At 40.3% G+C, this 115,343-nt stretch carries 104 protein-coding genes and 3 pseudogenes (2 of these 107 running past the window's edge); 38 read left to right on the top strand and 69 right to left on the bottom strand.

Going from position 1 to position 115,343, the window contains the following annotated elements:
- Positions 1–954, bottom strand: the 5' portion of a protein-coding gene (locus ACZ5XR_RS02185) for an acyl-CoA dehydrogenase family protein (RefSeq protein ID WP_464500082.1). It extends 225 nt beyond the left edge of the window; 954 of the gene's 1,179 nt are visible here — the first part of the coding sequence; the start codon lies at positions 952–954; the stop codon falls past the left edge of the window.
- A gap of 178 nt (positions 955–1,132) precedes the next feature.
- Between ACZ5XR_RS02185 and ACZ5XR_RS02180 the strand changes: the two genes are divergently transcribed.
- Complete coding sequence (locus ACZ5XR_RS02180) at positions 1,133–2,041, top strand: LysR family transcriptional regulator (RefSeq protein WP_464500081.1); 909 nt, start codon at positions 1,133–1,135, stop codon at positions 2,039–2,041.
- A 189-nt stretch (positions 2,042–2,230) separates the two neighbouring features.
- On the opposite strand, the pseudogene ACZ5XR_RS02175 reads toward ACZ5XR_RS02180, so the two are convergent.
- The 8 genes and pseudogenes from ACZ5XR_RS02175 to ACZ5XR_RS02140 all read right to left on the bottom strand — a co-directional run.
- Positions 2,231–2,596, bottom strand: a pseudogene (locus ACZ5XR_RS02175) (NAD(P)H-dependent oxidoreductase); the annotation flags it as partial.
- Between the two features lie 166 nt (positions 2,597–2,762).
- Positions 2,763–3,005 (bottom strand): hypothetical protein, encoded by a 243-nt coding sequence (locus ACZ5XR_RS02170; protein ID WP_464500080.1) that lies wholly within the window; start codon positions 3,003–3,005, stop codon positions 2,763–2,765.
- Positions 3,006–3,461: 456 nt separating this feature from the next.
- Positions 3,462–3,812 (bottom strand): DoxX family protein, encoded by a 351-nt coding sequence (locus ACZ5XR_RS02165; RefSeq protein ID WP_464500079.1) that lies wholly within the window; start codon positions 3,810–3,812, stop codon positions 3,462–3,464.
- A gap of 469 nt (positions 3,813–4,281) precedes the next feature.
- Positions 4,282–4,980: an ABC transporter permease gene (locus ACZ5XR_RS02160; RefSeq protein WP_464500078.1), complete on the bottom strand. Its 699-nt coding sequence runs from the start codon at positions 4,978–4,980 to the stop codon at positions 4,282–4,284.
- A 59-nt stretch (positions 4,981–5,039) separates the two neighbouring features.
- Positions 5,040–5,963: an ABC transporter ATP-binding protein gene (locus ACZ5XR_RS02155; RefSeq protein WP_464500077.1), complete on the bottom strand. Its 924-nt coding sequence runs from the start codon at positions 5,961–5,963 to the stop codon at positions 5,040–5,042.
- An 80-nt stretch (positions 5,964–6,043) separates the two neighbouring features.
- Entirely contained in the window at positions 6,044–6,994 is a 951-nt protein-coding gene (locus ACZ5XR_RS02150) for a sensor histidine kinase (protein WP_464500076.1), read from the bottom strand.
- Positions 6,995–7,696, bottom strand: a complete 702-nt coding sequence (locus ACZ5XR_RS02145; protein WP_464500075.1) for a response regulator transcription factor — start codon at positions 7,694–7,696, stop codon at positions 6,995–6,997.
- A 487-nt stretch (positions 7,697–8,183) separates the two neighbouring features.
- Positions 8,184–8,852 carry a cyclase family protein gene (locus tag ACZ5XR_RS02140; RefSeq protein WP_464500074.1) on the bottom strand — a complete coding sequence of 223 codons (669 nt, stop codon included), beginning with the start codon at positions 8,850–8,852 and terminating at the stop codon, positions 8,184–8,186.
- A 286-nt stretch (positions 8,853–9,138) separates the two neighbouring features.
- On the opposite strand from ACZ5XR_RS02140, the gene ACZ5XR_RS02135 reads away from it, so the two are divergent.
- Positions 9,139–9,609: a DinB family protein gene (locus ACZ5XR_RS02135; protein ID WP_464500073.1), complete on the top strand. Its 471-nt coding sequence runs from the start codon at positions 9,139–9,141 to the stop codon at positions 9,607–9,609.
- Positions 9,610–10,365: 756 nt separating this feature from the next.
- Positions 10,366–11,589, top strand: coding sequence for an IS110 family RNA-guided transposase (locus tag ACZ5XR_RS02130; RefSeq protein ID WP_464496974.1), 1,224 nt, complete (start codon positions 10,366–10,368; stop codon positions 11,587–11,589).
- A 141-nt stretch (positions 11,590–11,730) separates the two neighbouring features.
- Here the strand turns inward: ACZ5XR_RS02130 and ACZ5XR_RS02125 are convergent, their stop codons facing one another.
- On the bottom strand, positions 11,731–12,633 hold the full coding sequence (locus tag ACZ5XR_RS02125) for a DMT family transporter (RefSeq protein ID WP_464500072.1): 903 nt from the start codon (positions 12,631–12,633) through the stop codon (positions 11,731–11,733).
- 264 nt (positions 12,634–12,897) lie between these two features.
- On the opposite strand from ACZ5XR_RS02125, the gene ACZ5XR_RS02120 reads away from it, so the two are divergent.
- Both ACZ5XR_RS02120 and ACZ5XR_RS02115 read left to right on the top strand, forming a co-directional pair.
- Positions 12,898–13,110 (top strand): hypothetical protein, encoded by a 213-nt coding sequence (locus ACZ5XR_RS02120; RefSeq protein WP_035445640.1) that lies wholly within the window; start codon positions 12,898–12,900, stop codon positions 13,108–13,110.
- Between the two features lie 276 nt (positions 13,111–13,386).
- Entirely contained in the window at positions 13,387–13,968 is a 582-nt protein-coding gene (locus ACZ5XR_RS02115; RefSeq protein ID WP_464500071.1) for an undecaprenyl-diphosphatase, read from the top strand.
- A 502-nt stretch (positions 13,969–14,470) separates the two neighbouring features.
- Here ACZ5XR_RS02115 and ACZ5XR_RS02110 read toward each other — a convergent pair.
- Positions 14,471–15,643 (bottom strand): PrpF domain-containing protein, encoded by a 1,173-nt coding sequence (locus ACZ5XR_RS02110; RefSeq protein ID WP_464500070.1) that lies wholly within the window; start codon positions 15,641–15,643, stop codon positions 14,471–14,473.
- Between the two features lie 178 nt (positions 15,644–15,821).
- Here ACZ5XR_RS02110 and ACZ5XR_RS02105 point away from each other — a divergent pair, with 178 nt between their 5' ends.
- Positions 15,822–16,688 (top strand): LysR family transcriptional regulator, encoded by an 867-nt coding sequence (locus tag ACZ5XR_RS02105; protein ID WP_464500069.1) that lies wholly within the window; start codon positions 15,822–15,824, stop codon positions 16,686–16,688.
- A 55-nt stretch (positions 16,689–16,743) separates the two neighbouring features.
- Here the strand turns inward: ACZ5XR_RS02105 and ACZ5XR_RS02100 are convergent, their stop codons facing one another.
- The 10 genes and pseudogenes from ACZ5XR_RS02100 to ACZ5XR_RS02055 all read right to left on the bottom strand — a co-directional run bounded on the left by ACZ5XR_RS02100 (position 16,744) and on the right by ACZ5XR_RS02055 (position 30,321).
- Entirely contained in the window at positions 16,744–18,156 is a 1,413-nt protein-coding gene (locus tag ACZ5XR_RS02100) for an MFS transporter (RefSeq protein WP_464500068.1), read from the bottom strand.
- A gap of 652 nt (positions 18,157–18,808) precedes the next feature.
- A pseudogene (gene yfkAB, locus ACZ5XR_RS02095) lies at positions 18,809–19,278 on the bottom strand (radical SAM/CxCxxxxC motif protein YfkAB); the annotation flags it as partial.
- A gap of 273 nt (positions 19,279–19,551) precedes the next feature.
- Entirely contained in the window at positions 19,552–20,658 is a 1,107-nt protein-coding gene (locus ACZ5XR_RS02090; RefSeq protein WP_464500067.1) for a Ger(x)C family spore germination protein, read from the bottom strand.
- A gap of 3 nt (positions 20,659–20,661) precedes the next feature.
- On the bottom strand, positions 20,662–22,119 hold the full coding sequence (locus ACZ5XR_RS02085; protein WP_464500066.1) for a spore germination protein: 1,458 nt from the start codon (positions 22,117–22,119) through the stop codon (positions 20,662–20,664).
- Positions 22,116–23,186: a GerAB/ArcD/ProY family transporter gene (locus ACZ5XR_RS02080; protein ID WP_464500065.1), complete on the bottom strand. Its 1,071-nt coding sequence runs from the start codon at positions 23,184–23,186 to the stop codon at positions 22,116–22,118. The genes ACZ5XR_RS02085 and ACZ5XR_RS02080 overlap by 4 nt, the downstream gene beginning before the upstream one ends.
- Before the next feature lie 406 nt (positions 23,187–23,592).
- The gene (yfkAB, locus tag ACZ5XR_RS02075; RefSeq protein WP_464500064.1) at positions 23,593–24,705 is read right to left on the bottom strand and encodes a radical SAM/CxCxxxxC motif protein YfkAB; all 1,113 of its coding nucleotides are present in this window, start codon (positions 24,703–24,705) and stop codon (positions 23,593–23,595) included.
- A gap of 235 nt (positions 24,706–24,940) precedes the next feature.
- Positions 24,941–26,581 carry an ABC-2 family transporter permease gene (locus ACZ5XR_RS02070; RefSeq protein WP_464500063.1) on the bottom strand — a complete coding sequence of 547 codons (1,641 nt, stop codon included), beginning with the start codon at positions 26,579–26,581 and terminating at the stop codon, positions 24,941–24,943.
- A 3-nt stretch (positions 26,582–26,584) separates the two neighbouring features.
- The gene (locus ACZ5XR_RS02065; RefSeq protein WP_464500062.1) at positions 26,585–27,367 is read right to left on the bottom strand and encodes an ABC transporter ATP-binding protein; all 783 of its coding nucleotides are present in this window, start codon (positions 27,365–27,367) and stop codon (positions 26,585–26,587) included.
- A 115-nt stretch (positions 27,368–27,482) separates the two neighbouring features.
- Positions 27,483–29,612 carry a DNA helicase RecQ gene (recQ, locus tag ACZ5XR_RS02060; protein WP_464500061.1) on the bottom strand — a complete coding sequence of 710 codons (2,130 nt, stop codon included), beginning with the start codon at positions 29,610–29,612 and terminating at the stop codon, positions 27,483–27,485.
- A 19-nt stretch (positions 29,613–29,631) separates the two neighbouring features.
- The gene (locus tag ACZ5XR_RS02055; RefSeq protein ID WP_464500060.1) at positions 29,632–30,321 is read right to left on the bottom strand and encodes an ArsR/SmtB family transcription factor; all 690 of its coding nucleotides are present in this window, start codon (positions 30,319–30,321) and stop codon (positions 29,632–29,634) included.
- A gap of 298 nt (positions 30,322–30,619) precedes the next feature.
- Between ACZ5XR_RS02055 and ACZ5XR_RS02050 the strand changes: the two genes are divergently transcribed.
- The gene (locus ACZ5XR_RS02050; RefSeq protein ID WP_464500059.1) at positions 30,620–30,877 is read left to right on the top strand and encodes a hypothetical protein; all 258 of its coding nucleotides are present in this window, start codon (positions 30,620–30,622) and stop codon (positions 30,875–30,877) included.
- A 141-nt stretch (positions 30,878–31,018) separates the two neighbouring features.
- Entirely contained in the window at positions 31,019–31,921 is a 903-nt protein-coding gene (locus ACZ5XR_RS02045; RefSeq protein ID WP_464500058.1) for a PhzF family phenazine biosynthesis protein, read from the top strand.
- A 643-nt stretch (positions 31,922–32,564) separates the two neighbouring features.
- Here ACZ5XR_RS02045 and ACZ5XR_RS02040 read toward each other — a convergent pair.
- From ACZ5XR_RS02040 to ACZ5XR_RS02030, 3 genes are all read right to left on the bottom strand, one after another.
- A complete protein-coding gene (locus tag ACZ5XR_RS02040; RefSeq protein ID WP_464500057.1) occupies positions 32,565–33,242 on the bottom strand; it encodes a TerC family protein in 678 nt (225 codons plus the stop codon).
- A 196-nt stretch (positions 33,243–33,438) separates the two neighbouring features.
- Entirely contained in the window at positions 33,439–34,227 is a 789-nt protein-coding gene (locus tag ACZ5XR_RS02035) for a DUF4240 domain-containing protein (RefSeq protein ID WP_464500056.1), read from the bottom strand.
- Positions 34,228–34,486: 259 nt separating this feature from the next.
- Complete coding sequence (locus tag ACZ5XR_RS02030) at positions 34,487–34,828, bottom strand: hypothetical protein (RefSeq protein WP_464500055.1); 342 nt, start codon at positions 34,826–34,828, stop codon at positions 34,487–34,489.
- Positions 34,829–35,391: 563 nt separating this feature from the next.
- Between ACZ5XR_RS02030 and ACZ5XR_RS02025 the strand changes: the two genes are divergently transcribed.
- A complete protein-coding gene (locus tag ACZ5XR_RS02025) occupies positions 35,392–35,568 on the top strand; it encodes a hypothetical protein (RefSeq protein WP_464500054.1) in 177 nt (58 codons plus the stop codon).
- 42 nt (positions 35,569–35,610) lie between these two features.
- Here ACZ5XR_RS02025 and ACZ5XR_RS02020 read toward each other — a convergent pair whose 3' ends face one another.
- The 8 genes from ACZ5XR_RS02020 to ACZ5XR_RS01985 form a co-directional block, all read right to left on the bottom strand.
- Complete coding sequence (locus tag ACZ5XR_RS02020) at positions 35,611–37,281, bottom strand: glycoside hydrolase family 13 protein (RefSeq protein WP_464500053.1); 1,671 nt, start codon at positions 37,279–37,281, stop codon at positions 35,611–35,613.
- On the bottom strand, positions 37,278–38,297 hold the full coding sequence (locus ACZ5XR_RS02015) for a Gfo/Idh/MocA family protein (protein ID WP_464500052.1): 1,020 nt from the start codon (positions 38,295–38,297) through the stop codon (positions 37,278–37,280). The genes ACZ5XR_RS02020 and ACZ5XR_RS02015 overlap by 4 nt, the downstream gene beginning before the upstream one ends.
- Before the next feature lie 58 nt (positions 38,298–38,355).
- Positions 38,356–39,084 carry a ThuA domain-containing protein gene (locus ACZ5XR_RS02010; protein WP_464500051.1) on the bottom strand — a complete coding sequence of 243 codons (729 nt, stop codon included), beginning with the start codon at positions 39,082–39,084 and terminating at the stop codon, positions 38,356–38,358.
- Between the two features lie 62 nt (positions 39,085–39,146).
- On the bottom strand, positions 39,147–40,616 hold the full coding sequence (gene gtfA, locus ACZ5XR_RS02005) for a sucrose phosphorylase (protein WP_464500050.1): 1,470 nt from the start codon (positions 40,614–40,616) through the stop codon (positions 39,147–39,149).
- Between the two features lie 13 nt (positions 40,617–40,629).
- Positions 40,630–41,586, bottom strand: a complete 957-nt coding sequence (locus ACZ5XR_RS02000) for a carbohydrate kinase family protein (RefSeq protein WP_464500049.1) — start codon at positions 41,584–41,586, stop codon at positions 40,630–40,632.
- A 52-nt stretch (positions 41,587–41,638) separates the two neighbouring features.
- Complete coding sequence (locus tag ACZ5XR_RS01995) at positions 41,639–42,475, bottom strand: carbohydrate ABC transporter permease (protein WP_464500048.1); 837 nt, start codon at positions 42,473–42,475, stop codon at positions 41,639–41,641.
- On the bottom strand, positions 42,475–43,416 hold the full coding sequence (locus tag ACZ5XR_RS01990; RefSeq protein ID WP_464500047.1) for a carbohydrate ABC transporter permease: 942 nt from the start codon (positions 43,414–43,416) through the stop codon (positions 42,475–42,477). Before ACZ5XR_RS01990 ends, ACZ5XR_RS01995 begins: the two co-directional genes overlap by 1 nt.
- Before the next feature lie 90 nt (positions 43,417–43,506).
- Positions 43,507–44,814, bottom strand: coding sequence for an ABC transporter substrate-binding protein (locus tag ACZ5XR_RS01985; protein WP_464500046.1), 1,308 nt, complete (start codon positions 44,812–44,814; stop codon positions 43,507–43,509).
- 273 nt (positions 44,815–45,087) lie between these two features.
- On the opposite strand from ACZ5XR_RS01985, the gene ACZ5XR_RS01980 reads away from it, so the two are divergent.
- Genes ACZ5XR_RS01980 through ACZ5XR_RS01970 form a run of 3 tightly spaced genes read left to right on the top strand, consistent with a single transcriptional unit; the run spans position 45,088 to position 49,397 of the window.
- Positions 45,088–46,908, top strand: coding sequence for a sensor histidine kinase (locus ACZ5XR_RS01980; RefSeq protein WP_464500045.1), 1,821 nt, complete (start codon positions 45,088–45,090; stop codon positions 46,906–46,908).
- On the top strand, positions 46,905–48,077 hold the full coding sequence (locus tag ACZ5XR_RS01975) for a response regulator transcription factor (RefSeq protein ID WP_464500044.1): 1,173 nt from the start codon (positions 46,905–46,907) through the stop codon (positions 48,075–48,077). The genes ACZ5XR_RS01980 and ACZ5XR_RS01975 overlap by 4 nt, the downstream gene beginning before the upstream one ends.
- Positions 48,078–48,095: 18 nt before the next feature.
- Positions 48,096–49,397: an ABC transporter substrate-binding protein gene (locus tag ACZ5XR_RS01970; protein ID WP_464500043.1), complete on the top strand. Its 1,302-nt coding sequence runs from the start codon at positions 48,096–48,098 to the stop codon at positions 49,395–49,397.
- 544 nt (positions 49,398–49,941) lie between these two features.
- Here ACZ5XR_RS01970 and ACZ5XR_RS01965 read toward each other — a convergent pair.
- The 4 genes from ACZ5XR_RS01965 to ACZ5XR_RS01950 all read right to left on the bottom strand — a co-directional run bounded on the left by ACZ5XR_RS01965 (position 49,942) and on the right by ACZ5XR_RS01950 (position 54,270).
- Positions 49,942–50,085, bottom strand: a complete 144-nt coding sequence (locus ACZ5XR_RS01965) for a hypothetical protein (RefSeq protein WP_464500042.1) — start codon at positions 50,083–50,085, stop codon at positions 49,942–49,944.
- A 261-nt stretch (positions 50,086–50,346) separates the two neighbouring features.
- A complete protein-coding gene (locus tag ACZ5XR_RS01960; protein WP_464500041.1) occupies positions 50,347–51,933 on the bottom strand; it encodes a fatty acid--CoA ligase in 1,587 nt (528 codons plus the stop codon).
- 16 nt (positions 51,934–51,949) lie between these two features.
- Positions 51,950–53,110 (bottom strand): thiolase family protein, encoded by a 1,161-nt coding sequence (locus ACZ5XR_RS01955; RefSeq protein WP_464500040.1) that lies wholly within the window; start codon positions 53,108–53,110, stop codon positions 51,950–51,952.
- A 14-nt stretch (positions 53,111–53,124) separates the two neighbouring features.
- Positions 53,125–54,270: an acyl-CoA dehydrogenase family protein gene (locus ACZ5XR_RS01950; protein ID WP_464500039.1), complete on the bottom strand. Its 1,146-nt coding sequence runs from the start codon at positions 54,268–54,270 to the stop codon at positions 53,125–53,127.
- 214 nt (positions 54,271–54,484) lie between these two features.
- On the opposite strand from ACZ5XR_RS01950, the gene ACZ5XR_RS01945 reads away from it, so the two are divergent.
- Positions 54,485–56,023 (top strand): SGNH/GDSL hydrolase family protein, encoded by a 1,539-nt coding sequence (locus tag ACZ5XR_RS01945; RefSeq protein WP_464500038.1) that lies wholly within the window; start codon positions 54,485–54,487, stop codon positions 56,021–56,023.
- Between the two features lie 177 nt (positions 56,024–56,200).
- Entirely contained in the window at positions 56,201–57,163 is a 963-nt protein-coding gene (locus ACZ5XR_RS01940) for a D-2-hydroxyacid dehydrogenase (protein WP_464500037.1), read from the top strand.
- 48 nt (positions 57,164–57,211) lie between these two features.
- On the opposite strand, the gene ACZ5XR_RS01935 is transcribed toward ACZ5XR_RS01940, so the two are convergent.
- Positions 57,212–59,947, bottom strand: a complete 2,736-nt coding sequence (locus tag ACZ5XR_RS01935) for a GTP-binding protein (protein ID WP_464500036.1) — start codon at positions 59,945–59,947, stop codon at positions 57,212–57,214.
- Between the two features lie 369 nt (positions 59,948–60,316).
- On the opposite strand from ACZ5XR_RS01935, the gene ACZ5XR_RS01930 reads away from it, so the two are divergent.
- A complete protein-coding gene (locus tag ACZ5XR_RS01930; protein WP_464500035.1) occupies positions 60,317–60,826 on the top strand; it encodes a hypothetical protein in 510 nt (169 codons plus the stop codon).
- Positions 60,827–60,902: 76 nt separating this feature from the next.
- Here ACZ5XR_RS01930 and ACZ5XR_RS01925 read toward each other — a convergent pair.
- Positions 60,903–61,130: pseudogene (locus ACZ5XR_RS01925) on the bottom strand (peptide ABC transporter ATP-binding protein); the annotation flags it as partial.
- A 776-nt stretch (positions 61,131–61,906) separates the two neighbouring features.
- Between ACZ5XR_RS01925 and ACZ5XR_RS01920 the strand changes: the two are divergent.
- The 14 genes from ACZ5XR_RS01920 (at position 61,907) to leuD (ending at position 77,297) form a co-directional block, all read left to right on the top strand.
- Complete coding sequence (locus ACZ5XR_RS01920; RefSeq protein ID WP_464500034.1) at positions 61,907–62,074, top strand: Fur-regulated basic protein FbpA; 168 nt, start codon at positions 61,907–61,909, stop codon at positions 62,072–62,074.
- Between the two features lie 123 nt (positions 62,075–62,197).
- Positions 62,198–62,530 (top strand): MerR family transcriptional regulator, encoded by a 333-nt coding sequence (locus tag ACZ5XR_RS01915; protein ID WP_464500033.1) that lies wholly within the window; start codon positions 62,198–62,200, stop codon positions 62,528–62,530.
- Positions 62,531–62,771: 241 nt separating this feature from the next.
- Positions 62,772–64,034: an ammonium transporter gene (locus ACZ5XR_RS01910; protein WP_464500032.1), complete on the top strand. Its 1,263-nt coding sequence runs from the start codon at positions 62,772–62,774 to the stop codon at positions 64,032–64,034.
- Between the two features lie 78 nt (positions 64,035–64,112).
- A complete protein-coding gene (locus ACZ5XR_RS01905; protein ID WP_464500031.1) occupies positions 64,113–65,099 on the top strand; it encodes a DUF294 nucleotidyltransferase-like domain-containing protein in 987 nt (328 codons plus the stop codon).
- Positions 65,077–65,817 (top strand): exonuclease domain-containing protein, encoded by a 741-nt coding sequence (locus tag ACZ5XR_RS01900; protein ID WP_464500030.1) that lies wholly within the window; start codon positions 65,077–65,079, stop codon positions 65,815–65,817. Before ACZ5XR_RS01905 ends, ACZ5XR_RS01900 begins: the two co-directional genes overlap by 23 nt.
- Before the next feature lie 355 nt (positions 65,818–66,172).
- The gene (ilvE, locus tag ACZ5XR_RS01895) at positions 66,173–67,081 is read left to right on the top strand and encodes a branched-chain-amino-acid transaminase (RefSeq protein ID WP_464502193.1); all 909 of its coding nucleotides are present in this window, start codon (positions 66,173–66,175) and stop codon (positions 67,079–67,081) included.
- A gap of 11 nt (positions 67,082–67,092) precedes the next feature.
- A complete protein-coding gene (gene ilvD / locus ACZ5XR_RS01890; protein WP_464500029.1) occupies positions 67,093–68,760 on the top strand; it encodes a dihydroxy-acid dehydratase in 1,668 nt (555 codons plus the stop codon).
- A 498-nt stretch (positions 68,761–69,258) separates the two neighbouring features.
- On the top strand, positions 69,259–70,983 hold the full coding sequence (gene ilvB / locus ACZ5XR_RS01885; protein WP_464500028.1) for an acetolactate synthase large subunit: 1,725 nt from the start codon (positions 69,259–69,261) through the stop codon (positions 70,981–70,983).
- Complete coding sequence (gene ilvN / locus ACZ5XR_RS01880; protein ID WP_464500027.1) at positions 70,980–71,501, top strand: acetolactate synthase small subunit; 522 nt, start codon at positions 70,980–70,982, stop codon at positions 71,499–71,501. Before ilvB ends, ilvN begins: the two co-directional genes overlap by 4 nt.
- 26 nt (positions 71,502–71,527) lie before the next feature.
- Positions 71,528–72,559, top strand: a complete 1,032-nt coding sequence (ilvC, locus tag ACZ5XR_RS01875) for a ketol-acid reductoisomerase (RefSeq protein WP_464500026.1) — start codon at positions 71,528–71,530, stop codon at positions 72,557–72,559.
- On the top strand, positions 72,546–74,090 hold the full coding sequence (locus ACZ5XR_RS01870) for a 2-isopropylmalate synthase (protein WP_464500025.1): 1,545 nt from the start codon (positions 72,546–72,548) through the stop codon (positions 74,088–74,090). The genes ilvC and ACZ5XR_RS01870 overlap by 14 nt, the downstream gene beginning before the upstream one ends.
- A gap of 24 nt (positions 74,091–74,114) precedes the next feature.
- Positions 74,115–75,221 (top strand): 3-isopropylmalate dehydrogenase, encoded by a 1,107-nt coding sequence (leuB, locus tag ACZ5XR_RS01865; protein WP_464500024.1) that lies wholly within the window; start codon positions 74,115–74,117, stop codon positions 75,219–75,221.
- Positions 75,222–75,292: 71 nt separating this feature from the next.
- The gene (gene leuC / locus ACZ5XR_RS01860; protein ID WP_464500023.1) at positions 75,293–76,711 is read left to right on the top strand and encodes a 3-isopropylmalate dehydratase large subunit; all 1,419 of its coding nucleotides are present in this window, start codon (positions 75,293–75,295) and stop codon (positions 76,709–76,711) included.
- A gap of 1 nt (position 76,712) precedes the next feature.
- The gene (gene leuD, locus ACZ5XR_RS01855) at positions 76,713–77,297 is read left to right on the top strand and encodes a 3-isopropylmalate dehydratase small subunit (RefSeq protein WP_464500022.1); all 585 of its coding nucleotides are present in this window, start codon (positions 76,713–76,715) and stop codon (positions 77,295–77,297) included.
- A gap of 447 nt (positions 77,298–77,744) precedes the next feature.
- Here the strand turns inward: leuD and ACZ5XR_RS01850 are convergent, their stop codons facing one another.
- Positions 77,745–77,885 carry a hypothetical protein gene (locus tag ACZ5XR_RS01850; protein WP_464500021.1) on the bottom strand — a complete coding sequence of 47 codons (141 nt, stop codon included), beginning with the start codon at positions 77,883–77,885 and terminating at the stop codon, positions 77,745–77,747.
- A gap of 344 nt (positions 77,886–78,229) precedes the next feature.
- The gene (locus tag ACZ5XR_RS01845) at positions 78,230–78,544 is read right to left on the bottom strand and encodes a DUF3892 domain-containing protein (protein WP_464500020.1); all 315 of its coding nucleotides are present in this window, start codon (positions 78,542–78,544) and stop codon (positions 78,230–78,232) included.
- A gap of 149 nt (positions 78,545–78,693) precedes the next feature.
- On the opposite strand from ACZ5XR_RS01845, the gene ACZ5XR_RS01840 reads away from it, so the two are divergent.
- Positions 78,694–79,149, top strand: coding sequence for a VanZ family protein (locus ACZ5XR_RS01840; protein ID WP_464500019.1), 456 nt, complete (start codon positions 78,694–78,696; stop codon positions 79,147–79,149).
- Between the two features lie 118 nt (positions 79,150–79,267).
- On the opposite strand, the gene ACZ5XR_RS01835 is transcribed toward ACZ5XR_RS01840, so the two are convergent.
- Positions 79,268–79,861 carry a DUF1836 domain-containing protein gene (locus ACZ5XR_RS01835; RefSeq protein ID WP_464500018.1) on the bottom strand — a complete coding sequence of 198 codons (594 nt, stop codon included), beginning with the start codon at positions 79,859–79,861 and terminating at the stop codon, positions 79,268–79,270.
- A 130-nt stretch (positions 79,862–79,991) separates the two neighbouring features.
- Between ACZ5XR_RS01835 and trhA the strand changes: the two genes are divergently transcribed.
- Positions 79,992–80,639, top strand: a complete 648-nt coding sequence (gene trhA, locus ACZ5XR_RS01830) for a PAQR family membrane homeostasis protein TrhA (RefSeq protein WP_464500017.1) — start codon at positions 79,992–79,994, stop codon at positions 80,637–80,639.
- A gap of 34 nt (positions 80,640–80,673) precedes the next feature.
- Here the strand turns inward: trhA and ACZ5XR_RS01825 are convergent, their stop codons facing one another.
- From ACZ5XR_RS01825 to ACZ5XR_RS01810, 4 genes are all read right to left on the bottom strand, one after another.
- Positions 80,674–80,904 (bottom strand): DUF488 domain-containing protein, encoded by a 231-nt coding sequence (locus ACZ5XR_RS01825; protein WP_464500016.1) that lies wholly within the window; start codon positions 80,902–80,904, stop codon positions 80,674–80,676.
- Between the two features lie 365 nt (positions 80,905–81,269).
- Positions 81,270–82,313, bottom strand: coding sequence for a class III poly(R)-hydroxyalkanoic acid synthase subunit PhaC (phaC, locus tag ACZ5XR_RS01820; RefSeq protein WP_464500015.1), 1,044 nt, complete (start codon positions 82,311–82,313; stop codon positions 81,270–81,272).
- A gap of 115 nt (positions 82,314–82,428) precedes the next feature.
- Positions 82,429–83,172 carry an acetoacetyl-CoA reductase gene (gene phbB / locus ACZ5XR_RS01815; protein ID WP_464500014.1) on the bottom strand — a complete coding sequence of 248 codons (744 nt, stop codon included), beginning with the start codon at positions 83,170–83,172 and terminating at the stop codon, positions 82,429–82,431.
- Between the two features lie 90 nt (positions 83,173–83,262).
- A complete protein-coding gene (locus ACZ5XR_RS01810; RefSeq protein WP_464500013.1) occupies positions 83,263–83,667 on the bottom strand; it encodes a polyhydroxyalkanoic acid synthase subunit PhaR in 405 nt (134 codons plus the stop codon).
- Between the two features lie 499 nt (positions 83,668–84,166).
- On the opposite strand from ACZ5XR_RS01810, the gene fabG reads away from it, so the two are divergent.
- From fabG to ACZ5XR_RS01795, 3 genes are all read left to right on the top strand, one after another.
- Positions 84,167–84,901 (top strand): 3-oxoacyl-ACP reductase FabG, encoded by a 735-nt coding sequence (gene fabG, locus ACZ5XR_RS01805; protein ID WP_464500012.1) that lies wholly within the window; start codon positions 84,167–84,169, stop codon positions 84,899–84,901.
- 459 nt (positions 84,902–85,360) lie between these two features.
- Positions 85,361–86,551 carry an acetyl-CoA C-acetyltransferase gene (locus ACZ5XR_RS01800; protein ID WP_464500011.1) on the top strand — a complete coding sequence of 397 codons (1,191 nt, stop codon included), beginning with the start codon at positions 85,361–85,363 and terminating at the stop codon, positions 86,549–86,551.
- Positions 86,552–86,667: 116 nt separating this feature from the next.
- The gene (locus tag ACZ5XR_RS01795; RefSeq protein WP_464500010.1) at positions 86,668–87,252 is read left to right on the top strand and encodes a hypothetical protein; all 585 of its coding nucleotides are present in this window, start codon (positions 86,668–86,670) and stop codon (positions 87,250–87,252) included.
- A gap of 39 nt (positions 87,253–87,291) precedes the next feature.
- On the opposite strand, the gene ACZ5XR_RS01790 is transcribed toward ACZ5XR_RS01795, so the two are convergent.
- Both ACZ5XR_RS01790 and ACZ5XR_RS01785 read right to left on the bottom strand, forming a co-directional pair.
- Positions 87,292–88,926: a thiamine pyrophosphate-binding protein gene (locus ACZ5XR_RS01790; protein WP_464500009.1), complete on the bottom strand. Its 1,635-nt coding sequence runs from the start codon at positions 88,924–88,926 to the stop codon at positions 87,292–87,294.
- 13 nt (positions 88,927–88,939) lie between these two features.
- Positions 88,940–91,741 carry a sensor domain-containing phosphodiesterase gene (locus ACZ5XR_RS01785; RefSeq protein ID WP_464500008.1) on the bottom strand — a complete coding sequence of 934 codons (2,802 nt, stop codon included), beginning with the start codon at positions 91,739–91,741 and terminating at the stop codon, positions 88,940–88,942.
- Positions 91,742–92,428: 687 nt separating this feature from the next.
- On the opposite strand from ACZ5XR_RS01785, the gene ACZ5XR_RS01780 reads away from it, so the two are divergent.
- Entirely contained in the window at positions 92,429–93,268 is an 840-nt protein-coding gene (locus ACZ5XR_RS01780; protein WP_464500007.1) for a 3D domain-containing protein, read from the top strand.
- A 151-nt stretch (positions 93,269–93,419) separates the two neighbouring features.
- Here the strand turns inward: ACZ5XR_RS01780 and ACZ5XR_RS01775 are convergent, their stop codons facing one another.
- The 13 genes from ACZ5XR_RS01775 to ACZ5XR_RS01715 form a co-directional block, all read right to left on the bottom strand.
- A complete protein-coding gene (locus ACZ5XR_RS01775; RefSeq protein WP_464500006.1) occupies positions 93,420–95,021 on the bottom strand; it encodes an APC family permease in 1,602 nt (533 codons plus the stop codon).
- Positions 95,022–95,247: 226 nt separating this feature from the next.
- Positions 95,248–96,807, bottom strand: coding sequence for an MDR family MFS transporter (locus ACZ5XR_RS01770; RefSeq protein ID WP_464500005.1), 1,560 nt, complete (start codon positions 96,805–96,807; stop codon positions 95,248–95,250).
- A gap of 163 nt (positions 96,808–96,970) precedes the next feature.
- Positions 96,971–97,576, bottom strand: coding sequence for a TetR/AcrR family transcriptional regulator (locus ACZ5XR_RS01765; RefSeq protein ID WP_464500004.1), 606 nt, complete (start codon positions 97,574–97,576; stop codon positions 96,971–96,973).
- 150 nt (positions 97,577–97,726) lie between these two features.
- Positions 97,727–97,957 (bottom strand): excisionase family DNA-binding protein, encoded by a 231-nt coding sequence (locus tag ACZ5XR_RS01760; protein ID WP_464500003.1) that lies wholly within the window; start codon positions 97,955–97,957, stop codon positions 97,727–97,729.
- A gap of 5 nt (positions 97,958–97,962) precedes the next feature.
- Positions 97,963–98,982, bottom strand: coding sequence for a DmpA family aminopeptidase (locus tag ACZ5XR_RS01755; RefSeq protein ID WP_464500002.1), 1,020 nt, complete (start codon positions 98,980–98,982; stop codon positions 97,963–97,965).
- Complete coding sequence (locus ACZ5XR_RS01750; RefSeq protein ID WP_464500001.1) at positions 98,979–99,914, bottom strand: dipeptidase; 936 nt, start codon at positions 99,912–99,914, stop codon at positions 98,979–98,981. The genes ACZ5XR_RS01755 and ACZ5XR_RS01750 overlap by 4 nt, the downstream gene beginning before the upstream one ends.
- Before the next feature lie 180 nt (positions 99,915–100,094).
- Positions 100,095–100,913, bottom strand: a complete 819-nt coding sequence (locus tag ACZ5XR_RS01745; RefSeq protein WP_464500000.1) for an urease accessory protein UreD — start codon at positions 100,911–100,913, stop codon at positions 100,095–100,097.
- Positions 100,914–101,525 (bottom strand): urease accessory protein UreG, encoded by a 612-nt coding sequence (ureG, locus tag ACZ5XR_RS01740; RefSeq protein WP_464499999.1) that lies wholly within the window; start codon positions 101,523–101,525, stop codon positions 100,914–100,916.
- Between the two features lie 26 nt (positions 101,526–101,551).
- Positions 101,552–102,238, bottom strand: coding sequence for an urease accessory protein UreF (locus ACZ5XR_RS01735; protein WP_464499998.1), 687 nt, complete (start codon positions 102,236–102,238; stop codon positions 101,552–101,554).
- Positions 102,231–102,677, bottom strand: coding sequence for an urease accessory protein UreE (gene ureE / locus ACZ5XR_RS01730; RefSeq protein ID WP_464499997.1), 447 nt, complete (start codon positions 102,675–102,677; stop codon positions 102,231–102,233). Before ureE ends, ACZ5XR_RS01735 begins: the two co-directional genes overlap by 8 nt.
- A 10-nt stretch (positions 102,678–102,687) precedes the next feature.
- On the bottom strand, positions 102,688–104,400 hold the full coding sequence (gene ureC, locus ACZ5XR_RS01725) for an urease subunit alpha (RefSeq protein WP_464499996.1): 1,713 nt from the start codon (positions 104,398–104,400) through the stop codon (positions 102,688–102,690).
- Between the two features lie 17 nt (positions 104,401–104,417).
- Positions 104,418–104,726, bottom strand: coding sequence for an urease subunit beta (locus tag ACZ5XR_RS01720; RefSeq protein ID WP_464499995.1), 309 nt, complete (start codon positions 104,724–104,726; stop codon positions 104,418–104,420).
- Positions 104,727–104,759: 33 nt separating this feature from the next.
- Complete coding sequence (locus ACZ5XR_RS01715; RefSeq protein ID WP_464499994.1) at positions 104,760–105,062, bottom strand: urease subunit gamma; 303 nt, start codon at positions 105,060–105,062, stop codon at positions 104,760–104,762.
- A 234-nt stretch (positions 105,063–105,296) separates the two neighbouring features.
- Between ACZ5XR_RS01715 and ACZ5XR_RS01710 the strand changes: the two genes are divergently transcribed.
- Positions 105,297–105,950, top strand: a complete 654-nt coding sequence (locus ACZ5XR_RS01710) for a HoxN/HupN/NixA family nickel/cobalt transporter (protein ID WP_464499993.1) — start codon at positions 105,297–105,299, stop codon at positions 105,948–105,950.
- A 93-nt stretch (positions 105,951–106,043) separates the two neighbouring features.
- On the opposite strand, the gene ACZ5XR_RS01705 is transcribed toward ACZ5XR_RS01710, so the two are convergent.
- From ACZ5XR_RS01705 to uraD, 6 genes are read right to left on the bottom strand one after another with little or no spacing between them, the layout of a single operon-like run.
- On the bottom strand, positions 106,044–107,300 hold the full coding sequence (locus tag ACZ5XR_RS01705) for an ArgE/DapE family deacylase (RefSeq protein WP_464499992.1): 1,257 nt from the start codon (positions 107,298–107,300) through the stop codon (positions 106,044–106,046).
- Between the two features lie 16 nt (positions 107,301–107,316).
- Positions 107,317–108,546: a hydantoinase/carbamoylase family amidase gene (locus ACZ5XR_RS01700; RefSeq protein WP_464499991.1), complete on the bottom strand. Its 1,230-nt coding sequence runs from the start codon at positions 108,544–108,546 to the stop codon at positions 107,317–107,319.
- A gap of 16 nt (positions 108,547–108,562) precedes the next feature.
- Positions 108,563–109,921 carry an allantoinase AllB gene (allB, locus tag ACZ5XR_RS01695; RefSeq protein WP_464499990.1) on the bottom strand — a complete coding sequence of 453 codons (1,359 nt, stop codon included), beginning with the start codon at positions 109,919–109,921 and terminating at the stop codon, positions 108,563–108,565.
- A 10-nt stretch (positions 109,922–109,931) separates the two neighbouring features.
- Positions 109,932–110,291: a hydroxyisourate hydrolase gene (gene uraH / locus ACZ5XR_RS01690; protein WP_464499989.1), complete on the bottom strand. Its 360-nt coding sequence runs from the start codon at positions 110,289–110,291 to the stop codon at positions 109,932–109,934.
- The gene (gene pucL, locus ACZ5XR_RS01685) at positions 110,288–111,238 is read right to left on the bottom strand and encodes a factor-independent urate hydroxylase (protein WP_464499988.1); all 951 of its coding nucleotides are present in this window, start codon (positions 111,236–111,238) and stop codon (positions 110,288–110,290) included. The genes uraH and pucL overlap by 4 nt, the downstream gene beginning before the upstream one ends.
- 15 nt (positions 111,239–111,253) lie before the next feature.
- A complete protein-coding gene (gene uraD / locus ACZ5XR_RS01680) occupies positions 111,254–111,748 on the bottom strand; it encodes a 2-oxo-4-hydroxy-4-carboxy-5-ureidoimidazoline decarboxylase (RefSeq protein ID WP_464499987.1) in 495 nt (164 codons plus the stop codon).
- 245 nt (positions 111,749–111,993) lie between these two features.
- Here uraD and ACZ5XR_RS01675 point away from each other — a divergent pair, with 245 nt between their 5' ends.
- Positions 111,994–112,464 (top strand): nucleoside deaminase, encoded by a 471-nt coding sequence (locus ACZ5XR_RS01675; protein ID WP_464499986.1) that lies wholly within the window; start codon positions 111,994–111,996, stop codon positions 112,462–112,464.
- A gap of 142 nt (positions 112,465–112,606) precedes the next feature.
- A complete protein-coding gene (locus ACZ5XR_RS01670; protein ID WP_464499985.1) occupies positions 112,607–112,981 on the top strand; it encodes an SET domain-containing protein in 375 nt (124 codons plus the stop codon).
- A gap of 42 nt (positions 112,982–113,023) precedes the next feature.
- On the opposite strand, the gene ACZ5XR_RS01665 is transcribed toward ACZ5XR_RS01670, so the two are convergent.
- The 3 genes in view from ACZ5XR_RS01665 to ACZ5XR_RS01655 are tightly spaced (at most 22 nt apart) and all read right to left on the bottom strand, a layout consistent with a single transcriptional unit that may run on beyond the window.
- Positions 113,024–114,334 carry a purine/pyrimidine permease gene (locus ACZ5XR_RS01665; protein ID WP_464499984.1) on the bottom strand — a complete coding sequence of 437 codons (1,311 nt, stop codon included), beginning with the start codon at positions 114,332–114,334 and terminating at the stop codon, positions 113,024–113,026.
- A gap of 22 nt (positions 114,335–114,356) precedes the next feature.
- Positions 114,357–115,325, bottom strand: coding sequence for a bile acid:sodium symporter family protein (locus ACZ5XR_RS01660; protein ID WP_464502192.1), 969 nt, complete (start codon positions 115,323–115,325; stop codon positions 114,357–114,359).
- A gap of 17 nt (positions 115,326–115,342) precedes the next feature.
- A protein-coding gene (locus ACZ5XR_RS01655) for a rhodanese-like domain-containing protein (RefSeq protein ID WP_464499983.1) crosses the window boundary here: on the bottom strand, position 115,343 shows a 1-nt sliver of it. The gene runs 338 nt beyond the window's last position; just 1 of its 339 coding nucleotides falls inside the window; the start codon falls outside the window, past its right edge — the gene reads right to left on this strand; its stop codon straddles the right edge of the window (only 1 of its three bases is visible, at position 115,343).

Below are 115,343 nucleotides of genomic sequence, written 5' to 3'. Positions count from 1 at the left end.
ATCAATCTTTTCCACCACATCGTAGAGCATGCAACGTGCAGCGTATATTTCAGTCGCCATCTCCGCTAACATGTGTTGAATCGCTTGAAATTCTCCAATTGGCCGACCGAATTGGACCCGCTGTTTGGCATGATCGATAGATAAATCTAAAAGGCGTTGTGCCACACCAAGGTAGGTGGCCCCCCATGAGGCCCGATTTTCATTTATTCTGCTGAGTCCCAGCTTCAACCCCTTGCCCGGTTTACCAAGGATATTGACTGATGGGACTCGGCATTGATTAAAGATTAGCTCAGCCGTGCTACGTTCTCCGGAAATTGGAACTTGTATGTTTCCTAATTCAAACCCTGGCCTTCCCTCTGATTTTTTCTCTACAATAAAAGCTGTAACTCTTTCTCCACCTGTTTCCACTTTCTCTTTCGCCATCACAATAGCCCAATCCGCATATGGGGCAGCACTTATAAAATGCTTTTTCCCCTTTAAAATATAGTCATCACCATCAAGTACTGCCGTCGTTTGAATGGAATGAGCATCTGAGCCTGCTCTGGGTTCTGAAAGTGCAAAACAACATCCTGCTTCTGCATTAATTACTGGCATTACATACCTTGTTATTTGATCTGGAGTAAATATTTTTAACATCTGACCAATGCGCAAAGGTCCGCCTATTTCACCTAATACGTGCCCCCATAAAGACGCCCCTGATTTTGCCAGTTCTTCCTTTAAGACACATAGCCCCTTCAGGCTAAGTGATTGCCCACCTATCTCCTTTGGAAGGTTTATGCCATAATACCCGAGCTCTTTCGAGCGCTTTCTGACCCATTTGATCTGTTCCAATGGAATTTCTTTTTCTGATTCAATGTCATGTTCTTTTTCAAACGGTAACAACTCGTTATGAATGAAATGAAGCAGTCTCTCTCTTAAATGTTCAATATTCTCGATTTGTACAGTTTCCTGCATACTTTGCCCCTTTCCGAAAGCACATTTCTTCCCACTTTTAAAAATCAATTTCAATTATCTTCATGATTACCTAATAGTTCAAAAATTCTTAAATTTATTTTATATATGGCTGACAATAAAGTAAAATAGCTATATATCATGTATAATTGAAGAAAATTCATGTATAGGAGGAAACATTGTGCATCTGGAACAATTAAAATATATTATTGAAGTAGCTAAGACACGTTCGATTTCCGTCGCGGCACAAAATCTTCATGTTTCCCAATCTACTATTAGTAAGGCGATTACCAATCTAGAGCAAGAATTAAGCATTCATCTGTTTACACGTTCACGATTAGGCGCCCTGCCTACAGCAGAGGGTAAAAATATCATTAAAAAAGCGTATGAAATTATCGTAAAACTTGAAGAGATACAAGAAGACGCCCAGGAGCAAACATCCTTAATAAATGGAAAATTAAATTTATCAGCCAGCCCAAGCTTATTTATGCCGATTTTACTCAAGTCCTTAGCAAATTTTAAAAGAGACTACCCGAACATCCCTATTAACATAACAGAAAAAAAGTCACCAAATATTATTGAAGATGTAATTCAAGGGAAAATTGACATTGGATTAGCCATGGTTGATGAAATCGATAGGAGTTCACATGAGGAACTTGTTTATGAAACCTTATTAGAAGGGAAAATCATGGTTTGTGTAAGCAAACATTCTCCGTTTGCATTCAGTGATTTTGTAACTCCTGAGGAACTAATCAATGAAACAGTAGTGATGTATGATGGGGACATATGGAAAGATTCCATTTCTACATTTATGGATCGATACGGACCGTTAAATATTTTATTTTCTTCTAACAATACCGAAGTCATCAAAAAAGCCGTTTCAGAAGGGTTAGCCATAAGCTTTTTGATGGACATAGCACTAATAGATGACCATTATGTAAAAAGTGGAGAAATTATTCCAATACCATTAATAAATTTCGAATCCAGTCACCGATCCTTCGGATGGATACGGTCAAAGAAAAAACACTTTCCTTTGGCAGTCAGGGAGTTTTTAAAGTACCTCAAATTGTATATCCCAAAATTTGAATGAGAAAAAAGAATAACATCCTGTCGACCGCAAGTCGAAACTTATAAAAATTTCAACAACACTAATTTCTATAATCCATCATTTATAGGTCGAACAATGGAGGAGGATCTGAAGTAACTAAACTACATTCACCAAATGGGATTTCGGAACAATCAGATATTATTTAAGTAGCAGTAGCCTTAAGGCTGCTGCTATAAATATAAAAGCAAAAACTCTATCAAACCATCCCTTTAAGATGGCAGGAACTGAGTACCACCACAGAGGAAATTGAAAAATAACAAAATCTGCCCACAGAAGTTTTTCTTGCTCTTCTTGAATATCTTTTGAAAAACTATTTGTTTTAACTGCGTTTTTTTGTTAAACTGCATATTTTAAAAAATCTTTATCTTGTCGCATTAGGAAATCATCGCTATTAGCAACAGCCTTAAGGTTCATCGCATATAAATCTGATACTTTGACCTGATAACCTAAAGATGTTAATTCTGAAACAGCAAGGTTTTTTAAAGCACCATTGAATGATTTAGGTTCTGGGTGAGCGTAAATAATTAATACATTCATGATTGTATCTCCTTTATTTTACTTATTTCCTTTAGAATTCCACAAACCCCTTCTTTATTCAATTATTCTGCCCCGTTAATTGAAGAAGAAAAAAGCGACCTTCGTTATTGAAGTATCGCCCCCGTTACTTTAAGTACAATATTTCACAAACTTTCACATTAATGTATTAATGAAATACCCCCATAATCACAAGCCCAATAAGGATAGCTCCAAGTGATAATATTAAAGCAAATCCTGCTAATTCACCACCAGTACCTAAAAAGGTATCAAGTATTCCTAAAACTAAAAAGATCACTTTTTTTGGTGTTTTAGACTCATCTGCCTTAAATTCTTTATACCCATATACCAATAGCGATATAAAAGAAACAATACCAATTAAAAAGAGAATGAACCCACCGAACATTACCATAAAATTTTTCCCTTCGTTGCCATTTGTTGTGAAGCAAACGCACCCGATTTTCTTCACAATCTAATTTATATCATCTAAGGGCTTCGAGTAGCTAAGCTATTTTTCTTTGATCTTTTTGCCTTTAAAAATCTCCTCAGCATGCTAATAATCAACAAAACGAGTGGTATTGCCTGACCAAAAAAAAGCCCTTAATAAAGTCAAACATATCACTATAAAAAAAGCTGCCATAGTGGGGCTGTTGACAAACTAAAAAGTTACAGTTGATAGCACAAGATATAGAAAATAATAAAGAAGACGAATCCTATATGTAGTAGGAATTCGTCTTCTTTTTGTATTGATTAGCTATTTGTCAACAGCCCCATAATGACAGCTTGATCTACAACTCTTGCACCCTATAGTATAATAGGGAAGTAAAATGTAAGTTTTTTATTAAACCTCCCAAAATTGTGAACAGGTTTAAGCAAACGTTATGTTCTTAATAATCAATACAATAGATAATATTAAACAGATCGTTGCAGGAATGATCATTACAATTGATTGATGAGCTCGAAAAATATGAGAATGTATGGCTCCTAACATTAGAAGTACAAATAATGCACTTGATTCAACAGTTAAGTAGCTAATCCAGATACCACTAATCAGACCTATTGCTCCAATAATTTCAATCAATCCAATTACAGTCATGAACCATAATGGATATTGATAATGCCGCCAATGTTCAACCTGAAACGGCATACGTAAAAGTTTTATGAATCCTCCTACTAAAATAAAAACCGCTAAAATTACTTGCATGACAATAGTAATCATCTATCCTCACTCCTTTTATTGAGCTTATTTAGGGGGATTCTCTCCAACGAGTATATGAATATATATTCGATACAAGGTTCTATCATTAATAGATTTATTATAAAGTTAAAATTGCAACTAACCTGATCCGTTTATTCAACAAAAAGACCGCCATATGACGGTCATACATCTTTTGTTTTGCCGTCAATTCTCTTAATCTTTACGCTATTAAATGACCCTTTAGTGGAAGAACATACTGGATTTTTCAACATTGGCAAGAGCATGAAAAGATAAACCCTGTTTAAATTAAGACAGGATTTTAACAAAACTTTATTTTAAGAATACAGAATTAAAACAATATGCCTTCCCATTATGTTGAAGAAAGGCTCACAGACAAAATTAGATCCTGTTTTATAGGTGAATCAATTAATTCAGGGTTGCCCTGCCTTTTTATCTACAAACCCTTATACAGTTAGCGAAAGATCTGATTTTAATCTAAATCAATGTGGTCAATATTCCGAATGGCTAACACAACAAAACCAAGAGCAATTATTGCCAAGGCAAGCGGAATATAAATAATACTGGCTAATGAGAAATTCGGACCAATTGATTGGCATGTTACACTAACAATTAAAAGGGAAGAAATTATCGTTGCTGGTGTCGAATATTTTCTCATACCAAAATATAGCGGTACGAGTGCTGCCACTGCAGTCGTCAGGCTAAACATGATGATTTTTATGATCTCCGCCAAAACATCGTTTGAAGTTAAACTCATTACAGAAGTCAAATGAAAGATTTGATTCAATCCAATAAAACCAAAAATCACCACTATATGAGAAATTGTCATTGCAATGAATGTCATCCATACGATCAGAATCAATTTTGCACTAAGGATTTTTTTACGATTAATTGGATAGGAAAACATGATGAGGATTGTTCGATTCCTAAACTCTTGAATAATCATTTTTGAAATAAGTACAGCTGCAAATACAATAAAAGCCCCTCTAACACACGCTCCACTTATCGTAAAAATTCCTGTCGCATCTTTAAACATTTCGGTACCATCACTTCTTTCAACGACAGGAAGGATACATAAAACACTCAAAATGATTATATTTGCAAGAATAGCACCTTTGACAAACCATCCTAATTTAAACTTTTTTGATTCAAGTCTTATTAAATGAAACAATATAATCGGCTCCTTAACTTTAAAAATGTTACTCCGTCCACTATTCGCTCGTACGAAAGTTAACTCACGATTTGGTCTAACTCAACTTTTTTTATAAAATACTCTTCCAATGTTGTTCGTTTTTTATCAATAGACTCAATATCGATATCTTCCAATATTAATGTCTTAGAAATGGTCGATTGAGGCACTTCTGTGGCATAGATGCGAATGGTCTGGTTATCAACTACCTTAAAGTTATTTATACCTAATTTATCATGCAGTACCATAGTCGCTTTTTTTTGGCTGCGGGTTACCAATTCTATATATTCTGTATTTCTCGCCTTTATCGTAGCCATTGAAGCCTCTTCAATCAGTTTTCCGCCTTTAATGACACCGATCGTGTCTGCAATCTGCTCAATTTCACCAATAATGTGGCTTGAAATTAGAAGAGTCATACCGTATTCTTGATTAAGCATTTTAAATAACTTTCTCATAGCCTTAATCCCAGCAGGATCCAGTCCATTGATGGGCTCATCCAGAATTAAGAATTCCGGCTTTGTGATAATCGCTCTGGCGACACTAAGTCGCTGTCTCATCCCTAGTGAAAGTTCTTTTGGCAGCTTATTCTCAACATTTTCAAGACCCACCCGATCCAAAGCATCACGAATCGCCTGCTTGCTATGGTATCCCATATAAGCACAATGCAGATCTAAATTTTCCAGAACAGTCATTTTCTCATAAAAAATGGGGTATTCGATCATACTGCCTATTCTCTTTAAGTAATCGAAACAGTCATGTTTGAGCAGCTTTCCGAAGATTGTGATTTCGCCATTTGAAGGCTTGATCATATTGGTTAGCATCTTCATTATTGTGGACTTACCTGCACCATTGGGTCCAAGAAATCCATAAATCTCACCTTTTCTAATATTCATCGTTACATGTGACACTACATCATGCCCTTGGAAAGTTTTTGTTAAATTTCTTGTCTGTACAACATAGTTCATGATGACCCTCCTCGTTTTCTAACTGTTTTCATTCTAGCAAGCGACCCTTGCTTTTTTCTGTCTAAATTCTTACAAAAATCTTAAGATAAAAGTGAGCTGTTATTAAACTGTTTCAATGAAAATGTAAATGACGTTTTTTCAAAAGGTATGGATTTTATTGAAATATCTCCTTGCATTTCTTCGACCAGTCTTTTTGTAATGGTTAAACCTAAACCACTGCCCTGAAAGGCTTTATTTCTTGATTCTTCAAGCGTGAACATTCGTTCAAATACACGCTCCTGGTCGGTTTCATTCATTCCTTTTCCTTTATCGGAAACTTCGACATAGACCCTCGTTTCATCATAAAACACCTTTAAACCGATCATCTTGCCATCAGCACCATAGCGAAGACCATTTGAAATCAAATTATTTAAAACACGGTTTAATGCTTCTTCATTACCAAGAGCAAAAACGGGCTTTTCTGGTATCTCAATAACCACCTCTAATCCTTTGATTTGGATCCATTCATAGAACGATAGAATATTATTTTTACAGATCTCAGTTAAATTAACTTTTTCAAGCGGAATATCTTTATCACCGGATTCTAACTTAGCCAATTCAAAAAATGTATTCATTAACGTAATGAGTTCTAATGTTTTACTATGTACTTGTTGTAACAAACGTACTCTTTCTTGTTCTTGCATTTTAGGTTGATTTTGAAGCATTTCAATATATCCTGCGATCACTGTAAGCGGCGTTTTAAGATCATGAGAGACATTCGCCAACATCCGTTTCATCGAGACTTTCATTTCTTTATAGTGACGTACATTTTCTTGATAGCCATCGACCATTTGATTTAAATGATCTAACATTTCAATGAGTTGCTTATCATCCGTTACGATGAGAATTCTCTCACTTGATTGTGAGGAATGGATCTCTTTTAGTTTATTTGCTATATAAGCAAGATTCTTTTTTCTTCCATGATTTGATTGATATTGATAGATGATACAAAGAAGAAGGGCAATTATGATACAGCTTAATACAGTAATCATTTAAAATTCTCCCAGCTTGTACCCGATCCCCCATATTGTTTTGATATAGGCAGGTTTCGATGGGGTATCCTCGATTTTTTCTCTTAGTCGACTCATGTGAACGTTTATAATATTTTCATCACCATAGTATTCGTCGCCCCAGACCGAACGATAAATCTGTTCTTTTGTAAAGACTTTCTTTTGGTTTTCAAAAAACAAACAAAGAATCTTCCATTCCTTTGATGTTAAGTTGATCTGAATGCCGTTCTTTGTCGCACTAAGATTCTCCGTATCCAATTCAATCTCATGTAATTTGATTATTGAAGTATTTCGTTCGATTTGAGTGTCTATGTACTGTGTGGATCTTCTTATGACCGCTTTTACTCTTGCCGTAAGTTCGACCATTGAAAATGGTTTAGTGATATAATCATCTGCTCCTAGACCAAGCCCTAATGCTTTATCCACTTCGCTATCTTTTGCTGACATAATAATTATGGGAATGTAACTCCTGGTCCGTACCATTTGAAGAAAGTTCATACCATTTAACTTTGGCAACATTAAGTCTAACAAAACCAGATCATAATGCTCATACTGAAAAGCATTCATTGCTTCCTCACCATCAAAAACACACTTAACATTAAAGGCCTCATTATTTAAATATGTTTTTACCATATTACTAATATCCTGATCATCTTCGACAAGTAAAATCGTTTTCTGCATCATAAACAACGCCTCCCCTGTAATCCTTTAATATAATTGATCCCTTAACCCGCCTATGGAAGTTTAAGCATTGTAGGTAATTGACCTTTGATTAAAATGAACACCTAAATATCAGCTGCAAACTATTAGATTCCTACATCAAATAGTCCTTTATTTGACAGCCTCGTTTTTTTGAACTAACCCCTTTAATGCAATAATAAAAGCTGCCAAAATGACAGCTTGATCTGTAACTCTAGCAGCCTATAATGGAATAATTCGGTAGTTTCTATTGGGCTAGTTTGGTTTAATAAACAAAAGCTGATAACACACCGTTTATTTCATTTAAGATAAAGTAAAAACATGACAATATTCTTAAAATAACCTGAAACGTCATCAAAACATTACTGTTATTCTAACAATGCATATATCTTTCGATAATAGTGCGGATTGCAGAACAAGCAAAATTTACTACGATCATTTTATTTTCTATAACACTATTACACACCTAACATTATTTAGTTAGTACTTCCGCAAAAGCTCGAACAGGAAAAGTTCCAAATCCTTTAATTTTAGGAGATACGGCATAAAATAAGAAGTCCTTATTTGAGAGTCCCTTTAAATTACACAAGTGTTCAACAATTAGTATTTCTTGTCTTAGTAAAACGGTATGTACGGGGCGAGCTTTTCCTGACGTGTCGTCTATATTTACAGAGTCAATTCCAACTAATGCAGCTTGTTTATTTGCTAAATATTTAGCTGCTTTTTCGGTTAAATAGGGATGGTTTTCAAAATACTGATCTGTATTCCAATATTTGTCCCAACCAGTATGAATTAAAACAGCTTTTCCTTTAATATCAAGGTCATTAAATAATTTTTCATCAATTTCTTTGTTTTTTTCATCAACATGGACAATAATTCCTTCTAAGCCAGCCATTTTATCAATGGTCGTTTCTGAAAGATCTTTCCCATCAGGATATCTATGGAATGGAACATCAACATAAGTTCCTGTATTAGAGACCATTTCTATTTTTCCAATTTGAAATTCTGTACCTTTTTCATAATGTTTTCGGGATTCTTCCCGACTTAGATAATCACAGATTATTGGAGCAGGTAACCCTTTATAAGTTATAAGACCATCTTCAATAGTATGACTTAAATCAATAAAAGCTTTACTCCTCATATTAAATTTCCACTCTCCCTTTACCTTATAAATAATAAATGCTACAAGAAAATTTTATCATATTTGCCAATTTTCTTCGTATTAAGTGAAAAATTATAAAGTATACATATCTAGAAAAGATTATGATTCTAACAGAAGGTTCCCATCAACCCTCAGGCTGCAGCATCCGTTGAATAAGCAACGTAAATACATTGTTTAAATATATATGTAAAATTTTCCTCCTTTATATTGGAGCGAACATTCATTCGTGTATAATTAAGATATGCCTACCGAAGGAGGAATTATTTTGAACTCAATTGATTTAATTATTTTAAACTTTAATGAAGTTAGAAGAAGAAGCATAAAGGTTTGGACATCTATTCCTAAAGAAAAACTCCAATGGAAGCCAGATGATGAAGCAATGAATTGCATAGAAATGATTAGACACGTATTGGAAAGCGAATATTATTACCACCTTGCGATTAAAAATAGGGGGAGTTTATCTGTTTTCAACTCCCCTTTCGATAATAGAACATTCACTTCTGTAAAAGCAGAATTGGAATTTGCAGAACCATTTCGAAAAGAATTCATAAATACAATCAAGTCCTTTACTGAAGAAGACTTGGCAAATATAAAGATTGACCGCTCCGATTCAGGGTACATAAGAGATTTAGGTGACATGCTTTTACGTGTTGCCTATCATGAATCCGTTCATACTGGTCAGTTATTGGATTATTTAAAAACAGCAGGCGTTCCAAGAATTCGTATCTGGGATTAGCCATTACATGGTGCAATCGCAATAGTGATAGGAGTGGAAATGGAGTGTCGGAATTGTTTAGAGCAATTGGACAAGCCTTTGTGGAATAGTAGCGATGGTCATCAGACCTTCTGAAAAACGTATCGAACCCAATCTTGAGCAACTTATGAAATTAGAATGGTTTCAGGAGCTATGCAAAAAGCCCGAGTATCATATCCTTATCCAAAAGCACTTAGGTATCCACTGTATTAGGAAGGGTAAGTATGGATGGATGAAAACAAGACCAACAAAAGATGCAAAGCTCTTCAAGAGAAATTAACGATTTTATTGAGGAAGAATCACAGAATCCAAATGCCCATAAACACTTTACAATATAGCGACATTCCAAAAAAGACTTCGTCCTTTACGAAGTCTTTTTTTACTAGTTCGACCATAATAGCTTATTCAACAAAACTGCCAGTTAGTGGAACAAGAAAAAGAGCCGCAGTTACGACTCATTGCTAAACTCAAGCACCCGTTAGCCAACCATGCAGCGCAAAAAACGCGCTGCACCACAGCGAATGAAAATGCACTATAACCGTCAATACTGCAACTACGGCTGGGAGAAGAAGGTCGATAAGCTATGGTGCCATTAGAGCCCATCCGTTAGTCTGACTCCAACGACCACGGTGCATCACAGACTGTCGCTCCCTTACGGGAAGCACTTATGGGAGATTAATCCTATTCTGGTTATTGCACCAGCCTCCATTTAAATTTGCCGTAGAAAGGATGTTCTCAATGGAAGTTATCATTGAACGTGCATGCGGTATGGATGTCCATAAAGATAGTATTACTGCATGTATTATCACACCAGATGGAAAGGAGATTCAAACATTTTCAACCAAAACTGTTTTTCTATTAAAAATGATTGATTGGATTAAAGAACATGAGTGTACTCATGTGGCGATGGAAAGCACAGGTGTTTTTTGGAAACCGATTGTTAATATTCTTGAAGCCGAAGACATTGTGTTTTTAGTTGTGAATGCACAACATATGAAGGCAGTTCCGGGACGTAAAACAGATGTAAAAGACGCTGAATGGATTGCCAAGCTTCTTCGTCACGGATTACTTAAAGCTAGCTTCATTCCAGATCGAAATCAGCGAGAGCTACGAGAATTGGTTCGGTATCGTCGGAGTATTATTGAAGAACGTGCTAGACAGCATAATAGAATTCAGAAGGTTCTAGAGGGTGCTAATATTAAACTTGCTTCTGTGGTATCTGAAATCATGGGTGTTTCCTCTAAAGATATGCTTCGAGCCATAGGAAATGGTGAAGATGATCCTGTTAAACTAGCTAGTCTTGCTCGACGAACCTTAAAGAAAAAGAAAGACGATCTCGAACTCGCTCTTAAAGGTTATATTCGTCCTCATCAACGTATGATGATTCGAACGATTCTTACACACATAGATTTTCTAACCGAACAAATTGATATGCTTGATCAGGAAGTTTCCGAAAGAGTCAAATCATTTCAGGAAGATATTGAACGATTAGATTCGATTCCTGGGATTGCCACTCGTATGGCTGAACAAATTTTAGCTGAAATTGGACCCGACATCAAAAATCAGTTTCCAAGCGCAGCCCATTTATGTTCGTGGGCAGGACTAGTACCTGGACATAATGAGAGCGCTGGAAAAAGAAAGTCATCTAAATCTAAAAAGGGAAACAAATATTTAAAATCTGCTTTAACTGAAGCAGCCCAATCCGTCAGAGGATCTAAAAATTATCTTGGTCATATGTATAGACGAACGGCTGCACGAAAGGGAAGTAAAAAAGCAGCCATAGTCGTTGCCCATGCCATGTTAAGAATCTCCTACTATCTTTTAACTCGGAAAGAAATGTATGTTGACTTAGGAGAAGATTATTTTGATATTCAAAGACAGCAATCTATTGTTCGTCACTCTATGCGAAGACTTGAAAGTCTAGGTTATACAGTATCAGTAAAAGAACCTGAAGTTTCCTGATCCAATCTAACATATAACCATTACCAAAACTCAGGCGCTCTCCCTTTTTTTAAAACGATTGAGCTGCGTCTTCTTTAGTATTGCCATTTTCCTTGAAAGTCAGAATTTATTTTCATGGGAGCTTAATAAAGAAGTCTATTCTTAATTAGTATTTACAGGCAGATTATTATTCTGACTCCGAATTCTAACCCCTAAAGCAATTGCAGCTCCAATACAGCTAGAAAGGCACCCTACTACCAAATAAATTGATGGAGTTGATTCACCAATTAAAACAGAAGCAACCCCTCCAATTACTGGGAATAGAGCTACCATATACCCACTTTTTGCCCCTCCAATTTTTTCTACAAGTTTTAAATAAAATAGCCAAGCCATAAAAGAAGCAATCAAAGTTAAATATAGCAAAGCAGATAAATATGTAACTGTTGTTGGAAGTATAATTTTATTTCCTTGGAACAGTACAATTACCCCCATTAAAACACCAGCAATTGTAAAACCAATAGCATTTGCATAGATAGGGTTAATCTTTCTATTAGCATTTCTTGCAGAACTTGCATCACCAACAGCTGTTAGAATCGTACCTAACAAAGCAATCATGATTCCTTTTAAATCAGTAAGTCCTTGAAAATCATTTAAGTTCGGATAGATTAGGACACATACTCCAAATACCCCTAGAATTCCCCCAATTAACACGCGAGAATATAATTTCTCTTTTAAAAAAACACGGAGAGCAATTGGAGTCAATATTACTTTTAACGAAAAGATTAAAGTTACAATGGCAGCAGAGCTCAAAATGGTGGCGTAATAAAGGCACAGATAACTTAATGCAAAGTTACATACACCAAAAACTATTATAAACGGGAAATCTTTTGTACGTGGTCTCCCCTTTGGTTTAAGGAACCACATAAGAACTAAAAATAAAAAAGCTGTCATAACTAAACGATACGATAATGATAATTCCAAACTGACGGGTGTTCCTTGAATTTTCACCGCAATAAAATTTAGCCCCCATACCATTAAGCAAAATATGTACATAAAATTTGTCATTGCATTACCTCATTCTACTGTTTATCTTTAATAACTTTTCAAAAAGTAATTGTAACAAATTTGAAGGAGTCAATAAATCACGATTTGAACATTTTTCTTCTTCCACTAAACTGCACCGTTAGTTCAACAAGATTAAAGCAGTATTGTCAAATGTATCTGTAATAAAATGACAAATTTATGAATCTGGCGAAAAACTCTTTTCAATTTCAGTTTTAATTGATATTATTCCTATTAGAAAAGTAGGAATAGTGGGTGTTTCCGAAAATGTCTTTATATGAAAAATTACCAAGTGATTTTTTGATTCAATTTTATTATGAAGTGAAGAAAATGATTTCAAAAGGATTAGTTTCTAAAAATATGTACTATGAATTAGGACTAATAATTGCAGCTGCGTCAAGAAGAGGGATACTATTGGATAAGCCAAAGGATTTTGAACAACACATTGTCCACGAATTATTAATGGAATTAAGTAACTAGAATTCCGCCGTGATAGAATAAATAGTTCATCGTAAAGGTCTTCGATTAAGCAAACAAGAAAGCCACTGATAAAAATCATTGGCTTTCTTCAACTAAAGCACCCTATAGTTTAAGTGATACACTTCATAAACAATCTTGAATCAGTATTCTTACTCTTTCCGTCCATAACCTTCTTATTAATTTAAATTAATATTATTTTAATAATTCTAGCCTTTATTCTAGTTTATACTTAGTACCATATGATTTTATTATCATCTATGGGGAGTTTTGTTTTCAATGAATTATAATTTATTTAAAAGTATCCATAACTTATCTGGACACAACCATACTTTAGACAATTTTATGGTTTTTATTACTAATGATGCAATTTATATTTTTGCTTTAGCTTTATTAGTACTCTGGTTGTTTGGCGGCAAATCTATGAAACGTGCTGTTTTATATGCTGGAGGAACTGGATTGCTCGGTTTAGTCATGAATGTTCTTATTGCAAAGGTTCATTATGAGCCACGACCTTTTGTTACACATCATTTTATACCCCTAATACCACATTCAAACGATTCATCATTTCCAAGTGATCATTCAACGGGTTCTTTCGCTATTGCAATTGCCATGTGGCTACGCAATAAAAAAATCGGTAGTCCAATGTTTATTTTAGCAATCTTAACAGGATTTTCTCGGATATATGCAGGTCTTCATTATCCTTTTGATGTCCTAGGTAGTTTGATTGTGGCAATCATTGTCTCGTTCGTTACTTATAAAGTATCTGGACTATTAGACCCTATGGTAAACTGGGTAATAGCTGTTTTTGACTCAATTTTCAGGAGACAAAGAAAGGTAGAAAAAAAACAAAGAACTTAAAGCCATTAACTAACAATGCCGATGAAATAAAGATTGCTAATCCCTTTTTAAAAGGGGTTTTTTATTCGATTAATCAAACCAATTTTCAACAAATAAAGCAGCCTATTTTGGCAGCGTGATTGCGCTTCTTAAAGTAAACTGTCACTTTCGTATTATAAGGTTATCCAGATAAGAAAATATTTCTGTTTGACCTTTTTTATTTGGTCTTATTATATCAGTAGCCAGGGTAGAACGTCCCCCCCCAGTGGGACTTTTGATCCCGTCAGCTAAACCGTTCGCCCCCTACTAGTTTCAACATGTTTAGTTTAAGCGAAAACCTTCACAATCCTTTATTACCCTATCAAAATCTAATCCCTTAATGTGTAGGTACATATCAAAAACACGCCTTCCTATTAAAGAAAAGCGCCCGATCGCTAAATAAACTATTAATGTGAGGTAAACCTCCCCTAAAGTCATGAAAGTTTTTAGATTATGACCATCCAGATAACTTCATCAAAAGGCTTCACTTTACTTTTTGTAAAACGGATATTGGTACATACGCATAACCTTCCATTAATCTCCTTGCAGTCCTTCCATTTGCGGCACGAATTACACGCCAGTCTGATTCATCTTTTTCAACAGTAGCATCGATAAGTAGACTTCCAGAAGGATGACCAATTCGAACCGCGGATTTTCTATGACTGATTTCCTGATTTGGGATGGTTCCAGGGATCCTTGTGGCAGCAGCAAGTGCTATTGCTCCACTTACAGCGTGGGCCCTATGAAGGGAACCCATTGAGATATAGCGGGATAAAATATCGATATCCTCAACTTTTACTCGAGTTCCAATACACGTCATATATTCATCAGGCGAAGCTACCATCGCAATCTTCGGGAGAGCATGCGTAGTTGGAGAAACTTGTTCCCTTTCCTCCCCTTTAATAAGCCCGATTTTGACTCCGGCTTCCACACGAATGTTTTCTAATGTTTCCAGGAGCGCTTTGTCTACATTTATCTCATCGGGAAGTTCAGTTCCCCGCAATCCTACATCCTGTGCTTTTACAAAAACCAACACATTTGCACAATCGACAATGCTCACTACAATTTTGCGTCCATCTTGTAAACAAATAGTATCTTGAGTATTATTCGTTGGTAGAGTCCTTCCAGTAAAGGAACCGCCAGCTCCAAGGAAATTTAGCATAATTCTTGAAGAAGTCCCTGGTACACCATCAATGGAAAAATCCCCGTCATACTGAATTTGACCGTTCTTCACAGGAATCTCAGCAACAATAACTTTATTGATATTTGTATTATAAATATTTACCTTCGTAACAGGTTCGGTCAATGGTACATATCCTTCTTCTGCTGCATAGAGTCCAACTGCCGTAACAAAATTACCACAAGTAACATTGTAATCAATAGCCTTTTTCTCAATACTTACCTGTCCAAATGTATAATCAATATGCGCACTTTGATAAACCGAAGGACCAACAATGGCTAATTTGCTAGTAAGGGATGTTCCACCACCCAAACCGTCAATCTGATTTCGATCAGGACTCCCATATATCCTTAAAATCATTTCATCTCTTACATTTGGATCCGATGGAAGGTCAGCTTTTCTTAGAATTAAGCCTTTGCTTGTTCCCCCCCTCATAATTACTGTAGGAATTTTATAAATTTGTCCATAGTCATACATTTGCTATTCCTCCGTTCCTTGTGAATCCTTGTGAAGTAAAGGTAACACGGATTATGAAATAAAAAAAATACATTTATTTTATTATTTTCGATAAAATTTATTGATGCCACATAGCTGTTACCTTTAAAATAAGGATATAAAAATTAATTTATTAAAAAATTATTTGAAGGGAACTTCCATGGAAGAAAAAGATTGGGTATTATTGCAGACTTTATACGAACAACAGAATATAACGAAAACAGCTGAAATTCTTTTTGTATCCCAGCCAGCATTGACCTATCGTATCCAACAGCTTGAAAAAGAATTTGGCGTCACAATCATGCATAGAGGTAGAAGGGGAGTTGAATTCACACCACAAGGCGAATTCCTGGCTAAATATTCAAAGGATATGATAAGACAATTACAACAAGTGAAAGAAAGTCTATTAAGTATGGATAGCAAAATATCCGGAACATTGAAAATCGGTACAGCAAGCAGCTTTGCTCGATACAAGCTTCCAGGAATTCTAAAAAACTTTTATTTACAATATCCTGAGGTAGAATTCAAGGTTATCTCCAGTCGCAGCTCAGAATTGCCCAATTCTGTATATAAGCAGGATGTTCATATTGGCTTCGTACGGGGAGATTACAATTGGACAGAAGAGAAGCATTTAATTATGACAGAAAACATTTGGATTGTGTCTAGTCGTGAAATTCATTTAGATGAACTTCCAAGCCTACCTAGAATCAATTATAAAACGGATTTATCACTGGAAAATCTATTTGATAACTGGTGGAAGGAAAACTTTAACAAACCCCCTTCTATCACTATGGAAGTAGATCATATGGAGACTTGCAAAGAAATGGTTGTAAACGGGCTTGGTTTTGCTATTATCCCTTCGATTGTTTTAGGGGATGGGGAGGACATGTATCATATCCAGCTAAGAACCAAACACGGGGAACCGATTAAACGCAACACTTGGATGATTTATCGGAAGGAATCACTACAAATCCCCTTAATTGGTACTTTTGTTGAATTTATCAAAAATATGAAACTTATGTTATGAAGGGGAAATAAACTTAAAAGGCGATACCAAAACACCTTTGGTATCGCCTAAATTTTTATAATCGATTGACCGCGTTACTTTCTTTTATGGCAGTAGAAGGGTGTTGGTTAAAGGTATTGAGCTCCTCCAGGCTTCTATTGGAGGTTCTAGGACCAAAGCAAAGCACAATTGCCGAAGCAAGCCAGCAAGCTGCAATAAAGACGAACACCTTCATGTAGCCGTTTCCAGTATAGATTGCACTTATTATAAGTGGACCAAACATGTTAGAGAAACGTCCAATCCCGTAGGTTAACCCTTGACCAAGAGCACGGGTCTCCGTTGGATATAATTCAGAGGTATACGTATACAAATTGGAGGCATAGGTTCTTTCAATTAAGTTAATCAAGAAACCAAAGGTAATAATAAAAACGGGCTGTAAGGTTACACCGTACAAAAAGACAGCAGCAGCAATCAATGCGGAGGAAACAACCACGTTTGTTTTTCTCTCAAGACGGTCAGATATCAACGCTCCAACCAATGCACCCAATGGAGCTCCTAAGGTGATTAATGTCGTATACAATAGAGAATCACTCATCTTAAACCCTTGCTTCACGAGCAGAGTGGGAACCCAAGAACCAAACCCATATAAACCGAGAGTTTGGAATACCCAAGCAGCCGTAAGCAAGCTAGTCCTCTTTAGATAGTGTCCTTTAAACAATTGGCTAATGCTGGCTAATCTAATTTTATATTTTTTAGTCTGTGGCACAACAGAAGTTGCATTAGGTAATGTCCCCTTTTCCTTACGCACTGCTTCCTCTATTCTCTGCAAGATCTCTTCAGCCTTATCAAACTGTCCACGTGCCTCGTACCAACGTGGAATTTCTTCTAAACGGCTAATAAAGAATAATGAAAAGATACCAAATGCCCCCCATATAAATACTGTTCTCCATCCCCAGTCACTCAATGGAATCAGGTAACTAGATACCCAACCAGTAATCGGAATTCCGCAGACACCAATAGCCATACCTATCGCTTGATATTTACCACGAACTTTCGTTGGAAAAAACTCACTTAAATACGTATTCGCATTGATGAGCAAGGCTGTAGTTCCCATACCAGTAATAAATCGAATAACACCGAAAGAGACAGGATCCCAAGCAAATGCATTCAACAGCGAAAAGAGGGACAAACAAATCACAGAATAGATAATAGCTTTCTTTCTTCCAATCTTATCCGCAATCCATCCGCCAAACATCCCTCCTAAAAACATGCCTAAAAATGAACTAGATGTAATAAAGGCTACCGTTTTCACTGAAACATGCCAGTGTTTTATTAGGGCTGGAGCTACGTATGTAAACGTATTCAAATCCCCGTATTCAAAAAAGTAAGCAATCGCCAAGGCAATCATTACTTTCTTATGAATTGATGAAACAGGGAGACGGTCTAAACGATTTGCTGCATTGATCCCGATTGCTTTAGAACTATTCATTATTCACACCTCTTTGTTAAATTTATTTTTGGACGATTAAAAATTTTTCGAAAGTAGCTATAGTGAAAATGTATCATATAGTCAGATATAAAAATAATACATATTATTTATGCATTTCCATAAAATTTTTTTATTGATAACCTCCGCCTTTACTACCTAACTAAACCGACTACTAATTTTAACATAATTTAAATATTTCATTTTATACTGAACTTTAAAACTATTTCCTTTGTCTTTATATTCCACAAAGTTCTGTTTTTGAATTTTACTTGTCCGTTTGAATAACCACTCTTACCAAATACCACTTTAACGGCAAAAAGCCTTCTCACTTCAGTAGAAGGCTTTTTGCTGTATATTTAACTACGTTCGGATACTCCATCAAATCTTTCTCAGCGTCACTTGTGATACAGTTCCTTCCTTTTGATTCCAAAAAACTCATTTACTTATGGTACGGTTCATCTTACCTAATATCAAACTAATAATTATTTATTCCAGCATCTGGACCAATTGTGAAAAAAAGCTAATGATGATCGTTCAACTAATTGCTTCTTTACTTTAAGTGAAAACTTTCAAATTTCAATATTTAATTGACAATAGAAATTCTTATAAAAAGAAAAAATAGCAGTCTCTTTAAGACCGCCATTAGCATCTACTATAACGTTGTTATATTCGCCTTTTTAATCGTAAAATCTTCATTTTGATAATAACTATTCTTTACTAATATGTTCGGCCCTAAGCAAGCAACCTGCGGACAATGGCAGCTTAATTCCTTTGCTATACTTGAGGATTGCCATGTTTGATAGGCATCTAGTAAAGCAGTGGTTTGAATATTACCAAGCGGTGGTGTATCCCCAAAATCGGTGACAATAATATCGCCAGTAAAAATATTAACATTCAGCCGGGAACGTCCGTCAGGATCATTTCGTACTGTTGCATTTTTGCTTTTATATAGTCGCTCCAAAAGCTCTAAGTCCTCCGGATTGCTACTGCACGCGAAAGCGGCAACGTCCCAAACAGCATCCAAACATTTTCATCACGAATATCCAGCAAGTGATGGATCGCTGCTCTTATTTCATCTAGTGATAATGTTTCAAGATTGCTAGCAAAATCGCTCGAGTACAACGATTGTAATAAATCTCATGTCGTTTAACAACAAAAAAACGTTGGCATTTTATGACACTAACGCCCCTAAAAGTTTATTAGATTCCATTTCACGATGAGTTACAACGACCAAATTGTACTTACCTTTTATAGCCGGCGCAGCCCGATGGTGAAATGCTCAAAGAGAATAAATAACCGTAAGGGATTCATTCGATTTTATTTTGTCTTTCATTCAACGAACGGTTCTCTCAAAGACAACATAGTAACAAGCTGTACTAACCGAAGTACAACTTGTTATCGTTTATACTTAATGGTTTCATCCATATAAACATTTACATCGATGTGTTTGATTAAGCTTTTATCGATGGTATTAATCGTCTCAAGATCCCATCTACCATAATGAAAACGATACGGCCTTTCACTCATATTTAAAAGGTCGGCACGTAGCTCTTCACTTTTATTTATTGTTTGGAGAATTTGATTTTTAATTTTTTTCGCTATTTCTTTTTCAATTTTTTTGACATCTAAATTTTCTTCATTTTGTGTGATCATCGCGTGCGCTTTTACCTTTAAGTCATAGGCAGGTTTCGGGCCATTGCTAACTTTAATGGATCCATCCGGTTCCAGGACAATCACACTTACCTTTTCCTTAAAAAGTGAGAGCGGAATGTTGGAAGCCTTATCGGAAAACCATTTTAACCCGGATAATTCTTGCTTGCTTGCAAATCCTTTATACTGCTTATGGGCGATGACAAAGCCTCCGGTTAATGCTGCCACTTTCTTGGGCTTTTTATTGTTTAAAAAGTTCTCGTCCTTAATATCAATGGAAGGTATGACATAGGAGCCGACTGGATCGTAATATTTTGAAATAAAGCGATTATATTTTTCAATTGGTATTACATAATTATTGGCCATTAATGTAAGAGGAGAATGAAGAATCGTATACAAAGATGGATAATTAAAAAAGCTTTCTCCTAAAAAGATATTCTTTATATCATTTTTGGTTCCATACAGCCAGCAATTATACCGAAGAAAAGGGTTTTGTCCGATAAACTCAATCACAGATCTCAGGTTGCTTTCAATCACACCTTGATTTAATAGGAAGGTGTCCACATGCCCGTAATACAGTGGCAAAGCGGTACGCTGCGCTAAGGAACTGAATGCGGCCTGGATGCTTTTTCCTTTAGCTTCACCGATTAAAATGGGTGGAGTCTGTTGGAGGGCTGCGCCGCTTTCCGACTTCGCGATATTAGCAAAATTTAATCCCTGCATATAAACGGTATAATACCCTTTCGTATAGTCTAATCCAATCGCTGTAACATAGGTTTGATTTTGAATTTCCTTTGCTCCGGTACATCCCGTTGTAATCAAAATAGTTAAAATCAAAAGTAGGCTTTTCATACATTACTCCTTTTGACTATCAGAATCAATCGGATTATATGCTTGATTACGCTTCTTTAAAAAGCGTTGCGGCAGCCTGATAAAGTTTTTCACAAGATCCAATGGATGAGGCTTAGATAAATACGAAATATAGGGCTGACCGAAGCTTTCCAATGACACTATGTTGGTTAAAATCAGAAAGAAGGAAATAAAGAAACCAAACAATCCCAAAAAGGCGGAAAAGATTAAAACCACAAACCGAAGTAGTGCAATGTTGCCGGCAATATTTTGATTAATCAGAGTATAGCCAGAAATGACCGTAATGGCGACAATGACGAGCATCGAAGGCGAAGTTAACCCTGCGCGGATAGCAGCATCGCCGATAAACAAACCGCCTAAAACGGCAACGGTCTGACCAACCGCTTTCGGCAGCCTTATTCCCGCTTCTTTAAATAATTCAAATAAGATAAGCATAATCGTGGCCTCTACAGGTGCAGTTAACGGCAATCCAATTCTCGAGACCGCAATCGTGGCCAAAAGCGTATAGGGTAATTGATCCAGTTGATACGTGATAAGCGCGATATAAAATCCTGGTAAAAAAACAGTTATATACACTCCAAAGATCCGTTGGAGGCGGATAAAGCTGATATAAAAAAAGCTTTGATGGGCGTCCTCGGGTGAGTAGAGGACTTGATTGAAATTGGTCGGCCCAATTAAACACGATGGATTTCCATCAACTATGATGACGAATCGCCCCTGGTTTAAAGACTGGACAACAAAGTCGGGTCTCCCAATATTGTCTAAGAGCGGAAAAATCGAAAATAGCTGATCATAAAGAAATTCTTCAATTTCATTGCTGGCGACAATAATATCAATTTTGATTGATTCTAACCGTTTTTTGACATCCTCTAGTATCGCAGGATTCATAATATCATCAATATAGAGCAGTAAAACCTTCGTTTTGCTTCGCTCACCGATGGTATATTCAATGCATTTTAAAGAAGACGTTTTTAGTCGTTGCCGGACTAAGGCCATATTATCGGAGATATTTTCTACAAATCCATCCCTTGGCCCCCGGACAGAGGTCTCTAAATTTGATTCTTCCGGTGATCTCTTGGGAATGCTTGCCGCTGAGGTAGAAAAAAGGATACTCCCATCATGGGATGCAACAATTAATTCGCCGGAAAATAGCTTTTGTTCCACTTTGTCTTTGATTTTTGGACCTTTGAGATTACTGATCTCAATCACATTAATAAACGAATCAATTGTTAACATACAGTCCGTTTCTAAGACATCATGAATGGTAGGAAATATCACCTCGTTCATATATTTCAAATCAACTAAATTAGGACAATAAAGGAATTCTATTGAAAGCGTTTCGTTATAGGTTCTGTTTTTAATGACAATATCAGCTGAATCTTTGAACCAGCTTCTTAATTCGTCAATGTTGCTTGATTTTTCAGCAAAGTGATTCTTTCTCATCGATGATCACCTTTTAACGTTATGAGTAGTAATAAAATCAGGACAACGGAAACTTGAAATACTATTCTGTATGGAAAATAAAAATGATCCAAAAAGTAAGAAAAGGAGGACGAATCCCACTGTACGTTTACCATAATAAAAACCAGCAGGTAAATGGCCGGCTGCACCCATCTTCGCTCCTTTGTAACGGAAAATCCTTTTGCGGCGATAAATACGGACAAACTGATGCGGATAAACGCACCAGACAACCACTGAAAGATGGAAAGAAAGTCAAGACGGGTAATGTGATTTCCAATCGTTAACAATTTCCATTCCTCATAAGCAGGATTTCTCATTTTTTCTGCCTCTACCGCACCAAATTCAGCGATGGCTGCTGCTAAGGGGCCAAACGATAGACCTATCAGAAATAGGCCAACAAGCAGAAGCCATTTCATCTTCAGTTTATTTTTTAGGTTAGAGGTCAAAAACAAGACAAAGAAGACTTCAAATAAACTAGAACAAGAAGACAATGTTCCAATAATAAAACCTCTATACCCATGCTCAAAAATAGGAAATAACTGTTCATAATCTTTATTAGGGATATTTCCCAAACCAACCAAAATCCCAAAGCCTATAACAAATGGCAAAATAAGAGCGCCCATCGTCGTAATGGTTCTAATCCCTTTTGCAGATGAATAAAGGCAAATAAGTAAAAATAAGAAAGTTACAATATAATTCGGAACGTCCATGGTATAGGTGGCCGATGCCCAATACACGGTGAACTTTAGTGTGAGGAATGCCGAGCTAACAAAATAAACAAAAAACACAATGGAAAAAAAGGATGAAACCCACTTACTATAAAATTGATGTAAAAATGAGAAAATATCATAGCTGTTTAGTTTTTTATACAGGTAGAAGGTGAGAAGAAACCAAAGCATGACGGGGAGGGCACTGGCAAGAGCGCTTACCCAGGCATCCCTTTTTGCCACCGATAACAATGCAGGCAGACCCGATACATGAACGATAAAACCTGAATACAGAATAAGTAAAATATAAATGTGTGATGCCTGAATAACCTTTTGATTCATCTAATCCACCTATTTAAACAATTTTTTTTAGCATAACCTCTTGTTTAAACGGATATGTATTAATTTCCATAAAGGAGAAATCGAGAATGAAATTTAAATATACCCTTTGTTTTATAAAATAAGGTAATTAACTGCTTTTCCTTATTCGGGAGAAAACACCGATAATTGGACTATGGAATGGTTCGGAGTACAAGATCGAGGAGGGGGGAAGCGCCTGATGCGGCGGTCAAGCGTGAAGTCTTAGAGGAAACCGCCTCACCTACAAAATTAAAGTATACGTCCTTCTTTCACTAAACTGCATCAGTTACTTTAAGTGAAAACTTTCAAAATTTTAATATTAAATTGCAATAGAAAGACTTATAAACAGAAAAAATAGCAGTCTCTTTAAGACCGCCATTAGCATCTACTATAACGTTGTTATTTTCGCCTTTTTAATCGTAAAATCTTCATTTTGATAATAACTATTCTTTACTAGTATATTAGGTCCCAAGCAGCCAACCTGCGGACAATGGCAGCTCAATTCCTTTGCTATGTTTGAGGATTGCCATGTTTGATAGGCATCTTGTAAAGTAGTTGTTTGAATATTCCCAAGAGGTGGTGTATCCCCAAAATCGGTAACAATAATATCACCTGTAAAGATATTTACGTTCAAGCGAGAACGCCCGTCAGGATCATTTCGCACTGTTACATTTTTGCTTTTATATAGTCTCTCCAAAAGCTCTAAGTCCTCTAGATTGCTACTGCACGCGTAGAATGGCAGCGTCCCAAACAGCATCCACACATTTTCATTGCGGATATCCAGCAAATGGTGGATTGCCGCTCTTATTTCCTCTAGTGTTAAAGTTTCAAGATTACTAGCAAAATCACTTGGGTACATCGGGTGAATCTCATGCCTCTGGCAAAGCATTTCATCCACGATTTGCCGGTGAATTTTTTCGAGATGCGGTACTGTCCTCTTGTTTAGCATCGTTTCGGCAGAGACCATGATCCCCGCTTTTACAAGCTCTCTGCTATTATCAATCATCCTGTTAAAATATTTTTCTCTATGGCTGTATTCAGGCAGCTGTGCCATCCTGGCAAATCCACCCTCTACAAAATCATCAACTGTTCCCCAGTTATGGGATATATGTAAAACATCTAAATAGGGAAGGATTAATTCATAGCGCCCTAATTCAAGCGTTAGATTGGAATTAATCTGCGTGCGTATCCCGCGTTCTCGGGCATATTTTAAGATGGGCACTACATAATTTTTAACTGAAGTGAGCGAAAGCATCGGTTCTCCGCCTGTAATACTTAAGGAACGCAGTAAGGGAATCTCTTCTAATCGGTTTAACAATAATTCAAGCGGGAGTGCATCCGGATCTTTGGTTTGAAGCGTATATCCCACCGCACAATGCTCGCAGCGCATATTGCAAAGGGTTGTCGTGGTGAATTCAATGTTGGAAAGCTGCGGTCTTCCATATTGTTCAATATCTAAATAGGCTTCCCATGGATCATACGATGGGGTTATTTTTCTCATTCAGATCAAACTCCTGACAATCAGTTTTTCAAAACCTTACTATTATAACGGAATAAGGAACTCTTTGCTATTTTCAAAGACTATATAATTATTAGTATTCGTTATACATAAAACCATACCAGAAAGACCGTATGCAGATAACATACGGCTACAGACGCTAATTTTCTCAAATTCCCGGGAAATATCTACAAATTCCTTGCGTGAATTCGACAAATCTTAGTGTTTTCGGGAGTGATTAAGAAAAATTCCACACCGTCTTATAGGCATGTTTCCAAGCAAAAGTGGTTAACAGCAGGAGCAAAATAAAGTACCCAAGTACTCCAAATGGAATGAATGTAAGCATATAATGAATCCCGCCGAACACAAGGATCAAAAGCAATAAAAGAATGTTCTTAATAATATTTTCTTGGTTTGCATCCTCAAACGACTCTGAAAAGGGCAGAGAACCCTTAAGAAAGGTTGAGCAAATAACCGTAAACAAGATGGACGTGACAAAAACGACCAATAAGTCTGGAATGATTTTCATCCCAAAAATCACGATGAAAATGACACTTAAAATAAAATAGATTGGGAGATAAAGATTGACAATAAAAACTTTTAATGTGGCACTGAATAATGGTGCCAAACTCTTTATTGGGACCGTTCTGTAAATCCAGCCCCCTTTATATTTTCCCGAGTACTTCAGCATGGTTACTGCATTTGGTATCATCAAATTGCACATATAAACCGCCAAATACCATTTACTCGATGCCAAATGTGCGAATGAGCTGGATTGAATTTCATTAACCATAAAAATAAACGGAAAGACGAGTGAAAATCCTAATGCCGGATAGACCTTTAATCGGAACTCCCTTTCATTTCGCATCATGTTATCAGCGAATCGGAAAAATGCTTTCTCTTCTATAGTTCCACATAGGACACGAACAAGCCCATTCTTCCACCAGCTGTCGACTCGTTTCGTTTTCCCGCTGTTGTTAGAAAGCTTCTGAAGGTTCCTTTCAAATGAAGGCATCATTTTGGTATAAACAACGATGGCGACAATGGGTACAATGATGGCCAAAGCTGAAAAAACAATTAAGTAGGAGTCTGTATTAGTTTTTAATACAGACTCAAAAGGTGCCGCAAACCAGACCGGGGGCAGAAAGAATTGCCACCAGTTTAAGGAGAAGCCGACATTAAAATCAACCAGACTGAAGGATCTCACAACGATTTGGTAGCCAACGGCAATCGAAATCGATAAGCCGATTTGCACGTAATTGATGATATCTTTTAATTTTTCTCCATCAAAAAATCGCAAGATACAGTAATAGATTATTGCTGTTAAAACCACAATAAAGAGATTGATAAGTATTAGGCTGACTACTAATAAAATCAAGAATACCAGACCATGTCTGACAGCGCCGACAATTAAGGATATACCCGTTAAAGCAACCGTTAAAAAGAATAAATAGATACAAATATGAACTGTTTTAGCAGCATTAATCGTTCTTCTATCGACCGGTTTTGTCTGAAGAATTCCTTTGTCCTTAATATCAAGAAGGACGGACGAAAAATCTGCAATCATCGATGTCATCACCAGAAACATTACAATAGCAAAATAGATCGTCATTTCTAACAGATAATTGTCACCAAATCCAATGAGAACAGCAAGCATGATTCCCATTAACGCATACATCCACAGTGACTTCATAAAACCATTTTCTTCATCCGTTTTTTTCTTTTTCCTGGATTGTTGATTAAAGATTGTGGGAACTCTTCTTCCATCCATCGTGAGTTTGACCGCTAGAATTTTCCTCATTAGTGAATACTTGATGCCGAAGCTCTCAAATAATGCCTTAAAATGATCCAGAAATTTTAATGTGCGGAATTCTTTCATCGCCTACACCTCTTTAATGATGGAAACGAAATTTTCTGCAATGGTTTTATATTCGTTAAAGCCTGTCAACTGATTAAATATTTGCTCCAATGTCCCTTCCGTATTTTGCTCCTTTAACTCTTTAAAACTGCCGTCCGCCACAATGGTTCCATCCTTAATGAGGATAATCCGATTGCTTATTTTCTCAACGACATCCATGATATGGGACGAATAAAAAATCGTTTTCCCCTGAGCGGCAAGAAGCGCTAAGATTTCTTTAAATACCATGACGCTATTAGCATCAAGACCGTTTAACGGCTCATCTAAAAATAGCAAATCGGGATTATGAATTAAGCTTGAAATAATAAGGACCTTTTGTCTCATCCCTTTCGAGAATGACGCAATCCGCGAGTGGTATACAGATTCTAGTCCAAATGCTGCCATAAGTCGTTGTGCTTTTTCGTCAGCCTCTTTAAAGTCCATTCCATATAATTCACCGACAAAGGTTAAATACTCCATTGCTGTCAAATTATCATAAAGATCGGCCATTTCCGGTACATACCCAATCCTTCTTTTATACTCTATTTTTCTATCATCGAATTTCTCTCCGAAAATCTCAATGGTTCCGGAATAATCACCTTCAAGCCCTAGTAATATCTTAATCGTTGTGCTCTTTCCCGCTCCGTTCGGACCTATATAACCAATGATTTGCCCGCGGTAAACGGTTAAATCGATACCTTTTAAGGCCTCTTTCATTCCATAGTTCTTTTTTAAGCCATTTAATTGAAGGACTGATTCTTGAGTCATATCGATGATCGCCACCTTTTTAAGCGTTTGTATTTTAATATTAACATATTTTTCCTATACATTTATAAATTTAAAAAAAGCTCTTATAAGTTGCCTTATAAGAGCTTTTTTCCACTTAATCACGATTACCAGTATAGGAAAGATACGCTTTTATCATAAAATAACTGACTTCCTCCGGGAGGAGTTCTTTGATGGGCTTTAGGCGATCACGGCCGGCTTCCTCCACCGCTGTTTCCAAAAGTGGGATATATTCGGCCGGAATGAGTGTTGAAAAGTCCACCCCTTGTCCCTGTTGTGCACATTGAATAAAATGATTTTCAATCGTGCTGATGGATAAATCACGTTCCTTTGCTATTTCCTTTAGGGATAACCCTTGCTGCAATAAGCTTAGTGTCTCCAAATGGGAATTCGCAACGGCTTTTTTCGATGGCTTTTTAACGACTGATTCTTCTGGGGTGATCTCACTCTGGTAGTCCGGATTTGCCATGCAGAACTCTCGAATCGCTTGAATGAATTCGAGACCATATTTCTTCAGCTTCTGCTCACCGACACCGCTGACCTTTAAAAAGGCTTCACTTGTTTGCGGGCGTTTGGCACACATATCTTTTAAGGCAGCATCGGAAAAAATAACAAATGGCGGAACCTTTTCGGCTTCGGCAATTTTCTTCCTTACGCCTCTTAGCTCTTCAAATAACGGATCGTCTATCGACACTTGTTTAACCGTCACACTCTCTCTTCGATGGACCTGCTCCATTCCCTGCAAAACAGCCTTCCCTTTTGTTGAAACAAAAAGGGTTGGAAACGTTCCTTGTTCGATGGCAATTAACTCCTGTGAAATCAAGAATTCAATAAAATCACTGACGTCCTTTGAACTCTGGTCCTTCATGATGCCATAGGTGGTTAACCGTTCGAAGCCTAGTTCCGTCACCTTTTTATTTTTTGAGCCCGTCAGCACCTGGGCTGTAATCGTCTTTCCAAACCGCTGACCCATGCGAATAACACAAGACATCACCATCTGGGCTTCCTTCGTGACATCCACACTTGAACGGGAATCTAAGCAATTGCCGCATCTTCCGCATGGTTCAGTATCCGTTTCACCAAAATACTTTAAGATAAATTCCTGCAGGCAGTTTTCCGTGTGACAATAATCCACCATTTGCTGCAGCTTCTCCAATTCCTGTGTCATACGGCTGCGGTCGCTGGATTGGTCGATGAGGAACCGCTGAATTTGCACATCCTGTGAGGAATGGAGGAGAATACATACACTTTCAAGACCATCCCTGCCGGCACGGCCCGCTTCCTGGTAGTAGCTTTCCATATTTTTCGGCAGCTGAAAATGAACGACATATCGGATATTGGATTTATCAATCCCCATACCAAAGGCAGATGTCGCGACCATTACGGTTGCTTTATCCTCTAAAAATCGTTCCTGCTCTTTGGCGCGTTCGACATCTCCCATCCCTGCGTGATAACGGGCGACATTTACGTTAGCTTTGCGCAGCCTTTCATAGAGCTGATCCACATTTTTCCGAGTTGCCGCATAAATAATCCCGGCTTCCCGTTCATTTTTTTTAAGGTAATCCAGCAAATATTTCAGACGGTCCTGTCCTTTAATGACTGAAAATGACAGGTTGACTCGTTCAAAGCCAGTAATGATGGTATTGCTTTCATCAATTTTTAGAAGATGACAGATATCCTCCCTAACCTTTGGAGTCGCTGTTGCGGTAAGTGCCAGGACAATCGGTTTTTGCGGCAGACTGCTGACCATCTGTTGAATGTGGCGGTAGCTTGGCCTGAAATCGTGCCCCCATTGTGAAATACAGTGGGCTTCATCCACCGCGACTAACGGGATATCCATGGTTTTAAGGTCTTCAACAAATTCAAATGATTCCAGGCGCTCTGGGGCGATATATAAAAGTTTATACTTTCCCTGCCTTGCCTCCCGCATCCTTTCACTGGATTCACTGTAACTTAACGAACTGTTGATGAATGTCGCGGGTATGCCTACTTGGACGAGGGCATCAACTTGGTCCTTCATAAGGGAGATGAGCGGTGAAATAACAATGGTTGTCCCTTGAAGAACCATTGCGGGGATTTGATAGCAAATCGATTTCCCTCCGCCGGTCGGCATGACGCAAATCGTGTTTTCCCCGTCTAAAACGGAACGAATAGCCTGCTCTTGGCCGGTGCGAAACGACCTGTACCCAAAATACGATTCTAATAATGGCAGTGCTTTTTCAAACAATCTTTGTCATTCCTTTCATTTAAGTATGTATGGTTAAATCTATTGAAAAATTCTCTAAGAGAGCCTTTTTGCCAGTAGGAGTGATGATAAGTGCACGTGTTTTTGGCAGACGCTCAACCCAATTCTTCTCGATAAATAATTCAAACATTGCATTGCCCAATGCCCCGGCCATATGATATCGTCTTTCGCTATAGTCTAAGCATTTATGACAAAATGAACGTCGGTTTTTCCGTACTTCTTGAATATCGACTCCTAATGATGAGAGAAAGGATACTCCCGAATCCGTCAGCAAAAATTCATCATGGTTATCAATAAGGGACCCCTTTTTTATCAAAGATTCCGTAATTTGCACACCCAGATATCCGGCAGGATGGTTATAGCATGTACGTGCATAACGGACCTGCTGGTCTTCTGAGGATATTTTTAATGACCTAATTTGTGGTGGTGTTAATAAATTTTCCATGACCTGGGCAGCTACTTGATTTTGTATCTTAAAGTATCGATGTCTTCCTTGATTTTCAACGGTTATGAGGTTTGTTTCGATTAATTTTGTAAGATGGAAGCTTGTGGATTGAGGTTTGGCTCGAGTCATATAGGCCAGTTCACCCGCGGTATAAAAGCGGTTATCCATTAAAGCGGTTAATATCGCTGCTCTTGAAGGATCACTCACGATGCTGGCAACAAGTGAAGAGTTTGGATTAATGATCATTTTTTCTCCTCCATTATGTAATCGAAATATTGATGATGGTGGAATTAATCTTCATTTATTAATTACATTAAACCATGATACCCTTTCGTTCAATCACTTAGATTTATTAATAGAGCTAAACTTTTATTAAAAAGGCTCTGTTAAAGAATGTTGTTGATTTTTAGGGTGTTCTAATAACACATTATTAAGTTGCGAATAAATTGTTAGTACAAGCTTTAAAGTGAGGTGATAATTTTGTTAGATAGTCGAAATGAACCCGGTTGGACAAATCAAGGAATGTCAAATAAAAGAAGGAATTGTGGCTGCAAGAAATCTGGATTTGATCCTTGTGTTCAAAAGTGCGTTGACGAAAGAGCACGGTGTATTGCAATCTGTGAACAGACCCATGACCTGCCTTGTGTTAGGCGATGTGTTGATGAAGCAAGTGACTGTATCCGAAGATGTAGACCTTCCATTTAGTAAAAAGTTTTACAGAGTGGCTAAATGCTACTCTTTTTTATCTCACCATCATGAATTAAAAGTAAATGGCCCAAAAAATTGGTATTTTTCATATTGATGAAACATCAACACTATCTTTTAACAAAGCCAAAAAGGTTTTAATTGGCAATACCTCTATTAAGATGTTACCTTTTTATTATCACACCAGATGTTTGGTGATTTTGAGAATAACTAAATTAGCTTCAAGGAGAGTTAAAAAATGGGCAAATATCAGGTGATTCATACGGTGGTCTTTCCTTTGGGGGAAAATGGTGGGAATCCATGCCCCGTGGTTTTTGATGGTGATTTTCTCACAAGTGAGGAAATGCAGGAGATTGCAAAAGAATTAGGCCATGAAACCTGCTTTGTAACAAAATCAGATCTGGATGCTTGTGATTTCCGCTTTCGCTATTTTGTCCCAAACTTTGAAATGGAGATGTGTGTCCATGCGACCATTGGAAGTGTAACCGTGCTTGTTAAAAAAGGCTTAGTGAGAAAATCACCGCTCATGATTGAAACCTTATTAGGGCCGATTACCATCAATTGGGAGAGAAAGAATGATGAGATTGAAGTAGAGGTTGCTCAATTCCAACCTGAAATAAGTGAAAATGTCCCAACAATTGCAGAGATATGCGAGGCTCTAAATGTAAAAACACATGACGTTGTGGGGGAATCGATTCAATCGATTTCAACATCGCGCTTCAAACTAATTATACATTTAACCAGCACAACTGTACTACATAATCTAATGCCAAACTACAAAAAGATATGGACACTTTGTGATCAATATCGTATCACTGGGTTTTATCCTTTTGCGATAGAGGACGAAACCGATAAAGTGATCCAAGCACGGCAATTTCCAAACAAGGCTGGATATAATGAGGATCCTGCAACCGGTGTCGCTGCATCCGCTTTAGGAGCTTTTCTATATCTTCATGATACCTTCCCTAAAACGGAAACAGGCTTGTCTACCTATCACGTTAAACAAGGGGTGGCAATGGGAAAACCAAGTTATATAGAAGCAAAGGTTTATAGTGAAAAAGGGATCATTAAGCAAACTAGTATTAAAGGAAAAGCAATAATTAAGGGAACCAGTGGTGACATTGCCAATACCTATCTTTAAATCAAATCCATGCCCTTGAGGACAATACTTGCCTTGAAATCGGTAAAACTGTCCTCCATCAACCCTCTTGTGGACAATACCTATCTTGAATTCGGTAATACTGTCCTCCATCAACCCTCTTGTGGACAATACCTATCTCCAAATCTGTAAAACTGTCCTTAACCATCGCCCTTGAGGACAATACCTATCTCCAAATCTGTAAAACTGTCCTCAATCATCGCCCTTGAGGACAATACCTATCTCCAAATCGGTAATACTGTCCTCAATCAACCCTCTTGTGGACAATACCTATCTTGAAATTGGCAATACTGTCCTTAATCAACTCTATTGAGGACAATACCTATCTTGAAATTGGCAATACTGTCCTCAATCAACCCTCTTGTGGACAATACCTATCTTGAATTCGGTAATACTGTCCTCAACCATCGCCCTTGAGGACAATACCTGACTTGAAACTGTAAAAACTGTCTTCAATACCTAACCCAAAAACAACAAAGTTTGCGAAAAAAGCCATGTAAAAAAAAGTTCCATTGCTATTCAAGAATATCAAATTCTCTGGCATTTGCTTTCCAAAATGAGGTCATGGCCCCCAAACCGAACATCGTCCGGGTTCCGTTTCAAAGGACTAAACTTAAGAATTCTCTTAACTTCCTTTAGCCGTCTTTATCTTAGAAGCTAAATAGCCTAGTCCAATAACAAGAACTGTTATAGAAGTAGGAATCAATAAATGTAATTCTTGTGTAAGAATTGGCTCGAATTTTGGTTCTCCGACCATCATTTCACCTGCTGTCCAAGCCAATATTCCAGCACCGGCATAAGAAATGATCGGGTACTTTTCCATTGCTTTTAATATTAGTTGGCTGCCAAAAACAACGATTGGAATACTAACAATAACTCCTATGATTATCCCGGCTAGATTTCCTTCCACCGCACCAGCAATAGCTAGTACATTATCAAGGGACATTACAGCATCAGCAGTAATAATTGTTCGCACAGCAGAAATTAAACTTGAACCTCCTTTTCTATGAGAATCTCCCTCATCACCTACTAAAAGTTTTATGGCAATATACACTAGAAGAAGGCCGCCTACAAAAGTTACGAAAGGTAATTTTAGTAGGTAAACAATTGCTACAGCAAATATTAATCGTAAAATAATAGCTCCAAATGTTCCCCAAAAGATCGCTTTCTTTTGTTGCTTTTTTGGAACATTATGTGATGCCATTGCGATAACAACTGCGTTATCTCCACTTAATACAATATTGATTAAAATAACCTCCAAAAGAACCGAAAAGGACAAACCAAAAATCTCCAATCTATTCACCCCTGGAATAAGCTAACTAAGTCATTATATTAATTTGAGGTTTAAAAAAGACCTGATTTGCAGTTCTTACAGATAGACCAGTGGGACATTATTTTTTTATCCGAAATAAAAAATTAGCACCGTCCTATGACCGTGCTAATTTTGCATTTATTCTATTAACTTCTAGTTGAATCACCCCAACCTATTTACCGCCAAATTAAAACATCGGGTTTTCCCCATATGCCTCCCATAATAAAGGGAATTTTTGGCGTAAAGAATCAAGATCCTCTTCATCCCAATCAAATACGATATCAGGATTCACCGCATCATCATTTGTTAATTGGTCATACAAATTGTAATAATGTTCATCATCAAGATCAGTTTTTTCTTCATAGGCCATACTTGCAACACCCAGCAATTCTTCCAATTGAGGTATTTCGTCTTGTTTCTCCAATATCTTAAAATACGGAAGGAGCGATTCAGGATTTTGGATGGCTGTTTCATAGATTTCCTTCCCTAAGTAAAGAACCCATGCACGAAAATAATCAAAACAATCATCCGAACACCCGCCCATGACAATATAGCCCGCCGCCCATAGATGTGAAGTATATGATTTTCGATAATTCTGATTGAAAATAAAATCAAACATTATGATATCTTTTATTGATTTTTTGGACAAATGGGTGACTAACCACTCCATTTGTTCATCTATATCGTTTCCTTTTTCTTTGCATATTTCTAACAGATCCCAAAACGCTTGTTCATTCATCGTACTTTCCTTAATAATTTCCTGAGACGAAGATGCAAATATATACCCTTTTTTTAATTTGGATTGGATGAGTTTCTCACTTTCTTTTAAACAAGTTTCTTCAGAATCAAATTCCTTTGTTTTGACGGATCCCACTGACCCAATTTTCCCATATGTTAGGGTGTATGCGTTTTGAAATGTCGTTATCTTCCAAAACTTATTGGATGAGTTATCCTGATAAATTAATAGTTTTTCCATGTTTTTGCTCCTTTTGGATATCGAAATACAAGATGATATCTCTTAAGCTTATAGTCTCGGATCTATTTCTTTTTCTGATTTTTCCTCAAATAAAAGATTTGCTACCACTTGTTGAAACTGGTGATTATCAGGTGAAATGTCATCCATTTTGTGCTTTAACATTTCCATCCCAAGCCAATATTCGCTAACACTTGTTTTTAGTTTTTTATTGATACTTTTTTGTTTTACTAGTTTCTTATACTTGTGTGGGAATCGGTAGTCATAGCCATACACAAGGGTTAACTTTGATATATGGGGCTGTTCCAGACCAGTTTTCTTCCGGCTTAATTACTACTCCTTCCATTCCATTTTCAGTTGTAAGGATATCAAAGAATGCTTCTGCCCGATCGTAGGAAGACTCCTCGTTTAAATCCAGGACCAGATGCTTGTCTCCATTAATTAGTTGATACATCTCAGATGTTTTCATCTCTGGAAAGCTTTCATTTCCGTCCTCATGTACCATTTTCAAGATACTAAACGCTTTAAACTCTCTATTACCTTCTTTTCCATAAAGAGCCAATTGTTTTTTGAAAACGGACAGTTCTTTTCCGTGTTCTTCCAAACAATGAAAAATCAGGATTCAATGAGTGCAGTTCGAGAATGGCCATTCAATAATTCTCCTTTTGTTTTCCTTTGGTACTTCTACACTAAAAGGCTATTGAAATTTTGTAAAGATTTAATTTTTCAGTTTTTAGAAATTAATTTAATTAGGAAATAACAAAAAAGCTGCCCATATAATGGCACCCATCTGATATCTCTTCTTTAAATCCCCTTTAGTAAAACCAATAAATTATGTTCATAACTATAAAGCTAGGCTTTCATCTATTCCAATTTAGCTGGACGTTCATAGTCTACATTACTTATAAATGAAAGGATGATATAAATGTATCACTACATAATTTTGCACCACTACCATCCGTGGCATAGTCATCCCTGGCATAGTCCAATAATGATTCCATTCATTCCACCACCACCAGTACCGCCCGCTGCTGTAACCTACCGGAATTGGTTCCACTTTTGATATTTCTTCATAAAAAATGAAATCCCTTTTTGAAATAAAGTGCCCATATTCACCTATCATGGGGTATTCTAAAATAAAGAAACTAATTTTCAAGAGGGATCTAAATGAAAATAAAAATAAAAAAGAAAAAGAGCCGGACGAAGAAGGTTTTCCATTCTATATTTGAAGAAATCCTTGAGAATATATTCGAAGGGATTTTAGGTCTTTTATTTCGGGGTATTTGGGTATTTATTCGATTCATTGGCGGTTTAATCGCTTCGATTTTTCATCATATATTTTAATTTTTTTGCTATGGAGAAGGGGCCTTATGAAAAGCCCCGTTGTTATTTCAGCAAATATACCCTTGTTTCATATGGTTTAAGAGTTAACTCTTTGTGCAATTTTTGATCCGCTGTATCATAATTATTTAGGATAAGTTCTGAAGCTCCAAAGGTCACATTGGACGGAACCTTAAATCTGGTTGATTTGTTACTGAAGTTGTTAATGACAATGGCTCTTTTGCTGCCTAATTTTCGCATGTAGACATAAAGCCTTGGATGATTCGCTAATAATAATTCATATTTGCCATAAACAAACACCTGGTGTTCCTTTCGCAGCTGTATTAATTTTTTATAAAAGCTTAAAATGGAATCAGGATCGTTCGATTGATCGGCAACGTTAATCTCTGGATAATTTGGATTTAGCCCAATCCAGGTTTTGTCGGATGATGTAAATCCGCCCATGCTGCCGGAATTCCAATGCATCGGTGTGCGTGCATTATCGCGGCCCTTCTCCCAAATAACCTTCATAATTTCCTCGTGCGGGCGGCCCTTCGCCGTTTCTACCTTATAGTAGTTGACCATTCCCACATCATTGTAATCGTCAATGGAAGGAAACTGAACGTTTGTCATACCAATTTCCTGCCCTTGGTAAATAAACGGAGTGCCTTTCATGAAGAAATACAAGGCGCCAAGCATTTTGGCACTCTCTTTCCAAAACCTGCCGTCATCTCCCCAACTGGAAACCCTTCTTGGCTGGTCATGGTTTTCAATGAATAAGGCATTCCAGCCTCGTCCCTCCAAGCCAATCTGCCATTTTGTCAGATTTTTTTTCAAAGCACGAACGTCGATGGAACCATCCGCGTTTTTATCCCAAAGGTTTAAAAATTCGAATTGGAAAATCATATTGAAATACCCGTTTTCTTCGCCCACCCATTTATCGGCATCATCCAATCCAACCCCATTCGCTTCACCGACCGTCATGATGTCATAGTTTTTGAGAGTCTTTTCGGCAAATTCAGTGAGAAACTCATCAATTCCTTCGACATTCATCATTTTGGGAAAGCATGGGACGTATTCCAATTGATCCGGGTTCGGCATATCCGGAAAGCCAGATTCCTTCTTGATGTGTGAAATCGCATCAATCCGGAAACCATCGATTCCTTTTTCCAGCCACCAATTCACCATGTCAAACAGGGCATTTCTAACTTCTGGGTTCTCCCAATTCAAATCAGGCTGCCGGGTAGAAAAGATATGCATGAAATATTGGTCGGTTTCTTCATCGTATTTCCATGCCGGCCCGCTGAATATGGATTCCCAGTTGTTCGGTTCCTTTCCGTCCTTCCCATCCTGCCAAATGTACCAATCGCGCTTTGGATGATCTTTAGAAGATCGGGATTCAATAAACCATGGGTGCTCATCACTTGTATGATTAATGACCAAATCCAAAATCAATCTCATGCCGCGCTTATGAACTTCGTCAAGGAGTTCATCAAAATCGGCCATCGTCCCGAATTCGTCCATAATATCCTGATAATCAGAAATATCGTATCCATTATCATCATTGGGAGATTTGTACATGGGTGAAAGCCAAATGACATCAATCCCCAGGTCTTTCAGGTAATCCAGTTTTGACGTAACACCTTTTATATCGCCAATTCCATCGCCGTTGCTGTCCATAAAACTGCGGGGATACACCTGATAGGCAACACTTTCTTTCCACCATTTTTTATTCATTTTAGCACCTCCCCGTTTTCATAAATCTTATCAATTATTCGTGAAACCTGAAGAGCCTCTTCGGGCTTTACCACAAGTTCTGCTAATCCTTGGCAAGTATCGATAAAATTCTTCGCCTGCGACAATCCCGGATTTTCCTCGCCGGGCAGCCATGCCGCGTCACTATTTAATAGCATGCCATTCTTCGTTGTATAAAGCTCAAATGGAAAGACATTTAATCCGCCGTCCACCCCAGAAATGCTGACATTTGCATGATCGTCTTTAATATTAGCTGCCCAGGAGCTTTCAAACAGCATGGAGGCTCCATTTTCAAATTTCATATAAGCGGTGACATGATCATCAACATTAAAGGATATATGATCAATAATCCCCCATTGATTCACTTGATTCGGTATTTTACTTAACTCATTATACGTGGTGCCTGTCACCGCGATTTCTTTTGGATTCTCCATGAGCCAAAGGGCTAAATCGAGAAGATGACAGCCAAAATCGATGAGGCTGCCCCCTCCTTGAAGGTCTTTATTGGTAAAAACGCCCCAACCAGGAACTTTTCTGCGCCTTAAGGCTTGGACTCTTACCACCAGCGGCTTTCCAACTTCCTTCATGACCTTTTTGGCTGCCTGTGCTTCCTTCATAAAACGATAATGATAAGCGATGGATAAGACTTTATTCGCTTTTTTGGCAGCATTAATCATCGCTTCACATTCCTTGGCACTTAGTGCCATTGGCTTTTCACATAACACATGGACACCAGCCTCCAAAGCAGCAATAGAAATTTCGGAATGAAATTTATTAGGGGTGCAAATACAAACTGCATCCACTTTGGAGAATAGATTCCGATAATCCTCAAAAACAGAAGAGATATTATATTTTTCAGCGGCCTCGTTCGCCCGTTCGCTATTTACATCACTTAATGCCGTTATTTCACAAATATCCCTTAATTCTAGAAAAGCAGGGATATGGCGGTCCTGTGCAATGCCGCCAACCCCGATAATGCCAATTCGCAGTTTTTTCATAATTCGTTCACTCTAACAATTTGTTTGGTAATAATGACGTCAAATTTAATTTTCCCCATTATCGCTGGCCTCCTTTAATTTCTTCCAACGGTTTCGAATTTCCGTAAATTGGACGTTCCCGTTTAACAGGCTCTGCCCATTTCACTGCATTTATAATGACACGTTGAATCAGTTTGTTATGGTATGTCGGATACGTTTCATGACCAGGTCGGAAGTAAAATACTTTTCCGTTTCCGCGCTTGTATGTACAGCCGCTACGGAATACTTCTCCGCCTTCAAACCAGCTGGTAAAAATCAGTTCATCAGGCTGAGGGATATCAAAATGCTCCCCGTACATTTCTTCCTGTTCCAATTCAATATACTCAGGGATTCCTTCTGTAATCGGATGCCCCGGACTTACCACCCAAAGTCGCTCTTTTTCATCCGCTTCGCGCCATTTCAAATCACAGCTGGTTCCCATTAAAGATTTGAAAATTTTGGAGAAATGACCCGAGTGCAATACAATCAGCCCCATTCCCTCAAGGACACGCTGCTGCACTTTTTGGACGATTTCATCTTTTACCTCTCCATGCGCGAGATGGCCCCACCATACCAATACATCGGTTTGGTTTAGGACATCATCCGTTAAGCCGTGCTCCGGTTCATCCAGTGTTGCTGTTCGTGTTTCGCATCCTGCCGTTTGAAGGAATTCCGCAATGGTACCATGGATTCCGTTTGGATAGATATCCCTGACAACAGGATTCTTTTGTTCGTGAAGGTTTTCATTCCATACGGTTACTTTTAACATCGTTGACCACTCCTCTTTATCGTTCAATTTTATTATAAATATTCTGAAATATCACATGTTTATTAAACAGTATATTGTTCCGTAATACCATTTTCATCAAGGTAGTCAATAACTGACATATTTGTTTTAAGATCGATAAATAATGTACAGAACTTATCATCCTTTTGCCAGTTAAGTCGAAGTTCATCGTCAGCCGAATCGATCACCTTAAACTCTCCATTAAAGGCATCATATTCATTTCTAAATTTGATTAGCTTTAAAAGCCTTTGAACGACTTCTTTTTCAAGTGACTGTTCAATCTCTTCAAGGCTGAAGTTGTGACGATTGATTTCACGGCCTTCACCGGTTTTCTCTACATTCTCAACGTCATTTTCCCCTGCCAGCAGGCCAACATAATAAACTTGAGGAACTCCCGGGGCAAAGAATTGAATCGCTCTCGCTGCCAGGTAAGCATCATCATCACAATTGAGAACAGAGTAATAGGAACATCTGATTTGATGGACATCAAAGCCATCCTCCGCCTTATGCTCATCCGATAAAATCAAACTTAAGTTTGAGCCTCTCTCCAGGCACACATCGACTAACTTTCTAGCTTCTTTCGTGTCAATCAAGTCATCCAAATCAGGCTTAACAGGAATACCATCATGGCAGTCAAGCATAGTAAACTGCTTATGCGGACGAGTCTTCAGATAGTGGCGAAGTTCATGGCTTGTCTTATTAGTCAATGTATCTAGTATTCTGTACGGCAAAATAAAATCATAGATCCAGCAGCCGTGTTCCGCCAGCTTGTATTGGGTGCTATAATGGGCATGCACTTCTGGAAGCAATTCAATTTCTAAGGAATGAGCCAGCTCCATGATCCAATCCAAGAATTTATAGATTTCAGGCTCGACGAAAAAGCAGCTTGTACCCAACTTCTTAATCACATATCCAACAGCATCCAGCCGAACAATCTTCACATTTTGTTCCTTAAAATTTAGAAAAAAGTCCGTAAGCAGCTGTTTAACCATTGCTGATTGAATATCTAAATCAATTTGTTCAGATGGGTCATTCTTGCCGAACGTCGTCCATACTTTCTCTTCCTCGCCGGTTTCTTCAATGGTAAAAGTAGAATAGGGCAATGGCCTTCGCAAGAACATTTTATCTATATCTTCCTGTACCGGCTTTCCTTCTTCCCAAAGCTTATCCAAGGTGATAAAAAGGTCAGCATACGCTGATTTTCGGCCATTTTTAAGAAAGTCTTGAAAATACTCAGACTGCCTTGAAATATGATTCACCATTAAATCAACCAATACATCAAAGTTTTCACCAATGGCTCTTATATCGGCCCACGTGCCAAAGCTTGGCTCAATTTCTAAATACGTTAGTGGAGCAAATCCTCTGTCTCCTGAAGAAGGAAATGGCGGCAGAATATGAACGCCACCTTTAAAAATATCAGAAAAATACTTTAAAAGGACTTGATTTAGAGCCTTTAAATCTCCTCCAAGTGAATCTGGGTATGTGATCAGCTGAACTTGATTTTTTACTGGCATATTCGAAAACCTCCTATAAACCATATATTTCTTTAATGACTTCAAGTTTAGGCAAATGGACGACCGCACCCGTATATTTCAACTTATAGGCACTTACCGCAAAGCCAAGCTTTAAGGCTTCTCTAATCGTATATCCTTTCACCGCTGCTGTATAAAATCCGGACCAGAAAGCGTCGCCTGCACCAGTTGTATCCACTACCTCTGTAGCTAAGCTATCAAATTTAATGGTTTCTTTTCCATTCGAAACGATCGCACCGTCTTTACCTAATGTCATGATCACAAGCTTCGCCCCAAGGTTTAAAAACTTCTCCATTTGATTTTCAGGTGTGTCTTTCCCAAACAATCTTTCGGCATCATCCTCTGAGGGCTTGATAATATCCACCATTCCAATGATGGATTTAACATAATCCACTCCATCTTCACCCTTTTGCCAAATCATCGGATGGAAGTTTGGATCAAAACATACCAAAATATCATTCTTTCTTGCCTCTTCTATCACTTTTTCAATCGTATAACGAATCGGGATCATAGAGATTGGCCAGCAGGAAAAGTGAACGATACTTGAATTAAGTAAGGTTTCTTCAACCGCTGAAGTATATGCCAATTGAGAATCAGCCCCCCTATAAAAAATAGGAATCGGTGTGGATTGACTCTTTGTTACGACTACCATACTGGTAGAATCATCCACTCGCTGAACACAGGACGTATCAATACCCGCATTACGCAAATGATTGATTAAAAATGTTCCTAATCCATCTTCTCCTACAGTTGCTGCAACTTGAGAATGAATTCCTAATTTCTTTACGTTCATCGCAATATTGGAAGGAGATCCCCCGAAAAACTTTTGATACGTATGACATTCAAAATTATCTTCATAATCTGCGGATATCATATCGATAAGAAGTTCTCCTATCGTTAAGAGATCATTGCTTTTGTTTTGAAATTCTATTTTTTCATCAAAATTCAGCATCTGATTCAGCTCCTTGTTAATAAAAAAAGCTCCTAACAACGGAGCTATATTTTTATTTAATCGATCCTTGCATTACACCGTTAATAATGGATTTTTGACCAATCATGTACATAATAAGGATAGGAATAACAGTCAAGAGGATAGCTGGAATCAGCAGTTCCCAGTTGTTCATATAGGTACCGTTGAAGACCTTCATCTTAACCGGCATAGTATAGACACTTTCGTCATTTAAGACCAACGAAGGAAGCAAGTAGTCATTCCAAATCCATAAAACATTTAGAATGGCAATGGTTACTGTAATTGGTTTCAGCATAGGAAAGACAATTAAGAAAAATGTTTGTATCGTATTGCAGCCATCAATTCTAGCCGCCTCTTCAATCTCAAATGGGACTGATTTGATAAATCCATGAAACATGAAGATAGAAAGTGCGCTTCCAAAACCAATATAAAAGAAGATCAATAAAGGAATCGGGATCGAATCAATCAAATGAAGCTGTCCACCATAAATGTAAATAAGGGGAATCATCAAAGATTGAAAAGGTATGACCATGGAAGCAACTAAAATAGTAAAAAATATTTTATTGTATTTAGTTGGCTTTCTAACCAAGTGGTAAGCTGCCATTGCAGAGAAAATGACAATTAATAATGTACTTATGATGGTAATAAGAAACGAGTTTTTAAACGTGACCAAAAAATCCATCTTATTAACAACGTCAGCAAAGTGTGAAAAATTCCAATGATGAGGCAGTGAAAAGGGACTTGTTAAAATTTCCCCATTACTTTTGAATGAATTGATAATGAGTAGAACAAAGGGAAAAACAAAACAAACAAAGGCAATGATAGAAATCAAATAAACGAAGGTGGAAGTCGTCAATCTTTTTGCACTCATTATGCCTCAACCTCCAATTTCTTACTTGAATAAACCTGAATTCCCGTGACAATAGCTACAATGACAAATAGAAGGATCGCCTCTGCCTGCCCCGTTCCGTAGTTTGCTTCCACAAAGGCTTTATTCACTACATGCATGGAAACCATCTGGGTGCTATTGTAAGGTCCTCCATTTGTTAGTGAGAAATTCAAATCATAAACCATAAATGCATTTTTCAAGGACAAGAAGATGGTTACCACAAAAGAAGGTACCATTAACGGAAGGGTAACATTGATGAGTCTGCGAATAGGACCTGCTCCGTCAATTTTTGCCGCTTCAATAAGTTCCTTTGGAATACTGATTAATCCCGCAATGAAAATAATCATCATATAGCCGGATGTTTGCCAGATTGTAACCAAAACAAGCGACCAAAAAGCCAGATGCGGATCGCCCAACCAGCCGAGCTTAAGCCAAGATATCCCTAACTTCGCCCCAATTGCAGGCATCGATTGTACGAAAACAAACTGCCAGATATATCCGAGAACCAACCCGCCAATCAAATTTGGCGTGAAATAGGCTGTTCTCATCGAGTTTTGTATCTTCATTCCTGATGTCACCAAGTAGGCCAATCCAAATCCAACAAGATTTACCAAAAGGACCGTGGCTGCTACAAACTTAAGCGTTAGCCAAAGTGAACTCCAAAATTGGACATCCTTGACGGCATTCAAGTAATTCAATAATCCCGAAAACACCATCGGATCAGCTGGAGTATCCATTTTATTAAGTGTTAGATAAATCCCGTATATAAATGGTATCAAAACCGTAATGGCAAAAAATAAGGTGGTTGGTCCCAAAAATAATATCGAATTACCCAAATTGGCAAGATTTTTTTTTCGATGCTTCAAGCCAACTTTACTGAATTTAGGATCATAATTGATTCCTTCAATCTTTTTAACAATCATTTGTTTCACTTCCTCTCTTAAAGTAAAAACAAATGGGCGAGATATCTAAACTCGCCCACATCTGGGGTTTTTCAATTGTTAGCTTAATTATTACTCTTGATGGCTAGTGTAGTAAGATTCAAAGGCTTTGGCTAAGTCTGCTTTTGTTTCTTGTTTTGCAATATACTTTTGAACTTCAGGTCCAAGGATTGTAGTCCAATCTCCCGTATTGATATAGTTGGTGCTAAACGGTATTGTCTTTCCATTTGCAATGGCGTTGCTGATTGCGACACCTAATGGATTCGTTACTTTGTTTGGATTATTTTTGAAAGCTGAAATAATTTGTGCTTTATTTACTAGGAAGTCTTGTCCTGCCTTATCATTCACAAGCCAATTTAGGAACTTTTCAGCTGCATCTTGCTGTGCTTTAGAAGCCTTTTTATTGATAACCATTACTTGTGTAGGGCCGACTGCAATTTTATTGTTAAGTGGATTATTTGGATTGTTGTCCACTGGAACTGGCATAAATCCAAAGTTGGCACCAGCAAGTGCGTGCAGGGAATCAAAAGCCCAGTCACCATTGAAAAGGATTGCTGAATCCCCTTTACCAACCGCTACGTGTGCAGCATCATAGTATTGGCCAAGCGGGCGTTCGCCGAACTTGTTATAATCTTTTGAAGCTAAAATATCCATCGTGTTATAATAGCCATTCCAATCTGCATTTTTGGTAAGGTCCAGTTTGCCTGCTTTCAACTTATCCAAAATGGAATTAGGATCATTTTCCTGATTCAAAAATAGTGAGCTGTAGTGATTGGCGACAGACCAGGCTTCCGTTTGATAGGCAACAGGATATTGAGTGCCAGATGCCTTAATCTTGTCAAGAAGGCCCTTTAATTTATCTTGTGTGTTGATGGAGAATGGGTCAAAATTCCCCCCTACTGCTTTCTCTACTACTTTTTGGTTGTAAACTAATCCCATTCCTTCTATTGCAAATGGGAAACCAACGACTTGACCGTTTGAGTTTTTGAGTGCATCTGTTGTCTCAGCGTTCCATTTCTCGTTTGAAAGATCTATTCCAACATTTTTGTATTTATGCAGGGCATCATACGGCGAAAACATTGCCATTGTAACTGTTTTCCCTGAGGCTGTAAGTTTATCAAAAACATTTAATGTATCCCCTACCGCTATTGAATCGACTTCAACGTGAATTTTTGGATTCGCTTTCATAAAGTCCTTCGCTGCTTGTTTAAATTGAGCGTCAATTTCACCTTTTCCGTTTGTAATGATGATATTTACTGGTGAATTGGAGTTCGAAGCCGTACTCGATGCGTTTCCACTACATGCTGCAAGCGATAGTGTTAAAGCGGCAGCAGTACCAACCAATGTTGATTTTTTCAGTAAACCTTTGAAATTTACCATTTAATCATCTCCCCCTTTTTACAAGAAGTCCGCACCTTCGATTTTACTCATTTGCTTTAGGTCTTCCTTCTATATCTTAAATTTTAGTGATTTGAACGAAATATGAAACGGCTTACATTGACCAATAGGGTGGAAAATATTGAACTCTATAATTTGACTTCTCAAAACAAAAATCGAGTTATGCTACAATAAAGAAACATCGATTGGAGTTTATTTAAAAGGAGGAAGTTAGTTTTTTGGGTAAATGGACCAACTAACTTAGAACATATGGGAATGGGATGGAGTATTCGTAAAAAGCTCATTATTTTATTACTAGCCGCAACTGTGCTCCCATTTGGCAGCTCAATTGCGATTACCTATTATCAAACCACAAAGTCGCTCAATAATCGCTTTGTATCCACCAATCACGATTTGATTGAAAAAGGAGAGGACGAACTATCCGTGTATCTAAACGATGTGGCGCAAATGTCATCGGTTCTCTACCGGTATACTCCATTTATGGATGTCTTGAGGGATGGAATATCCGAAGACTTAAATACGAATCAGGAGGAAGTGCGTCAAGCGCTTGCCTATTTATTTAATACACGCCCCGAAATTGAACAAATGCACCTTTACATTCATAACGGAAAAGATTCATATACCATCTACCACTCCACCATTAGCGGGAGAGGAAAGTATGGAAACATCTTTTCACAGCCCTACTATGCGAAATTAATGAAGTCAAGCAACTTTTCGATTATTGAATCACCACATGAAATCTATAGTTATAACAATTTATCATTCATTCCCAATTCCGAAAAAAAGAAGGTATTAAGCTTCCATAATATACTGAGGGATATCCCATCAGACAAGTTATTAGGTTTTCTCTCAATCGATATTAATCTCTCCAAAATAAGTGCGATTGCCGATCGTTTATATACAAAAGGAGAAGAAGATCTTTATATAATGGATAAAAGTGGAACGGTTGTCTATTCTTCCGATGCGGAGGCAATTGGGAAAAAAAATAGCGAAACGTGGTTTGCCCGAGTAAAGCAGGAACCGCTGACGTCGAAAAGTCTGGTTTGGAAGGATCCGCATTTCAACGGTGTTATTGTGTATGATAAGTTTTCTGCTCCCTATAAGGGATGGTATATTGTGAAACGAATTCCCTATAATGTCCTTTATCAAGGAGCAAGAGAAACGGCGCTAATGAACATTGTAATCGGCATTATCACCCTGATTATTGTCTTATTCACTACACTGGCTGTTTCGGTCAAGATTACTGCTCCGATAAAGGTATTAAACGCCAATATGAAAAGAGTGGAAAAAGGAGAATTTGAAGCTGATTTTGATTCGTTGGGAAACGATGAAATTGGTCTGCTAGGGAAAACCTTTAAGTCGATGATTGCCAGAATCAACGAACTGATTCAGCGGGAGTATGTACTGGATATTGAAAATAAAGCATCTCAGCTTAAAGTCCTGCACTCGCAAATTAATCCGCATTTTTTATATAATGCCCTTCAATCGATTGGGACGCTGGCCCTCAAATCCAATGCTGTCCAGGTCTATTCTTTACTGACGTCTTTATCCGTTATGATGAGATATAGTATGAACATGAAGGAAGATATTGTCCCTTTTATGTCAGAGGTCAAGCATGTAAAATCCTATTTATTATTACAAAAACAGCGCTTCGACGAACAATTTGAGTTTGAACTCAATATTGACAAAGAAGTGGAGAAAATTCTAGTACCCAAAATGATCTTGCAGCCGATTGTGGAAAATTGCTTTAAACATGGACTAGACCAGCAGGTTGAGAAAGCAGTGGTTAAGCTTGAGGCCCGGCTTATAAATGACGATATTTTTTGTATCCGTGTATTGGATAATGGAACGGGTGCGAGCGTTGAAAAGCTAGAGCAAATCCGCAGGCAATTATCTCTTAACGGCAGCGATGAAAATAGGCAGGGACAGACAATCGGCTTAAAAAATATTTATGACCGCTTGCAAATTTATTATCATCATGAGGCAAAAATGTCTGTTCAAAGTGTTGAAGGCATGGGCTTTACAGTGAACATCGAAATTCCGAAGGTTATGGATATAGAGGTGGGGCATTCATGAAGGTATTAATTGTTGATGATGAAAAGCATGTTCGCGAGGGAATTAAGCTTCTTGGGGAATGGGAACAGAATGGGATAACAGAAATTTATGAGGCAGGCAACGGTGAAGAGGCAATCGCACTTATTCACACATATAAGCCGGAAATAATTTTCTCCGATATGAAAATGCCAAAAATAGATGGAACTCAATTGTTAGAGTGGATAAAAGAAAATCAGCCGAAAACAAAGACCATTGTTGTCACGGGTTATGATGATTACCATTATATGCGCAAGGCCATTCATTCCGGCAGTTTAGACTACTTATTAAAGCCCATTGATCCGGAAATTCTCAATCAAACGCTAGAAGAGGCGGTTAATGAATGGAAGAAGGAAGAAGCTGACAGGAAGCAGAAAGAAAGCAGTGCGCAAATCATCAATGAAATGAAGCCTGTTTATCGGGATCGACAGCTTACCCAGCTTTTAAACGGCGATATGATGAGGATGGATGTGTATGAAGAATTAGGGCTTTTTAAATCGGGGAACTATCTGACGGCACTTGTCAGGGTTAGCGGTAACATCCTTGGAGAATTTTCGGACAACATGGATTTGGAATACTTCACCATTTTAAATATCATCAATGAAGTCATCATGGAAAAAGAATGCGGTATCGCCTTTCGCAACACATCCACAAGTGGTGAAATTGTTATTATTTTTTGGAGTGAGTTCACCCAAATCGAAAAAATTTCGATGCAAATCTACCAAACTATAAAGAAAGTGTTGAATGTGTCCTGTCCCATTGCAATCGGAATCATGGTAGATGATATCTCCAAATTAAAGGAGTCCTATCTACATGCCATTTCGGTTCAGACTAATACGAAAATTATTTATGAAATCGAAAAATATTTACAGGCAAACTTCGACCGTGATGTAAAGCTGCAGGAAATTTCAGAGCATTTTTATCTCAGCAGAGAATATATCTCAAGGAAATTCAAACAGGAATTTAATGTCAATATATCTGACTATCTTGTTAATTACCGCATCGAGAAAGCAAAAGCTTTACTAAAAAACAGCCAGCTAAAAATTTATGAAGTTGCAAACCTAATTGGCTATCAGGATGACAAATATTTTCGCAAAGTATTTAAAAAGGTGGAGGGTATTACCCCAAATGAATACCGTGCACTACATGCATGAGCAGAGAGGGAAAACAAAATGCCGATTAAAAAATATTCATTCATTGCCGGTCTATTATCCCTAACACTTCTTTTAGCAGCTGCTTGTTCGAACGACAGTAACTCCGGAACATCGAAAAGCATTGAAAGTAACAATGGTAAAGTAGTGCTCAACATCTTGCAAGGAAAATTGGAGATTGCCGATCAACTAAAGGCATTAACGGACCAATATACCAAAGAGCATCCAAGCATTACCTTTAATATTGAAACAGTAGGCTTTGGTGCAGACAATTTGGGAGCATTAAAAGCGAAAATTGCTTCAGGAAAAGCGCCCGACTTGTTTACCAGCGAAGGATATCAAAATGCCATTACATGGAAAGATGATTTGGAGGATTTATCGGATCAGCCTTGGGTAAAGGATGCCTATCCAAATGCATTAAAGCCTATGACCATAGACGGCAAAATATATGGTCAGCCTGTTAATTTGGAAGGCTATGGCTTTGCCTACAATAAAATACTATTTAAAAATGCTGGTATTAAAGTACTTCCTAGAACCTTTAGCGAGCTTGAGGCTGCAGCGAAAAAGCTTCAAGGGGCGGGAATCACTCCATTCTCAGTGGGTTATGCAGAGTGGTGGGTATTAGCTAACCATGGTCTTAATGTTCCGTTTGCATACGAACAAGCGGATAACCCAAACTTCATCACAGGGCTAAATACTGGTTCAGCAAAAATAGCAGGAAACAAATACTTTAATGACTACTTAAAATTAGTAGACTTAACAGTAAAATATGGCAATAAAAACCCATTAACAACAGACTACAATACAGAAGTTACCCAATTTGCCCACGGTCAAACGGCCATGATTCAGCAAGGGAACTGGATTCAGCCAATGCTTGATAAATTAAGTCCAAATATGAATGTTGGATTTATCCCAATGCCGCTTACGGATAATCCGGCTCAAGCCGATAAATTAATGGTGGATGTCCCAAGTAGCTGGGTGATCTATAGAAAAGCACCTGAGGCCAATAAAAAGGCTGCAAAAGCCTTCTTAAATTGGATGGTTTCATCCCAAGAAGGACAAACAGCATTAGTAAAAAGCTTTAAATACATCCCCGCCTTTAAATCCATTAAGGCAAATGCAAAAGAAATTGGATTTTTAGGTGCTGATCTCCAGAAATATTCACAGGAAGGCAAAACCTATTCATGGCAATTCATGAAATATCCTATTGGGGCTAGCCTAGAATTCGGCGCAATTCTCCAGGCGTATATCGGCGAAAAAAAATCTAAAGATGCCACCGAGAAAGCGCTTGATGCCACTTGGGCTAAATTAAAAAAGGAATGAAATAGATGGAAAAGAGGCTGCCTTAAGGCAGCCTCTTTCTTTACGAATTGATTGGACCATTGGAAGCTCCCTTTGCCATGAGCATTTCCATCTGCTTTGGAAATCTTTTTATCGCTAAATCAAATACCTTGCCAATCATCTCAATCCAAACTTTCAATAATGGTCGCGTTTGCTATCCCTCTACATTTCAGTTTGGCCGATTTCTTCGCCGGTTCGGGCACGTAGGGTTCTTCTACGTTACCGGTTGACACAGTTCTTCGCTGGTTCGGGCACGTAGAACTCTTCTACGTGACCGTTCGATCAAGTTCTTCGCCGGTTCGGGCACGTTGGGCTCTTCTACGTGACCGTTCACCCCAGTTCTTCGCCGGTTCGGGCACGTTGGACTCCTCTACGTGACCGTTCGACCCAGTTCTTCGCCAGTCCGGGCACGTAGGACTCTTCTACGTGACCGTTCGACTAAGTTCTTCGCCGGTTCGGGCACGTTGGGCTCTTCTACGTGACCGTTCGACCCAGTTCTTCACCAGTCCGGGCACGTAGGACTCCTCTACGTGACCGTTCGATCAAGTTCTTCGCCGGTTCGGGCACGTTGGACTCTTCTACACGACCGTTCAACCAAGTTCTCCGCCATCAGGGCACGCAGGGCTCTTCTTCGTGACCGTTTGACCCAATTCTTCGCCAGTCCGGTCACGTAGCGCTCTTCTTCGTGACCGTTCGACTAAGTTCTTCGCCGGTTCGGGCACGTAGGACTTTTCTACACGACCGTTCGACCCAGTTCTCCGCCAGCCCGGTCACGTAGGACTCCTCTACGTGACCGTTCGACCCAGTTCTTCGCCAGTACGGGCACGTAGGACTCCTCTACATGACCGTTCAACCGATTTCTTCTCCAGCCCGGCACGTAGGCTAAATTAATAAAGGATGAAAATGGCTGACATTTGTCAGCTCACAGTTATTACGAATTGGCAGGACCAGTGGAAGCTCCCTGTTCAAAGAGCTCTGCCAACTGCTTACGTAGTATAAATTTCTGGATTTTCCCACTCGCATTCCGCGGCAACGTTTCACAAAATACATACTTTCTTGGGCGTTTATAATTTGCCAGCTGATTGCTATTTTTACAAAAATCATCAAGCTCCACTTCAGTAATCTTGGAATCCTTTTTTACGACAAAAGCGGTAACGGTCTCACCCCACCGATCATCCGGCTGGCCGACAACAGCCACATCGAGAACCGCCGGATGAGCATGCAATAAATCTTCTATTTCTCGAGGATAAATGTTTTCCCCGCCGCTAATGATCATATCGTCCACCCGGTCATTCACATATAGAAAACCTTCATGATCCAAATAGCCAATATCGCCTGAATGATACCAGCCTTTATACATCGCCTTTTCTGTTGCTTCCTCACGGCCAAAATAACCAATCATCATGCAGGGTCCCTGCACAATAATTTCGCCAGTTTCACCTGCCGGAACCACATCATCAGGTTCTGATGGTCCATCCTCTCTTGTTCGCACAACACGGACATCATGATTTAAACAGGCCTGACCAGCAGAGCCGACTTTTCTTAATTGATCCGCTTCGGACATGAAAGTAATCGCCGGTCCCATCTCAGTCATCCCGTAGGCTTGAACAAGAAAAATCCCTAAGCGGTCGTGACAAGCATGGACAAGAGAAGGGGCCATTGGGGCTGCACCGTATAAACCCAGTTTCATGCTATCCAGATTATACTGGCTGATGTCCTCTTGAAGCAGCATATTCCACATTGTCGGGGCAGCAAAGAATTTCGTTATCTTTTCTCCTTCAATCAATTCAAGCACCTTCTTCGGATGGAATTGATGAAGAATCACGTTTTTTGCGCCAATATGGACCCTTGGCAGAAAAGCACAGTGAAGCTCGGCACAATGAAACATCGGTGCTGTAACAAGTCCAACATCCGCTGCCTCAAGCTTTGTCGCCGCATTTATCATTAAACTTTGCTCTACCATATTACGGTGCGAATGCATCACACCTTTTGGTCTTCCTGTTGTCCCGCTCGTATACATGATCGCATAAAGATCATTTTCAACTACTTCTTCCTGAACATTTTCAGTTGAAGAAGCAGCCAGCTTTTCATGATAATTGGCAGCATATTGAGGCGTTTCTTTATCGATAAACCAAAAGGAAATGGTAGCGAAACGATTCTGGATGGCTGAAACCACCGGCTCTAATACTTTTTCAAAAAGCACAACCTTTGGTGATGCATCAGATAAGATATAAGCGACTTCCTCCGCCATCAGCCGAAAATTGATTGGATTGAAGACAGCCCCGATTTTGGTACAGGCAAAAAAAGCGGTCCCGAGTTCTTCCGTATTGAACAGGAAAGTCGAAACGCGGTCACCTTTCTTAATCCCTTCTTTCAAGAGTGCATTTGCAAGGCGGTTCACCTGCTCACTCCATTCCTGATAAGTAAAACGGACATTTTTTCTCACGTCAAAAATGGCTTCCTTCTTTGGAAATCTTTTTACCGTTAAATCAAATACCTTGCCGATCGTCGTCCCCATCCAATCTCCTCCTTCATTATGAATCCAACTTTTCAATAATGGTTGCGTTTGCCATCCCATGACCTTCACACATGGTCTGAAGACCGTACCTGCCGCCAGTGCGCTCCAGCTCGTGCATCATAGTTACCATTAAACGGGCACCGCTGCCGCCAAGCGGATGGCCGAGGGCAATCGCCCCGCCATTTGGATTAAGCTTGGCCGGGTCGGCACCGGTTTCTCGCAGCCATGCCAGCGGTACCGGTGCAAAGGCTTCGTTCACTTCAAAAACATCAATATCATCAATGGTTAACCCTGATTTTTCTAATGCCTTTTGGGTGGCCGGAATAGGTCCTGTCAGCATTAAAGTAGGGTCTGAACCAACTACGACGCGGGTATGAACCCTAAAGCGCGGTTTCAGCCCTAACTCCTCCGCCCTTGAACGTGACATAAGTAAAACGGCTGCCGCCCCGTCACTGATTTGACTCGAATTCCCAGCATGAATAACTCCATTTTCCTGGAAAGAAGCCTTTAATCCGGCAAGGGCCTCCAAAGATGTTCCTCGTCGTGGACCTTGATCCTCTTTTATGAAAACCGTGTTCCCGTCAGGCAAGGTCACCTCCAGCGGGAAGATTTCTCTAACAAAATAACCTTTTGCCTGGGCTGTTAATGCCTTTTGATGGCTTTCTAGCGAGAACTGATCAAGCTCTGTTCGGGTAAATCCATATTTTGCAGCAATTCTTTCTGCAGAGAGTCCTTGGTGAATGATTTCAAAGCGTTTACTTAAATGATTGCTAAAAGGCGAGCCTGCCCCTTGATAATTCGACCCCATTGGGACCCGTGACATGCTTTCCACTCCACCTGCGATGACAACATCCATATCCCCGGAAAGGATCGCTTGTGCCGCAAAATGCACGGCCTGCTGACTTGAACCGCATTGCCGGTCGATGGTGGTGCCTGGCACCTCAATGGGAAAGCCGGCAATTAGGGCGGCCACTCTGGCGATATCCCCCGCCTGCTCACTTACTTGGGTGACACAGCCTAAAATGACATCATCAATGACCTTCGCTTCAATTCCGGCTCGATTCACCAGCTCTTTTAATGTAAGAGCGGCCAGGTCATTGGCATGAATATCCTTTAATACCCCGTTTCTTCTGCCAACAGGCGTACGAACTCCTTCGATAATCACTACCTCTCGCATTCAAATCATCCTTTCTATAATCCTAATTTTTTTGCGATGATTGTTTTCATAATCTCATTTGTACCTGCGTAAATACTGGCAACGGGAATATCGCGGAACCTTCTGGCAATCTCGTATTCTTCCATATAGCCATAACCGCCGTGAAACTGCATACAATCAGCAGCAATCCTTTTGGCATTTTCTGTGAGTTTCCATTTTGCCATTGATACCTTGGTGACCACATTTTGGCCTTCCATATGCTCGGCGATTAATTGATCTAAAAAGGCTCTGCCCATTTCAATATCGGCCGACATTTCGGCCATTTTAAACTGGGTGTTTTGGAACTGCCCAATTGGTTTGCCGAAGGCGTCGCGACTTTTCACATAATCGAGCGTCAGCTTGAACATCACCTCTGCTGCGATCTGCGCACCTATCGCTACGATAAGCCGTTCCTGCTGAAGTTTTTCCATTAAATATAGAAATCCCTTCCCCTCTTCCCCAAGGAGGTTAGCCTTCGGGACCATGCAATCCTCAAAAATAAGCTCAGCTGTATCCTGACAGTGCAAACCGACTTTATTCAGCTTTCTCCCTCTTGTAAAACCTGGAGCATCCCTTTCGACAACAAGCAGACTTACGCCCTTATGCTTTGGCACTGCCTGCGGGTCCGTTTTACAGACCACAATGACAAGGTCCGCCTGAATTCCATTCGTAATAAACGTCTTTTGTCCGTTTATCATATAGTGATCGTCTTGGAGCTTTGCCGTTGTTTTAATATTGGCAAGGTCTGAGCCTGCGCCCGGCTCTGTCATCGCGATGGCCGTGATAATTTCTCCCGTGACACATCGGGGAAGCCAGCGCTGTTTTTGTTCCTCCGTCCCAAATGAAGTCAGATAAGGAACTACAATATCATTGTGAAGACCAATCCCAATTAAACCCGTACCTACCCGCTCCAACTCCTCATTGATTACGACAGAAAATCCAAAATCGACCTCACTTCCACCATATTTCTCATCTATATCAGGACAGAGAAAACCCTGCTCCCCCATCTTCCTCCAAAAAGAGCGGGGAATCATACGGTCCACTTCCCACTGTTCATAAAAGGGATAGGCTTCTTTATCCAAAAACCTTCGCAAGGACTTACGAAAAATATTATGTTCTCCCGTTAAATAAGGATGCTTCATGCTGCTCGCTCCTTTTAAGTTTTGTAATCGCTTATTACCTCTATCATATTGATAATTTTGAATTTTTAATCCAATCGTTACAAATTCCTTCGCTGCTAGTCCTTTTTATAGGCCATTTTGCATAAATTGTAGAATCATAAATGTTGAATATTCGGAAAAGAGAAAATTATAATAGATTTTGATAGTAAAATATACATAGTAGGAGGGAATATTTTTGAAGCTTAAAAGATTGTCGATTTTATTTGTACTTATGCTAGCCATGAATACCTTCTTTTCATCTTTTACATTTGCAGATGCTCCAACCAAGAAAAGCCTTGTCGCATTAGGGGATTCTATTACCCATGGCTGGAATCTCGGGGATGACCATAGTTTCAATCAACCCATAAATGAGCAGGCCTTTCCTTATTTGATTCAAAATACGAAGTACACCGTATCCAAAAACATCAGCGGTGGGGGTTGGAAAACAACCGATTTATTAACTGCAATGAGTACACCTGAGAATATTGAATCTATTAAAAATGCAGATTTGATTACTTTAGACATTGGAAATAATGATTTATTACAGGTTCCAGAAGTGGGACAAATTCTGGCAGGGCTTAAAGCGAACCCGCCAGTGCCGCCAACTCAAGAGCAAATCGCGGCAGCAACAAAAGCATTAACCGATGTGATTACAAACCAATTACCTCAAAATCTAACAGCGTTAATCGGCTTTATAAAAGCTCAAAACCCGGATGCGCCCATTATTTTTTACAACCTGTATAACCCCTTTGGTGTAAATGCCGGTCCGCTGCATGATCTTGGCCAAACCGTAATCCCGGCAGCCAATAAAGTCATCGCTGGAGTTTCCGCTGCCTCAGGCAGTTTTACAGCAGATGCCTTTACAGCTTTTGATGGACACCAATCAGACTATGTACTTCCTGGAGATATTCATCCTACTATTCTTGGACACCAAGTACTTGCCGGTTTAGCCAATGATATTTTAACAACGCTTGGATTTGACATCACCTTAACACCTTCAACAACAGAAGCAACTACGGGCCCTGTAACCATTAATGTTTCCACGGATGCAAAAGAAGTGGTTCAAATGAAATGGCTGGAAGGTGAAAAAACCGCTGCCGACTTTGAGAATGGTGCCGGGACAGATATTACCGATAATAAGTTTGATGTAACGAAAAATGGTAAATATACCGTTTATGTCATGGACCGTAACGAACATGTAAATGTACAGGTGCTTGATATTACCAATATCACAACGCCTGAACCAAAAGATTTCACGATTGACTTAACGCCGTCCACAACGGACCCGACACCAGGCCCTGTAACGATCACGGTATCTACAACAGCTGAAAAAGTAGTTGAGATGAAGTGGCTGGAAGGCGAAAAAACCGTTGCTGACTTTGCCAATGCGGGAACCGACCTTAAGGATCATAAATTTGACGTAACGAAAAATGATAAGTACACCGTTTATGTCAAAGACGGCAATGGTCTAGAAAAAGTAAAGGTAATTGATATCAGCAATATAACAGCTGATGATTCAGGAAATGGCGGTAGCGATAATCAAGGGGATAATGGGAATGGAAATGGGACTCCGACTCCGACCGATACTCATACACCTCAAACCGATACAGGAAATAGTTTACCGGAAACCGCTACTCCTATTTACAATTATCTCGCTATTGGACTAGCCTTCATTTTGGCAGGATTAATTTCGATGAAAGTACAGCAAAATCGCAGACGACGAGAGAATCTGTAGATAAATGAAAAGGGTCTGACCCCCATGATTAACACTCAATATATAGCGCTTTAACGATTATTTAGCTATACATTGACGTTGTGGGGTCTGACCCTTTTGTTTTCGGAAAGCCTCTTTTTTCACATTTTAGGATAATTTCGTTATGATTAATGGATCAAGTTTACACGGAGGGTTACGATGCAAAAAAGGAAAATGGTTATTACTCACACTATCGATCCACTTCATTACGCGCAAATCCAAGCAATCATTCCTGACTGGGAGTTAATCGTTGGAAAAGAACAAACGGTCTGGCAGGACCATCTGATCGATGCCGAAATCATTGCCGGATGGAAAAAAGGGATGGCCGCTGCTTGCCTTGCACCTGATTCCAAGCTTAAATGGCTGCAATCCTGGAGTGCCGGAGTCGATTCGATGCCGCTCGAGTTGCTGGAATCAAAGAGCATTTTTTTAACCAGTGCCAACGGGGTTCATGCTTATCCTATTTCTGAAACGATTTTTGCGTTCATGCTTGGGATGACGAGAAAGCTTCACACGTATGTTAAAAATCAGCAAACCAAGACATGGCACCATGCAAATATGGGAATGGAAATGCACGAAAAAACAATTGGTATTATCGGGGTTGGCGCCATCGGAAAAGAAACAGCCAAAATTGCAAAAGCCTTTGGCATGCATGTCATCGGGGTTCGCCAATCGGGTAAACCAGAGGAATATGTGGATGAAATGTATACAACCACTCACTTGAACCTAGTGCTCCCCAACTGTGATTATGTTGTCGTCACATTGCCGCATACAAAGGAAACGCATCAACTATTTGGAGAAAAGCAGTTTCAACAAATGAAGCCTTCTGCCTTTTTCATAAATATTGGTCGCGGAGAAATTGTCGTGGAACGGGACTTGGTGCAAGCCTTAAACGAAGGGGCCATTGCCGGCGCAGGGCTTGATGTATTTGAAACCGAGCCGTTAAATGCCGATAGCCCATTATGGGAAATGGAAAATGTCATCATTACACCCCACACATCCGGTTCAACCGTAAATTATAATAAACGGGTAATTGAAAACATCCTCATCCCGAATCTAAAACAATATATCTCTGAGGAAACACCTTCTATTAACCTTGTTGATTATGTGAAGGGATACTAATACCACAAGAAAAGGAAGATGCGATTCGCACCTTCCTTTTTGCATCGACTAGTAAATGGTCTGCAGCCCTTTTCCCGCAATGGTCATCCATTCAAACTGGCGAAGTCTTACTTCAAATAGCCTTAATGGATCACGGAACATTTCCGGGTTGGTATTCATCTTTTGGAGCAGTTCCCGGTTGTTCTGCACATCCGCCTTCGCTTCTTCAATCGCTTTATTTAACAAAGCAGCTGGGTTTCTAAAGAATAAGGTAATATCACGCTCTAACGATTTTTCAAAAAGCTCAAACTGCTGGAAAAATTGCCTTGATACCAGCTCTACTGTCTCGGCATAGTTTTCATTTTCAACAAATGCTTTGTATTTATTATAGACTAGTGCCTTATTATGCGATAAAGCTCCCAACAATTTACCCGCACTTTTTAATAGAAATTGTGAGGCGGTTCGACGCAGCAAAATCTTCACTTCCTCTAAGTGGAAAGCGGTGGTCATACGGTCGGTATCCCGCTGCCAATCTTCCAGAACCTTAAAATCACAATCGAGCTTGATTCGCTCTTCGCCGAATAGGATGTTAAAGCCTTCGCTCATATCATCCAAAAAGCCTTGACTCTGCTCAAACTCTTCTTTCGCCTTGCCAATCCATCCCTGTAACAGTGAATAATATTTAAGCAGCACCGCTCGATTAAAATAATCTTGAATTCTTTTATTCATTTCTTTATTCAACTCGATATGAATATTGCTAAAGTTACTATCTTCACGGATTAACGTTGAACAATCCCGGAGCATCTTCGGAACAGTCTCGGAAATATCCTTCTGAATCTCTTCTTTAATGGAACGGTAAGACCTTGAAATCACCGTTGTTTTTTGCGACTCTGCATCGTTTAGCTGGTTTAAGGCTCCTGTTAATTTCGCCGCCATATCTTCATTCCAACGAATCGATTCCATTAACTGATTTTCCACATCAATTCGTTTTTGCAACAGCTTCGTAATCGTCGAGCGAATGAAAAATAACAACTTCGCCAATCGTTTATCTTTTAAGTTTCGAACATTTTTGATGGAATGAATATATCCTTTTAATTCACTGAGCTTTGAATTTTTCGCTGAATAGGCAAACACCTTCGACTCCGGCAAATAAAGGCTGATCTCTGCCCGCGTCTCTTCAAATATGCGCAATGCCTCTTGCTCATTTGGAATGGTGTCCATTTTATTCAGTAGAAAATGAATTGGAATTTCCGGTGCCTGATCATGGATTTGCGAAAGAATGGCCCGTTCTTTATCTGTAAACGGTTCATTGGCATCCAAAACAAATAGCACTGTGTCAGCAGCATGTATTTGCTGCACCACTTCATATTGATTTCCATTTAGTCCTGGAGTATCCATAACCGCCAATTTCAACTCTTGTAAGAAAGAATTTGGCTCTCTAAACTCAAAGATTGATTCCAAAGCATTCCGCCGTCGATCAAGTTTTTCTTGCAACTCAGGAACGCCTGGAAGCAAGGTTGTTTCTTTATCGGTTACTTCACAAATGTCTAACATTAAAGAGTTTTTAAACTGAACCATCGAAGGAGTTGGACCATCCTGCAGTTCATCCCCCAGAATCGAGTTTACGATGGCCGATTTTCCAGAGCCGCTTAACCCTACAAATAACAAATGATAGGTATCAAAATCAGTTAATTGCTCGATCGTCCATTTTAAATGATTATTTGCCCCCATATCATGTGTTTGTGCCCACGCTAAGATCGAATCAAAAAGCTTCAAGCATTCTTCTAATTCATCGATATTATTTTCAATTTTACCGATAAGATTTTCCGCTTCACTCACGATTGACCCGCTGATACTTGCAGGAAAAAGCTCATTCCATGATAATACTGCCGCTGAAGATATGACAACATGATCTGAATCGGAAATTCGCAGCCAGTTTGTCAGCAAATCCGGAACGAGGTCCTGTAAATTTTTAATAAAAAATCTTCCATCAATTAGGCCAAAATAGTTTTCTTTATAGAGATGGGAGAGCGCTTGCCAGGAATCGCTCCGGCCAATCTCAAAATTAAATAGCAAATGATTCAATTCTTTTAACCAATGAAAATAGGATTCTTCATTTTGGTAGCTCTTCCAAAGTGAAACAATCAGCTTCTGGAAAAGCTCTTGGTCTAAATTAAAAAGCACCATAAGGGCCCTGGAAAAATAGGCTGGATGTAGTGATGATGTTAACCCTTGTTTCACATAAGAATTAACAACCTCAAACCATTTTCTTGATTCGGTACGAATCCCTTCATTTACAGCAAGTTCAATGGCATGCTCCCAATCCTGCTTCTCCTCAAAAAAGGATTTGGCAATTTCAGTTACATTTGCGTAATCAGGGTTAGACTGAATTGTTTTTTTAATAACTGCAACAGCGGAGTCAATCTTGCCCCGTTCAAGATAGAGCGAGAATAATTGTAGGGACACCTCTGTTTTTAAGGTCAGCTGATCCGTATTGATACTACAATAAATATCTTCCGCCGTGGATAATTCCCCAAGCTCATAATAGGCATCAGCAATATTTTTTTTCGCCCAAGGCTCCAATTCATTAAAGACATTTTCCCATTTAAAAATGGCAGCTTCATAATCTTTATGATGAAAATATACTTCTCCCTGAGCAAATCGTATATGAGATAAATCCGGTATTTCCTTTTGCAGCTCCTCATGAAACGCTTCGCCAAGTGCACTGACTGGCTCAACCATTTCATGTTCATTTATGAACATTTCATAATAAGCTTTTTGAATTAAATTCGTTTCTATCGACAACTGTATTCCCTCCAATTGAAGCACTCTATGTCATTCATATGGAAAAGAGGCATAATTATTCCTCATACTATTCGGACACGGGGTCATTTATAAGACCATATTATATTAATTTTATCAAATTTTTTTTTAAAAACGATGTCAGCAGTATTTCATTTTGGAGACAAAGGCTGGGGGTTGGGGTGATTCCGCGGGTTTTTGAGTTAATTCCGCGAGTTCTTACCAGAATTCCGCGGGCTTTGGTATTAATTCCGCGCACTTTGCCCACATTTCCGCGGGTTTTAGAATCAATTCCGCAAAAACAATGTATGACTTCCTTTTCTCCTCCCGCTCAAAGTATAATGAGGACAAATACCTTAAGGAGTTTGTACGGTGGAAAAAGAACAAGCTATTATTTTAAGCAAATGTTTAGAAAAATGGGATGGGGCCAAGTATGAAATAACCAAGCTTCAAACCGTTAACGGGACGTTGCCGAAGTTTCATCAATGGACAAATGGAAAGCCCGTTATAGAAGGCTATCAGGTGACCCGCCCGGAAACCGGGACCGCCTACTTCCTTCTCTTTATCGATTGGCATCGTAATGATAACTATTATTTAGTGATTTATGCCCATGACAAGTCCACGACCCTTGCGGAGATTCGACGAGTGGAGGAACTCGAAGGCGTTCCACAGATTGTATGGACATACAACCCTTTAAAACGAGATGGAAAAAACAATCAGCGAAAGGCCTATTTTAAACAAATGTTTGGGTCGACGACCGTCGAGATTAAGCTTCCATCATCAGGTGCAGAGGTCGGGGGCTTTTTCGATCAATTGTTTCAGCTTTGTCAGAATCGGAAAAAAGCCGACAGGATTGTGGATGTATTTGATTTCGAATTGTAAAAGGGAACGTTGATCCCCTATTGATAACAAAAAACCGAAATTCCGACAGATCCTTCTTGTCAGAATTTCGTTTTTTTTACAAGACCTTACTTAAAAACGATTTTGTCCGGTCTTCCTGTGGGCTTTCAAATAATTCATTTGGAATATTTTCTTCGACAATGAAGCCGCCATCCATGAAAATCACACGGTCGCCTACCTCGCGAGCAAAGCCCATTTCATGGGTGACAACCACCATGGTCGTCCCTTCTTTAGCCAATTGCTTCATTACCTCTAAAACCTCTCCAACCATTTCAGGGTCAAGTGCGTATGAATGTGCCGGAATTTATATCCAATCTTTTAATGCATTACTATTTTAATCCGCTAAATAAGCACTATTAATATAGTGTTTATTCCCCTTAATTTTTTACCAAAAAAAGGAATCCCCCCTGTCAGAGTGCTGGCGATTCGGAATATCAGCATGCATTATGCATCATTATTCATATCGGACTGATTCTAATGGTTCTGATCAGCTTGCTGCCAATTGGTTAATGCAGATCTGGGCCAGTGTTACACATGGTATGTGGTATGCACGTTCAGCCGCCTTCATGTCTCGGCCGATCGTTCATCTCTTTGTCTGGCTCAGAATTATCGGCGATACAATTTTTGCTATTGGGGCATTAGCACTCACTTGGTTTATCCTGGAGCTCAAAACCGGCTGGTCCCTTTCAAGCGACAGGCTGGATTACGTTGAAACAGGCAGTAAAAAGGTGTAGCTGACGAAATTGACTTCTTTCTTCATAAGGATGAGATGACAGCATTGTCATCTCATCTTTTTGTACTTCTCCCATACTGTTTAAAAATATCATGTTAATTTTCCTAACAGCTTTGCTGACAAATACTCAAAAAATAGATAAGTTTTACCATACAAACCAATGAAGGGAAGATTAAAAATGTACTGTTTGAATGATATTAAATTGGCCGAGAAAATTTTGCTCCTGGATCGAATGCGAGACCAATTATATGAAGACCTGATGAAATCAATGGGGTCAAGAGCGCATGAATTGTTAAGATCACTCCAAAATCAATGAGGGGGGCTAAAGTATGTCTAAGCAATTACGAAAAGGCATCGAAACACTCAAACAATATTACATTAAAAAGTTAGTGGAAGGAGGGATTTATAACGCTACCGACCATCAAATATACTCCATGACTCTTAGTGAACTTGAAAAAATCATGGCAAAAGAATTCCCACACAAAATTAAACCGTAACAGTACCCCGTTTGTTTCTATTTATAAAAATTTATAGCCAAAACCCACTACATGTGAGAAAATGTAACATAAAATGTAAAGTATTTTCAATTTTCAAATATGGTAGGGGGTGACGAAAGAAAAGTGAATAAGGATTTGTCTTATAAAGATAAAAAGGTTATTACCATTGGGGTCGTGAGGGATCTCACCGGACTATCAGAAAGGCAAATACGCTACTACGAAGAGAGAAAACTCATTTTTCCTGACAGATCCCCTGGCGGAAGCCGAAAATATTCCTTTAATGACGTCGAATTGCTGATGGATATCGCCAATAAAATTGAAGATGGCATTCAAACCCATGAAATCAGAAGAGAAATGCTCAGAGAACAAAAGAAGCAAAATCAAGAAGAGATTCGCCGGAAAATGATCCAAGGCCAGCTCAATGCCCAATTCGGCCTGCGGAAAGGCCAAACATAACAACCTCATAACCTACCTCCAACCGCTCTCCTATACGAGAGCGGTTTTTCATTCGGTTCAACTGTCCACCTCAGATGGACAAATTAGGCAAAATGTCCACGAAAGGTGCCTGTCACCGAATCGCAATATTCCATGTTAGATTACCTTACATACTTATAGAATCTTATTCTTTTTCGTGTGAAAATACAATTACACTGAATGTTAAGAAAATTAACAAACTAAATTTATGGGAGGAATTTTATTGGATACTTTGTTTTTAATGAATAGTCTTTGGGTTATGCTGGGGGCTGTGCTGGTGATTTTGATGATTGGGGGCTTTATCCTTTTGGAAACGGGCTCCACTCGAATGAAAAATGCAGGACACATCGCCGGAAAAACAATTCTAACCTTCAGCATTGGATCCATTCTTTTTTGGGCGGTGGGCTATGGGCTAATTTTTGGCAAAGGAAATCTTTTCATTGGTTTGACAGATTTCTTTTATTCCGGCTATGACATAAAAGGCTTGCCACTCTCCGGTGCGGTCTTCTTTATGTTTCAACTAGCCTTTGCGGGCATCTCTTTAACCATTGCCTTCGGGGGTTTTGCAGAACGTGCTAAATTGAGTGCCTATCTTGTATTTGCTGTATTTTTCTCAACCTTTGTTTATCCACTTATTGCTCACTGGATTTGGGGCGGCGGCTGGTTAGCCAAACTCGGCCAGCAGGATTTCGCCGGCTCGACTGTTGTGCACTTAACTGGTGCTATCGCTGCACTTGCTGCAACCATTCTATTAAAACCGCGAATCGGAAAATTCAACAAGGATGGTTCCGCAAACCATATTTTAGGACACAATCAAGTCTTTACAGCCTTAAGTGTGTTACTGCTCTGGGTTGGATGGTTCGGTTTTAATGCAGGCAGCACTCTTTCTGTCGACAAAGGATTCTTTGGATTTGTTGCCCTAAATACAAATTTGGCTGCGGCCGCCGGAACCGTTGCCGCGATGATTATCTCCTGGATGGTAATGGGAAAGGCAGATGTACCAATGATGTTAAACGGAGCATTGGCCGGATTGGTCGCGATTACCGCTTCCTGTGCTTTTGTCGATACATGGGCCGCGATTGTAATTGGATTTATCGCAGGAATTCTCGTCTTTTACAGCATTCGTTTCTTTGAAAATCGAAAAATTGACGATCCAATCGCCGCCCTTTCTGTCCATGGAACGGCCGGGGTTTGGGGAACGCTTTCTACAGGCTTTTTCGCAACAAAAGAGCTTGCAACAGTTGGGAAACCCGGTTTATTTTATGGAGGTGGATTGCATCAGCTAGGGGTCCAAGCGATAGGAATCGCAGCCAGTGCTCTTTTCGCTTTTATCGTGTCATATATTATTTTATCCATCATGAAAAAAGCAATGAATGGACTCCGTGTAACAGAGGAAGAGGAAATCATCGGATTGGATATAAGTGAACATGGCAGCTATGGCTACCCTGAGCAATTAAAAATAAAGCACGAAGTTAAGGCTCAATGATTAAATTAGCGGTATCCCCTAATTACCACAAATGGGGATTGCCGCCTTATTTTGTTTTTTCGCCAAGGAGGAAAAAACATGGAGTTTCAAAGCTATTCCAAGATCCGCGATTATCGCGCAGAACAGATAAACGCGACAGCCTACAACCATTTCCAATTAAACGAACTGCATGAAAAATGTATAAAATATGCATTAAGTTTATCGATGAAACAAATGGCTGCACTTTACGGCCCCCCTCCCTCCCCCTTTTCTTTTTTTGTTATGGGGAGTGCCGGACGCTTTGAACAATCCGTTTGGAGCGACCAAGATCACGGGATCATTTATGAAAGTCAAAGTACCATTGCAGAAGCCTATTTTTTAGCCCTTGGGGAGGAGATAGCTAAAGGGCTTGATGAAGCAGGCTACCCTTATTGTGATGGCGATGTCATGGCCAGCCATCGATTATGGTGCAAATCACTTCCTGAATGGAGGCACCAGCTGGAAAAATGGCTCAATGAGTCCTCTTGGGAGTCGATTCGCCATCTCTTAATTTTTATGGACGGACGATCTGTTTATGGAGAAAACAGTTATATAAATCTACTAAAAGACTTCGTCTATCAAACGATTCACGAAAAGCAGTTACTCGCAAATGTACTCGGCAATACATCGTTTCACAAAAAAGGAATCAGCGTATTGGGTCAAATTTTAACAGAAACACACGGACCTCATTCCGGCACATTTAAAATCAAGGAAATAGCCATCTTACCGTTCGTAAATACCGTACGGCTTTTAGCCTTAAAGGAAGGAATCATGGAATCCTCTACCCTTTCCAGGCTCGACCAGCTCAATAATTTACGATCTTCCATTCCTGAAATTCCGTTATATAAACAACTGTTCTTAAAGCTATTAAACTTTCGGCTTTTATGGGGGGACCATTCTGATTATGAATCAGAGCATTATTTACCGATCGACCGCCTATCAAAGGAACAAAGAGAAGAGCTGAAGGCCATCCTCAAACAAAGTGAAACCTTTCAAAAAACAGTTAAAAAGATAGTGGAAAAGGGTGATCCATTTGGCCAGAAATGAAATGATTCAATTTTTCAAGCAGATTTCCGAAAAACTCGGGTCGAATATTTATGCAGGTTTTAAAGGACAAACTACGCCGCAGAGCATTGCCTTTATCAGACAGCTGCAAAAGGAATTGAGAGAAAGCAACTGCCTGGATACTCCCCTTCATAAAGTAAAGGTCGTAGTTTTTGATATGGAAACGACCGGTTTTTTTCCGGAGAAAGGCGACCAAATGATCTCAATAGGCGCGGTAAAGATGATTGGCCATCGGATTCAAGAAGAGCAGACCTTTTACTCACTGGTAAAATCTGACCGCCCACTATCAGACGAGCTCACATCCTTAACCAATATTAATCAGGAACAATTACAATCAGCTCCGGAAGCGGCAGAAGTCCTCCTGCAATTTTTCAAGTTTGCGAGCGGCCATATTCTTGTTGCCCATCATTCAAAGCACGAGCAGTCATTTATGCAGAAGATGACCTGGGATCTGCTTCGGACAAGATTTGAACATCGAGTCATCGACACCTCCTTCCTCATCCGGCTTGTAACCCCCTCTCAATCATCCTTACCGCTTGATACGGTCTGTCAGGGGTGCAATATCGAAATTAAAAATCGCCACCACGCTCTTGGGGATGCCATTTTGACGGCATATGTCTGGGGTCACTATTTACAAATTGCCATGAATATGGGTTTTGCCACTCTTCGCGAAATCTATGAATATATCGCAAAATTATGATTGTGCAAAAGAGAATCTTTCATTTCTCCTATCTTTCAGAACAGCCTCTCTCTCCTCCTTTGTCACAATTGTGATTCTTTTAAAAAATTTTTTAAAAAAGTTTTCACTCCTCTTTTTCCTTCTGTACCAATAATGAAAACGCTACCATATTTTCAAACAAATTTGAATTATCAGATTTTTATATTGACCATGTTTTTGATTGGAGGTATGATTACTGTCAATAAAACTTATATATGAAATTGGATAAGTCAAACAGCCTTCATTCATCTCTTTGCCGGGATGGGGCAAGGCTATTCTTTTATAACAAACTTTTATTCAATTAATGCGGTTTATCACTAAAGAGGAGTGGGTTATGTTGGGAAGTCAATGGATTTTCCTTGGCGGTGAATTCGTCAAGAAAGAGGATGCAGTAGTTTCAGTTTATGATCACGGCTTTTTATATGGAGATGGAGTATTTGAAGGCATTCGCGTTTATAGCGGCAATGTTTTCAGACTCGATGCACACTTAAAGAGACTTTACGAATCGGCACACTCCATTATGCTGAAAATTCCTTATACACAGGAAGAACTGACAGGATTAATCGTCGAAACGATTCGAAAAAACCAGCTGGAAAGCGCCTATATCCGGGTCGTAGTATCACGGGGCAGGGGCAATCTTGGTCTCGACCCTTCTTCTTGTTCACAGCCGCGCGTGATTATAATTGCTGAGGAATTATCCATGTTCCCTAAGGAATTCTATCAACGCGGGATTAGAATTGCTTCAGTCGCAAGCAGAAGAAACCGCCCGGATGTGCTGAGTCCTCAAATTAAATCGCTAAACTATTTAAATAATATCCTTGTAAAGCTTGAAGCCAACCAAGCCGGTGTGGAAGAAGCCTTGATGCTGAACGACCAGGGCTATGTAACGGAAGGTTCAGCAGATAATATTTTTATCGTAAAAAATGGCGTCCTCTTTACACCTCCTGTTTATTTAGGGGCACTTGAAGGAATCACCCGGAATGCCATTATTGACGTGGCAAGGGCTAAAGGATTAGAAGTACAGGAAAAACCTTTCACCAGACACGATGTTTATGTTGCAGATGAAGTGTTTTTAACAGGAACTGCCGTTGAAGTCATCGCTGTTATTGAAGTGGACCGACGCCAAATCAGCGACGGAAAACCAGGAACTGTGACCAACCAATTATTAGAGGAATTCAGAAAAATCGTAACAACCGACGGGGTCGCTTGTTACCCGGCAGAACCAAATCACGCAATTGTCAGTTAGGAGGCGCTAAAATGCGCAGCGATATGATTAAAAAGGGGATTGATCGGGCTCCCCACCGCAGCCTATTATACGCAACCGGGGTTAAAGTGAGTGACTTAGAAAAACCGTTTATCGGTGTATGTAACTCCTTTATTGAAATTATCCCAGGACACAAACACCTTAATCATTTCGGTGAAGTTGTAAAAGAAGCAATTCGGGAAGCAGGCGGGATTCCATTCGAATTTAATACCATCGGTGTTGATGATGGAATCGCCATGGGACATATCGGAATGAGGTATTCCCTCCCTAGCCGAGAAATTATTGCCGACAGTGCTGAAACTGTTATTAATGCACACTGGTTCGATGGCGTTTTTTATATTCCGAACTGTGACAAAATCACACCAGGAATGTTAATGGCGGCAGCCAGAACCAATGTCCCATCCGTTTTTGTCTCAGGCGGGCCAATGGAAGCAGGCGTTTCTTCTTCCGGAAGAAACCTTTCCCTTACTTCTGTTTTTGAAGGCGTTGGAGCCTATCATCAAGGGTCAATGAGTAAGCAAGAGCTGCTTGAAATTGAAACAAATGCCTGTCCGACATGCGGTTCCTGCTCAGGAATGTTTACCGCCAACTCGATGAACTGTTTGATGGAAGTTCTCGGGATGACCGTCCCGGGGAACGGAACCATTGTTGCTACATCCGACCAAAGGCATGAACTGATCCGCCAAGCCGCTAAACATTTGGTGGAATTGGTGAAAAATGATATTCGCCCTCGCGATATCATGACAAGAGAAGCATTCGATAATGCTTTTGCTCTCGATATGGCCATGGGCGGTTCGACTAACACGGTGTTACATACCTTGGCAATCGCCCATGAAGCCGGGATTGAATACGATTTACGCGATATTAATAAGATTGCTGAAAAAGTTCCTTATTTAGCAAAAATTATGCCGGCCTCCGACTACTCGATGGATGATGTCCATCAGGCGGGCGGTGTAAGTGCCATTCTGAATGAGCTGTTCCAAGTGAATGGTGCTCTTCATAAGGGCTGTCTCACCATCACAGGAAAAACGCTGGAGGAAAATGTTGCGGGTGCTGAAATTACCAATGAAAAGGTTATTCGCCGCAAGGAAAATCCTTACAGTCCGGTTGGCGGGCTCTCCATTTTATATGGAAACATTGCCCCGGATGGCGGAGTCATTAAAGTTGGTGCTGTCGATCCATCGATTAAAACCTTCCTTGGTGAGGCCATTGTTTTTGACTCCCAGGACGAGGCACAGGAAAACATCAATAATGGCACTGTTAAGCCAGGCCATGTAGTGGTCATTCGCTATGAAGGTCCAAAAGGCGGTCCGGGAATGCCGGAAATGCTTGCTCCAACATCAGCGATTGCCGGCCGCGGCTTAGATAAGGAAGTTGCTTTGATTACCGACGGACGCTTCTCTGGAGCGAGCCGCGGGATTTCAATCGGACATATTTCACCGGAAGCCGCAGAGGGCGGCCCAATTGCCCTAGTGGAAAATGGCGATCAAATCTTAATTGATTTACAGGGACGCTCCATTGAGCTCCTTGTTGATGAAGAGGTTTTGGCGGAAAGACGCCGCTTATGGCAAAAGCCGGAGCCAAAAATTAAATCTGGTTATCTTGCAAAATACGCAAAGCTTGTTACCTCTGCCAATACTGGCGGAGTCATGAAAATATAGGGATCACTTAGTACCCCTCCCCTTCCATAGCGAAGTCAAGGTACTATCACCGAAAAAAGAATATTCAAATCGATGACGGGAATAAAGGAATAGGATTTTTGTATTTTCAGAGAGCCGGGGTTGCTGTGAGCCCGGCAATACAACCTTTCCGACATCATCCCTGAGTGTTGAGCTGAACGGCTTTTACTAGTAGGCTCAATCGGGTGCAGATCTTAGGCACCTGTTACAAAAAGAAGCGCATGTTTCCATTCCAAACGCTTCATAAGGCAGTATTCGTGAGGATACTGTAAAAACCGGGTGGTACCGAGAAAAAGAAGGCTCTTTTCTCCCCGATTATTCTGCTTTAGTTCTTTTGACTGCAGTTTATTCGGAGAGAATTGGGCCTATTTGATTTTTTCACAAAAATTGAAGGTTATTCTACAAAAATTGAAGACTATTCTACAAAATGCCTGCTTGAACCAAGCACTACCAAAAAACACCCTAAGGAGGGATTACGACGTGAAAGTTGAAGCAAAACTGGAATTCCAAACCAGTACCGCACCGAAAACCGGTGCTGACCTTCTCATTGAACTATTGCTTAAAGAAGGGGTTGATACCATATTTGGGTATCCCGGAGGTGCAGTCCTGCCGATTTATGACGCCATTTGGCGGGCGCAAGGATCGATTAAGCACATCCTTTTCCGTCACGAGCAAGGGATGATCCATGCTGCTGAAGGATATGCCCGAATTACCGGTAACCCTGGTGTTGTCCTTGCGACATCCGGGCCTGGAGCAACCAATCTGGTGACCGGAATTACAGATGCAATGATGGATTCCTTACCGCTCGTTGTATTCACCGGGCAGGTTGCACGCAGCGTGATTGGAACAGATGCCTTCCAAGAAGCAGATGTGGTCGCGATCACGACCCCAATTACGAAGCATAATTACCAAGTGCAATCAGTCGAGGATTTGCCAAGAATCGTAAAGGAGGCCTTTCATATTGCTTCTACCGGCCGGCCTGGTCCTGTCGTAGTCGATATCCCGAAGGATATTTCTTCAGAAGTTCTTTTCGAAGAACTAAAGGAAGCAGAAATTCATTTACCCGGCTACCAGCCGACAACAAAACCGAATCCGCTGCAAATTAAAAAGCTCGCTGAAGCCCTTACGAAAGCGAAAAAACCGGTTATCCTTGCCGGTGCCGGCGTCCTTCACGGCAAGGCTTCAGCAGAATTAACGGCATTCGCTGAGAAGCACAACCTCCCAGTCGTCAACACCCTGCTTGGACTGGGCAGCTTCCCTGCCGAAAGTCCCCTTTCATTAGGAATGGGCGGTATGCACGGGACTTATGCCGCAAACATGGCCTTATACGAATCAGATTTACTAATCAATTTCGGGGCACGGTTTGATGACCGCCTAACAGGCAATCTTCAGCACTTTGCACCAAATGCAAAAGTTGCCCATATTGACATTGATCCGGCGGAAATCGGCAAGAATGTTCCAACACAGATACCAATCGTTTCTGATACAAAAGAAGCATTGGTTGAGCTTTTGGCACAGGCAGATGAATCACCACAACACAATGAATGGCTAGAAACACTGGCAAAGTATAAAAAAGAGTATCCGCTTTGGTATAAACACAGCACCAATGGAATGTGTCCGCAATGGCTCATTGAAGCGATTCATAAAGTCACAAACGGTGATGCCATTGTCGCTACTGACGTTGGCCAGCACCAAATGTGGGCCGCCCAGTATTACCAATTTAACAAGCCGCATCGTTGGATCACATCCGGTGGCCTTGGAACAATGGGATTTGGCTTCCCTGCTGCAATCGGCGCTCAATTAGCCGCACCGGAAAGCACCGTGGTCGCAATCGTTGGCGATGGCGGATTCCAAATGACCTTACAGGAGCTATCCGTCATCCAGGAAAGAAACCTGCCGGTCAAAATCATCATTGTCAACAATGGAGCGCTTGGAATGGTCCGCCAATGGCAGGAGCTGCTATATGAAAATCGGATTTCCGAATCCTTGCTCCACTGCCAGCCGGATTTTGTCAAACTTGCTGAAAGCTATTCCATCCGCGGTATGAGAATTGATACCCAAGAAGAGTTGGTCGCTTCTCTGCCAGAAGTATTTGCCTACGATGGACCCGTCCTGTTGGATTGCCGGGTACTGCAGCAGGAAAAGGTCTTCCCAATGATCGCACCTGGCAAAGGATTACATGAAATGATTGGGGTGAAACCATGAAACGGATTATAACGGCCACGGTTCAGGATCGCAGCGGTGTCCTAAACCGTGTCACCGGCCTCCTCTTGAGACGGCAGTTTAATATCGAAAGTATCTCAGTCGGCAAAACAGAAATCGAAGGAATTTCGAAAATGACCCTTGTGGTGGAGATAGAAGATGCCCAGCGTCTCGAGCAGGTTACGAAACAATTAAACAAGCAAATTGATGTTTTAAAAGTTTCCGATATTACCGACAAAGCGATCGTGGCCAGGGAATTAGCCTTAATCAAGGTAGCGAGCAGCTCCCAGCTGCGCAGTGAAATAAACGGGATTATTGACCCCTTCCGCGCCGTGATCATTGATGTCAGTAAAGATAGCTTAGCTGTTCAAATCACCGGGAAACCGGAAAAAATCGATGCCTTAATTGAGTTACTTCGCCCATACGGCATTAAAGAGATTGCCCGCACAGGCCTTACCGCCTTCTTGCGTGGGCACCAGCCGCAAGTAAATGAATTGGCAGCATATTCACTATTAAAATAACAACTATTCCTGAAAGGATGATAAAAATGGTAAAAGTACTTTATAACGGAGATATTCAAGAAGAGGTTTTACAAGGAAAAAAAATCGCAGTCATCGGATACGGCTCTCAAGGACACGCACATGCACTGAACTTAAAGGAAAGCGGTTTTGATGTAGTAGTTGGTTTAAGAGGCGGCAAGTCTTGGGATAAAGCGGTAGAAGATGGTGTTGACGTCCGGTCGGTTGCTGAAGCAACTGCAGTGGCAGATGTGGTGATGGTTCTCCTTCCGGACGAACTTCAGCCAAAGGTTTACGAAGAAAGCATTAAAGAAAACCTTCAGCCAGGAAATGCCTTAGTATTCGCACACGGATTCAATATTCATTTTTCACAAATTGTCCCGCCTGCTGATGTTGACGTATTCTTAGTGGCTCCAAAAGGACCAGGACATTTAGTCCGCCGTACCTATTCTGAAGGCGCTGGAGTTCCTGCCCTTTATGCCGTGTATCAGGACTACACCGGTCAAGCACGTGAAACTGCCCTAGCATATGCAAAAGGAATTGGCGCAGCTCGTGCAGGTGTATTAGAAACGACGTTCCAAGAAGAAACCGAGACAGATCTTTTCGGAGAGCAAGCTGTCCTTTGCGGCGGTACTACTGCCCTAATTAAAGCAGGCTTCGAAACGCTTGTAGAAGCCGGTTATCAGCCAGAGGTTGCTTACTTCGAATGTTTACATGAATTGAAATTAATTGTGGACCTTCTCTATGAAGGAGGACTTGAAAACATGCGTTATTCCATCTCCGACACCGCACAATGGGGCGATTTCGTTTCCGGACCGCGTGTAGTCAACGAAGATACAAAAGCTAGAATGAAAGAAATTTTAAAAGATATCCAAACCGGTGTGTTCGCAAAAGGCTGGATCTTGGAAAACCAGGCAAACCGTCCGCAATTCAATGCCATTAATCGCAGTGAAAACAACCATCCAATTGAAACGGTTGGCCGTGAGCTTCGTGCTTTAATGCCATTTATTAAAAAACCAGTAAATGCGAAAAAGGAAGTGGTGGTAAATGGTTCACGTTAACATTTTTGATACAACGTTGCGCGATGGTGAACAGTCTCCTGGTGTGAATTTAAACCAACTTGAAAAATTGGAAATCGCCAGGCAGCTAGAAAAATTTGGCGTTGATATTATGGAGGCCGGCTTCCCGGCTTCCTCCCAAGGTGATTTTGAAGGGGTTCGACGCATCGCCCGAACGATCAAAAATGTTTCCATTGCCGGCCTTGCCCGAGCGACGAAATCGGATATTGACATTGCCTGGGATGCCTTAAAGGAAGGCGCCGAGCCAAGATTGCATATTTTCCTTGCTACCTCCCCTATTCACATGAAATATAAGCTCAATAAAACACCTGAACAGGTTACAGAGCTCGCGGTAGAAATGATTTCTTATGCAAGAAAGAAATTCCCGCATGTTGAATGGTCTGCTGAGGATGGTTCGCGAACCGACTTAGACTTTCTTGCAAAGATCATTGAAAAAGTAATCGATGCGGGCGCAACCGTGATCAATATCCCTGATACGGTTGGTTATGCTACCCCGGAAGAATATGGACGGATTTTCCGCTATATAAGAGAAAATGTGCCGAATATCCATAAGGTTACCTTGTCCGCCCATTGTCATGATGACTTGGGGATGGCTGTTGCCAATTCCCTTGCCGCTATCGAAAATGGCGCTACCCAAGTGGAAGGCACCATTAACGGTATCGGTGAACGAGCAGGAAATGCTTCCTTGGAAGAAATCGCGGTTGCCCTTAATATCCGCCATGATAAATATCCTTTTACCAATAATTTAGTATTAAATGAAATCAAACGTACCAGTGACCTTGTCAGCCGTTTTACAGGAATGCTCGTCCCTCCTAATAAAGCGGTTGTCGGCAAAAATGCTTTTGCTCATGAGTCCGGCATTCATCAAGATGGTGTTCTGAAGCATGCTTCCACCTATGAAATTATTACACCTGAGCTTGTCGGTGTTAAATCCAATGATTTGGTACTTGGTAAACACTCCGGCCGACATGCCTTTAAAGATAAAATCGAGCAAATGGGCTTTGAATTATCAAATGAACAGGTCAATGAGGCCTTTACATCCTTTAAACAATTAACAGATCGGAAAAAAGAAGTAACGGACGAGGATTTGTTTACGATTTTAACAGATATTCAAACCAATGTAGTCGATGTAAAAAAATATGAGCTTGTCGCCTTCCAAGTCCAATACGGTTCCGCCAACCTGCCGACAGCAACCGTGGCCCTTACGACTCCTGAAGGTATTCGAGTCGAAACAGCCTGCACTGGTTCAGGTAGTGTCGAGGCACTTTGCAACACGCTGGAGGCATTAATTAAAGAAGAAATTCACCTTACCGACTTCCGTTTGAGCTCTGTTGGTCAAGGCCGCGATGCTCTTGCTGAGGTTCATGTAAAAATGACCGTGAATGGTTCTTCTGTCAGCGGGCGCGGCTCGGCACAGGATGTATTGGAAGCTTCGGCTAAAGCCTTTCTAAACGCAGTTAATCGGGTATTTTATAAACAAAGAGCTGTTTTAAAAGAAACAGCCACTATATAAAAACAAAAATGAGGAGGGTTCTCGATGAAAAAGCATATTGTTTTACTTCCAGGTGATGGAATCGGTAAGGAAGTTATTGAATGCGCCAAGGACGTTTTAATTGCTATTGCAGAAGAATTTAATCACTCTTTCAGCTTCGAAAGCCATGATATTGGAGGAGCAGCCATAGATTTTCACGGAACTCCTCTGCCGGATGCAACGGTTGAAGCTTGTAAACAAGCGGATGCCGTTCTATTAGGTGCTGTGGGTGGACCAAAATGGGATCAAAACCCCTCCCATTTACGCCCGGAGCGCGGATTGCTTGGCATTCGCAAGGCACTTGATTTATATGCAAACTTACGGCCAATCAAAGGCTTTAAAAATTTGCTTCACGCCTCTCCATTAAAAGAGGAAGTAATAGCTGGCAGCGATATGCTTATTGTCCGCGAACTAACAGGCGGCCTCTATTTTGGAACGCCTAGTGAGCGGCGTGACGGCGGTCAGTCTGTAGTCGATACGCTTGCCTATTCCCGCAAAGAGATTGAGAGAATTGTAGACAAAGCTTTTCAAGCTGCTCGAGCCAGACGCGGCCACCTAACTTCTGTCGATAAAGCCAATGTACTGGAATCCAGCAAACTATGGCGTGAAATCGTGGAGGAGAAAAAGGCTGAGTACCCTGACGTTGTAGTTGAGCATGCCTTAGTCGATTCAACAGCCATGAAGTTAATTACAAACCCTACTCAGTTTGACGTCATTGTCACCGAGAATATGTTTGGCGATATTTTAAGTGATGAGGCTTCTGTGTTAACAGGTTCATTAGGAATGCTTCCTTCCGCCAGCCTGCGCGAGGATGGGGTTGGCCTTTACGAACCTGTACACGGCTCAGCACCTGACATTGCCGGCAAAGGTGTAGCCAATCCGATTGCGATGATTTTATCTGCAGCGTTAATGCTAAGGTATTCATTCGGATTAGAACTAGAGGCACGATTAATTGAAGCTGCTGTTCAATCAGTTCTCGATGCCGGATACCACACTGGAGATCTAAAAGTAACAGATGGCCGCCTTGTTGGCACTTGGGAAATGTCGAGACTAATTGCCGATTATATCAAGTCACAAAATGCATCTAAATGCATCATGAGCTGCTACGTATAATTGTTTCCGCCGGGCTTCCTATCACGCCTGGCGGTTTCCCTTAAAAAATATGAAATGTGAGGAAGGAAGCTATGCAAACACCAAAAAATATTATCCAAAAAATTTGGGAACAGCATCTTGTCCATCAAGAAGAAGGCAAGCCGGATCTACTATATATTGATTTGCACCTCGTTCACGAAGTAACCTCTCCACAGGCATTTGAAGGATTACGCATAAATGGGCGAAAAGTCCGCCAGCCAGAGAGAACCTTTGCGACCATGGACCATAACGTGCCTACTCGCAACCGCAGTGTAATCAAAGATCCTGTCTCGAAAAATCAAATCGATACACTTCAGAAAAACTGTGAAGAATTCGGCATTCCACTGGCAGGAATTAATCACCCTGATAACGGAATTGTTCACGTTATCGGCCCTGAACTAGGTCTTACCCAGCCGGGAAAAACCATCGTCTGCGGCGACAGCCATACCTCTACACATGGTGCCTTCGGTGCATTGGCATTCGGAATTGGTACAAGCGAAGTCGAGCATGTTTTAGCCACGCAAACACTTTGGCAGGCACCTCCAAAAACGCTCAATGTAAAGGTAAACGGAAAGCTTGGGACTGGTGTAACCGCCAAGGATTTGATTTTGGCGATCATCGGAAAATTCGGCGTACAATTCGGAACAGGCTATGTGATGGAATATACAGGTGAAGCGATTCGCGGTCTTTCAATGGAAGAGCGGATGACCGTTTGCAATATGTCGATTGAAGCCGGCGCCAGAGCAGGTCTCATTACTCCGGATGAAACAACATTTGAATACTTAAAAGGCAGACGCCATGTTCCTCAAGGGGAAGACTTTGACAAAGCAGTTGAAAAATGGCGCGCCCTTGCCACGGATGAAGGTGCGGGTTATGACGCCGTTGTTGAAATCGAAGCCTCTGAGGTCGAGCCGCAAGTAACCTGGGGTACAAACCCGGGTATGTGTATCCCGATTACAGCGTCCGTGCCAAATCCGGATGACGCTGTAAAGGCCAGTGAAAAGGATGAAATCAACCGCGCCCTTGAATATATGGGTCTTAAAGCCGGGGAGCCAATCTCTAGCGTGAAAATTGACCATGTATTTATCGGATCCTGCACCAATTCACGGTTAAGCGATTTACGCAAAGCGGCTGAAGTGGTACGCGGACACAAGGTAAACCCTTCCGTTACCGCGATCGTAGTTCCCGGTTCCTTCAGTGTCAAGCTCGCTGCTGAAAAAGAAGGGCTGGATAAAATTTTTACAGAAGCAGGTTTTGAATGGCGCGAAGCCGGCTGCAGCATGTGTTTGGCCATGAATGATGATATCCTTTCACCAGGCGACCGCTGTGCTTCTACTTCCAACCGGAATTTTGAAGGCCGTCAAGGAAATGGGGCCCGCACCCACCTTGTGAGCCCGGAAATGGCAGCTGCTGCCGCTGTTGCAGGACACTTTGTCGATGTCCGCCAATTTACTGCCCAGGAGGTTTATTAACATGGAACCGCTACGCACGCATAAAGGCCTTGTCTATCCATTAAATCGATCAAATATCGATACCGACCAAATTATCCCGAAACAATTTTTAAAGCGAATTGAGCGCAGTGGCTTCGGGCAATTCTTGTTTTATAACTGGCGCTTTGATGAAAATGGAAATCCTCGCGAAGATTTTTCATTGAATGATGTAAAATACAAAGGGGCATCCATAATTGTTGCCGGAGAGAACTTTGGCTGCGGCTCATCCCGTGAACATGCTCCATGGGCTGTTCAGGATTTCGGTTTCAGAGTGATCATCGCTCCAAGCTATGCCGATATTTTTAAAAACAATTGTGTAAAAAATGGGATCCTCGCGATTCAAGCGAGCGAATCGGAGGTTCAAACGATCATCAAACGCGCGGAATCAGAGGATTACACGTTAACGGTAAATCTCGAGGAACAAGTGGTTTCCGATGGCGAGGGCTTTGAAGTTAAATTTGATATTGCCCCTTACCCTAAACAAATGCTGCTGAACGGCTGGGATGAGATTGGTGTTACCTTGAATTATGAAGATAAAATTAGGGATTTCGAGCTGGCGCACCAATAAATAATAGCTTTGAATTCGTAGGAATGACGTACGCAGGCGCGTACGTCATTTTTTTTCATCATTTCGGTGCACGTTGAACCTTGCTACGTGACCGGGGTCTCTCTGTTTTCATCATTACGGTCACGTAGGACCTCGCTACGTGACCGGGGACCCTCTTCTTCCATCAGTATAGACACGTAGAATCCCTCTACGTGACCGGGGACACTCTGTTTTCATTATTACGGGCACGTAGAACCTCGCTACGTGACAGGGGTCTCTCTTCTTCCATCAGTTTAGGCACGTAGAATCCCGCCACGTGATCGGGGACACTCTGTTTTCTTTATTACGGGCACGTAGAACCTCGCTACGTGACCGCTACATCTCTTTTTTCATCAATATGGTCACGTAGGACCTCCCTACGTGACCGCTACATCTCTTTTTTCATCAGTATGGGCACGTAGGACCTTGCTACGTGACCGCTACATCTCTTTTTTCATCAGTATGGGCACGTAGGACCTCTGTGACCCTAGACTCTCTTTTTTCATCCGTACGGGCACGTAGAATCTTTCTACGTGACCGGGACCTCTCTCTTTTCATCCGTACGGGCACGTAGAACCTCCCTACGTGACCACGACCTCTCTTTTTTCATCCGTACGGGCACGTAGGACCTTCCTACGTGACCAAGGCCTCTCTTTTTTCATCCGTACGGGCACGTAGAGCCTCCCTACGTGACCGGGCCTTCTCTGTTTTCATCTGTACAGGCACGTAGGACCTTGCTACGTGACCAGGACCTCTCTTTTTCCATCATTACGATCACGTAGAATCTCGCTACGTGACCGAGCCATCTCTCTTTTTATAAGTACGGGCACGTAGTATCTCCCTACCTGACCGCAGCCTCTCTTTTTTCATCATTCCGGTTAGTACGTCCTCCATCAATCCTATTTAAGTTTATATTAAAATTCTGGTAAATGATCAAGGTTATTTTCTTTAATACCATCCGGCTCGCTTCGGATGATATCCCGGCCATATTTATGGAAGACATCAACATGGGCAATCATTCCCGCCTTGGCATCATGTAAAGCCGTAATGTAATCAAGCTCCCGGCCCGTACTTGTCTTAAATGCAATGATGTCCCCATCATTGTTTTTACGAACAGCAACGAACTCTTCTTTTCCGTTCGAGTTACTTTGCCCCGCTTCCATTTGGGCTTGCTCCTCACTTTGCTGCTTATATTCTTCATAAATTTTTTCAAAGTCTTGATTTTCCATCCATTCCACCTCCGAACATACGTTTAGTATTTTTCCATTTTTAAAATTTATCCAAAGAAATAAACTCAAGCGGAATAATAAAAACAATTGTTTAGTTTTATACACTCGCGCCCAAACTGGTAATGGACATTATTTAGGAGCTCGGATTTATGAATCATCAAAATACAACGGTTATAATCAATTCCAAAAAGAAAAATATCTCTATTAAACTATTCATGATTTTAATTTGGGCAATCTTTTTATCCATCAATACCTGGACAAAGGATTTAGAGTCGCTGCTAAATTTCCAATATGTAGGGTTCGTCTGGGATCCCTCGCCTAATTTTTTGTCATTCTTTTATTTTTATGATTTCAACTTGATCCACCCAAACTTTATAATCATCAAGACTGGTCATTTTATAGGTTTTGCCATCATGGACCTGCTTATTTATAACCTGATCAGAAGCCATAAAGTATCAATTGGAATATCAGTGACCTTTGCGTTTGGAACCGAATTTCTACAGCTCTTTTGGGGCAGAGACGGTAGATTTTATGACCTATTAATCGACACATTCGGAATACTCACGGTCTATTTCCTATTTAAAACACTTAAAAAAGCAAAATAGCTAGAATAACCGCACTGTCCACCCGACACGGACAAACATGGGTGTTTTGTCCACGAACGGTGCCTGTCACTTAATTTAAGCGAATCGCCGACAATAAAAAAAGCGTCAAAGATTTCTTTCATCTTTGACGCTTTCCTTCTTTTTCAATGACTATTCCATCCACTAATTTCTCGGCAGCTCTTCGAAATAAATTACTCATATGAATGAATGAGGCAATCATTAACACCTGCTCCAGATATGGTGAAGATTCATCCTGAATTCCGGACACTTCTTCATTCACTTCTTTCAATCGTTCCTGAAGCTCCCTTTGGAAATCCTCGATATTTCGGCTGGTTAAGTTAAGGTAACTTGTGTAGAAAGAATCCAGGTCGATTTCTTCTTTCATAATCATCTTATTGATTCCGTCTAGGGTGACCTTTATATCATTGATGGATAGGCCCCCTTTTAGTTGATAAATCAAGCTCATTAAAATGAGATGATCCTTTGAATATTTTTTATTTTGGATTGGAAAAATAAGTTTGCCTTTTACATAGTTGTTGATCATTGTTTTGGTTAGGACCTTTTCGTCCTCATTCCGTTTTGATTCGCCGAATTTATTTTCAAAAAGCTGGATGACTTGATCCATGTACAAATCAAGCTTTGGAATTTCCTCTAACGTAAGGCTGGTTCCCAGGCTAATCTGTTCCATCACTTTCTCTAAATCCTTCATCATAAAACCCCGATCTCATTAATATCTAATATCATTATATCGAATGATATTAGTATTGACTAGTAGTTGTTTTGTTAGTATGATTATATGTAGTTATCAAAACTACATATCGCGTTAGGAGGAATTCGAAAGCATGAATAGTTATATTCGAGAACCAATCAATGGGCTGACTCATTTGGCAGGAGCAATTTTAGCGTTTGTCGGGCTTATTGCCATGGTGATTAAAGCTTCCATGACCACTACATCCTCACTGGCTATCGCATCCGTCATTATTTTTGGAGTAAGCATGATCCTGCTATATTCAGCATCTGCTACCTATCACATGGTGATTGCCCGTGATAAAGTCATTGCCTACTTACGGCGCCTCGATCATTCGATGATTTTTGTGTTAATCGCCGGAACCTACACGCCTTTTTGTTTTATTAGTTTAAATGGGAAAACGGGATGGATTTTGTTTTCAATTATTAGTGGAGTCGCCATTTGCGGAGTCGTATTTAAAATGATGTGGTTTGAATGCCCTCGCTGGATTTCGACGGGACTATATATTGCTATGGGCTGGATGATTGTGTTTGTTTCCACCCCCTTATCCAGCCGTTTAAACCCGCTTGGACTGTTCCTCCTTTTTCTTGGAGGGATCTTTTATACGATTGGCGGCGTGATTTACGGTGCTAAGCCAAAATTTCTACAGCTGAAGTATATGGGCTTTCATGAAATTTTTCATGTGTTAATTTTGCTTGGAAGTTTAGCCCATTTCTTATGTGTCTTCCTTTTTGTCATTTAAAATAATCGGCCGACGGGGAATCCCGGGCCGATTTTTACATTCTCCGTAATAATTCTTCGTGCAGCACAATGGCGTGGTTATATTTTGTGTCCTTCGCTCCGTAAACAAGTGTTACTCTTCCAATTGAGACCAATTCAAGGATATCTCCAAGGGCAGATAATTTTTCCTCGGCGGTACGGAGCTCCTCAAGATATTTCAAGCGAAACTCTTCAAAAAGCTCGGGCTTATGGCAAAACCATTTCCGAAGTTCACTGCTTGGAGCCACATCCTTTAGCCAATAAGTTAATCTTGCCGATTCCTTTGAAATTCCGCGCGGCCATAATCAATCAACTAAAATCCTCGATCCGTCTGTTTCGTCAAATGGTTCGTATATTCGCTTTAAAAAGATGTCAGCCATATTCTAGCACTTCCTTATTTTCCTAACTCTACTACAATTATAATCATAGCAGTATTGGAAATCAGATTAAAGTATGTGGAGTTTATAATTTTTATACTATTGATTATTTTTTGAATATTAAATATAATTATCATTATCAAGTCAGATATCTGGTTTTTCATTTTTGTAAACGGTTTCTCAAACAATAAAAAAAGTGCTCCAAACGTTAGCGTTTGAGAACACTTATTCTATGTTTAGTTCGACCGTTCTTCCAGCCAATCCCCAATGGTTGGATACGTTATTTTGGAAGCCTTGCTTCCGAATGTAATGGAAGTATGACCAACTGGTAAATTCTTATATTGTTTATCCTCGCTGGAGATCGCATCCATTAATGCTTCAACCATATGCGGCTGGGCAATGAGGTCACCCTGACCTGCCAAATTGAGCACATTAGCAGTGATATTTTCAAGTTTTACTTTTTGACCGCGAACGACAAACTCACCTTTAATCAGCTTGTTCTTTTGATAAAAATCTCTAATCCACTGACGATAGGCTTCACCCGGGAATGAAATACCATCATTCAGCCACTTTTGCAGCAGCTTAAAGCTTTTCACAAAGTTTTCGTTATCGGCACGATCGACAAGACTCACAAATGGTCCATAAACATTAGCCATCGGTTTAATCATTTTGTTACCAAAATCGATCATTTCAGGTGGAATCACACCAAGGGTTTCTACTACCTTATCAATATCAAAATAACGCTCATCCACCATTGCACCGTAAAGACCAGTATCTGCAAAATCAAAAGGAGCTGTCATAAATACAAGGTTACGAATCGGCAGTTCAGGATGCAATGCTGCAAATACAGACGTAATCGTCCCGCCCATACAATAACCAAGGATTGATACTTCCTTAGCATTCGATTTGCGCATAACTTTACGGACCGCACGCGGAATATAATCCATGATGTAATCATCGAGCTTCATATTGCGATCTTCATATCCAGGTGTACCCCAGTCTAAAAGATATACATCAAAACCGCGATTAACCAAGTATTCTATTAAACTCCCACCCTTTGTTAAGTCCAAAATATAGGGTTTATTAATTAAAGCATACACCATAAGCAACGGTGTTTTATGTTTGATTGGCTGGTCGGATTTATAGCGATATAATTTCGTTTTATTTCTAGTCCAAACGACTTCCTTCGGTGTTGGTCCAACCTCAGGCTCTGCCTCGGACGTTAACACTTTGGATGCCTTAATGACATTTTTATAAACCTTTTGATATTCCTCTGGCATTAAACTGGCAAACTCTTCCAATTCCTTTGTTACTAGGACGCTAATGACTGCTCACTCCTTACATAGTTTTTTTATTCCTTACAAGCATATACAGTCAAATGGGTGTTCATGACACTTACATGTAAAGCCCACCGTTAATATTTAATTGCTGACCTGTAATATACTCGCCATCTTTACATAAGAAAACAACTCCACGGCCGATTTCTTCTGGTTTTCCTAAACGTTTTTGCGGAACTTTCGCAACGATTCCATCAAGAACCTTTTCTGGAATGGCCATTACCATTTCAGTTGCAATGAATCCTGGGCAAATCGCATTAACGGTAACATTTGTTTTGGCAAGCTCAAGTGCAAGTGATTTTGTGTAACCAATAAGTCCTGCTTTTGCGGCAGCATAGTTAGTTTGACCAAAACCGCCTGCTTGACCGATAATGGATGAAATATTGATGATACGTCCTGCTTCTGATTCAAGAAGGTGAGGTAAAGCTGGAGAAGTCATATTAAACACACTGTTTAAATTAACATCAATAACCTTTCTCCAATCTTCTTCGCTTAGTTTTTTGAAAGTGGTGTCTCTTGTAATTCCTGCATTGTTGATAAGGAAATCAATTTTCCCGAAATGGTCAACGGCAGTTTGAACTAGATTTGCTGCTTCGCTGCTGATCGATACATCTGCTTGAACAGCCAATGCTTCAACGCCTAATTCATTGATTTCTGCCACCATTTTATCTGCAAGTTCTTTGCGGCTAGCATAGTTAATGACAATTTTTACGCCATTTTTAGCTAATTCTAATGCAATAGCGGATCCGATTCCTCTGCTTCCACCTGTTACGATTGCTACTTTATCCTTAAGTTCTGTCATTTTAAGCACCTCATTAATTATTGTTAGTTAGAATCATTGTACTAGTAAACTAGTATTTTTTTCAGATTGCTTTTATGTACCCCTGCAATTCTATTTTGCTTCTTGTGATACTTTTAATAAAGACATGATCTGAGTTAGCTTTGTATCTAAATTTTTCATTTCCTTTTTTAAACCGGCAAACTCATTTTTCAATGCCGCTTGTTCCCCTTGGTTATCCTTTGCTTCTTCTAATAATTCTTCAAGATCATCAACTTTTGCGTCCACATTGACGATAAGCGAGGAAAGGTTTGCAAGGTCCGTACGAGTAGGCATATTTACAAATTCTAAATACCGTTCTGTCGTTTCATCGATCATTTTTTTGAATTGAAGATTCATCTCCAAAATTTGGCCAAGCCCTTCTGCTGGAAATGATTCCTTCATCTTTTCATCGAAGATATTACTGGACTGAGAGTAAAAATCCTTCCAAATTTCATAAAAATTATAGTCTTTGCTCACTTTTTCTCCTCCTCGATATCTTTTTGACCTTTCTATCATACTAACTTCTATGGAATAAATGAAGAAGCAAAATTGAAAATTATCTAAAAATATTATTGCAAATTTAGACAAATTTCCCCTTTCTCTGTAAATTACATCTATGAGACTTTTTAGCGCGATAAAGCAGAAATTCTCAGTAAAAATCAGCATTCCCCGGACCAGCCAACCAAATTAAATAAAAAACGATTTTATGTGCAGACAAACAGAAAATACGGGATTTTTGTCGAAAATTGGAGTTTTTTATAGAAAAATTGTTATTTCATTTGAGGATTTTACCCATGTTCTTTTTTGGTAAATTTGGGAATAATAATATTTAGCAAATGGGTATACCAAGTCTAATGATTGGGTATTACTATGGATTTTTGATGGTTGGCGTCGTTCATGGGTTATTTCTTTGGCATTTTTGACTGATTGGCGGTGTACTCTGGAATTTTGAAATTTCAAAATGAGGTGATGAATTTTGAAGTTTACTGAAAAGGTCGTTTTGATTACTGGCGGGGCACAGGGGATCGGAAAAGAAACAGCCAAAAAATTTCTTCAGGAAGGCGCAACGGTCGTTATTTGTGATTATGATGAATCCGCCGGTAAAACTGCATTAGAAGAATTAAATAATGAAAAATTGGACTTTTTTAAAGTCGATGTTACGGACAGCTCACAGATCGAAGGAATGGTTCAAGCAACGCTCGATAAGCATGGCCGAATTGATGTTTTGATTAACAATGCAGGGATCACACTTGATGGATTTTTAACTAAAATGGAAGAATCCGCTTGGGAAAAAGTGATTTCTGTCAACCTCTCAGGTGTATTTAAATGTACAAGAGCTGTAGCTCCTACTATGTTAAAACAAGGATCCGGGGTTATTCTTAATGCATCTTCAGTTGTCGGTTTATATGGAAATATCGGTCAAACCAATTATGCAGCAACAAAGGCCGGGGTCATTGGCCTGACAAAAAGCTGGGCGAAGGAATTTGGCCCTAAAGGCATCAGGGTCAATGCAGTGGCACCGGGTTTCATTGAAACGGGCATGACAGCAGCTGTTCCGGAAAAAGTCCTTAATTTCATGAAGGAAAAGACCCCTCTTCGGAAACTTGGAAAGCCAGAAGACATTGCATCTGCTTATCTCTTTTTAGCATCGGATCAAGCAAATTATATAAATGGAACCGTTTTAAGTGTAGATGGCGGTTTGGTAATTTAATAATGTCTTAGATTATAAAGTAATCTCTCCATTTCCCTCCAGCGCATTTTAACCAACTAGTTTATGTTCAGGGAGAAAACATCATTCCATGATGGGTTCTCCCTTCCTTATTTAAGCATGTAGTCCCTTATTCCCCAAAAAAATTTCGACAAAACTCGCCTATATTTTGTTAAGTTCAACATGTAGTAATCTTTCAACTCTTCCACAAAAAGGAATTTATCAGAATAGTAGAATAGTTTTATGTAACCCCTTTCTTTGTTGCTGTGAATCAATTTTTGTCCAAAAAGCATTGCTTCCAGCTTTCACATTACGTCCAAAAGCAGATAGAATCTCAAATCGAATAATAATTAGTAAACTCAAAATTTGTCGAATTTTTGGTCATAAAAAACCTGTCTATCTGTAGTAATATATGTGATGGAATACACAACATATATAATCGTATATTAGGAGGAGATTCGCATGACAGTAAATGAAGTTGTCATTGTAAGTGCGGTTAGAACACCAATTGGAAATTTTCTAGGAGGATTACAAAGTGTTTCAGCCGTGCAGTTAGGGGCTACCGTAATTAAAGAAGCTATTAAAAGAGCTGGAATCAATCCTAATGATGTAGATGAAGTGATCATGGGTAACGTTTTACAAGCAGGACTTGGACAAAATCCAGCTAGACAAGCTTCACTTGCTGCAGGTGTGCCACAAGAGTCACCGGCTATGTCTATTAATAAGGTATGTGGATCAGGTCTTAAGGCTGTTCACTTAGCTGCTCAAGCTATTCTTGCAGGCGAGTCAGAAATTGTAGTAGCCGGCGGTATGGAAAATATGAGCCAGGCGCCTCATCTTTTGAAAGATGCTCGCAATGGTTATAAAATGGGCGACCAAAAAATTGTTGACAGCATGATTCAGGATGGATTATGGTGTGCTTCAAATAATTATCATATGGGTATCACAGCTGAAAACTTGGCTGAAAAATATGAAATCTCACGCGTTGAACAAGATGAATTTGCTGCAGCAAGCCAACAAAAAGCTCAAGCGGCAATTGAATCCAATCGTTTTGCGGATGAAATTGTTTCTGTAGAAGTACCTGGCCGCAAAGGACAAGTTACTGTCATTTCTCAAGATGAGTTCCCTCGCTTTGGAACGACTGCAGATAGTTTAGGAAAGCTTCGCCCAGCATTTAAAAAGGACGGAACGGTTACTGCCGGTAATGCGTCAGGAATCAACGATGGTGCTGCTGCATTAGTCGTGATGAGCCGTAAAAAGGCTGATGAATTAGGCCTTAAGCCATTAGTATCCATCAAAGCAAATGCCACCGCCGGTGTAGACCCAAGCATTATGGGTATCGGTCCTGTGCCAGCTGTTAAAAAAGCACTTAAGACAGCATCATTATCAATCGATGAAATCAACTTAATCGAAGCAAACGAAGCTTTTGCAGCTCAGTCCATCGCTGTAGATCGCGAGCTTCACTTTAATAAGGAAATTTTAAACGTAAACGGTGGAGCTATTGCTCTAGGTCACCCAATTGGTGCAAGCGGCGCAAGAATCCTTGTATCTCTCATTCATGAAATGAAGAAAAGAGAAAACCGCTACGGCTTAGCTACACTATGCGTTGGCGGCGGACAGGGTGTCGCAACGATTGTGGAGAATGTTGAGTAATTAATTTTACAAAATTCGGGGCCAGTCCCCCGTCGCTTTAAAGCGACGGGGGACTGGCCCCTTAATTTTTGTTATAATAATAAAGTAATAGGATAATTTATTAAGGAGTAAGAGTGATGAATAAAATTGAAATTATGGACAAATTCGTAGGTTCTATTGAAGGTAAAGTAAGTAGTTCTAAGATTTTCAAAATTGTATTTTCTATTTTTGGAATTGATTTAAACTTAATTCCGATTTCATCTGTGTATAATGCATTAGAAAAAGACCCCGCTGCAATGCTTGATTCCTACCTTAATCAATACCCCCAAAAAATAACAGGTCCAGAAATTCGCCAATTCATCAATCAAATCTTTGGGCTAAATCTAGACGCCATATCATCATTAGATGGTTCCAGAATATCACTTTATTCAAAAGACCAGTGGATTCTTCAAGATGATCATGATTTATTTGTCGTGAATACCGGAACAGGGGATGTAGACGTCAAAATCTTGCCTACCAAATACTTTTCTGAACAAACGGGCCTCGTAGGCTTGCCGATTGACTTACAACATTCATTAACCAATCTTGGCTTCTATTTCAACGAAAAAATTGGGTGTTATTATTTCATAACCCCTAATGGCGATGCAGTCACAGATTCTTTTAAGGGCCAAACCATGGGGGCCATCATTCAAGTCATCCAAAATTCATATTCTTATATATAAAAAACTAGGCTGGTATAACCCATCCTAGTTTTTTAAGATCTATTTTCCAAAGGAAGACAAGAACTTCACCCTGTCTCCCATCGGCGGAACATTATTATCGACTAAAGCGACCTCAAGAAGTGCCGGACCATTTAAATTCATTAAGCTGTTAATGACTTCTTGGTCAATCTCTTCAAGCCCATTAACTCTTACACTTGGTATGTTCATTGCCGCTGCCATGGCTGAAATATTGACCATTTCCTGTTCAAATGATGGATGAACCCGCTGAAATTGTAACGAATGTCCGTGATAGACCATTCCTAATCGGGCATTATTCAGCACTACAAACAAAATCGGCAAGTTATTTTCTTTGGCAGTAAGGATTTCCATTCCATGCATGAAGAAGGAGCCGTCACCAGTAATACAGACAACCGGCCGTTCTGGCTCTGCCAGCTTGGAGCCTATGGCTAGGCCAATCCCATTCCCCATTGCACCAAAATGAACATTTATTCCAAAGCTATCAAAATCTAAAACCTTCATGTAATGGATGACATAGGACATTACTTCTCCAATATCAATGGTATATCTGGTATGCGCAGGCAAAGCTTTTTGCAGGCTTAGCAGGACATTTTGGGTATTATATTCCTCGCTATTAGGTGCCACTACGACTTCCCTGTCAACATCTATTTTCCTCGAAAGCCCCAGCAACTTTAATTCTTCAATAAGGAACATTAAACTCAAATTAATATCGCCCAGAACAGGAATATCAATCTGGTATTTTCGGTTAAATACCGTATAATCAAAATCTAATTGCACCGAGAATCGGTCTTTTAAAAGACTATCATTATAATTATTGGTTGCTGTTTCACCGAGGCTTGAACCGACAATTAATAATGCTTGTCCATCCCCTTCAGCAATTAACTTAGAAGCCACTTCATGTCCGGCAAAACCAAATACACCTGCCAGAAGAGGATGACTTTCTGGAATATATCCTTTGGCTTGCGGTGTAGTAATAATCGGCCAGTTGAGCATTTCAGCCAGCTCAATTAATTGGTCAACGGAATTTCGAATTCCCTGTCCGACAAACACATATCCTTTTTCCCTTTTAATTAATTCTTCGGCCGCATTTTTAATCGTATCTAGATTAGGGACAATCGGTTCTCTTGCTGGCAGGCAAGGAACATCAACATGTTGTAACTCTTCGTGCTGGACATCAATGGGGATTGCAACATGAACAGGACCCGGTACACCAGAAATGGCGATTTCGGCTGCTAACGCAACTTGGTCTAATAAGTCCTTTGCCTGATTAACCGTAACACTATATTTCGTAACAGACCGGAAGATTGGTTCAGCATCTAATTCCTGGGAAGCGTTTAAGCCAACCGTATTAACAGGCACCGCACCGGTTATAAATAAAACTGGTAAATGCTCACGCATTGCATTAGCTGCGCCTGTGACCAGGTTGGTTCCACCGGGACCGCTGCAGCCGATGCATACACTCAATTGATTCGTGTATTTCGCATAAGCAGCGGCCATGTAGGACGCAGCACCCTCATGCTTTGTGACTATCGGTTTGATTTCCGGCATATCGTATAGCTCATTAAAAAGTCCATTAACAGAGCCGGCCGGAATACCAAAAATATGCCTAACGCCAGTTCCTTTTAAAAATTCTAACACCGTACGGGCTGCTTTCATGTTCCATTCCCCTTTAATTTAAAATATATCCAGCTGTCAGATATTTTTTAACGATATCTTCCGCCTTCATTGGCGGGCTGAAGAAATATCCTTGCATCAAGTAACAATTTCGGGCAATTAGGAATTCGGCTTGTTCTTTCGTTTCGACACCTTCAGCAATAAGATTTAAATTTAGATTTTGCGCCAATGTAATAATGGTGTTGGTAATAGCGGCATCATCTTTTGTCATATCCTGAACAAACGATTTATCAATTTTTAACGTATTGATTGGAAGGTTTTTTAAATAACCCAATGATGAATATCCGGTACCGAAATCGTCAATGGCAATGTTGATTCCTAAATCCTTTAATTTCTTCATTGTTTTTAAGGTTAAAGCTGTATTTTTTACAATTAAATTTTCAGTGAGCTCGAAATGTAAGTACTCAGGGGATAGCTCAGCCTTCTTTAAAATGTTTTTAACCGTAGTATATAAATTATTCTGTTCAAACTGGCGGACGGATAAATTAACGGATACGCTGATTAACGGATAGCCGTGATCGTGCCACTCCTTTAATTGCCTGCAAGCCTCTTTAAGAACCCATTCACCGATAGGAACAATTAACCCTGTTTCTTCCGCAATCGGGATAAATTGATCCGGTGAAATCATTCCTCGTTCGGGATGATTCCATCTGAGCAATGCCTCTACTCCCTCAATCATACCCGTTTGATAATTCATTTGAGGTTGATAGTAGATTACCAATTCCTTTAGTTCCAATGCTTTATATAATGAATTTTCAAGTTTAACGCTTTCAAAGGTTCTTGTATCCATTCCCTCACTAAAGAAATGGTAGCTGTTGCCGGATATTTCCTTCGACTTGTACATGGCCGTATCGGCGTTTTTGATTAAAATTTCCGATGTATCACCATTATCGGGGAATAAACTAATTCCGATGCTGGTTTTAATAAAAATTTCATTATCTATTAAATTAAACGGTTTTGAAAAAGAATTGATTACAAGATTGACAACCTTTAACACTTCATTTTCATTTTTAATATTCGGCAAAAAGATGGTAAATTCATCTCCTCCCTGCCTTGATACCGTTGCACTCTTCGGGATGCAGGCACTTAATCGGTTCGCAACATCGCGAAGTAACAAGTCTCCGAAACTATGACCCAGCGTGTCATTAATGAATTTAAAACGGTCTAAATCCAAGTACAGCACGGCTAATTTTTCTCCATGCATCTGCGCGTGTGTAATCCCTTGGTCAAGTCGATCCTTTAATAGAATTCGGTTCGGTAAATCTGTCAAACTATCAAAATACGCATGGTATTTGATTTCTTCCTCCATTTGCTTCCTTTGGGTGATATCTTTAAAGGTGACAACCTCACCGACAATCTCTCCTCCTTCTTTGATTGAAGAGATGACGTATTCCACCGGAAAGTTAGAATTGTCTTTTCTGAAGAATTTTCCCTCTTGATAATAATTATCCCAATATTCGTCTACAACAGGAGAAACATGATTTGGTCTAACAAATTCCCTTCCGTTAAAAATAATGCTCGATGGCTGTCCAATCAATTCACCTTTCGGATCATAGCCTAACATACAGGCTCCTGCCGGATTACAAAAGGTAATGTTCCGCTCTAGATCTAAGCCAAAAATACCTTCCCCTGCCGAATTGAGGATTAATTCCTTCTCACGGCTCATTTGCTGCAGTTCAGTGACAACCCTTTCAAGTTCTTTATTTTTAACGGTAATTTCAGAGGTTCTTTCTTCGATCAGGACCTCTTGCTTTTCCATATATAGTAGGTTTGATAAGGTTGAAGCGGTTGCATCCACAATCGATTGTGCCAGCTGGATTTGCGCTTCTTTATAAATGAGGTTTTGCCCATTAAGTGTGACAACCGCAATGGCCCCTAAAACTTCGCCCATTGAAACCAATGGAACCATAAATAGGCCTTTCATCCCAAAGTTCCGGCAAACATCATGGTTAGGGCGTTCATCGGCAAAAACATCCGGAATCAGTATCGCATTTTTTGTTCGAATTACCTCTTGGATGACTGCATCATTGCTCTCATCAATTTTTATTTTTTTATGGGTTTCCATCCAGTCTTCTTCTGTCCAGTCACTGTCTTTGCTTAATTTTGCCGGCCTTATTCTCTTCTCGGCCAGAGGATCGAGCAAATGAACACCAATATTATAGTTGTCCAACACCTTGCCCAGATAGAAAAAACATTTATCGAGACTTTCCTGCATCGAGGAACACATGGATAGGTCACGGGTAACATCTAATAACAACTGTTTTTCAGCAAGAAGGTTTTCTTTATACGTTAAATTATTGGCATTTTGAATCGCCACAGCCGCCATGTTTACATAAGCTTCAACCGTTTGAATTTCTTCCTCTGTTAAGTTCATTGGAATTCCATAATCAAATAAAAATACTAGGCCAAACAATTCCTGCTCAAACGAGATAGGCAGCGCTAACAAAGATTTGATTTTAAATCCCTCAACCGCTCTCGGGTCCGGTCTGGTATCCTTTGACGTATCAGGGATATAAATCGTTCTTTTTGTCTCAATTACTTCTTTTGCCAATAAATCGATTTCCGTATCAATAACATGCATATCCAACGTCCATCCATTAATGACCTCTGGTTTACCTACATATCCCCTGAAAGTCCCATCCTCCTGCGGCAAATAAATCCCGACCGAGTCACATTGAACAATTTCTTCGGATATTGCCGTTGTTACCCGTTCCAATACATCACGTAATTCCAGCTTCGTATTGATCATTTTTGTTATATTCGCAAGTCGAGAGTACCTCGTTTGTTCCTTTAACATTCACAACGAACTCCTATCCCATTGGCATAATTTTGACAGCGTTATATTAAATTCCATTAACTCATGGACTATTATTAATCAAGAATCTGTTAATCAAATAAACTTCGTCATTTTTCGACATATCTCATATCTATTTATTTTACAACAGATTGTAATAAATTTAACACTACAAAAAGAAATAAACACAAAAATTTCGCTTTTATGGGGTACGATTTTACGGGGTCAGACCCCCGGCGCGTTACAGCTTTAAAGCGGTGGGGGTCTGACCCCACACAGTAACTGGCTATCAATATTATTAATACTATAGATAAAAGCCTGATCAAAAAATTACAAGTAGACGTAAAAATCGAAGGAAATTTAAGCTATAAACGTTAAAACAATTAATTATAAGGGTAAAAAACACTGGAAACCCAGGGAAATAAATGTAAAATTTAAGCTCTAGAAACATTCAGGTAACATTATTGTAATAAAGAGAGAACAAGCCCAAATAGTTATGCTACTGGGCTTTTTTCTTTGGTTAGATCACTTAAAAGGAAATATTTTTGATTATTCAGTTATTTCGGAAATATTATCGCAATATAAATGCCATTCTTGTAAACGTTTTAACATCTCCCTGTTCTTTGTCTCAGAAAAATCCATGTTACGATTATGAAAAATTAGCAACCAAAGAACATGGAGGGTAAAAGAATGCTTAGTAAAATTAAAACATTAATAGCAGTTGCTGTACTCTCAGGAACTGTAAGTGCTAATGTACAAGCCGCAACAATAACAGTACAAAAAGGAGATACTCTTTGGGATCTGGCGAACGCAAATAATACTTCGTTAGAAAATATCCAAAAGTTAAATCACCTTACTTCAGACCTTATTCAGCCTGGAGATGTACTAACGATTGCTCCGGAAAAACATTATATTGTTGAACAAGGTGATACTTTACCATCCATAGCAAAGGATCACAAAGTAACCGTTTCACAAATTAAAGAATGGAACAATTTAATTAGCGATCTCATCCATCCTGGATTAAATCTATTAATCTTTGATGACGTTAATAGTAATAATAATGCTGTAACAGAAAAGCAAACGGAATCTGCTGCAACTGAACAAACTGAAGCGGCACCGCAACCGGATCCAAAAGCACAACCGGAACAAAAAGCTCAACCGAAACAAGATGCACAACCGAAAGAAAAAACACAACCAGAGCAAAAAGCTCAACCGAAAGTTGAACAAGCCTCACAGCAAGTCATCACTGTGAAAGCAACAGCTTATACGGCTTCATGTGCGGGATGCTCCGGTATTACAAAAACGGGAGTTAACATAAAAGATAACCCAAATGCAAAGGTTATCGCTGTTGACCCATCGGTTATCCCACTAGGCAGTAAAGTTTATGTAGAAGGTTTTGGTGAAGCTACCGCCGCAGATACGGGCGGAGCCATCAAAGGGAAACATATTGATATCTTTATCCCTTCTGAACAAGATGCTGTTAACTTTGGAGTTAAACATTTAAAGGTAACGATATTAAAAAAAGGATAATCCATTTATAAAAAACCGCTCTTCTTAGTCAGGAAGATCGGTTTTTCAATGTTACAATATCTGAACAATTAAAGCACCTCATTCCCAGCAAGGAATGAGGTGCTTTTAGTGCTTGCATTTAATTAGGTAAAATACATTTTTTCAGCCAGACTCAAACGTCTGCTGCATTAAGTGCCATGTCTGCCTCATCGTCTTCATCAATTTCCGGTTGCGGCATTGCGCTGTTAACGCCCCAGTAATAGAAGACGAGAGCACCGATTATAATTATTACGCTATCCCAAGGAGAAGCAATAATCGGCTTCGCACCCTCTGGCAATTGATAATTACCCAGACGGGAAACCACTAGCATGAAGATGAAATATACAATCAGCCAACAACCGGATTTCCAATCTGAACTGATCTTCTCCCGAAGTCCTTCCTTATCCACAAATGCAAAGTAAAGAACAACTGAAACAAGAGTTATTCCAATAATCTCCAAATTAGTAGTCCAGCCGCTCCAGAAAATAATCAGTGAAGCCGCGATGAATGCTAATGGTGACAGGAAGCCCATTGCTTTCAACCGGAATGGACGATCCATATTCGGTGATGTTTTGCGTAATGAGGCTAATGAAACCGGACCAATCATGTATGTTAAGACGGTAGCGGAGGTAACATTGCCAACAAGACCTTGCCAGAAACTTAAGTGAGCCGGAAGAATCCATACAATCGACAATACTAATGACAGCCACAAGGCTCCACGAGGAATACCTGTGCGAGCGTCAACTTTACGGAACCAGGAATAGAAGAGGCCCGTCTTTGCCCAAGAAAACAGAACTCGTGTTGTACCGGAAAGATAAATATTTCCTGTACCGGAAGGTGAAATGACCGCATCCACAAAGATAAGGTTCATTAACCATAGAAGTCCCAATGACTTCGCCAAATCTGCGTATGGTGCCTGCGCGAAGGAAAGATTTGCCCAGCCTTTTGCAAGGTCGGAAGCCGGCACCGCACCAAGGAAAGCAAATTGCAGCAACAGATACATGACGGTTCCGAGCAGAATGGCAAAGATGATCGCAAGAGGAATATCGCGTTGCGGCCGCTTCGCCTCCGCTCCAAAGTCAACTGCTTGCCGGAACCCTAAGAAGGCAAAGGCAATACCTGAAAGCGATACCGCTTGAAAGACACCGAACGCGCCTCCTGGTTTTGCACCACCTACAGATAGATTCGATGCATGGAAATGGGTAAATAACACGATGACAGTGAGAAGCGGGACCAAGAATTTAATGGTCGTTACAATTGTATTGAATTTTCCAAAGACATTGACGCTCCAATAGTTTAATAAGAGAAAAAGAACAAGAAGTGCAATTTCGAAAACGTACCCAGCGAAAGTAGGGCCTGCTGCCTTTGTGCCAAGTGATGTCCACCAAGTCGCTGCATAACCTCTGACTGCTTCCACTTCGATGCCCGCAACGCTTGAATAAGCAAGCATCGAGATAAAGCCGATTAGATAACCAACCAAAGAGCCATGAGTGTAATGCGGGTAACGAACAAATCCTCCTGACCGCGGCATCATCGAGCCTAATTCCGCATAAACAAGACCAATGAGAATAAAGGCAACGGCACCGATGAGCCATGCAATCCATGCATTGGATCCAGCAAAAGTTGCAGCGCCCGCAGCTGCGAACAACCAGCCTGAACCAATGATTGACCCCAACCCCAAGAAAGTTAGATCCAGTAAATTCAGCGATTTTTTAAAGCCGCCTGGACTAGCCATAAGATTGATTTCCCCTTTCTTTTTTGAATGTACTAAAATTAAACAAGCATTACATCATCATATTTACATGCAAAACGTAATTTATATTACGAAAATGGCAAAAATTAATGAAATTCTAATGAAAACACAACCATAGCCCTGCAATATAGGAAGGGGCTTATCGGCAAGAACTTCATAAAAAAAGACGACTCAAATTCAATTTCTGAATTTTGTCGTCGTCTTTTCTTTAATGCTCCAATTTTTCTTCTTTGGTTAATGGAATTTCCTTCATAAAGAAAATGAAAAGCATTGCAATCCCTGCGATGATAAGACAAATAATGAATACATCATGAATCGAGTTGGCAAGGATGTGTTTGAGCTGTTTGATTATCTTTTCAAAAGCTGGCAGCAGATTCGTGGGAAGTTTTGTTTTGATTCCATTCATCACATCAAGATTTGATAGAATACTAGGATTCTTAAACAACGCAGCCATATTCAATGGTAGACTGGTAAAATCCAAGTCTTTAATTCCCTTTGCTATGGAGGAATTTAATATGGTCCCCATAACCGCTGATGAGATGGTCGAGCCTAATAATTTAAAAAACTGGATTCCCGAGGTCACCACACCCATTTGAGATGCAGAAAAGGCATTTTGTGCTGCTGAACTGAGGATTGGCATGACAATTCCCATTCCTATTCCCAGCACAGCCATATCGATAACAAGCTGGGAGTTGCTGGAGTCAATCCCTAAAAATGCAAGCATTACAGAACCAATGCCCATAATGATAAAACCAATGATAGCTTGTAATTTATATTTTTGTGTTTTCGATATAATGACACCGCTTATGATCGATCCCACAATAAGGCTAACCATCATCGGAGTCATAATCGCACCTGATTTGCTGGCACTTTTGCCGACAACACCCTGGACGAATAATGGGATGAAGATGGACGCCCCCATTATAATAGCGTTGACTAAAAACATCTCAATCGCCGAAAAATTAAAGACGGAGCTTTTAAAAAGTGATAATGGGATGATTGGGTCAGCAGCTTTTCTCTCAATGAGTAAAAAAACAAGCAGCATGATAAGAGAAAAGGCAAACATGGAAATGATTTGTACGGAATTCCAATCATACTTATTCCCTCCCCAAGTAAAGCCAAGGAGCAGAGGAATTAAAGCCATTATGAGTGCTGTTGCACCCAAGTAATCGATCTTTTTTCTTTCCAGTTCCTCTGTATGGGCAGGAAGTGCAAACATAATAATGACTAATGCTAGGATGCCCACTGGCACATTCACATAAAATATCCATCTCCAACTATATGAATCTGTTATATATCCGCCCAATGTTGGACCGACGATACTGGCGAATGCTCCGGCTGTACCCAAAATCCCCATATATTTCGCTCTTTCTGCCGGCGGAAACAAAATACCGATAATCGCCATAGTATTGGAAATAAGGACGGCCCCTCCCATTCCCTGAAGCCCCCTGAAATAAATTAATTGAAACATATTTTGTGACATCCCGCATAGGGCTGAACCGACAAGAAAAATGACAATACCAATCACATAAATCTTTTTAAATCCATATATATCCGATAGTTTTCCAAATAGCGGCATGGAGATCGTGATACAAAGTAAATAAGAAATCACAGGCCATGTATAATATTCAAATCCCTTCAGTTTTTCAATAATCTTTGGCATTGCTGTCCCTACTATTGTGCTGTCAAGCGAGGCAAGCAATATGGCAAGCATCAGCCCCACCATTATGAAGAGTACTTTCTTTTTGTTAAGATTTTGAAGATTCATCCTGATCACTCCTTCTATCTCTCTATACCGAACGGTCAGTCTGTAATAATGTAAAAAAATCTCCACTTTACCAAATCTTTTTCTCCTTCCTCCAGACCGAATGGTCGGTCTGTACCCGTTTAAAATAGAGCTCGCTTAATTTGCGAGCCAAAATCCATCACTCTTAACGTTTTAAGTCCTCATAAAAGCTATCCCATAAATCGATTAAGGTGTCACTTGCTGATTTACTATTTCCTTTCAAAATTATGTTATGCATGCCGATTCCATCTGATGAGTAGATAAACATTTTGGCTATATGTTCATCGTTCATCCGTGACCTAATTTCACCTTTTGCCCTGGCATTTTGGATAACTTCTTTCCAAGCATGGAGCTCTATATTCATGCATTCATGAAGATTCTTTTGAAAATCAGGAAATAGCTTGAAGCCTTCAAAAAATAGAGTAAAGATATTTAGATCATAGCTGCCTGTTCCTTCTTCACTATCCTCCATGAGGTATAAGGAACTCATTTTTTGATAATATTCAAAATACTCATGATAAAATTGGTAAAGAGAATCCTTGCTTATTTTCATAAACACCGTACTAACAGATCCCAGTGCATTATGAAGGACCTCAAGAAAAAGCTCCTCTTTGCTTTGAAAATGATGATAGAATGCTCCTTTAGAGATACCGGTCTTCTCCACAATTTCCTTCATGGTTACTTCCTTGAAATTCTTATGAAGAAAAAGTTTAAAGGATACTTCTAAAATATGTTCTCGTGTATTACTCATAAATGGATCACCTCAGAACCGACCGTTCGGTATGGTGTTAATCTTAATCCTGCGATCTTTATTTTTCAAGATTTCCAAGCAAATTAAAAATATATCCCGCAAGATCGTCTCGCGGGATATTTCTTCTAAAACAGTGAACCAATCCCACGCTCAATCCTCATCCTTCACATCAAGGTCTTCGGGAATGGGTTCGTTCAGGATTTCTTCGATCAGCTGGCGATATTTTTCCAGCTGGTTCAAGTGGGAATTGAATTGTTCTTTATAGATCAAATACTCGTTCCCGTCATGAAGAGCACGAATTTTCCTTTGTTGAATCAATGCTTCCACCGTGGATTCGGTTACAGATAAATAGTCGGCTGTTTCCTTTACAGTCAAATACAAATTCTTCATTCCTTTTTAAAATTGAATTGTTGCACGCTTCGGCCTAGACGGCCGGTTGTTGTTTCGGCTTGGGAAAGCGAGTTTAGGATGGCTTCCTCGGCCGCTTCCGCTGCACCGGTAAAGAGTTCGTTCATAATAGGATGATCTTCACGAAGCTGGATTCGGGTTTCAACTGAATCCTCCGAAAAATGAGCAATCCTATGTGCGGTTGAAAAAGCAATCACAATATCGCCGCTGCCATGACTAAAATGGCTGCCCGTCCGCCCGAGGCCAATCCCGCAGCGTTTGGCCACACGCTGCAGCTGCCGGTTGCTTAATGGGGCATCCGTCGCTAAAACCATGATGATCGAGCCGTCCGAGGTTTCAGATAAAGCCTTCTCCTCGGAACAGCGAAACCTTTGCAGCTCTTCCTTTTTCCCAAAATTGCTAAGGACAAGGCACCCGATTGTATATCCGTCCACGATCCGGGATGAAGAGCCAATTCCCCCCTTGTAGCCGAAGCAGACCATCCCTTTCCCTGCACCGACGGCGCCTTCTTCAGCCTGTCCACCGGAGGCGCCCTTAATCGCTTCCATAGCATGCTCCGGTTTGACCGGGAACAAACGGATTGAATTTAAATAACTATCATTGCACTCGCCTACTACTATATTAATCGTCCCGGTCGTTTCACCTATTTCCGGATTTTCCTCGAGCATATATTGCAATGTTCCCTGCGTCACCGCAGGCACACCAAAGGTATTCGTTAACATAATCGGCGACTCTAGCACCCCTAATTCATTCAATTGGACAAGCCCTGTGGTTTTACCAAAGCCGTTAATCACATAGCTTGCGGCCGTCACTTTTTCACGAAACAAATTTCCGTTATGAGGCAAAACCGCCGTTACTCCTGTACAAGCGAACTCTGCTTCACTCAAAGGGAAATCTAATGTGAAGTGTCCTACCATCACACCCTCTACATCGGTGATGCAATTCTTCGCGCCAGGCTTCAGCCTGCCAATCGAAATTCCTCTTTCCCGTACTTTCATCGACCGATCCCAGGACGCTTGTCAAGGAAGTTCTGATAGGCAAAGCCTCTGACCTCTTCTTCAGAATAATGCTTTAATAATTCATTGATGAGGTTCTGGCTTTTCGATGCATTTTCTAAATCCGTGATAAACGTAGCAATACCGTCAAAATCCGATCCTAATCCAATCTGCTTTACACCGCCCAAGGAACAAAAATGATCAATATGTTTCACCAGGTCGGGAATGGTTGCTTCCTCTTTTTCGGTAACAAAAGGCGGATTATAGACAACGTGAATCAAGCCGCCCTTTTGGAACATTTCGACCGCCTGCTCATCCGTTAAGTTGCGGCGGTGATTGCAAAGGGTCCTGGAGTTCGAATGACTGGCAATCGGGTATTTCGCAATCTCCATTACATCCCAAAAGGCCTTGTCACATAGATGGGAAACATCCGTTAGCATTTTATGTTCATTATGGAATTGAACAATTTTTTTCCCAAAATGCGTAAGCCCCGCACCACGAGGTTCTCCGGCACCATCCGCTGCCAGATTGGCATTATTCCAGGTGAGGCCGACAGAACGGACGCCAAGCTGATATAGAATATTTAATTTCGTTAAATCATTGCCAATCGCATCAACGCCTTCAAGCGTTAGCATAGCACCAATTTGACCTAGTTTTAATTCGTCAAAATCAGACCATTCCTTGATCTGAACCATGTCGGGATTTTTCCCGAGCACTTCTTTGTAAAAATAATCGATTTGCTCCAATACCACTTGGAATTTCTGATCGGATGGAATTTCCGGTTCAATAAAGATGGCGAAGCATTGTACTTTCACGTTTCCGGTATGTAATCGTGCTTTATTTGTCTCCAATTCAGGTGCATCGGCAAATCTTAGCTTCCCTTTTGCCTCTTGCAGCTTTAATAATGCATCGCAATGCAGGTCAATAATATTCATTTGAAAAGACTCCTTTTAATTTTCATGCATGGTCATGGTATTCTATGGATCAAAATGAAACGTTATTTTTATTATACTTCATGTAGAATTACCTACCAATAGTTCAGAATACAAATTAGCCAGCCCCGGCTGTTCGGGAACTGGCTGTTTCCATAATCAAATTCCAGCATAAATCTTATTTTAATATTTTCTAAGGAACACTAGCTCCTTTTCTAATATTTTCTTCCGTATATGATCATGGCATAGGCTGAGGATGTTTCCAACCTTTTGTGTCGTGTTCCCTAAAACTCTGAGTACAAACCCTGGAACCGATAGCATGGAAAGGCCGATTCTTACGTCTGAAAAAGGATTGAAAAGCTCATGGAGTTCGTCTAACAAAACATCATTCACACGATAATCAATAATGACCATCGTTCCAAAGTGGGAAAATCCCTCCATATAACCAATCCCCTTTATATCTTGGTCTGGTTCTAATTTTACATGATCAAATAAAATGAATTTGTCATCCATATAGATCTCCAACTTCGATTGAAGGAGATCATATTGAAAAAGAGTGCCTCCAGGTGCCCAGCCTGGGGTGAAAATATCCGAGCAAATCAACGAAGCTTCACGATCCATCCGAACAACGGTATGCTGCTTAAAACACGCTTGCTGATAAGCAATGATCGGATCTGGCAGATATTCTAGCAGGCTGCCTCTTTTTAATTGAATGTTAGTTTCTTGAAATGCAGGGTTGGTTTGTGTTTTATATATTTTCGTGGATGATTGGGTGGTAACAACCACTTCTGCATATTCCTCTAAATAGATGTCCAACTTGTAAGAATCACCATTAAGATATCCCCCACCCGGGTTCATAATATAAACATAAGCCTCGCCGCTTTGTGTAAGATATACAGGTCTTGTAATTTTAAAAGCGCCTTCTGTATAGCATTCTTTTAAAATTGTTTTTTGACCTTTCCTCTCATTGACGATTCTCAAATAACCAGTTCGATTTCCCACCTAGGATAATCCTGTCAACAATGCATTTTTCTTAATCCACTCAATAACCTTATCAACGCCCGTATCTGTTTTTAGATTTGTAAAAACATATGGTTTTTTCCCTCTAGCCGACTTCGTATCTTCCTCCATTATTTCCAAACTTGCGCCTACATATGGGGCTAAATCAATTTTGTTGATAATAAACAAATCTGATTTAATCATCCCCTGCCCTCCTTTACGGGGAATTTTTTCCCCTTGTGCCACATCAATAATATAAATGGAGAAATCGACAAGTTCCGGGCTAAAGGTGGCCGCTAAGTTATCTCCGCCGCTTTCGACAAAAACAAGGGAAAGATCTGGGTGTTTTGCCTTAAGCTCATCAATTGCGGCAAAATTCATCGAAGCGTCCTCTCGAATCGCCGTATGGGGGCATCCACCCGTTTCTACTCCGATAATTCGATCATCAGCAAGGACACTATTTTTGATTAAAAATTGTGCGTCCTCTTTTGTGTAAATATCATTTGTGACGACGGCAATTTTATAGTCATCATTAAGGTATCTCGTTAATCTCTCCACCAGCAGGGTCTTTCCTGCTCCAACCGGCCCGCCAATCCCAATCCGAATAGGTTCCATCTCTACTCCCCTTCTTTCCATAGTTTTTATGACATAAATAACCGGACATGCAGTCTTTCATGACGCATCTGGGCAAGTTCGATTCCAGGAGCGACTGCCCCAAAGTCCTCTGAATCTATCGTTTCAATCTTCCTAGTTGTTTCTACTAAATAGGGGTGAAGTTCTAAGATGATCCGCTGGCCGTCTGTCTGGCCGAGCGGAATCCCTCTTACCCCATTTTGAACAAGTGTTACAATAGTAGAATTTAAAAAGGTCAAGATGACCTGATGCCGATCTATTTTTAAAAAGTGGCAAATAATCGTATATACAATGGCTGGATGTCCAAAAGCGTCGTTTGAACGTATTAATCTTAAATATTCTTCTAAGAGGGGGATGCCGTATAACTCGTTCCCCATTTTGATTAATCTTTCCCCGATGCGTCTGTTAGCCTGACGTACTTCTTCCGGGATATTCTGAACAAATAATTTTTGATCCAATCCCCAAATGAAATTTATATCTTTTTCCATTAATGCATCATAGGCTAATCGACAGGCCAGACCATCGGTATAGGCAAGTTGCTTCTGCAAATAAACTCTCTGCCATTCAAAAAACGACATCTTATTATGAACAGCTCCTTCCTGGATATAAGTTTCCAAACCAAACGAATGAGAAAATGCACCAGTAGGAAAATTCGAGTCACCCAATTGCAGCAATGAAAGCAAGTGGTTATCCATGGTGATGACCGATATGGCGAAATGCCCTTTTCACTTTTCTCTCTTCCCTTAAGTATGGTACGGCTAATTGATTAAGCAGTTCCTCCACTAGATAATCATATTGTACAAGCATTTCTACTCCTTCAAATTGAGCAGGCAAATGGCGATTGCCCAGCTGATGAGCTATTTCCCCCATTTGTTTCATCGTTGCAGGACGGAGAACCAGCAAATCATCACTTGTAACACTAATAACCACCATATTCCGTTCATCCATATATAAAATATCACCATCTTGCAAATCTTTAGGTTCCTTTAACCGAATTCCAACCTCATTGCCATGGTCTGTTGTCACACGTTGAATACGTTTTACTAAGTCATCACTTGATAAATACACTCTTTCGATATGACGGCTAGATGACGGGATGTCTTCTACATTTCCTACAATTTGATCAATAATCATTGTGATCCCCCTAAAATAAGAAATATCGCTGTGCCATCGGCAACACCTCAGATGGTTCACATGTCACCTGCTCACCATCCACCATAACTTCATATGTTTGTGGATCCACCTCAATATTAGGCATTTCTCCATTGAGCTTCATTTCTTTTTTCGATAGTTGACGGATTCCATGTACTGGTTTGATTTGTTTTTTAAGTCCTAACTTTTCATGTACCCCCAATTCAATCGCTGCCTTAGACAAAAAGGTAATCGAAGTGGAGTACTTTGCCTTCCCATAAGAAGCAAACATCGGGCGATACAAGACAGGCTGTGGAGTAGGAATCGAAGCGTTCGCATCCCCCATCAAACTATGAGCGATCATTCCACCCTTTATGACAATCTCTGGTTTGACTCCAAAAAAAGCAGGATCCCAAATCACGAGGTCAGCCATTTTGCCAACCTCTACTGAACCCACCTCCTCGGCAATGCCATGAGTAATTGCCGGATTAATCGTATATTTAGCAATGTAGCGCCTCACCCGGTAGTTATCTCCCACCACTGTATCTTCCAGTAGCTTCCCTCTTTGCTTTCTCATCTTATCTGCAGTTTGCCACGTGCGAGTAATGACCTCTCCCACTCTCCCCATGGCCTGTGAATCTGAACTAATCATACTAAATACACCCAAATCGTGGAGTATATCCTCCGCAGCAATGGTTTCTTTGCGAATCCGTGAATCAGCAAAGGCAATATCCTCTGGTACATCTGGATCTAAGTGATGACAAACCATTAGCATATCTAAATGTTCATCTAATGTGTTTTTCGTGTAAGGGCGTGTTGGATTGGTTGAGGAAGGCAGGATATAAGGGAAGCTTGCTGCTTTAATGATGTCGGGCGCATGTCCTCCTCCGGCGCCCTCAGTATGATAGGTATGAATCACCCTTCCCTTTATAGCCGCTAGGGTATCTTCAACAAAGCCGCTTTCATTTAAGGTATCTGTATGTATGGCTACTTGAACATCAAATTGATCGGCAACCTTTAGACAATGATCTATGGCAGAGGCTGTTGTTCCCCAGTCTTCATGAAGTTTGAGCCCAATGACACCTGCATGAATCTGTTCGATTAACGGGGCTTCAGCAGAAGCATTACCTTTCCCCAAAAAGCCAAGGTTCATCGGAAATTCCTCTGCGGCTTCCAGCATCCGATGAATATTCCACTTACCTGGAGTGCAGGTCGTGGCATTTGTTCCGGTTGCAGGACCCGTGCCGCCTCCAATCATAGTCGTAATACCAGATGCTAAGGCCGTTTCAATTTGCTGTGGGCTGATAAAATGAATATGGGCATCAATCCCGCCTGCGGTTATGATCATTCCTTCTCCAGCAATGACCTCCGTTGCGGCTCCTATGACCAAATCTACTCCATCCATTAATAATGGATTGCCACTTTTACCAATTCCAGCGATTCTTCCATCACGAATCCCAATATCCGCCTTATAGATCCCGCTATAATCCACAATAACCGCATTGGTAATAACTACATCCAATGCCCCTTCCGCACGTGTACAGAGCGGGTGTTGTCCCATACCGTCACGGATTACCTTACCGCCGCCGAATTTCACTTCATCGCCATAAACCGTATAATCCTGTTCAATTTCAATAAATAAATCTGTGTCTGCAAGGCGGATGGCGTCCCCTTTTGTAGGACCAAACATGTCCGCATACTGCTTCCTTGACATTTCAAAGGTCATGACAAAAACCCCTTTACTTAATCTAATGGACCATCGGTTTTATTATTTAACCCATAAACCTCCCGCTTCCCGGCAAATGGAACGAGCTCTATTTCTTTTGCATCTCCCGGTTCAAAACGGACAGCTGTACCGGCCGGGATATTTAAATGCTTTCCAAAGGCTTCCCTCCGTTCAAAATGAAGAGCATTATTCACCTCAAAAAAATGAAAATGTGACCCTATCTGAATGGGACGGTCCCCTTTATTAAGCACCATGATTTTGGAAGCGGTTCTTCCCTGATTGCATGTAATTGGCTCTTGTCTTAATCGATATTCACCTGGTATCATTCAATCCCCCACCCTTACTATGAAAATACCACTCTACCGAATCGGCTCATGAACGGTTATGAGTTTTGTGCCATCCGGGAATGTAGCTTCCACTTGGATCTCTGGAATCATTTCGGGTATCCCCTCCATCACATCCTTGGTGGTCAATAGTTTAGTTCCCTCGCTCATCAATTCCGCAACCGATTTCCCGTCTCTTGCTCCCTCCATCATTTCATAGGTAATGAAGGCAACAGCTTCTGGATAATTTAATTTTAACCCGCGATCTTTTCTCCGCTTTGCAAGGTCAGCCGCTACCACAATCATTAATTTTTCTTGTTCTCGTTGAGTTAATTTCATCTTTTCCTCCTTTTAGCGTTGATTTATAGACACTGACAAACACCCCTATAGAAAAAATATACAATTATATAACATTTTATGTTAGCTATTCTAACACCAAATAGTTTAAAATAAAAGAAAGTTTTCTGTTAATTACAAAAATTATCAATCTTCGTGTATATCGCTCTACTTTCGTCTATTCACGTTAAAAAATCTAACACGAAAAATAAATTTTACGCAATTAGGAGGTTTTTTATGGAAGGTTCATTACTAACGATCTTAGCTCTTGGTTTTATCCTGGGAATAAAACACGCTATGGAACCGGATCATGTCATCGCGGTTTCCACGATTGCAAGCAAAAGTAAAAATTTATGGCGAGCCTCACTAGCTGGAGTATTTTGGGGAATTGGGCATACAACCACCCTATTTATTGTTGGAATTCTTCTCCTTCTTCTTAAAGGGAAGATTCCAGAAACATGGGCCCTATCATTGGAATGTTTAGTTGGAATCGTGCTGGTTTATCTTGGAATCACAAATATTCTCTCATTTAAAAATACCCAATCCCATTCCCATCAAACTCATCATTATGGCATTTCCTATCTTAAAGCATCACTAGTCGGGCTAGTACACGGTCTGGCGGGCAGTGCTGCTATGGTACTCCTAGCCATGTCATCGGTCAATAATATTTGGCAAGGAGCAACATATATTTTCATTTTTGGCACAGGGACGGTTGTTGGTATGCTCCTGTTTACTACTATCGTTGGAATTCCATTTGTCCTTAGTTCGAAAAACAAAGGGGTAAATAAACTATTGACCCAATTAACTGGATTGATAAGTGCCGGTTTTGGCCTTTACTACATATTTCATATTGGTGTTTCAGGAGGGTTATTTGTACAATGGTTTCATTGATTTGAGGAAAAGGGGGTGTTTTTAAAAGGTGACTTTTTAAGACCCCCTCTTTTACGATTACGTAGAAAAGTTGTTTCTAGTAAAATAATTTCTTTAAACAGGAATTCTCAATAAATCATACAGCGTACAAGCCACTATTTTGGTTGCATCTAGTAAATCTTCAATCCGAATATTTTCATCTGCCCGATGACCATTGGCCTCTTCCAGCAATTTTGGTCCGACCCCGAACATCACGGTGGGAATACCCTCTGCATAAAAATGACGGGCATCTGCATAGATTGGAACACCCTTGATGGTTAATTCCCCTTTTTCCCGCATAATGGATTGCCAGTTGGTCGCGAGCGCAGCGATTAGCGGTGAATCCGCCAAAACAGGTCCGAAGCTTTCCGCATGGAGAATTTTCCGAATGTCCACCTTTAATCCATGAATCGAAGCAACCGCTTTATTGACGACTTCTCTAAATTCTGCTTCCGCTTGTTGTGCATCTTCTTCGGGTATCAATCTTCGGTCAACTCTGATCCTGCATTCATCCGGCACCACATTCGTGTTAATCCCTCCCGAGATGAGGCCAACAACCAAGGATGGAGAATCAATTCCAGGGACGGCAGATTTATTGATTGCGAGAGTCTGACGATATTCATATAAAGCATTTAAAATTTTGGTTGTTGCCTCGATCGCATCAATACCCGTATGCGGCAGTGCAGCATGAGCGGACTTCCCGGTTGTTTTGATTTCAAAATGCAGGCAGCCATTATGGGCAATTACGGCGGAGTACGTAAACCCTGCAACAATGGCTTGATCCGGTTTTATAGCCCCTTGACTTAGCAGCCACTTTGGTCCCAATTCTCCCCCTGTTTCTTCATCAAAAGTAAAGGCAAGATCGATTTTCCCTCGCAGCTTCGGTGCAATATTGGCTTGTTTTAAAGCCAGAACGGCAAATGTATAGGCCGCAATATCCGATTTTGAAACGGCTACACCACGACCATACATCCTTCCGTCTATGACCTCCCCTCCATAAGGGTCTACACTCCATCCTAAACCTGGAGGGACCACATCCCCGTGTGCATTTAACACAATGTTCTTTCCTCTTCCGTCACCAAAAACGGTTGTTCCAAGGACATTAGCCAAACTGATCATCCCGGCGTCATTCACGTCTTTTTTATCAACCTCTAATAAGGACACATCTTCAAAGCCAACTTCACAAAGCTGTTGCTTTAAGAAGGCCGCAATTGGGAAACAGTCACCATCCGGATTGTCTGATGGAACTTGCACCAAATTTTTTAAAAAGCCGATTAGTTCTGTTTGGTGCTCGTGAACCCATTTCATCAGCCTTTCCTTATCTTGATTCATAACATTCCTCCTCTGGTTACTTGTACGCTAATTGGTGTAATAACTGAAGCAGGACTTCGAGACCTATCTCCAAGTGTTGAAGGGAAGTATATTCTAATGGCGAATGACTAATACCTCCTCTGCTGGGGACAAACAGTAATGCTGTTGGGCAAAAGCGTGCAAACAATTGGGAATCATGCCCTGCACCACTGTTCATGATCTGATAGGGGATATCGCTCTGACAGCAAATCCCTTGAACCGCTTCATTTAGCTTGCCATCCATTTGGACAGGCTGGACTTCATGCCAAATTTCAATCTCCAGACCCAGTCCCATTTCTTTCGCAATTTCTTGAAATCTAAAGGTAAACTCCTTCCCAAAAGAACTTAAGACAGATTCCAATGGATGTCTGGCATCTACAGTAAAAACTGTCCGGCCCGGTATAACATTTGAAACATTAGGGTCCACAACTATTTGTCCTACGGTTGTAACAAAATCCTCGTCATATCCTTTGGCAATCTCATATAGGCTATGGATCATCAATACCGCACCATGAAGGGAATCCCTTCGCCATTTCATCATCGTGGTCCCGGCATGATTCGAATCACCATTCACCATGATTCGATAGCGTTTTTGACCGACAATGGTTTGAACAATTCCAATTGGTTTTTCAAGCCTTTCCAAACTGGGGCCTTGTTCAATATGAAGTTCAATAAAGGTTTGGATCTCCTTACGAACGGTGTATTTTTGATTATTTAGGCCAAAGCCTGCCTCTTCCATCGCCTGCTCAAAGGTCATGCCCTCCGAATCTGTCAGCCCCTTGATGTCTTCAATAGTATAGGCTCCTGTCATCATCCCGGAGCCCCAGCAGGCAAGAGGAAAACGGCTTCCCTCCTCTTCGCATAAAGAAACGACTTCAAGGTTTACTTTCGGAGCACCATACTTCTGTTTAAGAATTTTTAAAGCGAGGATGGCTGCGATAATTCCATACGCCCCATCATATTTCCCCCCTGATTGAACGGTATCCACATGGGAACCGATAAGGATGGTCGGGGAGCCTGCATCATCTGCAGAGAGCTTTCCGAACAAATTTCCAATCGAATCAAAGCAGGTGTCTAGCCCAATCTGTTCCATCCATCGATAAAGAGCGTGCTGTGCTTCTTTCCAAGATTGTGAATATACCGTCCGTGTAACCCCGCCATCTGATCCTGCACCAAATGAACTAAGCCACTCCATTCCTTCCGCAAGATTATTAGGGAATTGTTTCAAAACACTCCCTCCCCGGTTAAATGCATCGACCATATTTCTCTTTCGTTACTCCCTTATCATCATCATAAATGACCCTTCCTCGCAATATGGTTTTCTTTACTTTCAAATGAAAGGTCATATTTTCATAGGGGGAAAATGCGTTTCGAAAACCAAAGGACTGCTTATCAGCGAGGGTCAGCTCATCCAATCGAATCAATGCCAAATCCGCATCCAATCCTGGAGATATTCTCCCTTTTCTTTGCGCAATCCCGAATCGGTCTGCGATATTGTTGGTACCTAAAGGCAGGACCTGCTCAAGCGGAAGGTTCCGTTTAATCGCTTGGTCGAGGAAGGCAAGCCAAGTAAATTGGACCCCTTGAATGCCGCCCCATGCGTCCCAAATGGAATCTGTCGCTTTCATGGAATAGAGACACGGAGAATGATCAGACCCTATGGTATCAATCCAGCCATTCGAAATACATTCCCAGAGTCCTTCCACCTCTTCACGGGGCCGAAGCGGCGGGGCACATTTGAGGAGGGCACCGGTCTTGAGAAAATCTTCCTCATCAAACAGTAAGTAGTGTGGACATGTTTCTACCGTTACGTTCACACCGCTTTTTTTGGCCTCTTGAATACGTTTAACCACCTTTGCTGAACTGATATGAACAAAATGAACCTTTGTTCCATACTTGGCAGCGAGCTCTAATGCTTCGCACACAGCCTTTTCTTCTGCTGATATCGGCCTGCTGGCTAAAAACGCGCTCCGTTCATTTATGCTGCTATTTTTATAAAAAGCTGTAAATCTACTGATCTCCTCCTCTAATTCGGCATGAAGGGCAAGGATTTTATCGTGTTCTTTCGTCAATTGCATCGCTTTTTTTAATTCTTCCTGCGATACGAACTCAAAATCATCAATGCCGCTTTGACACATGAAGGCCTTCCAGCCAATGATCCCCCCGCTCATTTGTGAAATTTGCGAGGGATGGTTAAGTGATGTTCCTGTCATACCGCCCCATAGGGCATAATCAATATGGGACAAGGAGGAGACATACTCATTCTTTTCGTGCAAATTCTGTAAGTTTATGATGGAAGGAGAACAGTTTAATGGCATATCAAAAATGGTAGTCGTTCCACCCATTGCAGCTGCCCGGCTCCCTGTTTCAAAGCCTTCCCATTCCGTTCGTCCCGGGTCATTAAAATGGACATGGGCATCGATAAATCCGGGAACAACGAGACACCCCCCTGCATCGATTATGTTGGCTGATGTCTCCGGACGTGGTTCAACATCATGGTCAACTAGCGAGTCAAACTGCTTGTTCTTAATTTTAATCGTTACTTGCCGAAATCCTTCTGCTGTAAAAACAACCCCATTTTTCACCGACAGCTCTGTCTCCATATTCTCCTCCTTAACTCCCCCGATAGGTGCTGTAGCCTCCTGGCGAGATTAGCAATGGCACATGATAGTGTTCAGCAGGTTCAGAAATCCCCACCCGAACGGGAACGCAATCCAGAAACGGAGGATCTCCTTCTGGTTTCCCCTGATTTCGGTAATAGTCTCCTATATGAAAGCGAATTTCATAGATTCCTTTCTTCATATTTTCCCCATCTAACAGCGGTTGACTTATTCTACCTTCCTTATTGGTATTACGTATTTGCAGGAGTTCAAACTGATTGTCTGTACCCATCTGCCATAATTCCACTAAAACACCGCCGGCAGGCTTGCCAATGCTGAGATCAAGAACATGTGTGGTTATTTTTCCTGTCATTTGGGCGATTCCTCATCCGTCATGAGATCTTCCCTCGTCATGGAAAAACGTTGAAACCCATATGGCGGCCTAGGCTCCGTGAATACTTTTCCCTCCGGTGATGAGGGGATTTGATCTAACACGGTTTCCCATGTCCGATTATTCGATTCAAAAGAAACCTCCGCGAGCTGCGGAAAACGCTCCAGTACTCTATAGCCAATCCGGTAAATAAGGTTTTGGATGGATGGGGAGTTTTTTTCATGAAAAACAGTATAGGCAATATCTCTTACCTGTTCAGCCGCAACATACCCAGGCGTATTCCCGCGAGATAGCTCGGGATTGCTATAACGCCAATCGATATTCAAAAAGATAAACAGCGGACGATCATAGGATTCCGGCAGTGTTGTGTACTCATCCTTTACGTATCCGTAAAACGAACTCCCTCTAACTTTAATGAGCTTTAATCCCTTCAAACTGCTCTTTTGGTCCGTTGTAAAGATTGCTCCATTCGCGCGTTTCAGTTCAATCGAGGCGCAGGCCTGTTCATTAAGGGAATAGCGAAACACGAACGGGCTTGGTTCAAATGTATCTTTTGTCGGCACCGGAAGCTCATCAAAGGGGATTTGCTCTCCCATCATCTTAATTCCAGTCATTTGCGGATACGTTTCGAGAAAGCGGCGCCCGACAAATTCAAGGAATCCTTCTTGTGTTCCTCCCTCATAATCCCCTGCATGCTTTAAAATGAAATTTTTCATCGAATCGGTTGCAACCACTAAGGTATTGTCACCATCTTTAAATGATGCAAGGAATTCCTCCCCCTCCACTGCCACTTTCACATTCATTCCAAAAAGAATATTTTTATAACCTTTAAATGTGGATTCAGGAATTGATTGAACATCGGTAAGGGGTTTTGCATAGGTACGATAAACCCATACATCTGCTTTTCCATAGCACATGATTCTTTTCATATTCCAATACCCCCTTCATTGAATCGTTTCGTTTAAGCGGAAACCCGCGATTTTATAAACCTCATGAAGTGCTGTTTCCAACTCTTCCTCATAAGTAAAGTCAAGCCGCTCTCGGAGTCTATTGAGAATCGTATCCTTTGTGTGTCCTTTTACTGCGAGGATAAAAGGAAAGGAAAACTTCTCGGTATATTTCTGATTCAGCGAAACAAACTCCTCAAATTCCGCTTTTGAGAGCTTATCAAGACCTGCTCCCGCCTGCTCCTTTTGCGAGGCTTCAGATATTTTCAATCTTGTTCCGAGGTCTGGGTGTGCACGTAGAAGTGCTAATTGCTGTGATTTCTTTGCATTTTGTACAATCGTGACCATGGTTTGAAAGAGTACCTCCTGCGATTGAAAAGGTCTACCTTCCCATGCCTTTTCCGCGATCCACGGAGAATGCTCAAATATCCATCCCACTTTTTCGATGAACACCTCTTTATCCATTTGATTTATATCAGTAAATGAAATCATGTTGCCTCCTTTGCTGAGGGAATCCTCCTCTCTTTTTACCACGATGATATGTTTAAGTTTCGGTTTTAATGCTTTCTACTAAGAGGAGTACTACAACCATTCAGGAAAAATTTTGAGCCTTAAGAATTCTGTTCGTAAATCTTTCAACAAAAAAGAAAGTTTAACCGGGAAGTTGAATAATGTACTTTTAGATAGATTGATTAGTTAGGATATATAAATATTGAATGGGGAAACGGAGAGGTTGTATGTCCAATGATCATTTTATGGAAAAGGCAATTGATGTAGCCCTTAATAATGTATTAACAAATCATGGCGGGCCTTTTGGAGCTATTGTTGTAAAGGATGGAAAAATCATAGGAATAGGCAGAAATGAAGTAGCCGTTTCAAAAGATCCGACAGCTCACGCCGAGGTACAAGCAATTAGAGCTGCCTGCCAATATTTAAACAGCTTCCAGCTGGATGACTGTGACATCTATACAAGCTGTGAGCCATGCCCGATGTGCTTTGGGGCCATATATTGGGCCAGACCAAGAGCCGTATATTATGCATGCTCAAAGGAAGCTGCGGCAGAAATAGGTTTTGACGATCAATTTATTTATGAACAATTAACATTTCCAATGGAACAACGTACGATTCCGATGATAAAGATTTACCCATCCAATAGTGATTTACCCTTTAGAAAATGGGAAAGCTCCAATAGCAAGGTGGAATACTAATATGCCTGATGGAAGATGTTTTTCTAGGGTATTTTGACAACAATTAATTTATAAAGATCAATTCAGTTGTTTTTCTTCTAATTATCTGGCATTCTTATGAGCATACTCTCTCATAAAACAAAAGAATGCGCAGGTGATAAACATGATTGAGATAAAAACTTCAAAAATCAGTGATGGGGAGTTCAATAGAGGAGTTTTCGCAACGAGAGATATTGCAAAAGGGGAGCTTATACACGAAGCACCTGTCCTTTCTTATCCTAATAGCGAGCATATTCACATCGAGAAAACCTTACTGGCCGATTACGCATTTGAGTATGGCATTAACCACTCCGCCATTCTCCTAGGGTATGGGATGCTGTTTAACCATTCCTACAAACCAAATGCGACATATGAAATAAATTTTGATAATCATACGTTCGACTTTTACGCCTATAAGGATATAAAAGCAGGAGAAGAAATTCTCATTAACTATAATGGAGAAGTCGATAATGAGGATCCTTTATGGTTTAACGAATAAGCTAAAATCCCCTTCGTAAAGTGATACGAGGGGGATTTTTCATTAGATCGTCCCTAATACTTTTTTCTCTTGGAAAACTACATGCTCAAGTAACAAACATAAGATCAGCCCAACAAGCAATCCATTAGCCATAATGTTACGGAGCCATGGGGCTGCACTTTCAAATGCAGCAGGAGGCATAAACATCATGCCAATTCCCACCATTAAAGATAGTCCAATGACTAATAAATTTCGCGGCGTTGGCACTTGGCCCATCAGATCGCGAATGCCGAAGCCCATCATTTGCGAAAAGGGAATAAATAATGACGCATAAGCTACTTCCAATGGCAGCGTGGAAAAGAACTCACCTATATAAGGGAAGAATCCTGTAATCATAATCAAAATGGCCCCTATGATTAGCGGACGCTTTGCTTTAATACCGGTTGTGCTGATAAATCCGGCAGAAATGGACAAAGGAACAACGCCCACCACAGAGAATAATCCGGATAAAAACAAGTTAACTCCGTTTCCGAAAATTCCCTTCGAATATTCATGGTGCTTTATATCCTTTTCCAGCGTAATACCGACAACTAAAATACTGGCAATGACATTTGAAATAAGGACGACAGCCGTGATAACAGATGTCAGCACGATTCCAAAGTCAAAGTGGGGGGAACCCCAGCTGAAAGCCTTTGGCACAGAAAGCCACCCGGTAGGCTCGTACGTTTTTCCCGGGTGAACGAGTCCAAAAACGTGGAATGATATCCAGCCAAAGATAATCCCGATCAGCGGGCCCAAGCTTTTGACGATCCCTTTTGCTCTAACGGAAAACATGAGGATGATGATAACCTCCACTAAGCAAATCAAGGTAATTTTCCCATCCAGGTGATTGGTTTCCGTTATGCCCAGCATGCTTTTAAAAAAAGAACCGCTCATTTGGCTTACAAGTAAGATTAAATAAACACCCGTAACAATCGGAGTAAACAGATTTCTTATTTTTCCTATAACCGGCAAAAAACTTAAAATCGCTAAAAATAAACCAGCTATGAGAAGACCCATCTCTAAATGCTGAAGCAGAGCCCCTCGCTCTCCCGGAACGCTCATCGCCCCGAGCACGATGAACAAAGCCCACCACATACCAGCTGCTCCCTCGACAACTGGAAGCCGGTGGCCAAAAAATAACTGGATAAGGGTTGCTGCCCCGCTCACCAATAGCATGCGCTGCATGAAGGTTGAAATTTCGGCGGGCGACATGTGAAACGCCGCACCAACCACAACAGGAACAGCAATAATATTGGTCAGCATAAAGACGGCCCATTGAATACTTTGGATCCCCGTTAACAAGCCGCTTCCTTTTTTCGTTAAATCACTCAATCGTTTGCACCCCCTTTAACTGCTATAAAGCCGCAGTTTCTTGCTTCTCTATTTTTCTATGAAAATAGCGGTCAAGAAAGTGGCCATTTAAAGAAGCTAGCACTTGTTGAAAGAGCATTCCGACCACAACCGGGACGGCAACTGCCGGAGAAAAATAGGAAACCGCAATCACAGCCCCTGCACTTATATTCCTCATTCCACCGGTAAACGTAAGCGAAACAACCGTATCCCGGCCGCTTTTCATAAACTGTCCGGCGATAAAGGAAAATAGATATCCAGTTAAAGCAATAAAAAAAACAATGATGGTAATTTCAATTAATTTTAAGTTTATATGTTTTAAATAAGGAGCCACAACAGCCCCATTCAGCAACACGACAAATCCCAGGCAGACCTTTGAAAAAGGGGCAAGCGGTGTCCCCAGCTGCTCTTTGATTCTGCCTTTGGTGAGCTGGTTTAACAGCATGCCAATGACAGAGGGAATCACGACCATCCCAAGCAATCCCTTCATCACGCTGTAAGAGTCCATATCGATTCTTTGTCCCATAAAAAGAGAGATGGAAAAAGGAACAATCACGGGTGAAAGCAGCGTGTCCAAAAGAATAATCGATAAAGTCATCGGGATATTCCCTTTGTAAATCGAAACCCATATAAAGCTTGTCACACCTGTCGGGATCGTCATCCCCAAGATAAGTCCGGTAATGGTGAAAATATCCCCGTTAAAAGCAAGGTGGCCAACGCCCCATGCCCAAATCGGCATAATCACATGTAATAAACCCATCGTTGCGATGACGGGAACGGGATGGGCGATGACCTCCGTTAAAGATTTAAAATTTGAGCTCAGACTGCCGGCGAAGGTCATGAAGGCAAAAATCCATGGAATTAAAAAGGAAAGATCCTTCATGTACTCACTTAACAAAACCCCGAGAATGACACTCACCGGGGTAATCAACGGCATAATTTTTTCCAGTTGTTTGTTGATCTTTTGCAGCATAAAATGTCGCTCCCCGCT

Source organism: Neobacillus sp. Fa239 (genome assembly GCF_055395235.1).
The sequence above is the reverse complement of the archived record's forward strand: the minus strand, read 5'-3'. Positions and strand labels throughout refer to the sequence as shown.

What these genes read in the sequence shown, in the direction of transcription:
- ACZ5XR_RS02170 (WP_464500080.1), bottom strand. Translation starts at nt 3,005, where the DNA reads ATGGTAATGTTCGGTGGGTTCATTCTCTTTTTAATTGGTATTGTTTCT.
- ACZ5XR_RS02165 (WP_464500079.1), bottom strand. Translation starts at nt 3,812, where the DNA reads ATGATTACTATTGTCATGCAAGTAATTTTAGCGGTTTTTATTTTAGTA.
- ACZ5XR_RS01765 (WP_464500004.1), bottom strand. Translation starts at nt 97,576, where the DNA reads ATGAGTAATACACGAGAACATATTTTAGAAGTATCCTTTAAACTTTTT.
- ACZ5XR_RS01780 (WP_464500007.1), top strand. Translation starts at nt 92,429, where the DNA reads ATGCTTAGTAAAATTAAAACATTAATAGCAGTTGCTGTACTCTCAGGA.
- ACZ5XR_RS02065 (WP_464500062.1), bottom strand. Translation starts at nt 27,367, where the DNA reads ATGACTCAAGAATCAGTCCTTCAATTAAATGGCTTAAAAAAGAACTAT.
- phaC (WP_464500015.1), bottom strand. Translation starts at nt 82,313, where the DNA reads ATGCCAGAGGAATATCAAAAGGTTTATAAAAATGTCATTAAGGCATCC.
- ACZ5XR_RS02115 (WP_464500071.1), top strand. Translation starts at nt 13,387, where the DNA reads ATGAATTATAATTTATTTAAAAGTATCCATAACTTATCTGGACACAAC.
- ACZ5XR_RS02110 (WP_464500070.1), bottom strand. Translation starts at nt 15,643, where the DNA reads ATGTATGACTATGGACAAATTTATAAAATTCCTACAGTAATTATGAGG.
- uraD (WP_464499987.1), bottom strand. Translation starts at nt 111,748, where the DNA reads ATGATTTCATTTACTGATATAAATCAAATGGATAAAGAGGTGTTCATC.
- ACZ5XR_RS01705 (WP_464499992.1), bottom strand. Translation starts at nt 107,300, where the DNA reads ATGAATCAAGATAAGGAAAGGCTGATGAAATGGGTTCACGAGCACCAA.
- ACZ5XR_RS01990 (WP_464500047.1), bottom strand. Translation starts at nt 43,416, where the DNA reads ATGATTGTTAAAAAGATTGAAGGAATCAATTATGATCCTAAATTCAGT.
- ACZ5XR_RS01735 (WP_464499998.1), bottom strand. Translation starts at nt 102,238, where the DNA reads ATGGATAACCACTTGCTTTCATTGCTGCAATTGGGTGACTCGAATTTT.
- leuC (WP_464500023.1), top strand. Translation starts at nt 75,293, where the DNA reads ATGCAAACACCAAAAAATATTATCCAAAAAATTTGGGAACAGCATCTT.
- ACZ5XR_RS02120 (WP_035445640.1), top strand. Translation starts at nt 12,898, where the DNA reads ATGTCTTTATATGAAAAATTACCAAGTGATTTTTTGATTCAATTTTAT.
- ACZ5XR_RS02085 (WP_464500066.1), bottom strand. Translation starts at nt 22,119, where the DNA reads ATGAGAAAGAATCACTTTGCTGAAAAATCAAGCAACATTGACGAATTA.
- ACZ5XR_RS01785 (WP_464500008.1), bottom strand. Translation starts at nt 91,741, where the DNA reads ATGTTAAAGGAACAAACGAGGTACTCTCGACTTGCGAATATAACAAAA.
- ACZ5XR_RS02045 (WP_464500058.1), top strand. Translation starts at nt 31,019, where the DNA reads ATGGGCAAATATCAGGTGATTCATACGGTGGTCTTTCCTTTGGGGGAA.
- ACZ5XR_RS01755 (WP_464500002.1), bottom strand. Translation starts at nt 98,982, where the DNA reads ATGAAAGTACGGGAAAGAGGAATTTCGATTGGCAGGCTGAAGCCTGGC.
- uraH (WP_464499989.1), bottom strand. Translation starts at nt 110,291, where the DNA reads ATGACAGGAAAAATAACCACACATGTTCTTGATCTCAGCATTGGCAAG.
- ACZ5XR_RS01675 (WP_464499986.1), top strand. Translation starts at nt 111,994, where the DNA reads ATGTCCAATGATCATTTTATGGAAAAGGCAATTGATGTAGCCCTTAAT.
- ilvC (WP_464500026.1), top strand. Translation starts at nt 71,528, where the DNA reads ATGGTAAAAGTACTTTATAACGGAGATATTCAAGAAGAGGTTTTACAA.
- trhA (WP_464500017.1), top strand. Translation starts at nt 79,992, where the DNA reads ATGAATAGTTATATTCGAGAACCAATCAATGGGCTGACTCATTTGGCA.
- ACZ5XR_RS02145 (WP_464500075.1), bottom strand. Translation starts at nt 7,696, where the DNA reads ATGATGCAGAAAACGATTTTACTTGTCGAAGATGATCAGGATATTAGT.
- ACZ5XR_RS01750 (WP_464500001.1), bottom strand. Translation starts at nt 99,914, where the DNA reads ATGAATATTATTGACCTGCATTGCGATGCATTATTAAAGCTGCAAGAG.
- ACZ5XR_RS01975 (WP_464500044.1), top strand. Translation starts at nt 46,905, where the DNA reads ATGAAGGTATTAATTGTTGATGATGAAAAGCATGTTCGCGAGGGAATT.
- ACZ5XR_RS02025 (WP_464500054.1), top strand. Translation starts at nt 35,392, where the DNA reads ATGAAAATAAAAATAAAAAAGAAAAAGAGCCGGACGAAGAAGGTTTTC.
- ACZ5XR_RS01985 (WP_464500046.1), bottom strand. Translation starts at nt 44,814, where the DNA reads ATGGTAAATTTCAAAGGTTTACTGAAAAAATCAACATTGGTTGGTACT.
- gtfA (WP_464500050.1), bottom strand. Translation starts at nt 40,616, where the DNA reads ATGCCAGTAAAAAATCAAGTTCAGCTGATCACATACCCAGATTCACTT.
- ACZ5XR_RS01905 (WP_464500031.1), top strand. Translation starts at nt 64,113, where the DNA reads ATGGAGTTTCAAAGCTATTCCAAGATCCGCGATTATCGCGCAGAACAG.
- ACZ5XR_RS02015 (WP_464500052.1), bottom strand. Translation starts at nt 38,297, where the DNA reads ATGAAAAAACTGCGAATTGGCATTATCGGGGTTGGCGGCATTGCACAG.
- leuB (WP_464500024.1), top strand. Translation starts at nt 74,115, where the DNA reads ATGAAAAAGCATATTGTTTTACTTCCAGGTGATGGAATCGGTAAGGAA.
- ureG (WP_464499999.1), bottom strand. Translation starts at nt 101,525, where the DNA reads ATGGAACCTATTCGGATTGGGATTGGCGGGCCGGTTGGAGCAGGAAAG.
- ilvD (WP_464500029.1), top strand. Translation starts at nt 67,093, where the DNA reads ATGCGCAGCGATATGATTAAAAAGGGGATTGATCGGGCTCCCCACCGC.
- ACZ5XR_RS02125 (WP_464500072.1), bottom strand. Translation starts at nt 12,633, where the DNA reads ATGACAAATTTTATGTACATATTTTGCTTAATGGTATGGGGGCTAAAT.
- ACZ5XR_RS01845 (WP_464500020.1), bottom strand. Translation starts at nt 78,544, where the DNA reads ATGGAAAATCAAGACTTTGAAAAAATTTATGAAGAATATAAGCAGCAA.
- ACZ5XR_RS01920 (WP_464500034.1), top strand. Translation starts at nt 61,907, where the DNA reads ATGTCTAAGCAATTACGAAAAGGCATCGAAACACTCAAACAATATTAC.
- ACZ5XR_RS01970 (WP_464500043.1), top strand. Translation starts at nt 48,096, where the DNA reads ATGCCGATTAAAAAATATTCATTCATTGCCGGTCTATTATCCCTAACA.
- ACZ5XR_RS02020 (WP_464500053.1), bottom strand. Translation starts at nt 37,281, where the DNA reads ATGAATAAAAAATGGTGGAAAGAAAGTGTTGCCTATCAGGTGTATCCC.
- ACZ5XR_RS01770 (WP_464500005.1), bottom strand. Translation starts at nt 96,807, where the DNA reads ATGAATCTTCAAAATCTTAACAAAAAGAAAGTACTCTTCATAATGGTG.
- ACZ5XR_RS02010 (WP_464500051.1), bottom strand. Translation starts at nt 39,084, where the DNA reads ATGTTAAAAGTAACCGTATGGAATGAAAACCTTCACGAACAAAAGAAT.
- ureE (WP_464499997.1), bottom strand. Translation starts at nt 102,677, where the DNA reads ATGATTATTGATCAAATTGTAGGAAATGTAGAAGACATCCCGTCATCT.
- leuD (WP_464500022.1), top strand. Translation starts at nt 76,713, where the DNA reads ATGGAACCGCTACGCACGCATAAAGGCCTTGTCTATCCATTAAATCGA.
- ACZ5XR_RS02035 (WP_464500056.1), bottom strand. Translation starts at nt 34,227, where the DNA reads ATGGAAAAACTATTAATTTATCAGGATAACTCATCCAATAAGTTTTGG.
- ACZ5XR_RS01775 (WP_464500006.1), bottom strand. Translation starts at nt 95,021, where the DNA reads ATGGCTAGTCCAGGCGGCTTTAAAAAATCGCTGAATTTACTGGATCTA.
- ACZ5XR_RS02130 (WP_464496974.1), top strand. Translation starts at nt 10,366, where the DNA reads ATGGAAGTTATCATTGAACGTGCATGCGGTATGGATGTCCATAAAGAT.
- ACZ5XR_RS01870 (WP_464500025.1), top strand. Translation starts at nt 72,546, where the DNA reads ATGGTTCACGTTAACATTTTTGATACAACGTTGCGCGATGGTGAACAG.
- ACZ5XR_RS01790 (WP_464500009.1), bottom strand. Translation starts at nt 88,926, where the DNA reads ATGAAAGCAGCCCGTACGGTGTTAGAATTTTTAAAAGGAACTGGCGTT.
- pucL (WP_464499988.1), bottom strand. Translation starts at nt 111,238, where the DNA reads ATGAAAAGAATCATGTGCTATGGAAAAGCAGATGTATGGGTTTATCGT.
- ACZ5XR_RS01660 (WP_464502192.1), bottom strand. Translation starts at nt 115,325, where the DNA reads ATGCTGCAAAAGATCAACAAACAACTGGAAAAAATTATGCCGTTGATT.
- ACZ5XR_RS02140 (WP_464500074.1), bottom strand. Translation starts at nt 8,852, where the DNA reads ATGAGGAGTAAAGCTTTTATTGATTTAAGTCATACTATTGAAGATGGT.
- allB (WP_464499990.1), bottom strand. Translation starts at nt 109,921, where the DNA reads ATGGAGACAGAGCTGTCGGTGAAAAATGGGGTTGTTTTTACAGCAGAA.
- ACZ5XR_RS02155 (WP_464500077.1), bottom strand. Translation starts at nt 5,963, where the DNA reads ATGAACTATGTTGTACAGACAAGAAATTTAACAAAAACTTTCCAAGGG.
- ACZ5XR_RS01715 (WP_464499994.1), bottom strand. Translation starts at nt 105,062, where the DNA reads ATGAAATTAACTCAACGAGAACAAGAAAAATTAATGATTGTGGTAGCG.
- ilvN (WP_464500027.1), top strand. Translation starts at nt 70,980, where the DNA reads ATGAAACGGATTATAACGGCCACGGTTCAGGATCGCAGCGGTGTCCTA.
- ACZ5XR_RS02055 (WP_464500060.1), bottom strand. Translation starts at nt 30,321, where the DNA reads ATGATCATTAATCCAAACTCTTCACTTGTTGCCAGCATCGTGAGTGAT.
- ACZ5XR_RS01800 (WP_464500011.1), top strand. Translation starts at nt 85,361, where the DNA reads ATGACAGTAAATGAAGTTGTCATTGTAAGTGCGGTTAGAACACCAATT.
- ACZ5XR_RS02150 (WP_464500076.1), bottom strand. Translation starts at nt 6,994, where the DNA reads ATGATTACTGTATTAAGCTGTATCATAATTGCCCTTCTTCTTTGTATC.
- ACZ5XR_RS01980 (WP_464500045.1), top strand. Translation starts at nt 45,088, where the DNA reads ATGGGATGGAGTATTCGTAAAAAGCTCATTATTTTATTACTAGCCGCA.
- ACZ5XR_RS01995 (WP_464500048.1), bottom strand. Translation starts at nt 42,475, where the DNA reads ATGAGTGCAAAAAGATTGACGACTTCCACCTTCGTTTATTTGATTTCT.
- ACZ5XR_RS01950 (WP_464500039.1), bottom strand. Translation starts at nt 54,270, where the DNA reads ATGAAGCATCCTTATTTAACGGGAGAACATAATATTTTTCGTAAGTCC.
- ACZ5XR_RS02090 (WP_464500067.1), bottom strand. Translation starts at nt 20,658, where the DNA reads ATGAAAAGCCTACTTTTGATTTTAACTATTTTGATTACAACGGGATGT.
- ACZ5XR_RS01940 (WP_464500037.1), top strand. Translation starts at nt 56,201, where the DNA reads ATGCAAAAAAGGAAAATGGTTATTACTCACACTATCGATCCACTTCAT.
- ACZ5XR_RS02070 (WP_464500063.1), bottom strand. Translation starts at nt 26,581, where the DNA reads ATGAAAGAATTCCGCACATTAAAATTTCTGGATCATTTTAAGGCATTA.
- ACZ5XR_RS02100 (WP_464500068.1), bottom strand. Translation starts at nt 18,156, where the DNA reads ATGAATAGTTCTAAAGCAATCGGGATCAATGCAGCAAATCGTTTAGAC.
- phbB (WP_464500014.1), bottom strand. Translation starts at nt 83,172, where the DNA reads ATGACAGAACTTAAGGATAAAGTAGCAATCGTAACAGGTGGAAGCAGA.
- ACZ5XR_RS02105 (WP_464500069.1), top strand. Translation starts at nt 15,822, where the DNA reads ATGGAAGAAAAAGATTGGGTATTATTGCAGACTTTATACGAACAACAG.
- ACZ5XR_RS01960 (WP_464500041.1), bottom strand. Translation starts at nt 51,933, where the DNA reads ATGGGGACGACGATCGGCAAGGTATTTGATTTAACGGTAAAAAGATTT.
- ACZ5XR_RS01795 (WP_464500010.1), top strand. Translation starts at nt 86,668, where the DNA reads ATGAATAAAATTGAAATTATGGACAAATTCGTAGGTTCTATTGAAGGT.
- ACZ5XR_RS01720 (WP_464499995.1), bottom strand. Translation starts at nt 104,726, where the DNA reads ATGATACCAGGTGAATATCGATTAAGACAAGAGCCAATTACATGCAAT.
- ACZ5XR_RS01835 (WP_464500018.1), bottom strand. Translation starts at nt 79,861, where the DNA reads ATGATGAAGGATTTAGAGAAAGTGATGGAACAGATTAGCCTGGGAACC.
- ACZ5XR_RS01710 (WP_464499993.1), top strand. Translation starts at nt 105,297, where the DNA reads ATGGAAGGTTCATTACTAACGATCTTAGCTCTTGGTTTTATCCTGGGA.
- ACZ5XR_RS02000 (WP_464500049.1), bottom strand. Translation starts at nt 41,586, where the DNA reads ATGCTGAATTTTGATGAAAAAATAGAATTTCAAAACAAAAGCAATGAT.
- ureC (WP_464499996.1), bottom strand. Translation starts at nt 104,400, where the DNA reads ATGACCTTTGAAATGTCAAGGAAGCAGTATGCGGACATGTTTGGTCCT.
- ACZ5XR_RS01955 (WP_464500040.1), bottom strand. Translation starts at nt 53,110, where the DNA reads ATGCGAGAGGTAGTGATTATCGAAGGAGTTCGTACGCCTGTTGGCAGA.
- ACZ5XR_RS01840 (WP_464500019.1), top strand. Translation starts at nt 78,694, where the DNA reads ATGAATCATCAAAATACAACGGTTATAATCAATTCCAAAAAGAAAAAT.
- yfkAB (WP_464500064.1), bottom strand. Translation starts at nt 24,705, where the DNA reads ATGAGAAAAATAACCCCATCGTATGATCCATGGGAAGCCTATTTAGAT.
- ACZ5XR_RS02080 (WP_464500065.1), bottom strand. Translation starts at nt 23,186, where the DNA reads ATGAATCAAAAGGTTATTCAGGCATCACACATTTATATTTTACTTATT.
- ACZ5XR_RS01670 (WP_464499985.1), top strand. Translation starts at nt 112,607, where the DNA reads ATGATTGAGATAAAAACTTCAAAAATCAGTGATGGGGAGTTCAATAGA.